The 103,053-nt window shown below is 71.3% G+C and carries 91 protein-coding genes and 3 pseudogenes; 53 read left to right on the forward strand and 41 right to left on the reverse strand.

What is annotated here, in order from left to right:
- Positions 1-118: 118 nt before the first annotated feature.
- Positions 119-1,465, reverse strand: coding sequence for an aminomethyl transferase family protein (locus ACZ4UV_RS39395; protein ID WP_451016588.1), 1,347 nt, complete (start codon positions 1,463-1,465; stop codon positions 119-121).
- A 588-nt stretch (positions 1,466-2,053) separates the two neighbouring features.
- On the opposite strand from ACZ4UV_RS39395, the gene folP reads away from it, so the two are divergent.
- The 6 genes from folP to ACZ4UV_RS39425 all read left to right on the forward strand — a co-directional run bounded on the left by folP (position 2,054) and on the right by ACZ4UV_RS39425 (position 8,617).
- Complete coding sequence (folP, locus tag ACZ4UV_RS39400) at positions 2,054-3,019, forward strand: dihydropteroate synthase (RefSeq protein ID WP_467844822.1); 966 nt, start codon at positions 2,054-2,056, stop codon at positions 3,017-3,019.
- A gap of 100 nt (positions 3,020-3,119) precedes the next feature.
- Positions 3,120-4,466, forward strand: coding sequence for an aminomethyl transferase family protein (locus ACZ4UV_RS39405; RefSeq protein WP_451016586.1), 1,347 nt, complete (start codon positions 3,120-3,122; stop codon positions 4,464-4,466).
- A gap of 134 nt (positions 4,467-4,600) precedes the next feature.
- A complete protein-coding gene (locus ACZ4UV_RS39410; protein WP_451016585.1) occupies positions 4,601-5,473 on the forward strand; it encodes a methylenetetrahydrofolate reductase in 873 nt (290 codons plus the stop codon).
- Positions 5,470-6,378 (forward strand): formyltetrahydrofolate deformylase, encoded by a 909-nt coding sequence (gene purU, locus ACZ4UV_RS39415; RefSeq protein ID WP_451016584.1) that lies wholly within the window; start codon positions 5,470-5,472, stop codon positions 6,376-6,378. The genes ACZ4UV_RS39410 and purU overlap by 4 nt, the downstream gene beginning before the upstream one ends.
- Before the next feature lie 239 nt (positions 6,379-6,617).
- Positions 6,618-7,481 carry a bifunctional 5,10-methylenetetrahydrofolate dehydrogenase/5,10-methenyltetrahydrofolate cyclohydrolase gene (locus tag ACZ4UV_RS39420; protein WP_451016583.1) on the forward strand — a complete coding sequence of 288 codons (864 nt, stop codon included), beginning with the start codon at positions 6,618-6,620 and terminating at the stop codon, positions 7,479-7,481.
- Between the two features lie 77 nt (positions 7,482-7,558).
- Positions 7,559-8,617 carry a chorismate-binding protein gene (locus tag ACZ4UV_RS39425; RefSeq protein ID WP_451016582.1) on the forward strand — a complete coding sequence of 353 codons (1,059 nt, stop codon included), beginning with the start codon at positions 7,559-7,561 and terminating at the stop codon, positions 8,615-8,617.
- Between the two features lie 32 nt (positions 8,618-8,649).
- Here ACZ4UV_RS39425 and ACZ4UV_RS39430 read toward each other — a convergent pair whose 3' ends face one another.
- Together ACZ4UV_RS39430 and ACZ4UV_RS39435 are read right to left on the reverse strand one after the other, a co-directional pair.
- The gene (locus ACZ4UV_RS39430; RefSeq protein ID WP_467844649.1) at positions 8,650-9,765 is read right to left on the reverse strand and encodes a hypothetical protein; all 1,116 of its coding nucleotides are present in this window, start codon (positions 9,763-9,765) and stop codon (positions 8,650-8,652) included.
- Positions 9,766-9,877: 112 nt separating this feature from the next.
- Positions 9,878-10,513: a TetR/AcrR family transcriptional regulator C-terminal domain-containing protein gene (locus ACZ4UV_RS39435; RefSeq protein WP_451016580.1), complete on the reverse strand. Its 636-nt coding sequence runs from the start codon at positions 10,511-10,513 to the stop codon at positions 9,878-9,880.
- A 12-nt stretch (positions 10,514-10,525) separates the two neighbouring features.
- Here ACZ4UV_RS39435 and ACZ4UV_RS39440 point away from each other — a divergent pair, with 12 nt between their 5' ends.
- The 7 genes from ACZ4UV_RS39440 (at position 10,526) to ACZ4UV_RS39470 (ending at position 17,029) form a co-directional block, all read left to right on the forward strand.
- Positions 10,526-11,248, forward strand: a complete 723-nt coding sequence (locus ACZ4UV_RS39440) for an NAD-binding protein (protein WP_467844651.1) — start codon at positions 10,526-10,528, stop codon at positions 11,246-11,248.
- Positions 11,249-11,394: 146 nt separating this feature from the next.
- Positions 11,395-12,321, forward strand: coding sequence for a LacI family DNA-binding transcriptional regulator (locus ACZ4UV_RS39445; protein WP_451016578.1), 927 nt, complete (start codon positions 11,395-11,397; stop codon positions 12,319-12,321).
- A gap of 375 nt (positions 12,322-12,696) precedes the next feature.
- Positions 12,697-13,233: a hypothetical protein gene (locus tag ACZ4UV_RS39450; RefSeq protein ID WP_467844655.1), complete on the forward strand. Its 537-nt coding sequence runs from the start codon at positions 12,697-12,699 to the stop codon at positions 13,231-13,233.
- Positions 13,234-13,303: 70 nt separating this feature from the next.
- The gene (locus tag ACZ4UV_RS39455) at positions 13,304-14,416 is read left to right on the forward strand and encodes a tyrosine-type recombinase/integrase (protein WP_467844657.1); all 1,113 of its coding nucleotides are present in this window, start codon (positions 13,304-13,306) and stop codon (positions 14,414-14,416) included.
- Positions 14,413-14,739, forward strand: a complete 327-nt coding sequence (locus tag ACZ4UV_RS39460; RefSeq protein WP_326763422.1) for a helix-turn-helix domain-containing protein — start codon at positions 14,413-14,415, stop codon at positions 14,737-14,739. The genes ACZ4UV_RS39455 and ACZ4UV_RS39460 overlap by 4 nt, the downstream gene beginning before the upstream one ends.
- Complete coding sequence (locus tag ACZ4UV_RS39465; RefSeq protein WP_467844660.1) at positions 14,736-16,355, forward strand: hypothetical protein; 1,620 nt, start codon at positions 14,736-14,738, stop codon at positions 16,353-16,355. Before ACZ4UV_RS39460 ends, ACZ4UV_RS39465 begins: the two co-directional genes overlap by 4 nt.
- A complete protein-coding gene (locus tag ACZ4UV_RS39470) occupies positions 16,328-17,029 on the forward strand; it encodes a hypothetical protein (protein ID WP_467844663.1) in 702 nt (233 codons plus the stop codon). Before ACZ4UV_RS39465 ends, ACZ4UV_RS39470 begins: the two co-directional genes overlap by 28 nt.
- A gap of 20 nt (positions 17,030-17,049) precedes the next feature.
- Here ACZ4UV_RS39470 and ACZ4UV_RS39475 read toward each other — a convergent pair.
- The 3 genes and pseudogenes from ACZ4UV_RS39475 to ACZ4UV_RS39485 all read right to left on the reverse strand — a co-directional run bounded on the left by ACZ4UV_RS39475 (position 17,050) and on the right by ACZ4UV_RS39485 (position 19,834).
- Positions 17,050-17,820: pseudogene (locus ACZ4UV_RS39475) on the reverse strand (SDR family oxidoreductase).
- The gene (locus ACZ4UV_RS39480; protein ID WP_467844665.1) at positions 17,808-18,848 is read right to left on the reverse strand and encodes a recombinase family protein; all 1,041 of its coding nucleotides are present in this window, start codon (positions 18,846-18,848) and stop codon (positions 17,808-17,810) included. The pseudogene ACZ4UV_RS39475 and the gene ACZ4UV_RS39480 overlap by 13 nt, the downstream one beginning before the upstream one ends.
- Positions 18,849-19,243: 395 nt before the next feature.
- Positions 19,244-19,834, reverse strand: a complete 591-nt coding sequence (locus tag ACZ4UV_RS39485) for a TetR/AcrR family transcriptional regulator (RefSeq protein ID WP_451018036.1) — start codon at positions 19,832-19,834, stop codon at positions 19,244-19,246.
- A gap of 282 nt (positions 19,835-20,116) precedes the next feature.
- Here ACZ4UV_RS39485 and ACZ4UV_RS39490 point away from each other — a divergent pair, with 282 nt between their 5' ends.
- Together ACZ4UV_RS39490 and ACZ4UV_RS39495 are read left to right on the forward strand one after the other, a co-directional pair.
- Positions 20,117-21,049 (forward strand): alpha/beta hydrolase family protein, encoded by a 933-nt coding sequence (locus tag ACZ4UV_RS39490; protein WP_451018037.1) that lies wholly within the window; start codon positions 20,117-20,119, stop codon positions 21,047-21,049.
- Between the two features lie 76 nt (positions 21,050-21,125).
- Complete coding sequence (locus tag ACZ4UV_RS39495) at positions 21,126-22,073, forward strand: alpha/beta hydrolase family protein (RefSeq protein WP_451018038.1); 948 nt, start codon at positions 21,126-21,128, stop codon at positions 22,071-22,073.
- Between the two features lie 1,084 nt (positions 22,074-23,157).
- On the opposite strand, the gene ACZ4UV_RS39500 is transcribed toward ACZ4UV_RS39495, so the two are convergent.
- Positions 23,158-24,021, reverse strand: a complete 864-nt coding sequence (locus ACZ4UV_RS39500; protein WP_467844669.1) for a helix-turn-helix transcriptional regulator — start codon at positions 24,019-24,021, stop codon at positions 23,158-23,160.
- A gap of 133 nt (positions 24,022-24,154) precedes the next feature.
- Here ACZ4UV_RS39500 and ACZ4UV_RS39505 point away from each other — a divergent pair, with 133 nt between their 5' ends.
- From ACZ4UV_RS39505 to ACZ4UV_RS39530, 6 genes and pseudogenes are all read left to right on the forward strand, one after another.
- Positions 24,155-24,850, forward strand: coding sequence for an SDR family oxidoreductase (locus ACZ4UV_RS39505; protein ID WP_451018040.1), 696 nt, complete (start codon positions 24,155-24,157; stop codon positions 24,848-24,850).
- Between the two features lie 107 nt (positions 24,851-24,957).
- Complete coding sequence (locus ACZ4UV_RS39510; RefSeq protein WP_467844672.1) at positions 24,958-25,503, forward strand: TetR/AcrR family transcriptional regulator; 546 nt, start codon at positions 24,958-24,960, stop codon at positions 25,501-25,503.
- 94 nt (positions 25,504-25,597) lie between these two features.
- On the forward strand, positions 25,598-27,040 hold the full coding sequence (locus tag ACZ4UV_RS39515) for an MFS transporter (RefSeq protein WP_451018042.1): 1,443 nt from the start codon (positions 25,598-25,600) through the stop codon (positions 27,038-27,040).
- A gap of 245 nt (positions 27,041-27,285) precedes the next feature.
- On the forward strand, positions 27,286-28,221 hold the full coding sequence (locus ACZ4UV_RS39520; RefSeq protein WP_451018057.1) for a hypothetical protein: 936 nt from the start codon (positions 27,286-27,288) through the stop codon (positions 28,219-28,221).
- Positions 28,222-28,293: 72 nt separating this feature from the next.
- A pseudogene (locus ACZ4UV_RS39525) lies at positions 28,294-29,183 on the forward strand (LysR family transcriptional regulator); the annotation flags it as partial.
- A gap of 206 nt (positions 29,184-29,389) precedes the next feature.
- Positions 29,390-31,345 (forward strand): PAS domain S-box protein, encoded by a 1,956-nt coding sequence (locus ACZ4UV_RS39530; protein WP_467844676.1) that lies wholly within the window; start codon positions 29,390-29,392, stop codon positions 31,343-31,345.
- Between the two features lie 202 nt (positions 31,346-31,547).
- Here the strand turns inward: ACZ4UV_RS39530 and ACZ4UV_RS39535 are convergent, their stop codons facing one another.
- Positions 31,548-31,997, reverse strand: coding sequence for a pyridoxamine 5'-phosphate oxidase family protein (locus tag ACZ4UV_RS39535; protein ID WP_451018045.1), 450 nt, complete (start codon positions 31,995-31,997; stop codon positions 31,548-31,550).
- Between the two features lie 139 nt (positions 31,998-32,136).
- Positions 32,137-34,686, reverse strand: coding sequence for an ATP-binding SpoIIE family protein phosphatase (locus ACZ4UV_RS39540; protein ID WP_467844679.1), 2,550 nt, complete (start codon positions 34,684-34,686; stop codon positions 32,137-32,139).
- Positions 34,687-35,710: 1,024 nt separating this feature from the next.
- Here ACZ4UV_RS39540 and ACZ4UV_RS39545 point away from each other — a divergent pair.
- Positions 35,711-36,541: a universal stress protein gene (locus ACZ4UV_RS39545; RefSeq protein ID WP_467844682.1), complete on the forward strand. Its 831-nt coding sequence runs from the start codon at positions 35,711-35,713 to the stop codon at positions 36,539-36,541.
- 123 nt (positions 36,542-36,664) lie between these two features.
- Here the strand turns inward: ACZ4UV_RS39545 and ACZ4UV_RS39550 are convergent, their stop codons facing one another.
- The 7 genes from ACZ4UV_RS39550 to ACZ4UV_RS39580 all read right to left on the reverse strand — a co-directional run bounded on the left by ACZ4UV_RS39550 (position 36,665) and on the right by ACZ4UV_RS39580 (position 47,107).
- Entirely contained in the window at positions 36,665-37,105 is a 441-nt protein-coding gene (locus tag ACZ4UV_RS39550; RefSeq protein WP_467844685.1) for a hypothetical protein, read from the reverse strand.
- A gap of 78 nt (positions 37,106-37,183) precedes the next feature.
- Positions 37,184-38,374, reverse strand: coding sequence for a globin domain-containing protein (locus tag ACZ4UV_RS39555; protein WP_467844688.1), 1,191 nt, complete (start codon positions 38,372-38,374; stop codon positions 37,184-37,186).
- 64 nt (positions 38,375-38,438) lie between these two features.
- Positions 38,439-41,102 carry a bifunctional acetaldehyde-CoA/alcohol dehydrogenase gene (gene adhE / locus ACZ4UV_RS39560; RefSeq protein WP_451018051.1) on the reverse strand — a complete coding sequence of 888 codons (2,664 nt, stop codon included), beginning with the start codon at positions 41,100-41,102 and terminating at the stop codon, positions 38,439-38,441.
- 314 nt (positions 41,103-41,416) lie between these two features.
- Positions 41,417-42,127, reverse strand: coding sequence for a CBS domain-containing protein (locus ACZ4UV_RS39565; protein WP_451018052.1), 711 nt, complete (start codon positions 42,125-42,127; stop codon positions 41,417-41,419).
- Positions 42,128-42,185: 58 nt separating this feature from the next.
- Positions 42,186-44,870 (reverse strand): pyruvate, phosphate dikinase, encoded by a 2,685-nt coding sequence (ppdK, locus tag ACZ4UV_RS39570; RefSeq protein WP_467844692.1) that lies wholly within the window; start codon positions 44,868-44,870, stop codon positions 42,186-42,188.
- A gap of 195 nt (positions 44,871-45,065) precedes the next feature.
- A complete protein-coding gene (locus tag ACZ4UV_RS39575) occupies positions 45,066-46,613 on the reverse strand; it encodes an oxidoreductase (protein ID WP_467844695.1) in 1,548 nt (515 codons plus the stop codon).
- 365 nt (positions 46,614-46,978) lie between these two features.
- A complete protein-coding gene (locus ACZ4UV_RS39580; RefSeq protein WP_451018055.1) occupies positions 46,979-47,107 on the reverse strand; it encodes a hypothetical protein in 129 nt (42 codons plus the stop codon).
- Positions 47,108-47,418: 311 nt separating this feature from the next.
- On the opposite strand from ACZ4UV_RS39580, the gene ACZ4UV_RS39585 reads away from it, so the two are divergent.
- The 3 genes from ACZ4UV_RS39585 (at position 47,419) to ACZ4UV_RS39595 (ending at position 49,675) form a co-directional block, all read left to right on the forward strand.
- On the forward strand, positions 47,419-48,321 hold the full coding sequence (locus tag ACZ4UV_RS39585; protein WP_451018056.1) for a universal stress protein: 903 nt from the start codon (positions 47,419-47,421) through the stop codon (positions 48,319-48,321).
- Positions 48,322-48,504: 183 nt separating this feature from the next.
- Positions 48,505-49,401 (forward strand): universal stress protein, encoded by an 897-nt coding sequence (locus ACZ4UV_RS39590; protein ID WP_467844700.1) that lies wholly within the window; start codon positions 48,505-48,507, stop codon positions 49,399-49,401.
- A gap of 4 nt (positions 49,402-49,405) precedes the next feature.
- Positions 49,406-49,675 carry an NAD(P)(+) transhydrogenase (Re/Si-specific) subunit beta gene (locus ACZ4UV_RS39595; protein ID WP_467844703.1) on the forward strand — a complete coding sequence of 90 codons (270 nt, stop codon included), beginning with the start codon at positions 49,406-49,408 and terminating at the stop codon, positions 49,673-49,675.
- A 50-nt stretch (positions 49,676-49,725) separates the two neighbouring features.
- On the opposite strand, the gene ACZ4UV_RS39600 is transcribed toward ACZ4UV_RS39595, so the two are convergent.
- The 6 genes and pseudogenes from ACZ4UV_RS39600 to ACZ4UV_RS39625 form a co-directional block, all read right to left on the reverse strand.
- Entirely contained in the window at positions 49,726-50,025 is a 300-nt protein-coding gene (locus tag ACZ4UV_RS39600) for an SHOCT domain-containing protein (protein ID WP_451023028.1), read from the reverse strand.
- Between the two features lie 168 nt (positions 50,026-50,193).
- Positions 50,194-51,780, reverse strand: a pseudogene (locus ACZ4UV_RS39605) (oleate hydratase); the annotation flags it as partial.
- Positions 51,781-51,900: 120 nt separating this feature from the next.
- Positions 51,901-52,875 carry an Acg family FMN-binding oxidoreductase gene (locus ACZ4UV_RS39610; protein ID WP_467844705.1) on the reverse strand — a complete coding sequence of 325 codons (975 nt, stop codon included), beginning with the start codon at positions 52,873-52,875 and terminating at the stop codon, positions 51,901-51,903.
- 127 nt (positions 52,876-53,002) lie between these two features.
- On the reverse strand, positions 53,003-53,704 hold the full coding sequence (locus tag ACZ4UV_RS39615; protein WP_351498414.1) for a response regulator transcription factor: 702 nt from the start codon (positions 53,702-53,704) through the stop codon (positions 53,003-53,005).
- A 78-nt stretch (positions 53,705-53,782) separates the two neighbouring features.
- The gene (locus ACZ4UV_RS39620; RefSeq protein WP_451019516.1) at positions 53,783-54,460 is read right to left on the reverse strand and encodes a CBS domain-containing protein; all 678 of its coding nucleotides are present in this window, start codon (positions 54,458-54,460) and stop codon (positions 53,783-53,785) included.
- A 38-nt stretch (positions 54,461-54,498) separates the two neighbouring features.
- Positions 54,499-54,960, reverse strand: a complete 462-nt coding sequence (locus ACZ4UV_RS39625; protein ID WP_467844709.1) for a cyclic nucleotide-binding domain-containing protein — start codon at positions 54,958-54,960, stop codon at positions 54,499-54,501.
- Positions 54,961-55,241: 281 nt separating this feature from the next.
- Between ACZ4UV_RS39625 and ACZ4UV_RS39630 the strand changes: the two genes are divergently transcribed.
- The 16 genes from ACZ4UV_RS39630 (at position 55,242) to ACZ4UV_RS39705 (ending at position 73,806) form a co-directional block, all read left to right on the forward strand.
- Positions 55,242-56,633, forward strand: a complete 1,392-nt coding sequence (locus ACZ4UV_RS39630; protein ID WP_451019518.1) for an APC family permease — start codon at positions 55,242-55,244, stop codon at positions 56,631-56,633.
- 23 nt (positions 56,634-56,656) lie between these two features.
- Positions 56,657-57,862 (forward strand): arginine deiminase, encoded by a 1,206-nt coding sequence (locus ACZ4UV_RS39635; RefSeq protein ID WP_451019515.1) that lies wholly within the window; start codon positions 56,657-56,659, stop codon positions 57,860-57,862.
- Between the two features lie 23 nt (positions 57,863-57,885).
- A complete protein-coding gene (argF, locus tag ACZ4UV_RS39640; RefSeq protein WP_467844713.1) occupies positions 57,886-58,887 on the forward strand; it encodes an ornithine carbamoyltransferase in 1,002 nt (333 codons plus the stop codon).
- Positions 58,888-58,890: 3 nt separating this feature from the next.
- The gene (locus ACZ4UV_RS39645) at positions 58,891-59,814 is read left to right on the forward strand and encodes a carbamate kinase (protein ID WP_451019513.1); all 924 of its coding nucleotides are present in this window, start codon (positions 58,891-58,893) and stop codon (positions 59,812-59,814) included.
- Positions 59,815-59,921: 107 nt separating this feature from the next.
- A complete protein-coding gene (gene pflB, locus ACZ4UV_RS39650; RefSeq protein WP_451019512.1) occupies positions 59,922-62,180 on the forward strand; it encodes a formate C-acetyltransferase in 2,259 nt (752 codons plus the stop codon).
- On the forward strand, positions 62,177-62,914 hold the full coding sequence (pflA, locus tag ACZ4UV_RS39655; protein WP_467844717.1) for a pyruvate formate-lyase-activating protein: 738 nt from the start codon (positions 62,177-62,179) through the stop codon (positions 62,912-62,914). Before pflB ends, pflA begins: the two co-directional genes overlap by 4 nt.
- 211 nt (positions 62,915-63,125) lie before the next feature.
- The gene (locus ACZ4UV_RS39660) at positions 63,126-63,755 is read left to right on the forward strand and encodes a hypothetical protein (protein WP_451017028.1); all 630 of its coding nucleotides are present in this window, start codon (positions 63,126-63,128) and stop codon (positions 63,753-63,755) included.
- 175 nt (positions 63,756-63,930) lie between these two features.
- Entirely contained in the window at positions 63,931-64,869 is a 939-nt protein-coding gene (locus ACZ4UV_RS39665) for a universal stress protein (RefSeq protein ID WP_451017029.1), read from the forward strand.
- A 24-nt stretch (positions 64,870-64,893) separates the two neighbouring features.
- On the forward strand, positions 64,894-65,916 hold the full coding sequence (adhP, locus tag ACZ4UV_RS39670; protein WP_451017030.1) for an alcohol dehydrogenase AdhP: 1,023 nt from the start codon (positions 64,894-64,896) through the stop codon (positions 65,914-65,916).
- Between the two features lie 5 nt (positions 65,917-65,921).
- Positions 65,922-66,812, forward strand: a complete 891-nt coding sequence (locus ACZ4UV_RS39675) for a universal stress protein (protein WP_451017031.1) — start codon at positions 65,922-65,924, stop codon at positions 66,810-66,812.
- Positions 66,813-67,005: 193 nt separating this feature from the next.
- Positions 67,006-68,019 (forward strand): type I glyceraldehyde-3-phosphate dehydrogenase, encoded by a 1,014-nt coding sequence (gap, locus tag ACZ4UV_RS39680; RefSeq protein WP_390041649.1) that lies wholly within the window; start codon positions 67,006-67,008, stop codon positions 68,017-68,019.
- A 182-nt stretch (positions 68,020-68,201) separates the two neighbouring features.
- Complete coding sequence (locus ACZ4UV_RS39685) at positions 68,202-70,898, forward strand: bifunctional acetate--CoA ligase family protein/GNAT family N-acetyltransferase (protein ID WP_467844723.1); 2,697 nt, start codon at positions 68,202-68,204, stop codon at positions 70,896-70,898.
- A gap of 20 nt (positions 70,899-70,918) precedes the next feature.
- Entirely contained in the window at positions 70,919-71,647 is a 729-nt protein-coding gene (locus tag ACZ4UV_RS39690) for a CBS domain-containing protein (protein ID WP_467844725.1), read from the forward strand.
- A gap of 15 nt (positions 71,648-71,662) precedes the next feature.
- The gene (locus tag ACZ4UV_RS39695) at positions 71,663-72,157 is read left to right on the forward strand and encodes a flavodoxin domain-containing protein (protein ID WP_390041655.1); all 495 of its coding nucleotides are present in this window, start codon (positions 71,663-71,665) and stop codon (positions 72,155-72,157) included.
- Positions 72,158-72,582: 425 nt separating this feature from the next.
- On the forward strand, positions 72,583-72,867 hold the full coding sequence (locus tag ACZ4UV_RS39700; protein WP_390041789.1) for a DUF1876 domain-containing protein: 285 nt from the start codon (positions 72,583-72,585) through the stop codon (positions 72,865-72,867).
- Between the two features lie 42 nt (positions 72,868-72,909).
- Positions 72,910-73,806, forward strand: coding sequence for a DUF1918 domain-containing protein (locus tag ACZ4UV_RS39705; protein ID WP_451017035.1), 897 nt, complete (start codon positions 72,910-72,912; stop codon positions 73,804-73,806).
- Positions 73,807-74,004: 198 nt separating this feature from the next.
- On the opposite strand, the gene ACZ4UV_RS39710 is transcribed toward ACZ4UV_RS39705, so the two are convergent.
- The 4 genes from ACZ4UV_RS39710 to ACZ4UV_RS39725 form a co-directional block, all read right to left on the reverse strand.
- Entirely contained in the window at positions 74,005-74,463 is a 459-nt protein-coding gene (locus ACZ4UV_RS39710; protein ID WP_451017036.1) for a CBS domain-containing protein, read from the reverse strand.
- Between the two features lie 71 nt (positions 74,464-74,534).
- Positions 74,535-75,524: an Acg family FMN-binding oxidoreductase gene (locus ACZ4UV_RS39715; protein WP_451017037.1), complete on the reverse strand. Its 990-nt coding sequence runs from the start codon at positions 75,522-75,524 to the stop codon at positions 74,535-74,537.
- A 35-nt stretch (positions 75,525-75,559) separates the two neighbouring features.
- Entirely contained in the window at positions 75,560-76,441 is an 882-nt protein-coding gene (locus ACZ4UV_RS39720; protein WP_467844826.1) for a universal stress protein, read from the reverse strand.
- Entirely contained in the window at positions 76,438-76,959 is a 522-nt protein-coding gene (locus tag ACZ4UV_RS39725; RefSeq protein ID WP_467844828.1) for a DUF1918 domain-containing protein, read from the reverse strand. Before ACZ4UV_RS39725 ends, ACZ4UV_RS39720 begins: the two co-directional genes overlap by 4 nt.
- Positions 76,960-77,196: 237 nt before the next feature.
- Here ACZ4UV_RS39725 and ACZ4UV_RS39730 point away from each other — a divergent pair, with 237 nt between their 5' ends.
- The gene (locus tag ACZ4UV_RS39730) at positions 77,197-78,102 is read left to right on the forward strand and encodes a universal stress protein (protein WP_451017038.1); all 906 of its coding nucleotides are present in this window, start codon (positions 77,197-77,199) and stop codon (positions 78,100-78,102) included.
- Between the two features lie 74 nt (positions 78,103-78,176).
- Here ACZ4UV_RS39730 and ACZ4UV_RS39735 read toward each other — a convergent pair whose 3' ends face one another.
- Together ACZ4UV_RS39735 and ACZ4UV_RS39740 are read right to left on the reverse strand one after the other, a co-directional pair.
- Positions 78,177-78,827: a CBS domain-containing protein gene (locus ACZ4UV_RS39735; protein ID WP_467844732.1), complete on the reverse strand. Its 651-nt coding sequence runs from the start codon at positions 78,825-78,827 to the stop codon at positions 78,177-78,179.
- Between the two features lie 200 nt (positions 78,828-79,027).
- Positions 79,028-79,609, reverse strand: coding sequence for an Rv1733c family protein (locus ACZ4UV_RS39740; protein ID WP_451017039.1), 582 nt, complete (start codon positions 79,607-79,609; stop codon positions 79,028-79,030).
- Between the two features lie 560 nt (positions 79,610-80,169).
- Between ACZ4UV_RS39740 and ACZ4UV_RS39745 the strand changes: the two genes are divergently transcribed.
- From ACZ4UV_RS39745 to ACZ4UV_RS39770, 6 genes are all read left to right on the forward strand, one after another.
- A complete protein-coding gene (locus ACZ4UV_RS39745; RefSeq protein WP_467844736.1) occupies positions 80,170-81,237 on the forward strand; it encodes a zinc-dependent alcohol dehydrogenase family protein in 1,068 nt (355 codons plus the stop codon).
- 23 nt (positions 81,238-81,260) lie between these two features.
- Positions 81,261-81,962: a helix-turn-helix domain-containing protein gene (locus ACZ4UV_RS39750; protein ID WP_451017041.1), complete on the forward strand. Its 702-nt coding sequence runs from the start codon at positions 81,261-81,263 to the stop codon at positions 81,960-81,962.
- Between the two features lie 339 nt (positions 81,963-82,301).
- The gene (locus ACZ4UV_RS39755; protein WP_451017042.1) at positions 82,302-84,029 is read left to right on the forward strand and encodes a GAF domain-containing sensor histidine kinase; all 1,728 of its coding nucleotides are present in this window, start codon (positions 82,302-82,304) and stop codon (positions 84,027-84,029) included.
- Positions 84,030-84,164: 135 nt separating this feature from the next.
- Complete coding sequence (locus ACZ4UV_RS39760) at positions 84,165-84,914, forward strand: CBS domain-containing protein (RefSeq protein WP_451017043.1); 750 nt, start codon at positions 84,165-84,167, stop codon at positions 84,912-84,914.
- A complete protein-coding gene (locus ACZ4UV_RS39765; protein WP_451017044.1) occupies positions 84,911-85,513 on the forward strand; it encodes an Rv1733c family protein in 603 nt (200 codons plus the stop codon). Before ACZ4UV_RS39760 ends, ACZ4UV_RS39765 begins: the two co-directional genes overlap by 4 nt.
- A 104-nt stretch (positions 85,514-85,617) precedes the next feature.
- Complete coding sequence (locus tag ACZ4UV_RS39770) at positions 85,618-86,040, forward strand: Hsp20/alpha crystallin family protein (protein WP_467844742.1); 423 nt, start codon at positions 85,618-85,620, stop codon at positions 86,038-86,040.
- A gap of 124 nt (positions 86,041-86,164) precedes the next feature.
- Here the strand turns inward: ACZ4UV_RS39770 and ACZ4UV_RS39775 are convergent, their stop codons facing one another.
- Positions 86,165-86,830, reverse strand: a complete 666-nt coding sequence (locus ACZ4UV_RS39775) for a CBS domain-containing protein (RefSeq protein ID WP_467844745.1) — start codon at positions 86,828-86,830, stop codon at positions 86,165-86,167.
- 267 nt (positions 86,831-87,097) lie between these two features.
- On the opposite strand from ACZ4UV_RS39775, the gene ACZ4UV_RS39780 reads away from it, so the two are divergent.
- Positions 87,098-87,313 carry a hypothetical protein gene (locus tag ACZ4UV_RS39780; protein ID WP_390041677.1) on the forward strand — a complete coding sequence of 72 codons (216 nt, stop codon included), beginning with the start codon at positions 87,098-87,100 and terminating at the stop codon, positions 87,311-87,313.
- 56 nt (positions 87,314-87,369) lie between these two features.
- On the opposite strand, the gene ACZ4UV_RS39785 is transcribed toward ACZ4UV_RS39780, so the two are convergent.
- Positions 87,370-88,083 (reverse strand): CBS domain-containing protein, encoded by a 714-nt coding sequence (locus ACZ4UV_RS39785; RefSeq protein ID WP_467844748.1) that lies wholly within the window; start codon positions 88,081-88,083, stop codon positions 87,370-87,372.
- Between the two features lie 230 nt (positions 88,084-88,313).
- On the opposite strand from ACZ4UV_RS39785, the gene ACZ4UV_RS39790 reads away from it, so the two are divergent.
- Together ACZ4UV_RS39790 and ACZ4UV_RS39795 are read left to right on the forward strand one after the other, a co-directional pair.
- Positions 88,314-89,186, forward strand: coding sequence for a universal stress protein (locus ACZ4UV_RS39790; RefSeq protein ID WP_451021558.1), 873 nt, complete (start codon positions 88,314-88,316; stop codon positions 89,184-89,186).
- Between the two features lie 69 nt (positions 89,187-89,255).
- Positions 89,256-91,703 carry a glycoside hydrolase family 65 protein gene (locus ACZ4UV_RS39795; RefSeq protein WP_451021557.1) on the forward strand — a complete coding sequence of 816 codons (2,448 nt, stop codon included), beginning with the start codon at positions 89,256-89,258 and terminating at the stop codon, positions 91,701-91,703.
- Positions 91,704-91,743: 40 nt separating this feature from the next.
- Here ACZ4UV_RS39795 and ACZ4UV_RS39800 read toward each other — a convergent pair whose 3' ends face one another.
- The 6 genes from ACZ4UV_RS39800 to ACZ4UV_RS39825 form a co-directional block, all read right to left on the reverse strand.
- The gene (locus ACZ4UV_RS39800; RefSeq protein ID WP_467844753.1) at positions 91,744-92,607 is read right to left on the reverse strand and encodes an HAD-IA family hydrolase; all 864 of its coding nucleotides are present in this window, start codon (positions 92,605-92,607) and stop codon (positions 91,744-91,746) included.
- 176 nt (positions 92,608-92,783) lie between these two features.
- Positions 92,784-93,341 carry a DUF3291 domain-containing protein gene (locus ACZ4UV_RS39805; RefSeq protein WP_467844756.1) on the reverse strand — a complete coding sequence of 186 codons (558 nt, stop codon included), beginning with the start codon at positions 93,339-93,341 and terminating at the stop codon, positions 92,784-92,786.
- Between the two features lie 297 nt (positions 93,342-93,638).
- Entirely contained in the window at positions 93,639-93,782 is a 144-nt protein-coding gene (locus ACZ4UV_RS39810) for a hypothetical protein (RefSeq protein WP_467844757.1), read from the reverse strand.
- Between the two features lie 281 nt (positions 93,783-94,063).
- The gene (locus ACZ4UV_RS39815) at positions 94,064-94,846 is read right to left on the reverse strand and encodes an ALF repeat-containing protein (RefSeq protein ID WP_451021554.1); all 783 of its coding nucleotides are present in this window, start codon (positions 94,844-94,846) and stop codon (positions 94,064-94,066) included.
- A gap of 646 nt (positions 94,847-95,492) precedes the next feature.
- Complete coding sequence (locus tag ACZ4UV_RS39820) at positions 95,493-95,978, reverse strand: hypothetical protein (protein ID WP_467844760.1); 486 nt, start codon at positions 95,976-95,978, stop codon at positions 95,493-95,495.
- Between the two features lie 169 nt (positions 95,979-96,147).
- A complete protein-coding gene (locus tag ACZ4UV_RS39825; RefSeq protein WP_467844763.1) occupies positions 96,148-96,819 on the reverse strand; it encodes a carboxylesterase family protein in 672 nt (223 codons plus the stop codon).
- Positions 96,820-96,919: 100 nt separating this feature from the next.
- Between ACZ4UV_RS39825 and ACZ4UV_RS39830 the strand changes: the two genes are divergently transcribed.
- Complete coding sequence (locus tag ACZ4UV_RS39830) at positions 96,920-97,279, forward strand: hypothetical protein (RefSeq protein WP_467844766.1); 360 nt, start codon at positions 96,920-96,922, stop codon at positions 97,277-97,279.
- Positions 97,280-97,433: 154 nt separating this feature from the next.
- Here the strand turns inward: ACZ4UV_RS39830 and ACZ4UV_RS39835 are convergent, their stop codons facing one another.
- Positions 97,434-97,814: a VOC family protein gene (locus ACZ4UV_RS39835; protein ID WP_467844769.1), complete on the reverse strand. Its 381-nt coding sequence runs from the start codon at positions 97,812-97,814 to the stop codon at positions 97,434-97,436.
- Positions 97,815-97,840: 26 nt separating this feature from the next.
- Positions 97,841-98,971: an ABC transporter substrate-binding protein gene (locus ACZ4UV_RS39840; RefSeq protein ID WP_467844772.1), complete on the reverse strand. Its 1,131-nt coding sequence runs from the start codon at positions 98,969-98,971 to the stop codon at positions 97,841-97,843.
- 78 nt (positions 98,972-99,049) lie between these two features.
- Between ACZ4UV_RS39840 and ACZ4UV_RS39845 the strand changes: the two genes are divergently transcribed.
- Complete coding sequence (locus tag ACZ4UV_RS39845) at positions 99,050-100,681, forward strand: RICIN domain-containing protein (RefSeq protein ID WP_467844775.1); 1,632 nt, start codon at positions 99,050-99,052, stop codon at positions 100,679-100,681.
- Between the two features lie 97 nt (positions 100,682-100,778).
- Here ACZ4UV_RS39845 and ACZ4UV_RS39850 read toward each other — a convergent pair whose 3' ends face one another.
- The 3 genes from ACZ4UV_RS39850 to ACZ4UV_RS39860 form a co-directional block, all read right to left on the reverse strand.
- Positions 100,779-101,174 (reverse strand): SRPBCC family protein, encoded by a 396-nt coding sequence (locus ACZ4UV_RS39850; RefSeq protein WP_467844777.1) that lies wholly within the window; start codon positions 101,172-101,174, stop codon positions 100,779-100,781.
- A 30-nt stretch (positions 101,175-101,204) separates the two neighbouring features.
- The gene (locus ACZ4UV_RS39855; RefSeq protein ID WP_451023250.1) at positions 101,205-101,726 is read right to left on the reverse strand and encodes a nuclear transport factor 2 family protein; all 522 of its coding nucleotides are present in this window, start codon (positions 101,724-101,726) and stop codon (positions 101,205-101,207) included.
- A 133-nt stretch (positions 101,727-101,859) separates the two neighbouring features.
- Positions 101,860-103,053: MFS transporter (locus tag ACZ4UV_RS39860; protein ID WP_467844778.1), on the reverse strand; the 1,194-nt coding region annotated here is incomplete at its 5' end.

The raw sequence follows: 103,053 nt of genomic DNA on the forward strand, positions 1-103,053 counted from the left end.
CGGAAAGCCTGTCTCAGGATGTCGCGGACCCGTGTGCGGGGACGGATCACCGTGCCGGCCGAGCAGCGTCCGCCTGGTGATCCGCCCCGTTGTTGACGGCCTGGGGGTGAAAGGTGGGTCAGTGCTTGTCGCCGGCGAAGGGCCGGCGGGAGACGGTGGCGCGGATCGTCGTCTGGGAGTGACGCTCGACTGTGGGGTTGGCGGAGCCGCCGTTCGGTTCGCCCCACACCAGCTCGACTTCCTGGCCGTAGGTGAGTGCGTCCTCGTCGATCATGCAGACGGAGATCCAGCCGCGGACGTTGGCGGTGTAGCTGCACAGGGTCGACACACCGATGAGACGGCCGTCGCGTTCGATGCGGTCGAAGTGCGAGGCCGCGTAGAAGGCCGCAGGCATCTCGATGTGCTTGAAACGACGCTCGCCCTGCTCGTACTGGCTGGCGAAGACCCGGGCGACGTCGTCGCGGTGCCAGGACAACCACGCCTTCTTGCGGTGCTTCTGGCCACGCTTCGACTCCAGGGCCTCCCGGCCGATGAAGTCGTGGTCGAACTTGAGGATATGGCCGTAGCCGAGATCCCAGGGAGTCACGTAGTAGTCCTCGACCCGGTCCGAGACGAAGCTGCCGCCGAGGGAGAGGTTGGCCTCGAAGCTCCTCGCGTTCACCCACTCGCGATAGGGCTTCATCGTCTCGCCGGAGTAGACCGCGGGGACGGTGTTGGCGATCCAGCCCGACTCCGTCGCCACCGACGCGTAGGCGCGGCCGCCGACCTGGCGGACCCCGAAGGACTCGCCGGCCTCCAGGATGGTGTCGCGGACGTCGTCGATGTGCTCGTAGGGGCCGAAGAACTCCAGGCCGGGGAAGCCGGACATACGGTGGTTGAGGGCGGTGACCTCGTGCTTACCGATATTGAACTTCCCCATCGAGAAGAACGGGATGTCGGGCATGGGGCCGCCGTTGACCTTCTCGAAGATGGCCGCCGCATACGGGCCCTGGAGCTGGAGGCGGAAGAACTCGCGGCCGTTCGGGTTCTGCGCGGTGCGCTCGTCGCGGCGCTGGGTGACGTCGTAGCCGCCGGTCTCGGCATGGAACTGGACCCAGTTCAGCGCCGGCGGCCGTCCGACGAGCCGGACCAGGTTGTCGGTCAGGCAGAAGAGGATGCAGTCGCCGATCATGTAGCCGTCGTAGTTGACGGCGACGAACTGCTTCGCCTTCATCGGTCCGAAACCGGCGAAGGTGTTGGCGCCGACGTCCGACAGCAGCCGGTAACAGTCCGGGCCCTGGACCGTCAGGTCGGTCATGTGGTGGGACAGGTCCATCAGCGCCGCCGAGGTGCGCCACGACTCCTGCTCGTCACGCCAGTTGGTGAACTCGGCCCTGATCGGGAAGGGATAGGCGCCGGAGCGGCCGCTGCGCATGAGGGCCAGCGGGCCTCCGGCGGCCTGGATCTGGTCTTCGAGGTGTGCCATCGGGTTCTCCATGTCGTCGCGCGATGTGCGGGAAGGGCGGCAGGGGCGGCGGCCGTCGCCGTGCGAAGCGACCGGCGGGTGAGGGCGCCTGGTGTCCTGAACGAACTGGCGCGGGGGGCGTCCGACCGTGATCACGGCGGCCCACGCGGGGCCAGTCGGCGAGGTGCCTACGTCAACGTGGAACCGTACGGTACGGTACGCCTTCCGGGCGTCACAAGGTGCACACCGAGATCCGAGCGCCGCCTCCGGCGGGGCTTTCTGCCCCCTGAGCTGCCCAGATGCCAGAGACTGCTCCCGGCGCAGGCTTACCTTGCGCTCCGTGGAGGGGTCCGCCCTTCGCGGCCGTGTTCCCTGTCCGGGTGCCGTGCGACATCGCGGCACCGCGGACGTGAGGCGGGCATCCTCGCCGGCCCTTCTGGGGACCCGCCCGTCACGCGGGCGGTCACCGCAGGGCCCGGGACCTTCCGCAGCGGAACAACTAGATCGATTTAGCAAACTCATGTAACCTGGCCGTCATATCGATTCAGCAGCACCCCGTCCGCAGGTCCCTGATCCTCGGACCGAGGAGGTTCCCGAGCTGTGATGGAGATGGAATCCCCTGTCGCGCCGCGACCGGCGTGCGAAGTCCCCGATGGTCTTCCGCGGCCCGGCAGGTGCCTCGTGATGGGGATACTGAACGTGACGCCTGACTCGTTCTCCGACGGCGGTCTCCACGCCGGCACACGGCGCGCGGTTCGGCACGGCATGCGGATGGCCCGCGAAGGTGCCGACCTCGTGGACGTGGGCGGGGAGTCGACGCGTCCGGGAGCCGGGCCGGTCCCGGTGGCCGAAGAGCTGTCCCGGGTCGTGCCGGTGGTGGGGGGACTGGCGCGCGCCGGGGTGTCCGTCAGCGTGGACACCATGCATGCCGAGGTCGCGTACGCCGCCGTGGCGGCGGGGGCATGCCTGGTCAACGACGTCAGCGGCGGCCTTGCGGACCCGGCCATGGCGGCCGCCGTCGCCGAGCTGGGTGTCCCCTACGTGGTGACGCACTGGCGGGCGCCGAGCCGCGAGATGGACCGCCACGCGATCTATCGTGACGTGGTGTCCGAGGTCGTCTCGGAGCTTCTCGGGCGCATCGACGCGCTTGCCGCGGCGGGGGTGGATCCGGGGCGCGTCATCCTCGATCCCGGCCTCGGCTTCGCCAAGCATGCCGACCATGACTGGCGGCTCCTCGCGGAGCTGCGCACCTTGCGGGCCACGGGCTTCCCGGTGCTCGTGGGTGCGTCCAGGAAGCGCTTCATCGGCGCCGCGCTGCGCGGATGCGCGGACGGCGGGTCCTTGCCCCGTGCCAGGGACGCTGCGACCGCCGCCGTTTCCGCGCTCGCGGCGGCCGCCGGAGCGGCATGCGTGCGGGTTCACGATGTGCGCTCCAGTCTCCACGCGGTCTGCATGGCCGCTGCCTGGGCCGACGGAGGCCGCACGCTGCCGCCCGGAGTCGCCCGTCGGACGCCCGGTGACAAACCCGCCTCCTGGGCCTCGCCGGAGACGGTGGTCTCTGCTAACTTGCGCTAGATCGATTTAGTTACCCAGTCGACCCTGCCTGGATGAGCCGCGGTCTGTCCGTCGCTAGATCGATCTAGTCCCTCTCGGAAACCATGAAAGAAGGAGCCGCATGGCAATCCCCAGCCTCCAGGACGGCATCGACAAGGCCGGTTCGCCCGTCGAACTGCTGTGGAAGCCCGGTGCCGAGCCGTGGACCCCGGAAGTCGTCGCCCGCGAGTACCGCGGCTGGCGGCAGGAGCAGACGGCCTGGCACGAGGGCGTCGCGCTGCTGAACCTGTCGCACCACATGTACGACCTGTGGATCGAGGGCCCGGACGCCACCCGGCTCCTCGCCGACCACGGCGCCAACAACTTCGAGAAGTTCGCCGTCGGCCAGGCCAAGCAGTACGTGCCGGTGACCCGCCACGGTCACATCGTCACCGACGGCATCCTCGCCCGGGAGGCCGAGAACGCCTACCTGCTCAGCGGCATCCCGGCGGCCCAGCACTGGGTGCAGTACCACGCGGAGAAGGGCGGCTACGACGTCGCCTTCGAGACCGATGCCTCCAGTGCCTTCCGGCCGGGCGGCGGCGACCCGAAACTGTTCCGCTACCAGATCCAGGGCCCACAGGCGCTCGACCTCATCGAGAAGGTCTTCGGCGCTCCGATCCCGGAGACCAAGTTCTTCCATTCCACGGCGGTCACCTTGGACGGCCGGGCCTTCAAGGCGCTGCGCCACGGCATGGCCGGCCAGGCCGGCTACGAGTTCATCGGCCCCTGGGACCACGCCGCCCACGTGCACGAAGCGTTCCTCAGGGCCGGGGAGCCGCTCGGCCTGATCCAGGTCGGTGCTCTGGCGTACGCGACGCCGAGCGTGGAGAGCGGATGGATCCCCTCGCCGGTTCCCGGGATCTATTCCGACCCCGACCTTGCGGAGTACCGCAAGTGGCTTCCGCTGTTCGGCATCGAGGGCAAGCGTCCGCTGAACGGCAGCTACTTCTCCGAGAACATCGAGGACTACTACGTGTCCCCGTACGAGCTGGGCTACGGAAAGATGATCCACTTCGGTCACGACTTCCTGGGCCGCGACGCCCTGCTGAAGGCCAGGGAGGACACGGGCCTGCGCCAGAAGGTGACGCTGGTCTTCGATCCGGACGACGTGCGCCGGGTGCTGGGCGGGGGAGCGGACCCGGGATTCGTGCTCAGCTACGCCCGCCACCGGGTGGAGACCTCCGCGGGTCTGGTCGGCGTCACCATGCAGACGGCGTCCATCGACCCGGTCGGCACCCTCCTGTCGCAGACGCTGATCGACGCCGCGCACGCCGAGCCCGGCACCGAGGTCGAGGTGGTCTGGGGCGAGCACCCCGGTACCGGTACCGACCCCGAGGCCGACCTCGGGTTCGCGCGCATCCGCGCCACGGTCCAGCCCAGCCCGTACGACCGCCACGCCCGCAACGAATACCGCCGCAACGCCTGACGCGGAGCGGTGCCCCACGCGGTCCGGTCCGGCGCCCGACCGCGCGGCTGCCACCAGGACCCCCGGCCGACCCGGCCGCCGTCCCGCTGCCCCGCCGGGCCGGCCGGACCGCGTCCATGACGACTAGGAGCACGATGAGCCAGCTCAGCACGGCTTCCGCAGCGGTCAGCACATCGCTGCTGGAAGACTTCTCCCTGGAAATGACCGGCAAGGACGTGCCCAAACTGGAGGAGGCCAGCAGCCTCATCCCGCAGGGCACCCGGATCAACGTCACCTTCCTCGGCAACGAGAACCTGCAGATGCGGCTCGACGCCGCTCGCGCGGTCAAGAGGCTCGGCTTCGTGCCGGTCCCGCACTTCTCCGCCCGGCGGCTCGGCTCGCGTGCCGATTTCGAGCAGTTCCTCGGCGGACTCCAGGCCGACGGGACCGAAGCCGACGTCTTCGCCATCGGCGGTGACCCCACCCGTCCCGAGGGGCCCTACGAGGACTCTCTCGCCCTGATCGAGTCCGGCCTGCTCCGGGACTACGGCGTACGGCACGTCGGCATCGGCGGCTACCCGGAGGGCCACCCCGCCATCAGCGGGGAGAAGTTGTGGGCGGCGCTCCGCGACAAGAGCGCGGCCATGGCCGCTCAGGGCCTGGACGGCAGCATCATCACCCAGTTCGGTTTCGACGTCGATCCGGTCCTCGCCTGGGTCGAGCGGGTCCGCGACGAGGGCATCGCCCTGCCGATCCGTATCGGCGTCCCCGGCCCGGCCGGGGTACGCCGGCTCATGGGCTACGCGGCCCGGTTCGGCGTCGGGACCAGCGCCTCCATCGCCAGGAAGTACGGGCTGTCGATCACCAACCTGATGGGCACCGCAGGACCTGACAAGTTCCTGCACGCCCTCGCCGAAGGCCATGACCCGGAGCGGCACGGCACCGTGAAGATCCACTTCTATACGTTCGGCGGGCTCAAGGCCACCTCCGAATGGATCAACCAGTTCAGGAAGGAACCTCTCGCATGACGATCACGCAGACCGCGCCCACCGGCACCGCCAAGACGGGCAAGGAGACGGACCACCGAGCCTCGCTGATCGTCCAGGGCGCCGACGCCACCGGGATCGTCGCGGCGGTGACCTCGGTGCTCAGCAGGCACGGTGCGAACATCGTCTCCCTCGACCAGTACTCCGACAACCCGCAGGGCGGCGCCTTCTTCCAGCGCACCGTCTTCACCCTCCCCGGTCTCCAGGCCGTTCTGCCCGCGCTGCGCACCGACCTGGACGAGCGGCTCGCGCAGGAGTTCGGGCTGACCTACACCCTGCGCGACATGTCGGCGCCCAAGCGCGTCGCGATCTTCGCCTCCAAGTCCGACCACTGCCTGCTCGACCTGCTCTGGCGACACCGGCAGGGCCAACTCCCGGTCGGCATCCCCATGGTGATCTCCAACCATCCCGATCTGGCCGAGGAGGTGCGCTCGTTCGGGATTCCCTTCTTCCACGTCCCGTGCCAGGGGGCGGACAAGTCGGCGGCCGAGGCCGAACACCTGCGCCTGCTCAAGGACAACGTCGACTTCGTCGTCCTGGCCCGCTACATGCAGATCCTGTCCGGCGACTTCATCGAGAAGGCAGGAGTGCCGATCATCAACATCCACCACTCCTTCCTGCCGGCCTTCATCGGCGCCGGACCGTACGCCAAGGCCAAGCAACGGGGCGTGAAGCTGGTGGGGGCCACCGCGCACTACGTCACCGAGGACCTCGACGAGGGCCCGATCATCGAACAGGACGTGGTCCGCGTCACCCACGCCCACACCGCCACCGACCTCACCCGCCGCGGCGCCGACGTGGAACGCGCGGTGCTCTCCCGTGCCGTGCTGTGGCACGCCGAGGACCGGGTGATCCGCGACGGCAACCACACCATCGTCTTCGCCTGAATCACCGTTCACTCGTACCCCCGACAGGGAAACCCGCCCGGAACAGGGACAGGTGGTCTTGTCGTGCGCCGGAACAGGTCGTCGGGCGGCGGACGCGGCGGACTACCGCACGGTCCGCCGCGGTGCTCGCCGCTGCCCCGACCCCGGGCGCCGTACACCGTGGCGGCACCCGCCGCGGTCCCCGCACGCAGTCCTCTCCACCGGGCGAATCGTTCGCTGACAGAAAGCGGTTCGCCACCATGACACACACGATCAAGGGCGCGGAGATCGCCCGCAGCATACGGACCCGGGTCGCCGAGCGGGTGGCCGCGGCCGCGGCCACCGGACGGGTCCCGGGACTCGCCACCATCCTGGTCGGTGACGACGCCGCCAGCGCCGTGTACGTCGCCGCCAAACGCCGCGCCATCCGCGAAGCCGGCATGCGCGACGTCCACCGCCATCTACCGCGCCATGCCACGCAGGCCGAGGTGGCGGCGGTCATCGACGAACTGTCCGCCGACCCGGACGTCTCGGGCATCCTCCTCCAACTGCCGCTGCCCGCGCAGCTCGATGCCGCGCCTCTGACCGACCGTATCCCCGTCACCAAGGACGTCGACGGCCTGACCACGGCCAGCGCCGGCCGACTGGCCCGGGGCGAACGCGGGCTGCGCCCGTGCACGCCCAGTGGCGTCATCGAGCTCCTCGACGCCGAGGGCGTCGAACTCAAGGGTGCCTGCGTCGCCGTGGTCGGCTGGGGTGAACTCGTGGGCCGTCCCCTGAGCCAGTTGCTGCTGCGCCGTGGGGCGACGGTGACCGTCGCCCACGAATTCACCGCCGACCTCGCCGCCGTCACCCGTCCGGCCGATGTGGTCGTGGTCGCCACCGGCGTTCGCGGCCTGATCGGTCAGGAACACGTCAAGCCCGGCGCGACGGTCATCGACGTGGGCATCCACCGCACACCGGACGGTCTGACCGGCGACGTGCGTGCCGCGGAGCTGGACGGCATCGCCGGCCGCATCACCCCGGTTCCCGGGGGTGTGGGCCCGATGACCATAGCCATGCTCCTGGTCAACACACTCCAGGCCGCCGAATGGGGCGCCGAACGCGAGGCCGTCCCCGCGTAGTCGGTACCCGCCCGCGTGCCGCCGAGCGGCACGCGGGACCACCGAGCCGTTTTCTTGCGCACAGGAAGGCGCTGGACATGAAGGACCTTCCCTCGCTGGCCCGGTTCGGCGGCCGCGTCATGAGCGGACTCCTCGACGTCACCTCCGACCCGGGGGCACTCGACTCCGAGGGTCTGTGGGCCGTCGTGGCCGGTTTCGAGGGCAGGCTGACCTGCGCCCGCTTCCGCGACGTCCGGCCCCTGCCGCGGCCCGCGATTCCCGGAGCCCGCTGGCACGGGCCTGGACGGGCCCAGTGGACGACGTCGCTGGACCGGGCCGCGTACACCACAGGTGTACGGCGCATTCGCGAGCACATCGCCGCCGGCGAGGTGTACCAGGCCAATCTGTGCCGTGTCCTGTCCGCCCCCGTCACCTCGAGCGCGGACATCGAAGCCCTGGCCGACCTGCTGGCCGCGCGCCACCGGGCGCCGTACGCAGGGATGGTCAGACTGCCGGGGCACGGCATCGAGGTGGCCTCGGCCTCCCCCGAGCTGTTCCTCCGGCGGACCGGGACGGTGATCGAGTCCGGTCCCATCAAGGGCACCGGACGCACCGAGGCCGACCTCCTGGACAAGGACCACGCCGAGAACGTCATGATCGTCGACCTGGTCCGCAACGACCTCGGCCGAGTCTGCACCACGGGAAGTGTCACCGTCCCGGAACTGTGCGCCGTCGAGAAACATCCGGGACTGGTGCACCTGGTCTCCGCCGTCCGAGGAGAGCTGAAGGACGGCGCCGGCTGGGGGGACCTGCTGGCCGCCGCGTTTCCGCCGGGCTCGGTCACCGGCGCGCCGAAGACGAGCGCCCTGCGGATCATCGAGGCCCTGGAGACCGGGCCGCGCGGCCCGTACTGCGGTGGTGTCGGATGGGTCGACGCCGACCGCCGCACCGGCGAACTCGCCGTGGGCATACGGACGTTCTGGATCGACCGGGCACAGAGCCGGCTTCTCTTCGGGACCGGAGCGGGCATCACCTGGGGGTCGGATCCCGAACGGGAGTGGGAGGAGACCGAACTGAAGGCGGCCAAGCTCCTGGCCATCGCGTCCTCGGGGGCCCGACCCGTCGGCGGACCCGCCCGCCGACCGTCGGTAAACTGATCGCCGGTTCGAACGACGGCCTCGAAGACCTGTCAGCCCCACACCAGTCGGGCTGTCTCGGCCACCAGCTCCAGCTTGCGGCGCTGGTCGTCGGCGGTCAGCAGATTCCCCTGACTCGTCGAGGCGAATCCGCACTGCGGGCTGAGGGCGAGCTGCTCGAGGGGAATGTACCGGGAGGCTTTCGTCGATACGGCGGCGCAGTGCGTCGACCGACTCCAGCTCCGGCACCTTGGACGACACCAGCCCCGGCACCACGGTCTTGGTGGGGGGAACGAACCGCAGCGGCTCGAAACCACCGGAGCGCTCGGTGTCGTACTCGAGCAGAAAGCGGTCGACCTCCACCTCGCCGAAGACGCGTTCGGCGATGGGCTCGTAACCCCCCTGGGCGGACCAGGCGCTGCGCATGTTCCCGCGGCAGAAGTGCTGGCCACGGTCACCCGGGTCTGGTGGGAACGCGCGGTGCGGATCAGGGAGTTGTCGGTGTCGATGACATGGCTGAGATGACCGTCCAGGTCCTTCACCCGGCGCATCCGGGCGGCCTCGGGGTCGATGTTGGCCCAGTAGGCCAGGGAGTCGAGCTGGAGCCAGGTGACCCCGGAGCCGATCAGGTCGGCGATGTCCTGCCGGTAGATCCCGGCCAGCGCGGCGACCGCGTCCTCGCGGGTCGGATGGACGGCACGGGACACTTCCGGCCGCCAGCAGCCCACCACCATGGTGGGGCTCACCATGGTGATCTTGTACGGTCCCGGGGAGTGCCCGGCCAGCCACTTCGCCTCGGTGAGCGACAGGGGCGTCCGCCGGTACAGCGGGCCGCCGATCGTGACCGGAGCGACCTCGCCCTCCAGTTCGGCGTCGTCGGTGTCGCGGTGCCAGCGAGGGCGGGCCGAGGACTCCTCCGCGGGCACCGGGCCACCGACGGTCTCCACCACGGAGGCCATGAAGTCGTCGCGCCGCATCTCGCCGTCGGTGAACACCTGCATCCCGGCGTCCTGTTGCAACCTGAGCGCGGCGGCCGCGGCAGCGTCCTCCAGCTCACCGAGACGCTCCGGGGGCATCGTGCCGCGCCTGACCTCGGCACGCGCCGTCAGCAGTTCGGCGGGGCGCAGCATGCATCCCACATGCTCGGCCCGGATGGTCGTCGTAGCCATGCGTCTGCCCTCCGTGCGGTGCCCGATGTGCGCGCGCAGGCGGCTGCCGACGGTGGCAGCGACCGTACGGTACGGTTCGATCCAGGGGCAAGGGGCCGGCCGCGGGGGGGCATCAGCCCCGGTCGTCGGCCCGAGGCCCCGACACCCCGCGGAGGAAGACCCGCACGGCCTCCACGACGGACGCGTGGACCTCGGCCTCCGTCAGCTTGTCCGGGGCGTCGGTGAGCAGCCTCATCTGGGCGTCGCCCAGCATGGCCTGGTAGAGCTGCGCCCCCGCGCGAACCGGATCCCCCACCTCGATCAGGCCGTCCTCGCACGCCTGCCGCAGGCTGCGCCCGAGCACCGCGTACCCCGCGGCCGGCCCGTGCTCGAAGAACACGTCCCCGATCCCCGGGATCCGTCCGGCCTCGGCGGTCACCAGCCGGTGCAGCGCAATGGCCTCCGGGGTGAGGACGATCGACGCGAAGTGCTCGCCCAGGGCCACCAGGGTGTCGGGGAGACTCCTGCCACTCGGTGAGAAGGCGTGCAACGGACCCGACCACTCGTCGCAGAGCGATTCCACGGCGGCACGGAAAAGCGCGCTCTTGTCGGAGAAATGCCGGTAGATCGTCCCTTTCGACCCACCCACCACGGCCAGGACGTCGTCCATGGAGACGCCGCTGTAGCCGTGTACGACGAACAGCTCGCCCGCTGCCCGCGCAATGAGTTGCCGTCGGTCCGTCGCGGTCATTCTCCGCTCGCTTGCCATGTCCTGGATGTTATGGGACGGCCGAGCCTGCTCCCTGCGGGTCGGGGCGGCCCGGCCCGCCGCCGGAAGGAACGCCGGCCCGGCGCCGCCGGCCGGCGGATCGCGGCGCAGGCCGACGTGGGAATGCTGGTCGCCACCCATCTCGGCCCGGCGACCCTGCCGCGCACCGGCCACGTCGTCGTGGTCGGTATGGGCCAGGTGGGCATGCGCCTCTGTGTCGAGCTGCGACGCCTGGGCGTTCCCGTCGTCGGCGTCGAGCGCGACCCACAGGCATCCGCCGCGAGGCTTGCGCGCACTCTGGGGGTGCCGGTCATGACCGGGAACGGCGGTGACCGGCACGTACTGGAGCGGGTGCGCCTGAGGCACGCCCGCGCACTCGCCGCGGTCGGTTCCGACGACCTCGACAACATCGCCGTCGCCATCGCCGCGCACGGTGTCGCCCCTCAAGTCCGTGTTCTCATCAGGGCCGGCGAACACGAGGCCATCGCGGAGACCCGTTCGCTGCTCCCGATGGGAACGGTCCGAGACGTCACCGGGATGGCCGCCGCGTACGTCGTCGCTCGCCTCCTCGGCGAGCCGGTCGCCGGAGTGGTCGCCCACAGGGAACACATCTACCTGCACGACTCCGAGGGCTCCTTCAGGCGCAGCGAGTTGCCCGCCCGGGCCCGTTGCGGCCATCCGTCCGTGCCGCGCCAGGAAAGGGCATCGCCGCTCTTCCTCCCCTCCCAGGGGTGAGACGAGGAAGAGGGAGAACGCGACGCCCCCGTCCGCAACGATCCCGTCCCGTAAGGTTGGCGGACAGCCGCTTCATCGTTCTGGCGGGCCGGCCCACCGGTGATCGCTCGGGCCGATGTGCTCCGAGGAGAGGGAGTCTGTCCGACATGGCCCGTTCCGGCCGGGTGACGTTGACCGACGTGGCCAAGGCGTCCGGCGTGTCGCGGGCGACGGTGAGTTTCGTACTGAACGACGACCCACGGCAGACCATCTCCACCGCCACCCGCGAACGCGTCCTGGCGGCCGCCCGCGAGCTCGGGTATGTCCCGCACGGCATCGCCCGGGCATTGCGCGAGGGGGCGTCGCGCATCGTCGTGCTCAACGTCGACCAGGGGCTTGAGGGCAACTTCTCCCGGAGCTACGTCCTGGGCCTCGACGAGGAACTGGCCGCACACGACCACGTGCTTCTCGTACGGCACGGGCGTGCGGCGCCGGAGAACCTGCAGAGGATCCTCGACGCCATCGCCCCGCGAGCGGTCCTCCGGCTCGGTGAGGCCTACATGCAGGGCCACGAGCCCGACGACGAGGACTGGGAGCGCGGATTCGCCTTCAACGCCGGCCTGCAGATCGGCTACCTCGCGGAACGCGGGCACAGCCACATCGCCATGGCCATGCCCGATCGTGACTTCCCGCTGACCGAGGCACGTCTCGGATTCGCCCGGGAGGCAGCCCGGCGTCTCGGGCTGCCGTCCCTGAGGCGTTTCGTCGTACCGCGGCCGCGGAGGGCCGGCGAGGCCGCGGTGGCGGCGGCACTGGCGGCGCACCCGGAAGTGACCGCGCTCGCCGCGTTCGACGACGACATCGCGCTGCGCAGCCTCACGGCCCTGCGTGATCTCGGACGTCAGGTGCCCGACGACATGGCCGTGATCGGCTTCGACGAGACGGAGTACGGCTCCTTGTCCACTCCCGCCCTCACCACCGTCCGTATCGACGCCGAAGTCCTCGGGCGGATCGCGGCGCGAGAGGCCCTCGGGCTGGACACCGGGGACCTGGCCCCGGTACCCGGCCGGATCGTGGTGCGCGCGTCGGCATGAGGCCGTGCGGTCGCCGGGCCGCATGCCGGCAAAACCGTGCGCGAGGCCGGATGCCGTCGACCGGGCGCGCCGTGGTCCCGAGCCGGGCGCCTTCGGAGGCGCAGGCCCGCCGCATGCGCTGCGCCGATCGGAAAAACTGATCTCCGTCAGGACCTTCGCCGATGCCGGACGCGTCTGCTACCGTCCCACTTAACCGATCTAGTTGCTTCTTCGTTATGGACGAACGAAGAGGCCACGCACGATTCGAGCGGCTTCGAGAGCTCGTCGTACGCCCCCGCCCGCCCGCGCCGGACCGTTCCGTGCGACCTGGGCTGCGGCCGGTGCGACCGGGCTGGGTCGGTGAACGTCAGAAGCGCCCGCGAGCAGGAGAACGTCATGGGTACAGCCGGCATCCAGCGCACCACGTACGACGCGGTCCAGCGGTCGAAGGGCGCCCCCTTCATCACTCGACGGCCGGCGTATTTCAGCCCCGCCGCGGCGGCCCAGGACGAGAGCAACGCCCGTGGGGGCTTCGGTGAGTTCGCGCAGACGCTCCTGCCCCTCGAGTACACGGACTGGACCGAGGAGAGCGCCGCGCATGTGAACGCGTGCTACATCGGAGACTGGTCCAGCCTGCACAAGGTCGTCGTCAGGGGGCCGCAGGCGCTGGACTTCCTCGCCTGGCTGGGGATGCGGGACCTGTCCCGCTTCGAGCACGGTCGGATCAAGCATCATGTCCAGCTCGACGGCAACGGGTGGGTGGCCTCCGAGGGGATCCTGTGCCGCCTGTCCGAGGAGGAATTCCTGTACACGGCCGGCAGCGGGGACTGGCTGATGTGGCAAAACAGGCTGAGTTGCATTTGCTGCAACAGTTCGCAGCGTCCGCCTCGAAGGTTCTGGCTGATCAGAGGCGCTGCCTCGAGGTTGTCCTGAGCCTCCTTCGTCAGCTGACTAGCATCGTTGACCCAGACGCAACAATGATGCATTTGATACAACGGCGGGCATGGTCGCTGAGGCACCCGGTTCGGTGCGTCTTGCCCTGGCCCCGAACGTTGTCCTTCTGGACCCGGAGCCAGCGGTTTCCTCCGCAATGAAGGAGGGTTGGGCTCGGCAGCAGTCCGCGCGGTTTCTCCAGTCTTCGACGATCCAGCCTCGGCTGCGTCTGATCCAACGGTTCGAGGAGTTCACAGGGTTGTACCCGTGGCAGTGGACTCCCGCCGATGGCGAGGCTTTCATCGTTCACCTTCGCAGCGGCTCCAAGCCGATCCAGTTGTCTACGGCTCGGGCGTACGAGGTGGTGATCGAGCTGTTCGTGGAGTTCCTGCTGGACCGCCGGTACGGATGGGTCGAGACCTGCCAGGAACGGTTCGGTCTGTCACCGCAGGTGATCTTCCACGAGGGCAACTCCGTTCTGCACTCGGTGGAGTATGAGGGTGATCCCCGGCGCCGGCCTCTGACCTACGACGAGGTCCAGGCGCTGTTTGACGCCGCAGATGCCCGACCTCGCCGCATTCACGGGCAGGGCCGCAAGGGCACGCTCACCGCGCTACGGGATGCTGCCGCGCTCAAGACGATCTACGCGTACGGCACCCGGCGGACCGAGTCCTCGAAGGTCGACCTGGTGGATTTGCGGCGGCACAGGAAGGCGCCGCAGTTCGGAACCGCCGGCAGCATGACCGTCCGGTACGGCAAGTCCTCCAAGGGGACGCCGCCGAAGCGGCGGACCGTGCTTCTGGTCCCGGAGATGGACTGGGTAGTCGACGTGCTTGACGAGTGGGTGCGCGAGGTTCGTCCGAGGCTTTCGCCGGGCCGGCACCCGGCCTTGTGGGTGACCGAGCGGGCCGGCCGGATGTCTCCCCGATCGATTAACGAGGCGTTCGTGGCGGCACGCCAGGACGCCGGCCTTGACGAGGATCTCGACCTGCACTGTCTGCGCCACAGCTACATCACGCATCTGACCGAGTTCGGCTACCCTGCCCGCTTCGTTCAAGAGCAGGTGGGCCACAGCCACGCTTCTACGACGGCCATCTACATGGGTGTCTCTGACGAGTACCGGAACCAGCTCTTGGAGGCTTCGCTGAAGCGTCGGCTGGGTGACGACTGGGACCTTAAATGATCAAGAAGATGGGTTACGAGTGGTGTCTGCGGGCCACGATGGCCGAGCACCAGATGTTCCAGACCTCGGACCTGGTGCCGCTCCTGGCGGAACGCGGTGTGACCCTGTCGCGTGAGCAGGTCTACCGCTTGGTGACGCAGCCGCCCCAGCGGATGAGCATGGACACCTTGGTCGCGCTGTGCGACATCTTCGGGTGCACGCCGAACGATCTCATCAAGCCGAAGGTGGTCAACGCACAGGTCAAGAAGACCGCGGACGGACAGGCCGAGCCACTGCCGCTCAAGGAGCGGCGTACCACGATCCGGCGCCCGGGTCAGCCGTGAGGCCGCTGACACCGGACCAGATCCGCTTACGCGCCGAACTCGCCGCCGCCCGGGAGCAGATCGTCGCACTGCTGCGGTCAGCGGTGGGCGATTCCCTTGCCCCCGAACAGGCGCAGGCCGTGACGGAGGAGGCGCGGGCATGGCGTGGGGCGAACGCCTTCCGCCTGGTGCGCTATCTGTCCGAGCGGCCCGACGCGCTGAGCACGCCCCGTGCCGACTGCCCGACCTGTGTGGTGCGATTGCTGGCGGCGCTGGCCGCGGCCGGGCACGGGGACAAGGTCGCCCTGGTGGCCTGTGGTGACTGCGGACGGACCGACCCTCTTCCCACCAACAACGGACCGGAGGGGCGGCTGTGTTCACGCTGCGCCGGCAGACATGCCAAGAAGCCGTGCGCCCGGTGCGGCAAAGTGGCCAGCATCTACGCCCGCCGACCGGAGGGCGGCATCTGCAGTCCGTGCAGGAACAAGGAGGCGGACGCCAAGGAGGAATGCGTCGACTGCCGCCGGATGATGATCTCGTACCGGCGCCTTCCCGACGGCACCAGCCTCTGCCAGACCTGCACTCCCAAGAATCTTCAGCCGTGCTGCCGTTGCGGTCGGGTACGCCGGGTCAACGCGCTGACCTCCGACGGGCCGGTCTGTGGCGGCTGCTACTCCAGCCCTGCCCGCCTGTGCGGTGTCTGCGGACAGATCGTTCCCATCGTCGCCCGGGCCGACGGCACCAGGCCGGACACCTGCGACCGGTGCTACAAGCGGCACGAGAAGACCTGCGTCATCTGTGAAAGGGTCCGTCCCGGCCACCACATCAACGGTGGCCGGGGCCCGTTCCACTGCGACACGTGCCGTCCTCGCGAAGAGTGCGCATGTGGCCTGTGCGGCCGAGTCGGGAAGGTCAAGGTCTTCTGGCCGCGAGGCCCAGTGTGCGATTCCTGCTACAGAACAGCCCTGTCGACCCCTGCACCGTGCGCCTCGTGCGGTCGGCATCGCATTCTGATCGGCCAGACAGCCGAGGGAAGCCTCCTGTGCAAGGCGTGCTCGTTCCCCGACGAACCGACCGAGCGCTGTTCGGCCTGCAACGAGCCGGCGGACCTCTACTCCGGCCACCGCTGTCCCCGTTGCACCCTGGCCGCCCGCGTGACCGATCTACTCTCCGTAGACGGCGCAAGCGTGGCCCAGCCGCTTAAGCCCCTCGCCGTCGTACTGGCCGACGCGGAGAACCCCTACCGCGTCCTGCAGTGGCTGCGCCGAAGTCCCGCCGCCTACCTCCTGCGACGCCTGGTCCTCGATCCCGAAGCACTGAGCCATGACTCCCTCGACACGCTGCCGCAACGGGCTGCCACTGCCTACGTGCGCGGGCTGCTCGTGACCGCCGGCATCCTGCCGCCACGCGATGAGAATCTCGCCCTCCTCACCAACTGGGTGGCACGGACCGTGGCCGAACTCCCAGCACGGCACGGCAGGCCAATCTCATCCGTCCGTTCGCCGAGTGGCACATCATCCGCGACGCCCGCCGACGCTCAGCCCGCGGCCGCTACACCTACGCCGCGCACAAAGGCGACTGCGGCAACGTACTCGCCGCAATCGACTTCTTGGACTGGCTCGACTCCCAGCACATGAGCCTCAGCGGGCTTCAACAGCGACATCTGGACATCTGGGCGATCGACCGGCCAACCCTGCGCTCCCGCTCGATCCCCTTCCTCCGCTGGAGCACAGCGCGACACCTCTGCCCGCCCGGTCTGGTCATCGAGCGCCCAGCCTCGCAACTCCCAGGCCACTTCCAAGCCGAGGACGAGGCCCGAAACGAGCTGCTGCGCTGCTTCAACGACACCGCGTTGCCCCTGGACCTCCGCGTTGCAGGTGCCCTCGTCCGTCTCTATGCCCTGCCCCTGACCCGCATCGTCGAGCTCACCGACGCCCACATCCGACGCGACCAGGAGAACACCTACCTGGCGGTCAACCAGCACCCCTTCGTGCTCCCCCCGAAGCTCGCCCGTCTCATCGACGATCAGCTCCGACACAGCACACCCCGGCACACCACCACGACCGTCCACAGGTACCTCCTACCAGGCCAAAGCCCTGGACGCCCGCGTAACCCCCTCGGTCTCGCTGACACCTTGAGACACCACGGTCTGCCCGCCCGCGCAGCTCGGAACACCGCCATGATGGACGCCCTGGTAGACCTACCGCCCATGGTCATCGCCGACCTGCTCGGCATCCACCCCAAGACAGCCGAACGCTGGGCCACGCTCGCTGGCGAGAACTGGTCCGAATACTTGTCCTCGCTGACGTGACCGGGGCCATAAAGAAGAGCTCAGGCCGGCTGGCCGGTGGGCATGATCGTGACCTGTTGCAGATTGGCGCGCGGCGGCAGCGAGGCGACGAATACGATGGTCTCGGCGATGTCCTCGGAGTGCAGCATGATGTCGTGGATACCGGCCGTCCACTCCCGCACGCCCTTGTCGGTGACGTGGTCGTGCAGCTCGCTGTGCGTCATGCCGGGCTCGATCGCCGACACCCGTACGTGCTTCTCGCCGAGCTCGGCCCGCAGGTGGCGGGAGAGCTGCGTGACGTATGCCTTGGTGGCCGAGTACACGGCGAAATTCGGGAAGATGTTCTTCGCGGCGATCGAGGACAGGTTGACCAGGTCCGCGCCGCCGCGCTCGGCGCCCGCCGTGACCAGCTGCGGGACGAACGCGCCGATAACGTTCATCAGGCCGGTGATGTTCAGATCGATCTGACGCTACCACTGGTCGGTGCGCAGTTCCTCGATGGGCGCCGGGAGCATGACGCCGGCGTTGTTCACGAGCAGGTCGACGGTGCCGAGCTCCCGCTCGGTCCGCTCGGCCGCCGCACGTACGGCATCGGGGTCGGTGACGTCGACGGCCAGCGCGAGGGCGGTGCCGCCGCTCTTCTCGATCTCGGCGGCCAGCACCTGGAGCCGGTCGGCGCGGCGGGCCAGCAGCGCGACCTTGGCGCCACGTGCGGCCAGGCGCTTGGCGGTGGCTTCGCCGATACCGCTGGAGGCGCCCGTGACCACGGCGATCCGGCCGGCGAGCGTGCTGTCGTTGATCAGTTCAGACATGGGGCGAAATTTCCTTCACGACTGTCGGGTGCGGCGGTCGGGTATTTACCGCTGCAGAGATCATTCGGGCCGACCGCGGCATGCTGCCCAGCCCGGAGCGTCGCCAATTCGCAACGCGAGGCAGTTTTTCCGTTTATAATGCGTCGATCGCCGGGACTGCCTGGGGGGGGCCGGCGGCAGACGGTGAAAGGGTCAGTACGCCTGGACGGCGGCTTCGGCAAGGCGGACGTCCTGGTCGACGGTGCCGCCGCGGCCTCGACCCCGGTACGTGGCTCGGGAAGCGCGCCGCCGGCCTGGAGGGCGGCGAAGTCGGCGTGGGCCTGCTCGACGGCTTCGGGGTACGCTTCGCGCTTGGCGTGCTCGGCGAGCGCCCGGTAGATGCTCGCGACGGACGGGTTCTGGCCCTTGCGCTTTCCGGTGGGGATGATCAGGTCGGGTTGGATCTGCTCGACGGACTCGCCGCCCGCCCGGCGCCGCAGCACGGTGTGGAGCATGTCGTCGGTGATGACCGGGGGCCGGCCGCCGTGCTTGCCCTTGCGGGCCGCGGTGTCGAGCCCTTCGAGGGTGGACTCGCGGATGTTCTCCCGCTCGGTCTCCGCCGTCGCGGCGAAGAACGCGAACAGCAGCTTGCCCGGGCCGGTGGGGTCGTAGATGCCGGTCAGGGGTCCGGCGAGCATCTCCAGGACCAGGCCGTGGGCGGTGAGGTGGTCGGCGAGCGCGGTGAGTTCGGCGGCGTCGCGGCCGAGCCGCTTCATCTCGTACACGGTGAAGATGACCCGGCAGTGCGGGGCGTGCGCCTTGACCTCCCGCGCCGTCCGCAGCGCTTCCTCGAACTTGGGCCGTACGCGGACGCGGGTGCTGATCTTCTCGCCGAAGATCTTGTCCCGGGGGATGCCGTGTTTGCTGAGCGCGTCGAGCTGGGAGTCGAGTTCCTGCCCGAGGGTCGAGCACCTCGCGTATCCGATGCGGATGTCCGCGCCGGCAGGTCCGGGTCGATCGGCGCCGGCGGCGGGGTACCGGGCCGCCACGGGCGGCCCGGGCCCCGGTCGGCCGGGGTCGGCACCCGCAGCGCCTTCTTCAGCCGGGGCACCATGGTGAAGCGGCGGGTGTGGTAGGCGGAGGCGACCGCGCCGCCGCGCGAGCGGCACGGTGAGCCCGGCTGTGCGTCACACTTCGGACAGGCGTGCTGTTCGACGTCGTCCGCGTCCGACCGGTCGGTCGGTCGGGGAAGGCTGCTGAGGGTCCGTCATGGGCCCGGATTTTCGCACAATGCAAGTCTCAGAAGGGGGTCCGTCCCGCTTTTGAGTGAGAACGGGTTCTGAGAGTCGATCGGGGATCGGTGAGGGTCTCGCGGCCGATTGTTGATCTTGCTCGCGCAAAGGACCGTTTGTGCGAGAACATCCGTGATTCGCGAGCGCCGCGGTCAGTTCGGTTGGCGTAGTCCGGCGACGAGGAGCGCGACCAGTCGGCGTGCGTCGTAGCGGGGGTCGCTCTCGGCGCCGATGCAGAGGTTCCCGATGCCGCGCATGAGGTGGTAGGCGTCGAGGCCGGAGCAGATCTCGCCGGAGGCGGCGGCAGCTTCGAGGAGCTGGGTGCACACCGGCAGGAGGCGTTCGAGGAAGTAGGCGTGGAGCGCCTCGAAGCTGGTGCTGTCGCCCTGCATCGCGGCTGCAAGGCCGTGTTTGGTGACGAGGAAGTCGACGAAGAGGTCGACCCACCGCCCCAGGGCGGCGTAGGGAGTGGGGCCGGCCGCCAGCAGGGTGGGGCCGGCTTCGGCGCAGGCGTCGATCTGGTGGCGGTAGACGGCGACGACGAGGTCCGCCCGGGTGGGGAAGTGGCGGTAGATCGTGGCCACCCCGACGCCGGCCTTGGCCGAGATGTCGCGTACCGGCGCCTCCACACCCGAGGTCACGAAGACCGCGGCGGCCGCGTCCAGCAGCGCCTGCCGGTTGCGCCGGGCGTCCTTGCGATTGGACCTGGCTGAGCTTCCCGGACTCTGGCCGCCGTCGTTCACCGCAACACTCCTTCCATGGCCCATCTTGCAAAACGGATCGATGTTCCGTATTGTAGGCGGAACAAGGTTCCGTTTCATTCATGATGGCAGACCGGCAGTCCTGCGGCCAACCCCTGTCCTCAGCACGCTCCACCCGGGACCGGAACAGCCACGTCCTCGTCGCCACCCGGCGCCGATGTGGCCCCGCATGAGAAACGCTCCCCATCCGGCCCATGCCCGCGGCGCCGCCTGCCGGGCCCACCGAACCCAAGAGTGCGCACGCACCGAACGGAAGGCACCTCCATGTCCGAATCCAAGACCGCGAACGCCCAGGGCGCACCCACCACGGTGGTATCCGCGCGGCCGGTCGTCCTGTCCGCCCCTGGCCGCGGTGACGACCTCCAGGTCCGCGTGTCCGCCCCCGCGACCGGGACCGGCCTGCCCGTCATCGTCTTCTCGCACGGCTTCGGCTGGTCGATGGACGGCTACGCCCCGCTGGCCGACTTCTGGGCCGCCCACGGCTTCATGGTCATTCAGCCCACCCACCTCGACTCCAGGACCCTGGGCATCCCCGCCGAGGACCCCCGTACCCCGCGGATCTGGCGCCTGCGCATCGAGGACCTCACCCGCGTCCTGGACGGACTCGACGTCCTGGAAGCCTCCGTGCCGGGCCTGGCCGGGCGCCTGGACCGTGACCGCGTCGCCGTGGCCGGCCACTCCTGGGGAGCCCAGTCGGCGAGCACGCTGCTGGGCGCACGTGTCCTCGACTCCGACGGCAAGCCGGGTGAGGACATGTCCGACCCCCGGGTCAAGGCGGGCGTGCTGCTGGCCCTGACCGGCTTGGGCGACGACCTGGTCCCGTTCGCCGCCGAGCACTTCCCCTTCATGAAGCCGTCCTTCGACACCATGACCACCCCAGCCCTCATCGTCGCCGGGGATAAGGACCAGTCCCACCTGTCCACCCGCGGACCGGACTGGTTCACCGACCCCTACACCTACAGCCCCGGCAGCAAGAGCCTGCTCACTCTGTTCGAGGCCGAGCACTCCCTCGGTGGCATCCCAGGACACGAGGTCGCCGAGACGACCGACGCCAGCCCCGCACGCGTTGCCCTGATCCAGCAGCTCACCACGGCCTACCTGCGCAGCGCCCTGTACGGCGAGGACACCGCCTGGAAGGCGGCGGCCACCGCACTGGAGGAGGACCCCAACCCGCTCGGCACGCTGCAGAGCAAGTAACGCGCCCGACCACTCGCCTCTCGCCGCCCGGCCTCGGCCGGGCGGCGGCACACGCAGCAGAAAGGAACCAGCCCTCATGAACGCGTCCACCGTCGGCCCGCCCGCTCCGGTGCTGTCGTACAGCCCGGTGGTCCTGTCCGTGCCCGGACGGCCCGTCGTCCTCCAGGTGCGCGTCACGGCACCCGCGACGGGGACCGGCCTGCCCGTGATCCTCCTCTCCCACGGCCACGGCCCCTCGAACAACCTCTCCTCCCTGAACGGCTACGGACCGATCGTCAACCTCTGGGCGGCCCTCGGCTTCGTCGTCATCCAGCCCACCCACCTCAACTCCAGGACCCTGGGCCACGTGCTGGCCGATGTCCCGGGCGCCCCCTTCTTCTGGCGCTCGCGGACCGAGGACATGACGTACATCCTCGACCGGCTCGACGTGATTGAGAAGGCCGTGCCGCTGCTCGCCAGCCGGATCGACCACAACAAGGTCGCCGTCGCCGGACACTCCCTCGGCGGCTTCACCGCGAGCCAGCTGCTCGGCGCCCGGATCACCGACCCTGACACCGGGCAGGAGGCGAACCTCATCGAGCCTCGCATCAAGGCGGGCGTGCTGCTCGCCGCGCCCGGCAGAGGCGGCAAGGTCCTGACCGGGTTCATGGCCGACAAGACGCCGTTCTTCCGGACCACGGACTTCTCCGCGATGACCACACCCGCGCTGGTCGTCGCGGGCGACAAGGACGACTCCCGGCACTTCACCGACATGGGCCCGGCCTGGCACACCGACCCCTACACCCTCGCCCCCGGCCCCAAGACCCTGCTCACCCTGTTCGGCGCGGAACACGGACTCGGTGGAGTCGCTGGGTACGACGCCGCCGAGACCACCGACGAGAACCCCGGCCTGGTCGCGGCGCTTGCGCAGCTCACCGCCGCGTACCTCCACAGCCGGCTCCACCCCGGCGACACCGCGTGGCAGACGGCGTGCGAGGCGCTGGCAACCGGACCCGAACCGGTCGGACGCGTCGAAACCAAGTAGTGCGTCCGTCGTCTGGCTGACCCCGCTCCGCGGTCAGGCCGCCTGGCCGTAGCCGTCCGCACTCTCCGGGTGGTCGCCGCGGAGTGGGCTGAAGTCGACGTCGAGGTGCGGGTCGTACGCCTCGGGCTGGATGCCGAGTTCGTGGGTGGAGTACTCGCCGAACCGTTTGATGTGCTCGGTCAGGTACGGCGAGATGTGCGCCAGGTCCTCGGGGTCGATCTCCCATCCCTCCTCCGGGCGTGAGTAGTCGCGGTGCAGAAAGTGCCGCCGAGATTGATCTTGCTGGGGTTCGGCTACTTCGCGGGGGCTTCGAGCTGCCGGGGTAGGGTGCCGGCGCGTAGTTCCCGGAGGTCCGGGATGTGGTTGTAGAGGGTGCCGGGGGAGACGCCCAGCAGCTTGGCGATTGAGGTGATCGAGCGGCCGGGGTCGGGTAGGAGGTCGCGGGCGGCGCGGATGACTTCCTCGGTGGCGACGCTGGGGCGTCCTTTGAAGGCTCTGCGGGGTTCGGGCGGCCTCGCGGGTCGATCTTCAGAAAACGAACGTTTTCTGAAGATCGGCCGGCGATCAGAACACCCGGACACCCTTTGATGAGGGATTCCGGGCCCCGGCGGCCGCATCTGGATCATGTCCGGCGTCCGTGCGCCACCGGTTCGGGCACGGTCCACCCGTACGTGTGGATGCGGGCGCATGTTCGGGCCCGACGGTTCTGCCAACACTGACACTTCGGCCCATGGGAAGGGTGTCGGCGGAGAAGCGCCGGGCGGCGGCCGAACGGCTGTCCCGGCTGCGTGAGGACGAGGCGTTGACCGCGGCGCACGTGCGTACGGTCGCCGACGGCCTCGGGGTGTCGGAGCGGACGGTGTGGCGCTGGCTCGCGCCGCCGAAGCCGGCCGCCCCGGCTGTCCGTCCGCGCTACGAGCTGAGCGAGGCCGACCGGGAGGCGCTCGCCTTCTACCGGGGAAACTTCACTACGGGACAGACCCCTTGGCCTGGACAGACCCGCCGAGAACAGCTGGGCGCCGTACCTCGCCGCCCGGCAGCGACAACGGCGGTAGCGACCGACCAGAACGGCCGGCCGGTACCGTCACTGCTGTCCCGGGGTGCTGTGTTCGGTCAGGGCCTGGGTGCCGATGACGTTGAGGAGCCTGAGCCGGTCGGCGGCGTCGCTGTCAGGAGCGGCGGTATAGGCGACGATGCGCAGATCGCTGCCGGGAGCTACGAGCACGTCGCAGTCGAAGGTGAACGTGCCGACATCGGGGTGATGGACGGTCTTGGTGTCCGACTCATGGATGCCCACGATGCCCGTGTCCCACAGGCGTGCGAAGTCGGTGCTGACACCCCGCAGGTCCTTGATCAGAGAGCGTAGGCCGGCATCGGCGGGGAAGCGGGCAGTGGCCGCCCTGAGATCGGCGACCAAGGCCGCCTCGAACCGGGCCTCCTGCTCGGGGGTGTGGCTGACCCGGCTGGGCAGGCCGGCGAAGTGCCGCCAGGCGAGGTTGCGCTCGCGTCCGCGCAGCGCGGATGCGTCTCCGAACAGGGCAGCCCACAACGGGTTCCACAGGATCAGGTTCCATGCGGCGTCATACACGCTCAGCGGTGAGCCGTCCAGTTGGTCGAGCAGCCGTCGGACCCCTGGTGGGATGTGCGCCGATATCTGCCCGGGGCCAGGCGCCGGCTGGCCCGCGAGGAGATAGAGGTATTCGCGCTCGGCTGCCGACAGCCGCAGGGCGCGGGCCAGCGCGGACAGGACCTGCGCCGACGGGGAGGTGGCCCGGCCCTGTTCAAGGCGGGTGAGGTAGTCCACCGACAGGCCGGCGAGCTGTGCCAGTTCCTCGCGGCGCAGCCCGGCGGCTCGACGCACCCCGCCCGTGGGCAGTCCGACAGTCGCGGGAGCGGTCCGGTCCCGCCAGCTGTGCAGGGCTCTGCTCAGTTCCCTGGATTCGCTCATCGTCCCAGTATCGCGTTGCCGTGCCCGAACAGCCTGGTACTGCCAGTCCACTGGCTGAGGCGGGCACTGTCTGTCCGTGTGTGGTGCGGGGAGGGTGGAGTCGTCACCACCCCACCGAGCACGGAGTGAACACATGCCCACCACATTGATCACTGGAGCCAACAAGGGCCTGGGTTTCGAGACCGCCCGCCGCCTGACCGAGGCCGGGCACACCGTCTACGTCGGGGCACGCGATGCGCACCGCGGCCGGGAGGCGGCCGACAAACTCGGAGCCCGCTTCGTTCAGCTCGACGTCACCGACGAGGAGTCCGTCAAGGCCGCCGCCGAATTCGTCCGCGCGGACGTCGGCCGTCTCGACGTCCTGGTCAACAACGCCGGGATCGTGGGCGCCCGCAAGCCGGTCGGCGAGGTCACCGGGGCCGACATGGCGACCACGTACGACACGAATGTCTTCGGCGTCGTGCGCGTCACGCACGCCTTCCTGCCCCTGCTGGAAGCAAGTGACGCCCCGGTCGTCGTCAACGTCAGCAGCGGTCTGGGCTCACTGGCGGCGACCGCCGACCCCAGCCGGGTGGAGTTCAAGGTGATGGCGCTGGACTACAACTCCTCCAAGACCGCCCTCGTCATGATCACCTCACAGTATGCCAAGGCCTTCCCCGCCATCCGGTTCAACGCCGTCGACCCGGGCTACACCGCCACCGACCTCAACGGCCACACGGGCACCAACACCGTCGAGGACGGTGCGGAGATCATCGTCCGCATGGCCTCGATCGGCACCGACGGCCCGACCGGCGGCTTCTTCGACAAGACCGGCCCGGTCGTCTGGTAACGATCGGGGCGCTGATGCGTGGGCGGTGGTCCGGTTTGCCACTCCCGGGCTGGTGCGAGTGAGCGGCGGGGTTGACAGCCGCCACATGTGAGTGGTTAATTGCTTACATGGAAACGAGGATGCGGCAGCGCTCCACTGCCGAGGAGCGCCGGGCCACGGTCATGCGTACGGCAATCAAGGCATTCGCCGAGCGCGGGTACTACGGGACCTCGACGATGGACGTGGCCAAGGCCGCCGGCATCTCGCAGGGCTACCTGTACCGGCTCTTCAAGGACAAGGAGACGCTGTTCGCCGCCCTGGTCGACTACTGCTCGGACCGCCTCCGGAAGGGCGCCGCGGCAGCGGCCGCATCGGTGCAGAGTACCGATCCGGACGCGGTTCTCCGGGCACTGACGGCCTCGTACGGCGAGGTCATCGCCGACCGGGACGTACTCATGATCCTCAAGCACGCAGAGTGCAGCGCGAGTGAGCCGGTCATCGGTGAGGCGGTCCGCACCTGCTACGCCAAGCAGGTCGAGTACGTCCGCGCCGTCTCCGGCGCCTCGGACGAGCAGATCCGCCGCTACTTCGCCGACGGCCTGCTCGGCAACGTCATGGTGGCGATCGACGCCACCTCCGTCGACGCCCCCTGGGCGCGCACGCTGCGCGCCTAGCGGACGACGCCCACGGGCCGCCCCCTAGCGGCCCCTTTCTTTGGCCCATCATGTAAGCGGTCAACCGCTTACTTCAGAGAGGTTGCGTATCGCCATGTCGTCCCCCTCATTGCGGCGCGGTACCGGGCTGTTGCTGGCCCTGCTGGCGTTCGCCCAGTTCATCAGCGCCATCGACTACAACATCGTCTACGTCGCCCTGCCGGAGATCGGCCGCGAGGTCGGCTTCGACGCACAGAACCTGCAGTGGGTCGTCAGCGGCTACGCGGTCGCCTTCGGAGGCTTCCTGCTCCTTGGCGGCCGGGCCGCCGACCTCCTCGGCCACCGCCGCATGTTCGTCACCGCCCTCTCCCTGTACGGCCTGGCCTCCCTGGCCGGCGGGCTCGCCGGCGACCCAGGACTGCTGGTGGCCGCCCGTGCGGTCCAGGGCCTGGGCGGTGCGCTCCTGCTGCCCGCCACGCTCTCCCTGATCGCCACCACCTTCACCGAGGGCGCCCAGCGCAACCGGGCCCTCGCCATCTGGGGCGGCGCCGGAGCCGTCGGTCTCGCGCTCGGCTCCCTGCTGGGCGGCATCCTGACCAACTACCTCGGCTGGGAAGCCGTCTTCTACGTCAACGTCCCCCTCGCCCTGGGCGCCGCCGCGGCCGCCTTCGCCATCATCCCCGCCGACGCTGTCCGCGAACACGGCCGCGGCTTCGACCTGGCCGGCGCGCTGACCGCCACCATCGGCTTCACCGCCCTCGTCTTCGGCGTCGTACAGGGCCCCGAAGCCGGCTGGGGCTCCGCCGAGACCCTCATCGCCCTGCTCGGCGGCGCGCTGTTCATCGGACTGTTCCTGCTCATCGAGGCCCGCACCACCCACCCGTTGATGCCGCTGCGCCTGTTCCGCAACCGCAGCCTGGTCGCCGCGATGGGCATCACCTTCGTCTTCATGGGCACCTTCGGCGCCCAGTACTACTTCTTCACCGTCTACCTGCAAAACGTCCGCGGCTACGGCGCCCTGGCGACCGGTCTGGCCTTCATCCCTGCCGCGCTGGTCGGCATGGCCGGCACCAAGCTGAGCGAGAAGCTGCTCGGCAAGGTCGGCCCCCGCACCACGATCATCACCGGACTGCTCGTCGGCGGCGCCGGCATGGCCGTCCTCGCCGCCGCCATGTCCCCCACCGGCGGCTACCCGATCCTGCTGCCCGGAGTGATCCTGCTCAGCCTGGGCCAGGGCATCGCCTGGACCGCGATGTTCGTCGCGGCCACCAACGGCGTCGACGCCCACCACCAGGGCATCGCCTCAGCCATGGCCTCCACCACCCAGCAGATCGGCTCCGCCGTCGGCCTGGCGATCCTGGTCGCCATCGCCAACGCGGGCGTCCACACCACCACGGGCCCGGACCTCGTCCCCGGCCTGCGCACCGCAGGATTCACCGCCGCCGCCCTCACCCTCCTCGGCGTCGCAATCGCCCTCACCCTGCGCCGCCCCGCCCCCAACCCGCCAACAACCTCCACCAGCACGAAGCAGCGAACGGAATCCAACATCCCCGCCTGAGCCAAAGACGTCGCCGATCACCCCGCCCACCGCGAGGACGATCGGCGACGTCCGACAACCGGCCACGATCAGCCCCGGCATCAGGGCCGGGCGCGCCGCACCCGACTCCCCGGCCACTCACCAGAATTCGCTGCAATACTCTGCGAGTTGCAGGAAAACGCCCTCATGGCGCCAGTTTTCATTGCTCGACCCCCGGGCCGGGCTATGGGGCTGCTCACCCCACGGGCGAATACTGCAACCCCCGAATACCTACACTTCACCAGTGGCTCGGCCAGGGCGGCTGGGACGCCGAGTTCGAGGATGTCAGCCCCGAGCGGTTCATCTTCGGTGTCCAGGGTCCGGCGTCCCTGGCGACGCTGGAGAAGCTGACCGGCGAAAGCCTGCGGGACATCGGTTTCAGCCGGAGCCGCATGTCGCGGCTCGCCGGAGTCCCGGTGCGGCTCCTGCGTACGGGGATCTCGGGTGAACTCGGTTACGAGATCCACGGTCCCGCCGAACAGGCCAACGAGATCTGGTCGGCAACCGTGGAGACCGGACGTCAGTTCGGGATCAGTCAACTCGGCCTGAGGTCCCAGCCGGTGCAGCACATCGAGGCCGGTATCGCGACGAACGGTCTCGACTACCTCCCCGCCTCCATCCTCACCCCCGGGGCGCCCACCCAGTTCCGGACCGGCAGGCCCGGCGGCAGCTACGTGCCGGAGAACGGCATCACGGACTACTTCCGCAAGCCCGCCGAGCTCGGCTGGGGCTTCCGCAAGGGAGCACCCGGCCGGGACTTCCTCGGGCGGGACGCGCTGGTCGCGGACGCGGCCGGCGGGGAACCCCGGCGGACCCTGGTGGGACTGCACTGGAACACGGCGGACGTCGTCGGCATCCTCGCCGCCTCTCTGGGCGAGGGCGACCTGCCCGACCCCATGGAGCTTCCGCGCGGCCGAGGCCCCGTCTTCGACCAGGTTCTCGTGGACGGACTTCCGGTGGGCGTCTCCACGGGGCGGACCGTCAGCGTGAATCTCCGGTCGACCATCTCGCTGTGCGTGATCGACGAGAGCCGTGCGGCACCCGGAACCGACGTCGTCGTGGTGTGGGGCAGGCCCGGTACGGCGCAGCGCGAGGTCAGGGCGACCGTGACGGCGCTTCCCTTCAAGCCCGACCGGCGGCGAACCGACACATCCGCGTTGTGAGGTGAAGGCAGGCAGGCGGGCGGATCCGGATCGGCGGTTCGGGCCGACGCCCAGGCCGAGGGGAGGAACGCCATGGACCGCATTCTCCTGATGAACAGTTTCGTGACCGTCGCGCAGGCGGGCAGCTTCAGCCAGGCCGCCCGAACCCTCAGGTCCTCGGGATCGCTCGTCTCGCGCCATGTCGCGGAGCTGGAGCGGCAGGTCGGTGTCCGGCTCGTCAACAGGACGGCCCGTTCGGTCAGCCTCACCGAGGCCGGAGTGCGCTACGCCGAGTTCGCGACCCGCATCCTCAAGGAGATCGAGGCCGAGGACGCCGGCATCGCGTGCGTCCGCGACCGTGCCGAGGGGAGCCTCGCCGTCGTCTCACCCGAGTGGATCGGCAGCTGGACCTCGGTGACGCGATCGCCGCCTTCGCCACCGCCCATCCCAGGATCTCGGTACGGTTCGAACTGGGCGCCCTGTCCGACCGCACCTACGAATTCCTGGACACCGGCTTCGACGTCGCCCTGCACACCCGAGATCTGCGGGACTCCGGCGTTCGCCTCAAGAAGATCACCTCGTTGCCCTTCGTGCTCTGCGCGTCGAAGGAGTACATCGACAGGCACGGGGCGCTCGCCCACCCGAACGACCTGTCGGCACATGACTGCCTCGTGCACGTCAACGAGCTCGTGTGGCGGCTCGGGCACGGGGCCACCTCGACACTGCACAAGATCCGTAACGTCGCGTACTCGTCCAACTCCTACCTCGCGCTGCAGAAGGCCGCCGTGCACGGCCGGGGCATCGCCCTCCTTCCGGAGGGGCCGGCCCACGACGACCTGATGTCCGGCAAGCTGTTGGCAGTGCTTCCCGGACGTACGGTGCCCGACCGGCCGCTCTACGCCGTCTACGGGCCCGGGCAGCCCGTCCCCCGCAAGATCACCGTGTTCCTCGACTTCCTCGCCCGCTGGTACAAGGACCGGCCACGGGACGGCCGGCCTGCACCGCGTTCGACACGGCCGGGCGCGCTCGGCGGCCTCGTTGCTTCCGTGTCCTCTCACGGAACCGCGCCGCAGTGAGCCCCGACGGACAGGTTCGGCCGGACGGCGGACAGTAAGCGACATGCCACCCCGGTCGAAGTCCTGATGCGCTGAGATGGCCTGATTCATCGCAACCGGCGGGAGGGGGCGGCATGGGCACGTTTGCCGAGTCGGGTCTGGCTTGTTCGGCGACCGGAGCGGACCGGGGGGCCTGCCGGTGTGGCGAGGCCGTCGGAACGGACGGGCCGAAGGCCGCCGAAGAAAGGTTCCGCGGCCTGCTGGAGGCGGCACCCGACGCCATGGTGATCGTGGACGACACCGGAACCATCCGACTCGTCAACGCCCAGACCGAGGCCCTCTTCGGTTACGGCCGCGAGGAACTCCTCGACCGTCCGGTCGAGTTGCTGATGCCCTACCGGTTCCGCGGCCACCACACGGTGCACCGCGACGGGTACGCCGCCAACCGCCAGGTCCGCCCGATGGGCGCGGGGCTCGACCTGCACGGGCTGCGCAAGGACGGCACCGAGTTCCCCGTCGAGATCAGCCTCAGCCCGCTGGAGACCGCGGACGGACTGCTGGTCTCCGCCGCCGTCCGCGACGTCAGCGACCGCAAGGCGGCCGAGGCCCGCATCAACGAACTCGCCGCGCTCGTGGAGTCGTCCCAGGACGCGATCCTCGCGAAGACCCTCGACGGCTACATCACCTACTGGAACGCGGCCGCCCAGCGGCTGTACGGCTACACGGCAGAGGAGGTCATAGGCCGGCACGTGTCGCTGCTCTCCCCGCCCGAACTGCGCGGCGAGATCAGCGCGCTCCTGGAGCGGCTGCTGCACGGCGAGAAGGTCGAGCACTTCGAGACGCTCCGGATGACCAAGGGCGGCGGTCTCCTCGACGTGGACGTCACCCTCTGGCCGACCCGCGACACCGACGGCACGGTCGTCGGGGCATGCGCCATCGTGCGGGACATCAGCGACCGCAAGCGTGCGGAGGCCGAACTGACCGCGCTGTACGAGCAGCAGCGGCACATCGCGCTCACCCTGCAGCGCAGCCTCATGGGCACGCCGCCCGCGATCCCGGGGCTGGCCACCACGAGCCGCTACCGGCCGGCCACGCAGGGCGCGGGCGTGGGCGGCGACTGGTTCGACCTGATACCGCTGGGCGCCGGCCGGGTCGGCGTCCTCATCGGGGACGTGATGGGCCGCGGCCTCGAAGCCGCCGCGGTGATGGGCCAGTTGCGGTCGGCCGCGCACGCGCTGGCCAAGACCGGTATGCAGCCCCGGCAGCTGATGCAGGCCCTCGACACCTGCGTCCAGGACCTCGACGTACCGGACCAGCTGGTGACCTGCTGCTACCTCACCATCGCCCCGGACACGGGCACGGTGACCGTCTGCTCCGCCGGTCATCTCCCGACCCTGGTGGCCACCCCCGGCGGCTCCGTCAGCAGACTTCCGGCGCAGGTCAACGCCCCGCTCGGGGTGGGTGACATCCTCTACGAGCAGTCCTCGACGTCCGTACCGCCCGGCGCCACCCTCATCCTCTACACCGACGGCCTGGTCGAGACGCCCGGCAGCGACATCGAGGTCAGGATCGCCGAACTCACCTCGGTACTGGGCGGGTTCTTCACCGCCCCACCGAGTCTGGAGACCGCCGCCGACCACGTCCTGGCCCGGCTGCTGCCGGAGGCCGACAGCCATGACGACGACGTGACGCTCCTGTTCGCCCAACTGCCGGCCGCACCCCCGGCGGCCGCCACGACCGACCTTCCGGCCGTCGCCTCCTCCGTGCCCGAGGGCCGCGCGTTCCTCAGCAAGGCGCTGCTCTCCTGGGACTGCACGGGCCCGGCGGACGAGGCCCTCCTGCTGCTGTCCGAGACCCTCACCAATGCCGTGCAGCACGCCGAGGGTCCCATCGGACTGCATCTGTGCCGCACCGCCACGGACCTCACCGTCGAGGTCAGCGACCGCAGCCCACACCTGCCCCAGCCCCGCAACGCGGCCGGGGACGAGGAGTCGGGCCGCGGCCTGTTCCTGGTCCGCACCCTCGCGGACACCTGGGGCGTGCGTCCCACCGACGAGGGCAAGACGACCTGGTTCACGCTGCGGCTGTGACGCGGCGCACGCCGCTCACGGGCGCGCGGGCCGACGGCATCCTCGGCGGCGCACGCGGGCGGTGCCACTTCCCCCACGGCCGGCCGGCGCCCCGACCTGAAACGGCCTGCGATGACGGCTGCGACGGAACGGCCGTCCGCTGCCGGACGCGACGGCGGCGACGGCCGTCCTACGATCGCGGGCACCAGGCGGGTCGCCGGAGTCAGCTTTCCGGTTGCCGGTCCCGCGGGGCCCCGGGACCGCCGGGTCGACCCAGTTCGCGCCCTGTGATCATCTCGGACTCGATCCGGACGAACACCGGGTCCGTCATCGGCATCCATGAGCGGGGGCCACCCTGCGCCAGCCGGGCGTGCTCCGCGGGATCGCGCACCACGGGGGCCCGTCCGGTGACGACCACGCTCCAACCGGACCGGTTCTCCGCGTCGAACTCATCCGCCTCGACGGCCACCGCCACGCCCACGATCGCACGGACCAGAGCGGAACCCGCAGCGGTGCACAGCAACACCGAGGCATCCGCGTCCACCGAGAAGTTGACGGGGAGGACCGCGGGCAGCGCTTGCTGGGTGTAGACGACGCGACCGACCGGTACCTTGGCGAGCAGGCGCAGGCACTCCTGGCGGTCGAGTACGTGAAAGCCGTCGTTCGGGAGCATTGGCCCATGGTCCTCCTGGTGTATTCGTGGCTGTAGGGCCGACAGGCCCTATGTCGGGCCGGCCCGTAGGCACACCTGGACCCTGCCGGCCGGGCGTGCGCACACGGCGAGTGGATGCGGGCGTCGTGACCGCGTGCCGTCATCCGTCTCCCACGCCCAGTCCGATCTCGGCCCAGATGATCTTGCCGCCGGTCTGGTGGCGGGTGCCCCAGCGCTGGGCGAGCTGGGCGACGAGCAGGAGGCCGCGCCCGCCCTCGTCGTAGGTGCGGGCCCGGCGCAAGTGCGGGGCGGTGCCGCTGCCGTCGGCGACCTCGCAGATCAGCGCGGCGCCGCGGATCAGCCGCAGCTGGACGGGCGGCTGCCCGTAGCGGATCGCGTTGGTGACGAGTTCGCTGACCACCAGCTCGGTCGTGAACGCCACGTCCGGCAGGTGCCAGGCCTCCAGCTGCGCGAGTACCCGGGCGCGGGCATCGGCCACCCGGGCCGGGTCGGCGGGCAGGTCCCAGGCGGCGACCTGGTCGGCGTCGAGCGCCCGGGTGCGCGCGAGGAGCAGGGCGACGTCGTCCTCGGGCTGCGGGGGAAGCAGTGCCCGGAGCAGCTCGTCGCACAGCGTTTCCAAAGGCCGGGGCACGGACTGGTCGAGGCATCGGAGCAGCCGCGCCTGCCCGTTCTCCAGATCGTGCCGGGCACCCTGCAGCAGGCCGTCGGTGTACAGCGCGAGGAGGCTGCCCGTCGGCAGTTCCCACTCGACGGTCTCGAACGGCAGACCCCCCACTCCCAGCGGCGGGCCGGGCGGCACGTCGACGAGCTCCGCAGCTCCGTCCGGCCGGACGACGGCGGGTGGCGGATGGCCGGCGCTGGCGGCCGTGCACCGGCGGGAGACCGGGTCGTAGACCACGTACAGGCAGGTGGCGATGACATCGGTCGGGACGGCGAGCTCGCGCTCGTGGTCCGCGCTGCTGTCCTCCTCGGCCGCGAGGAGGGTGACCAGGTCGTCGAGGTGGGTCAGCAGTTCGTCGGCGGGGAGCTCGACGTCGGCCAGGGTGCGCACGGCGGTCCGCAGCCGTCCCATGGTGGCCGAGGCCCGCAGCCCGTGGCCCACCACGTCGCCCGCCACCAGGGCGACCCGGGCGCCGGAGAGCGGGATCACGTCGAACCAGTCGCCGCCCGGCCCCGCCCGGGTGCGGGCCGGGAGGTAGCGGTGGGCCACCTCGACCGCGTCCTGGGCCGAGAGCCGGCTCGGCAGGAGGCTGCGCTGCAGGGCCAGGGCGGTGCCGCGTTCGAGGGTGTACCGGCGGGCGTTGTCGACGGCCACGGCGGTACGGGCGGCGATCTCCTCGGCCAGCAGCAGGTCGTCGTGGGTGAAGGGGTCCTCGCGCCGGTGCCGGACGAGGACCGCCACGCCGATCGTGATGTCACGGGCGCGCAACGGAACGACCATGATCGAGTGGATCCCGAACCTGCGGACCACACCCGACCGCTCGGGATCGGCCTGCACCCAGGCCCGGATCGCCTGGTCCTCGGTGGTGTGCAGCGAGGACCTGCCGGTGGCCAGGCAGCGGACGGGGGGCGCGGAGGCCGGGTAGCTGTCGGTCTCCCCGGGCCGGATCAGTGCCTCGGGCGCGCCGGGCAGCACGGACTGCTGCGCCGCGCGGCGCAGCAGGACGGTGCCTGCCGTGGAAGGCTTCGGCTCGATGCCGCGGCACAGGGAGTCGAGCAGGTCGACGGTGATGAAGTCGGCGAGCCGGTCCACCGTGACGTCGGCCATCTCCTGCGCGGTGCGCATCATGTCCAGGGTGCTGCCCACCCGGGCGCTGATGTCGTTGAGCAGCGTGAGCCGCTCCCTGGCCAGGTACTGCTCGCTGACGTCGAGCGCGGAGACCTCGGCGTGCCGTACCTGGCCCGCCGGTGTGACGAGCGGGGAGACGGTGACGGACCAGACCTTCTCCGGGGCGTCCGGCTGGGCCCGCCCCCGGACGTGGAAGTCCTCGGGTTCACCTGTTTCGAGGACCCGGCCCATGCCGTCCTCGACCCGGTGGCACAGGTGCGGCGGCAGGATCTCCGTGACACGCCGGCCGCGCATCCGCTCCTCGCTCAGTCCGAGTTCCCGCGTGGCACCGGCGCTCGCCCGCACGGCCCGCAGCGCGGAGTCGTACACCATCACGGGCAGCCGGCACTGGGCGAACGCCTCGTCCCCCGTCACCAGGTCGGGCCGTGGCCGTTCCGATGGCGTCACCATGAGGAGCCGCTGGGCGCGGCCCTCGCGGTCGACCAACGGATACGCACGCACCCACACGGTCACGGGCCGGCCGTCCCGGTGCCGGAGCAGGGCCGTCGTCGCGGTCCCGCCAAGGGGCGGAAGGCCGTTCACGCTCACCGCTTCCGAGGCGACCAGACGGCTGACGTGGTTGCCGACGGCCTCCTGGCAGGGGTAGCCCAGCAGACGCTCGGCGCCGGGGCTCCACCGCGTCACGATTCCCCGGTCGTCGACGACCGCCGTGGCCGGGTCGACCGGATCGGGCGGTGTGCCGGGACTCCCGCCGAGTGGGATGGCATCGCGCATGTCGGTCACCGCCTGTTCTGCCCGCTCGGACACCGTGGCCTCCGGACGAACGCCGGAAGGGCCGGGGATGCCCGAGACGGCCGCTCTCACCGCGTCGACCACGTCCCTCGCTTCTGTCGTTCCCATCGTTGTCCACTCGCTCCCGCGCGGCACTTCCATCGCCCTTCCTGCCGTCGCCCCTCGCGCGGAACCGTCCGGCCTCCAGGGCGGACAGCGGCCGTACCGGTGTCGCCACCGGTGGGCCGAAGGGCTTCGGCGCGGAGGCGACGGCCGCGATGACGTGCGTTGCGAGCCACCTGCCACAGGCCGTAGCGGGCCGGCCGCGCGGGGTGCTGCAGGAGGCGCGGCTCGCGGTCGAGGTTGCCCCGGGCCGGCGGCCCGGACCCCGGCGTGCGCTCAGCTGGTCTTGTGGCCCCACCGGGGTCCCACGAGCGCCCATTCCCTGCCCCACTCCTCGATGCGACGCCGGTCGAGCAGCCGTCGGGCGACCGCGCCCCCACCGAAGACAAGGCCTCCGAGCGGCCGCCGCCGCGGTGCCCCGGGCGCCCGACTCGATCGCGGCTTCCGTGGGGTCCGGAGGCGCCGAGGTCAACCGGCCGGCGCGGTCCTGCCAGACCGAGACCTCGGACCCTGCCTTGAGACCGGCGTCCACCAGGGTCCGGCCCGTGTGCGTCGCGCCGTCGGCTGTGGTCCAGCGCACCGTCGTCGCCCGGCGACCGGTCGTGGTGCCGATTGCGGGGATCGCGCGCGGCACGTCGTCGAGAAGCACGATGTCGTCGTGGCGCCGCAGCGGGTTGCTCCGCCACCGCCACAGCCATTTCCTCGCGTACTTGCCACTGGGCATCGGTCCGCACCTCCTTCCAGTCGTCCTGGTGACATCCCCGAAGGTGACAGCCGGCGCGGTGCCGGTGCATGAGCCGACCTGGTGCCGTCACAGGGCCGATCGGCACCAACTCCGTGGCCTGGGGCGCCCAGTGACGCCTTCCGGGCTGAACGGCCCCTGCCCCGTGGGCCGTTCGGCCGTTGCCCGGGTTCCATCGGCATCTGCTGAGGGCCGGGGCGCACGACGAGCATCGTCCGGAGAATCCGCCGCGCGGTGTCGATCGGCGCTGCCGTCGCACCGCCGGCCGAGGGAAGGAGAGGTACGACCATGACCCTGCGTCACATAGTCGTCGGAGTCGACGGCTCTCTGACCTCCGTGCGAGCTCTGGACCGGGCCGCGGCCGAGGCCGTACGGCACGGTGGCACGCTGCGCGTGCTGTACGCGGTTCCCGACCTCGACGAGGCCGCACCGGTCCTGGCCTACGCCGTCTCCCGCACCGGTGAGCGGTGTCCGGGGCTGTCCGTCGAGACCGTCGCGGTCGAGGGGGGCGTGGTGCACGCCCTGGCGCGCGCGAGCGAGGACGCGGTTCTCACCGTGGTGGGCAACCGCGGCCTGGGCACGGTGGCGGGTTCGGCGCTCGGCTCGGTGAGCCTGAGGCTGGCCGCCCTCGCCCGCGGACCGCTCCTGGTCGTCCGCGGGGACCACCCCTGCGACGAGGGCAGGCCCGTGGTGCTGGGTCTTGCCGACGACTCGGACATGCGGGCGGCGGAGTACGCCTTCCAGGAGGCCGAACGGCGCGGCGTGAACCTCCGTGTCCTGCATTCCCGGACGCGTCGGCACACCACCCCCGAACTGCCCTCGCTCACGGGGGTCCGCAGTTCCGGGCCGGAGCGGACGGCCATGGAGAGCCGGGCCGAGGAGGCCGTGGCGCGCTACGCCCTCGGTCACCTCCACGACCAGCACCCCGACATCGTCGTGGACTCCGATACGGTCCGTACCGCCCCCGCCCCCGCACTGCTGACCTCGTCCCGGGAAGCCGCCGTGGTGGTCGTCGGTGCCCACCGCCGTACCGGTGTGTTCGGACCGCGCCTGGGTCCGGTCGTCCACACGCTGCTGCACCGGTCGCACTGCCCCCTGATCGTCGTACCTGAGGGATGAAAGCCCGCTGCCACGGCCGACGTCCTGCCACCCGGGATCCGGAGCGGCACCGCGGGGAAGCGGTGCCGCTCCGGTCGTCCTGCGTCTCCCGCGCTGCTCCTCCGAGCGCCCGGGACCGTGGTGTCATGCCGGGCGAGAGCCCTCGTCGGTGCCGTCGGTGCCGTCGGTGCCGTCGGTGTCCGTGCCGGGGGACTGCGTGCGGCCGCCGCGCCACGGCGGGGTGGCCGTTCGGCGTCCGTCGCTCCAGGACCGGGCGGCCCTGTCCGTCTGGCGGCGCAGTCGGTCCTGGAGCCGGTCGACGGCCTCCGTGGCCGTAGCCTCATCGGCCACGGTGACGACCAGCTGCCGGCCCCCGATGCGCAGGTCCGCCGTGGCCGACCAGGGGTGGCCTGCGTGGTGGGCGGCCGCGCGCAGGATGCGCACCTCGCCGCTGACGGAGGGCAGCCCCGGCCTGCTCACCACGGCGTCGATCTTCGTCCGGGCGTACGCCAGGGCGTCCTCGTCGACGGCGCCGTCGGAGCGCAACTCGACTGCGGGCGTCGACTGGGCGTTGTCGGTGGTCATGCGGATCCTCCTCGGAACCAAGGACAGGTGGAACAGGCGGAACTGGGGGACTCAGGAAGGACGGGACGGTGGGCCGGTTCAGGCCGCCGTGTCCGGCAGCCACAGGTCGGGGCCGAACACCTCGTAGCGGATGCAGCGCGCGGGAACGCCGGCGCGCAGCAACTGCCCGCGTACGTCCCGCATGAAGGGGAGCGGACCGCACAGGAACACGGTCGCGTTGTCGGGGAGCCGGATGCCGCTCAGGTCCATCCGGCCTGAGCGGGCGTCGGGTTCCTCCGGCGTGGGATTCTCGTACCAGAAGTCGGCCCGGGCGTTGCGCAGTCGACCGACGAGGTCATGGGTCTCGGCGCGCAGGGCGTGTTCGGCGGGGGAGCGGTCGGCGTGCAGGACCAGGACCCGGCGGATCGAGCGGAGGCCGGCCAGGTGGGCGAGGATGCCGGTCATGGGGGTGCAGCCGATGCCCGCCGAGACCAGGACGACGGGGGTGGTGCTGTCCACCGGGTCGTCGAGGAAGACGTCGCCGAACGGCGCGGACAGCAGCAGCTCGTCCCCCTCGTGGACGGTGTCGTGCAGCAGACCGGAGACCTCGCCGTCCCGCTTGACCGTGATCCGCCGCAGCCCGTCGCCCGGGTCCGAGGAGAGGCTGTACTGGCGCAGTTGGTGCACCCCGTCCGCCAGGCACACGCGGACGCTGACGTACTGGCCCGCGCGGGCCCGCGGGACGCGTTCGCCGTCCGCCGGCCGGAGCAGGAGGGAGACGACGTCGGGGGTCTCGGTACGGCGTCCGACGACCGTCCAGGGCCGCCAGATCCCGCCGGGCTGGACACCCGCGTCCTGGTAGAGAAGCGCCTCCCTGCTGATCAGGGCTCCTGCCATGAGCCAGTACACCTCGTCCCAGGCAGCCGCCACCTCCGGGGTGACCGCGTCTCCGAGGACCTCGGCGATCGCGCCGAACAGGTACTTGTGCACGATCGTGTACTGGTCGTCGGTGACGCCGACGGCGGCGTGCTTGTGCGCGATCCTCGACAGCAGCCGGTCCGGCCGGGTCCCGGGACCCTCCAGCAGTGCGCGGGCGAATCCGGCGATCGAACCGGCCAGCGCGCGGCGCTGGCCGCCGCTCGCCTGGTTGCCGCGGTTGAACATGCCGTCGAGAAGTTCTGGCCGGTCGTGGAACATGGTGGCGTAGAAGCGGGTGGTGATCTCGTCGAGCGCACCGGACACGGCGGGCAGGGTGGCGCGTACGAGGGCGGCGGACTCTGCGGACAGCATGGAAACTCCCTGTCAGGACAGATGAGGGGAAAGGACCGGCGATGGCCGGATGCGGCCGGGCGGGCTACGCGTCGCGCCCGTAGTAGGCGGCCCGCATGAGCCGTCGCATGTCGTCGAGCAGGGGCATCCGAGGGTTGGCGGGGGCGCACTGGTCCTCGAAGGCGTTCAGGGCCTGCTGGGGGAGTGCGTCGAGGAAGGACGTCTCGTCGACGCCCAGAGCCTGGAACGACGATTGGATGCCCACGGCGTCCCGGAGCCGCTCCACCGCCGCGGCCAGTGACTCGACGCCCTCCGCCGCGGTGGCGGCCGGCAGGCCCAGGGCGCGGGCGATGTCCTGGAAGCGTTCGGGAGCGCGGTAGTGCTCGTACTTCGGCCAGCCGGTGAGCTTGGTGGGGACGGTGCCGTTGTAGCGGATGACGTGCGGCAGCAGGACGGCGTTGGTGCGGCCGTGCGCGATGTGGAAGGTGGCGCCGAGCGTGTGCGACATGGCGTGGACGATGCCGAGGAAGGCGTTGCCGAACGCCATGCCGGCGATGGTGCCGGCGTTGTGCATCTTCTCCTGGGCCTCGGGTCGGGCCGCACGGTCGTTCACCGCCGCCTCGATGTTCTCGAAGACCAGCCGGATCGCGTGCAGGGCGAGTCCGTCGGTGAAGTCGCTGGCGTAGACCGACACGTACGCCTCGATGGCGTGGGTGAGCGCGTCGAAGCCGCTGTCGGCCGCGAGCGCGGGCGGGAGTCCGGCGGTGAGGAGCGGGTCCACGATGGCCACGCTGGGGGTGAGCGCGTAGTCGGCCAGCGGGTACTTCTTGCCGGTGGCCGGGTCGGAGATCACCGCGAAGGGGGTGACCTCGGCGCCCGTGCCCGACGTCGTGGGGATGCACACCAGGCGGGCGAGCTTCCCCAGCACCGGGAAGCGGAAGGCGCGCTTGCGGATGTCGGAGAACTTGTGCCGCATGTCGGCGAAGTCGACGTCCCTGCCCTCGGCCTGCTGTTCGTACAGCAGCCACATCACCTTGGCCGCGTCCATCGGGGAGCCGCCGCCCAGGGCGATGATGGTGTCCGGGCGGAAGTCCCCCATGAGGCGGGCGCCGCGCCGGACGGAGTCGATGCTGGGCTCGGGTTCGACGTTGTCGATGACCTGGACGGTGACCGGTTCCCGGCGCCGCCGCAGTACTTGCTCGACCCGGTCGACGAGCCCGAGCCGGGTCATCGTCGCGTCGGTGACGACGGTGACGCGGTGGACGTCCGGCATGGAGGTCAGGTACCGGACGGACTGCGGCTCGAAGTAGATCTTCGGCGGGACCTTGAACCACTGGAGGTTGTTACGGCGCACGGACACCCGCTTGACGTTGAGCAGTTGGGCTGCGGAGACGTTGTTGGACACCGAGGTGCTGCCCCAGGAACCGCAGCCGAGCGTCAGTGACGGCAGCAGGCTGTTGTAGATGCCGCCGATCGCGCCCTGGGAGGAAGGGGCGTTGACGATGACCCGTACCGTCTTCATACGACGGCCGTACGCCTCGGCGAGTTCGAGGTCACCGGTGTGGATGACGGCGCTGTGGCCCTGCCCGTGGAAGGCGACCATGTCCGCGGCCAGGTCGAAGCCCTGCTCCGTGGAGCCGGCCCGCAGGACGGCGAGGACCGGGCAGAGCTTCTCGCGGGTGAGCGGCTCCTGCGGACCGACCTGGCCGGCCTCGACGAGGATGAGCGAGGTGCCGGCCGGCACCGTGAACCCGGCCCGCTCGGCGATCCACACCGGACTCTGCCCGACGGCCGCGGAGTTCACCTTGGGCTCGCAGCCCGCGCCCGCGGTCCCGTCGGCGGGGAACAGAAAGGCCTCCAGCTTCGCCTTCTCCTCGTCGGTCGCCAAGTGGGCATGCAGCGCCCCGAATTCGGCGAGAACCGCGTCGTAGACCCGGTCGTCCAGGATGACGGCCTGTTCGGAGGCGCAGATCATGCCGTTGTCGAACGACTTGGACAGCACCAGGTCGTTCACGGCCCGTCGTATGTCGGCGCTGTGGTGGACGTAGGCGGGGACGTTGCCGGCCCCGACACCGAGTGCGGGCTTGCCGGCCGAGTAGGCGGCCTTCACCATGGCGTTGCCGCCGGTGGCGAGGATCAGCGAGACGCCCGGGTGGCGCATCAGAGCGCCGGTCGCTTCGACCGACGGAGTCTCGATCCACTGGACGCAGTGCTCCGGAGCGCCCGCCGCGACCGCCGCGTCGCGCACGATCCTGGCAGCCTCCGCGCTGCAGTTCTGGGCGGAGGGGTGGAAGGCGAACACCACCGGGTTGCGGGTCTTCAGCGCCATGAGGGCTTTGAAGACGGTGGTGGAGGTCGGGTTGGTGACGGGGGTGACGGCGCACACCACCCCGACCGGCTCGGCGACCTCGATCATGTCGTCGATGTCGTCGCGGGCGATGACACCGACCGTCTTCATCGGGCCCATGCTGTGCGTGACGTACTCGCAGGCGAACATGTTCTTGGCGGCCTTGTCCTCGAACACGCCGCGTCCGGTCTCCTGCACGGCAAGTCGCGCGAGGCCGGTGTGCTGGTCGAGGGCGGCGACCGAGGCCTTCTTCACGATGTGGTCGACCTGTTCCTGGTCGAGCCCCTCGTAGTCGGCGAGCGCCTTGAGCCCGTTGGTCACCAGGCGGTCCACCGCGACGGCGATGTCGGACGGCGCGTCGGCGGGTTCGGCGGTCGCGCTGCGGTCGGCGTGGCGGGTCATGTCGGCAGGCCTCCGTGGTGGAAGGGCGGCGACCGCACGGGTGGCGGCGCGGGAGGGAGCGGCACCCCGGGGGATGGGCACCGCTCCCATCAGCAGCGTCTCTCGTCAGCGGTGGTGTCCCCAGGGCCCGATGGTCCCCTTGAGGGACTGATCGGCCCGGGCCGTCGGGGCCGGACGTCCCGTCCGCCGCCGCTGGGCGCTGCGCTGGAATCGCCGCGATGCGCCGTCGTTCGTCCGCGGCGCCGTCGCGGCGGTCGTGCTCACGCGGCGGCAGCCGTACCCTGCCGAGCGGCAGCGGACGTCACTCGACCTGCTCAGTCGTGGTGCGCACCGGAGGAGTGGGCGCCGTCGGCCGCGTGGGGGTCGTCGTCGCGGCAGGAGAGGCCGTTGACGACGCCGACAACTCCGTCCACCCGGTACGTCATCCGGATCGCGGTCGGAATGTCGCCGTGGTGCGGTACGGCTCCGGAAAGGGTGACCATGCCGTCCCGGACCGAGACGGTCACGCTGTCGACCGGGAGCCCGAGCGCGAGGTCCACCACCTCGTCGCGGACCTCCCGGCCGATCTCGTCGTCCGTGCGCAGGAAGACCCGCAGCAGGTCACGGCGGGTGGCGATGCCGATCAGGCGGTCCTCCTCGTCCACCACGGGCAGGCGCTCGACGCCGTGCCGCTCCATCACACGTGCGGCGTCCGCTATCCGCTGTTCCGGATGCACGGTGATCGCGGGCGTCGACATCAGGTCCCGGGCCGTGACGGTGTCGGCGACGGCACCGGGACGAGGGCGCCCGAGGCGGCCCGACGGGTGGCGCCGTGACCGCCGCGCCCGGTCGGCCGGGGACCCGGTCGCCTGGCGACGGACCAGGTCCGTCTGCGAGACGACGCCCACGACCTTGTCGTCGTGGTCCACGACGGGCAGACCGCTGATCCGGTGCCGGTCCAGCAGCCGTACGACGTCCTTGAACGATGTCTCCGGGCGTGCCCCGACGACATCGGAGGTCATCACCTCACCGACGATGCGGGCCATGGCGGCCACCTCCTTTCCGGCCGGGCCGGGGCTCGGGGACGCGAGCCCGGCCCGGCGCTCACCTGCTGTCGCTCGACCCGGCCCCGGACAGTGCGGCCCGCCCGGCCTCCAGGCGGGCGACCGGGACGCGGAACGGCGAGCAGGAGACGTAGTCCAGTCCGGCCTCGTGGAAGAAGTGGACGGAGTCGGGGTCGCCGCCGTGCTCGCCGCACACGCCGATCTTCAGGCCGGGGCGGGCGGCGCGCCCCTCGTCGACCGCGATCCGGACCAGCCGGCCCACGCCGTCGCGGTCTAGGCTCTCGAAGGGCGAGGTGGCGAAGATGCCCTTGTCGAGATAGGCGGAGAAGAACGCCGCCTCGACGTCGTCGCGGGAGAAACCCCAGGTGGTCTGGGTCAGGTCGTTCGTGCCGAAGGAGAAGAACTCCGCCTCCTCGGCGATCCTGCCCGCGGTGAGCGCGGCCCTCGGCAGCTCGATCATGGTGCCGACGGGGCAGTGCACGGGCACGCCGGTCTCCTCGGACACCTCGGCCAGGACCCGCTCCACCTCCGTCCGCTCGATGCGCAGTTCCTCGACGGCGCCGACCAGCGGCACCATGATCTCCGCCTCGGGGGAGCCCCCGGCCCTCGTACGCGCCACGACCGCCTCGGCGATCGCCCGCACCTGCATGGCGACCAGGCCGGGCACCACCAGGCCCAGGCGTACGCCGCGCAGCCCGAGCATCGGGTTCTCCTCGTGCATGCGGTTGACCGCGTCGAGCAGCTCGGTGTCGTGCGGGTCCGGGTGTTCGCCCCGGGCCTCGGCGGCGGCGATCCGCACGGCGAGGCCGGTGCGGTCGGGCAGGAACTCGTGCAGGGGCGGGTCGATGAGCCGGATGGTGACCGGCAGGCCGTCCATCGCCTCCAGGATGCCGATGAAGTCCTGGCGCTGGAGCGGCAGCAGCGCGCTCAGTGCCTGCCTCCGCTCGGCCTCGTCGCGGGCCAGGATCATCGCCTCGACCAGCTTGCGCCGCTCGCCGAGGAACATGTGCTCGGTACGGCACAGTCCGATCCCCCGCGCGCCGAACCGCCGGGCGCGGGCGGCGTCCTCCGGGGTGTCGGCGTTCGCGCGCACCTCCAGCCGGGCCGTGCGGTCGGCCTGCTCCATGGTCCGGGCCACGGACTCGACCAGTCCGGCCGACCGCTCGCCCGTCTCGAAGTACCGCATCACCGCGGAGTCGACCAGCGGGGCGGCGCCCAGGTACACGGCCCCTGCGGAACCGTCGACGGAGATGACCGTGCCCTCTTCGACGACGGTCTCACCCACGGTGAAGCGACGGCCCTGGGCGTCCACCGCGATCTCCTCCGCACCGCAGACGCACACCGTGCCCATGCCGCGGGCGACCACGGCGGCGTGACTGGTCTTGCCGCCCCGGCTGGTCAGCACCGCCTGTGCGGCGATCATGCCCGGCAGGTCGTCGGGGGCGGTCTCCTGGCGGACGAGCACGACCTGCTCGCCCGCGGCGGCCCGGCGGACGGCCTCGGCGGAGTCGAACACCGCGGCGCCCACGGCCGCGCCCGGTGAGGCGGGAAGGCCGTGCGTGAGCGCCTCGCCGACGGCGGAGGTGTCGAACCGTGGGAACATCAGCCGGGCGAGCCCGTCCCCGGCGACCCGGCCCAGCGCCTCGGCGGGGCCGATCAGGCTCTCGTCCACCAGCTCGGAGGCGATGGCGAACGCGGCCTCGGCGGTGCGCTTGCCGACCCGGGTCTGGAGCATCCAGAGCCGGCCGCGCTCGATGGTGAACTCGATGTCGCACAGATCCCGGTAGTGCGCCTCGAGGGTCTCCATGTGACCGCGCAGCCGAGCGTGGGAGACGGGGTCGAGCTCTTCCAGATCGGCCAGTGACACGGTGTTGCGGATGCCGGCCACGACGTCCTCGCCCTGGGCGTTCGGCAGGTAGTCGCCGTACAGGCCCGGGCGCCCGGTGGCGGGGTCGCGGGTGAAGGCGACACCGCTGCCCGAGTCGGAGCCGAGGTTGCCGAAGACCATGGTCTGCACGTTCACCGCGGTGCCGAGGTCGTCGGGGATGTGCTCGCGGCGCCGGTAGATCCGGGCGCGCTCGCCGTTCCAGGACCCGAAGACGGCGAGGACGGCCCGCCGTAGCTGCTCGTCCGGGGACTGCGGGAAGTCCTCACCGGTCTCCCGGCGGATCAGGGTCTTGTACGTCTCGACGAGCCCGGCCAGATCCGCCGCGTCCAGGCCCAGGTCGTCCGTTGCGCCCCGGTCGCGCTTGAGGTCGGCGAGAGCTGTCTCGAACAGTCCGCTGTCGACACCCATGACCGTACTGCCGAACATCTGTATGAGGCGGCGGTAGGAGTCCCAGGCGAAGCGCTCGTTCCCGGCCACCTTCGCCAGGCCGAGCACGGAGTCGTCGCCGAGACCGATGTCCAGGACCGTCTCCATCATGCCGGGCATGGAGAAGCGTGCTCCGGAGCGGACGGACAGCAGCAGCGGATCGTCGGGCTGCCCCAGCCTCCGGCCGGCCGCCTTCTCCAGAGCCGCCAGATGCTCCGAGATCTCCTCGGCCAGCCCGTGCGGCTCACTGCCGGCGGTGAGAAAGGTCCGGCAGGCCTCGGTCGTCACGGTGAAGCCCGGTGGCACCGGCAGCCCCAGCCGGGTCATCTCGGCCAGGTTCGCCCCCTTGCCGCCGAGCAGGCCGGCCAGGTCACGGCCGCCCTCAGCGAAGTCGTACACGTAACGGACCATGATGTCGGTCTCCTCCGTCGGGCCTCGGCTGGATGCTCTCCAGCGTCTGCCCGCCGGGGTCGGAGGGGGCAGGTGCTTGTCGGTCCCCTCCGGTGGGCCGGTCGGCCCAGGCGGATCCGTCGCTGCCGCGGGGGGCGTGCCGCACACGGTCCACGCACGCGTCCGCCGGCGACGCCTGGGTCCGGCTGTTCCTGACTAGCTCTTCTGCAGTGCGCGGGTGACCCCGGCGATGACGGCGGTCGTCAGCACCCACCCGAAGGCGATCAGCAGATAGGCCAGCCACTGGAGGCTCCCGCTCGTCCAGTACCAGGCCGAGCGCTGCCCCAGGCCGCCGATGGGGATCAGAAGGTCGAGCGTGTAGACGAGGGGCTGGAACGGCGGGCCCTCGCCTCGCTGGACCGGACGAGGGGAGTGGCCGCCGAAGGACAGTGTGCCCAGCAGGGTCAGCGCGAGGAGCCAGACGCCGGCCAGCCAGGGACGGTAGCCGTAGCCGACGGTCACGTCGAGCAGGTGCCCCCACGCCCGCGCGGCCGGGGGCAGTGTGCGGCGCCTGTGGCGCTGTCTGGCCAGGAGCACGCGGCGGGCCTCGTCGTCGTGGCCGGACTTCCGGTACCAGCTCGCCAACTGCTCGTACGGCTGGGGGTTGTAGCCGGGACTGCGCCGTATCCACGCCACGCGCTCGGCCACGGAGTTCCGCCGCCCCACTGCTTCCCGTCTCCCGTCCGTCTTGATGGAACCGTAGACGAAGCCGTCCAACTCCACGACCTCGGGCCAGCTGTGCTCGCCGTCGTGCAGGTACGACACCTGCGCGCCTTGCAGGTCCACGGCGCCGGACGGCGCTGCGGCGAGGCCGAGGTCGAAGTCGACCGCCTGCATCAACGGGGCCGACAGGGAGGGGCCGCTGCCGTCCGGCGGCCCGTTCAGCACGGCCCCCGAGAAGCTCAGACCGGCCGAGATCCGGGCACCCCGCAGCCCTACGGTCCCGTTCGCCACGAACCCGTCGGAGAGGATGACCGTCGAGGCCACGGAGTTCTCCAGATTGAGCGCCAGGCCGCGCGGGCTGGGCTCCTCCAGCCGCGCGCCGTTCATGTACAGGCCGCCAGGCAACTGGGCACCCGGGAACCGTACTTCGCCCCGTGCGACGAACCCGGGGCGACAGAAGAATCCTCCTTCCATGACGAGGCCGCCGGCGGCCAGGGCCCACCCGCCGGGCGCGTTGAGCTCGGCCTTGTTGAGGATCACGCCGCCGGCCACCCGGGCGTCGGTGAGGGACAGGGCGGTGATGCGGTGGTGGAAGTGGGAGGGGGCGCCGCTCTCGACGACCGAGTGCGCCAGGTCCAGGTTCCCCTCGATACGCGTGGCCCCGGCCTCGACGCCAGGCACCCGGCAGCTCCTGAGAACCAGCGTCTGGGTCGTCGCCCCGAGCAGGTTCACCGCCTGCTCGAACCAGCACCCTTCCAACCAGAGGGTGTATGCCAGCTGCGCGCCGGCCAGGTTGAGCGGTCCGACGATCCGCGCCCCGGCGAGCCGCAGACAAGGTACGGCGCCGGGCTGCCCGCTGTGCGCGCCCAGCATCAACGCCGCGATCACGGAGGCCCGAACCGTCCGCTCCGGCCCCCATCGCCCGCCCTCGGCGACACGGTCGTCCCCGGGCGCGTCCGCGCGCAGGTCCACGGCTCGCCCTTCGGGAAACGCGTTCCACAACTCACGCTCCGGCGAAGTCAACTCGTCGTATGAGAACACTCGTGCAGCGTAGTGATCCTGCTACGCGCCTCTCCCGTGCTTGTTTCTCACGCTGCGCCCGAACACGCCCGCCGGAGGGAGGCGAAGGCCGCTCCGAAGGAGCCGGCGGGGCCTGCCCGGGACCAGACCGGCGTCGCACCCGTGGGCCGGAAACATGATCCCCGGCCCACGTCGTCGCCGGAGCGCGGAGTTCATGTCCGCGTCAGCGGCCGCCGGCCGTCACGTGCGGAACTCCTGGTGGCCGTCGCTCTTCCCGAAGTAGTGCCGTTCCTCGACGAACTCCCGCTCACCGGGGCGCAGGACGGTCCCCGGCGTCGACAGGACCGCGATCAGTGCGGATGTGAACGCCGCAGCCGGGCGGCGGTTCAGAGCTTGCGCAGCCAGTCGTCGGCGATGCCGTGCACGGCGCAGCCCGACGGCCGCACGTGCCTGTCGTCCAGCCGGTAGGACAGGTGGTCGACGACGTCCACGACGCCGTCCGGCCGACGGGTCACACCGACCGCGACGGTATGTCGCTGAACGGTATGCCGTACCGCGCCGTGACGACTTCGTCGACCAGGAGAGCGCCGATCCTCGTGGGCCTCATGGCTGTGCCTCCCTTTCCCGATGGCGACTGATGCGAACACCACCTGGGCCGAGCGGGCACGGGCGGGGCCGAGCAGCCCTCGATTCCCCTGCCCGGCCGGTGGCGGGCCGACGCCGAGGGGCCGTACGGCCCTGGGAGGGGACCGGGCAGCCTCTGCCCTCGCGCAGGCCGCGGCGCGACGCTGGTACGGACAGCAGACCGAGTGCTGGAGGTGCCGAGATGCTTCGCCCCGTTGTCGCCGGAGTCGACGGATCCGCCGAAAGCCTCGCCGCCGCCGCCTGGGCGGCGCGCGAGGCCCTGCGGCAGGACCGGCAGCTGCACCTGGTCCATGCCTGGAACTGGCACCCCCGTCAGGAGGAGGGGGAGATCGCCAACGCTGCGCAACGGCATTTGGCCCGGCGCGCACTGCGCCAGGCGGAGGACCGGGTCCGCAGGTATCACCCTCAAGTCCGCCTCAGCGACGAGCAGATGGAGGGGCCGGCCACCGCCGCCCTGCTGAAGGCCGCGGACCGGGCCGAGCTGATCGTCCTGGGCTCGCGAGGCCTCAGCGGCTTCACCGGGTTCCTCGTCGGCTCGGTGGCCCTCGGCGTGGTGGCCGAGTCCACCCGCCCCGTCGTGCTCGTCCGGGCGGACGAGCAGGCCGCGGACGAACATCTCCTCGCCGACGACGGGAGCGAATCGACGCTCACCGGCTACCGGGACGTCGTGCTCGCGATCAGCCTGGACGAACCCTGCGACGACGTCATCGAGTTCGCCTTCGAGGCGGCCCGGCTCCGGCACGCCCGGCTGCGGGTCGTGCACGCCTGGCACACCGCCGGGCCCGTCGGCCTCGGGCCGGGCGAGGTCGGTCTGATGAAGGAGCCCTGGCAGGGCGAGGAGTGGCTGGGCTTCCTCAAGGCCGTGCTCCAGGTGTGGCAGGACAAGTACCCCGACGTCGAAGTCCTCGCCACGGTGGTGGAGGACAGGCCCACGACCGCGCTCGTACGGGCCTCGACCGGCGCGAGCCTCCTCGTCGTCGGCCACCGTCTCGCCGAACGCCCGGTCGGCCCCCGGACCGGACCGGTCACCCATGCGGCGATCCATCACGTCGGCTGCCCCGTGGCCGTCGTACCCCATGCCTAAGGGCTGTCCCGTAATCCCCGGCGGGCGCACGACGACAGCTACGGCACCTCGCAGCGTTGTCGGGCTCGCCCGAATACGCCCAGTATGAGGACGACCCTCCGCCTTGCGATGCACCGCATCTGACGCCGCGCGCTGATCCACCAGGGATTACGGGACAGCCCTTAGACGAAGGAGGTGACGGTCATGGCGAGGCATGTCGTGGCCGGTCTGGACGGATCGAGGGAGAGTCTCGCGGCGGCCGACTGGGCGGCCAGGGAAGCACTCCGCCGAGGGCTGCCCCTCCGCCTGGTGCATGCCCGGGAAGGCCTCCCGGACCATGACACCGACGCGAACCTGCCCGAGATCAGGGTGCCGCAGTACCACGCGCGCCGGGTGCTGCGCGAAGCCCTCGACGTGCTGAGCGAGCGGTATCCGCAGCTGTACATCGCCGCCGAACAGGTACACAGGCAGCCCGCACCGGCACTGCTTGCCGAGGCGGCGGACGCCGAGTTGCTGGTCATCGGGAGCAGGCGGACCGGCGGGGGGTCGGGGTTCATGTCGGGGTCGGTCGCCCTGGCCACCGTCGCTCACGTCGACCGGCCGGTCGTCCTCGTCCGGGGCGGCGAGACGGCGGCGGACGAACACCTCCCCGACGGCTCGGGAAAGGCGTCGACCGCGACACCCCTGCGTGACGTCGCGGTAGCCCTCGACGTCGGCGGCCCCAGCGACGACGTCCTCGACTTCGCGTTCCGCGCGGCGGAGCTCCGCAGGGCGCCGCTGCGCGCCGTGCACGCCTGGCACGTGCCGCTCACCGGCGTCGTCCCGGGCGTCGAGGAGCGCACGCGGATCAGGGAGCGGGCCGAGCGTGAACTCACCGAGCTGCTCCGGCCCTGGCGCGCGAAGTACCCCGACGTGATCGTCCTGGAGAACCTGCACGAGGGGAGGGCAGCACACGTCCTCGTGCGCGCCGCGGGCGGGGCCGGTCTGCTGGTGGTGGGCCGCCGCAGGCGGCGTACCGCGATCGGTTCGCACACCGGCCCGGTGGCGCACGCGCTGATCCATCACGTGAGCCGGCCGGTCGTGCTGATCCCGCACGACTGAAGGTGTGGTCGGAGCGGCAGGCCGGCACGAACGCCCCGGGGACCGCACCGGAGTCGGGCCGCCCCGTGCAGATCGTGACGGGGGAGCACTACAGCGCCGCCTTGCGCGCCTGGTCCTGGCGAAGAGCGTCGTCGTCATCAAGCGCTCGATGGGCCACGGCTACGCGGGTATCGACAACGAGCTGTACACGGACCCGAAGACCGGGATGTTCTTCACCGACGCGAAGAAGGGACTGAGCGAGCTCGGGGCGGCCGTCGGCGAGTTCGTCGGCTGAGCGAGCCGGCAGTGGTGAGCCCCCGCCACGAAGGCGGGGGCTCGGCGCGTTCACTTCCCCGCCGGTCCTGGCGACGTGCCGCGCAGGATGTCCAGGCGGCGTCGGTACTCCTCCTCGTCGATCTCGCCGCGCGCGTACCGTTCGGCGAGGATCTGCTCGGCGCCCGGGCTGCCGGACGCGGGCGGCACGCTCCAGCCAGGGTGGCCGCCCACGTGCGTACCAGGGCGCAGCACAGCACGGAAGAGCAGCACCACGGCGGTGATGAGCGCGGCCCAGAACAGCAGATTGCCGGCGGTCATCCAGAACCAGGCCCAGCCGCTCATGCCGTGTCCGTACCAGTACAACATCATGGTTCACTTCCCGGTTCGGCGACGTCCGGGCCGACGTCGCGGGATGGACTCGTTTCCACGGTCCCGGTGGGAGGCCGCCGGACAACAGGTCCCGGTCGGCCCTTCCGAGGGCCGGTGGACCCCGGTCCGAGGTGGCCTGGGCCGAGCGGCCCTCACGGGGTGCGTGCTTCAACGACGGTGCATGGTCTCCAGAGCGGCCGCCAGGACATGGGGATCGTGGTGGCCCTTGTAGACGGAAGGCGGCTGCTTGTCGAGGTGGAGCAGCCGGGACACCGCCGTCCACGCCGTGCGTACGGAGTACTCGACCGTGAAGACGACGTCGTCCGGCACCTCCGCGAACTGCCCGATGAAGGCGAGGTTGACCGAGCCCTCGGGGACGACCTCGGGGCGGTCGTCACGACGGCGGTTCAGGAACTGGCTGGTGATGTAGGGCATCACGCACGGGATGACCGTCGACGTTTCGAGGACCCGGGCACTGGTCCGGTCGTCGAAGTGCAGGTGGTGCAGGACCTCTTCGAGGATCTCCCGGCCCGAGCACATGGTCATGGGCTTGGGCGTGTGGTTGCCGGCGCGGCCGGGGAAGAGGCCGTAGCCCCACCAGACCGAGACGCCCTCGGGCTGGTCCCGGTAGACGGGCTGGCGGTTGGCGACGATGGTGAGCAGCCAGTTGGAGTCGGTGAACGTCATCAGCCCGCCCCTGCCGGTCTCACGGCCGCTGAACCCGGCCAGGGCGTCGAGGAAGGCGGGGTCCTTGGCGGTGACGGTGAACGACTCCCAGCGGGACTCCTTCACGTGCTTGTCGAAGGCGTCGGGGTTCCCGAAGTTCTCGTGTCCGCGGGCCAGCCGGTGCCACAGCAGCCAGGCGTCCGAGCGCTGGGGAGGCGGAGGCGGGGGAGAGGTGTGCGTGCCGCGGCTGGAGGCGTCGGTCATGGAGCCGTTGGTGACCAGGACCAGGTCCTCGGGGGCGACGGCGATCCGCTCCTCGCGGCCGGCCCGGGACACGCGGACGGCTTCCACCGTCCTGCCGTTCTTCCCGGCGGCGAAGTCGAGGTCGGTCACCGTGCATCCGGGATGGATGGTCACCCCGTGCTTGCGCAGCCAGGCGGCCAGCGGGCGCACGATCGAGTCGTACTGGTTGTACCGGGTCCGGTGGATACCGGACATGGAGCCGAACTCCGGGAACAGGTGGATGAAGCGGCGGAGGTAGCGGCGGAACTCGATGGCGCTGTGCCAGGGCTGGAAGGCGAACGTGGTGCACCACATGAACCAGAAGTTCGTGGTGAAGAAGTGCTCGCCGAAGCAGTCGGTGATCCGTTTGCTGTCCAGGTGGCCCTCGGGAGCGGCCAGACACCGGACCAGGTCCAGACGATCACGCTCGGAGAACCCCATGGAGCCGGTGGCGGCGATCTTGCCGTCACCGTCGACCAGCCGCGCGACGTCGTCCCAGGCGAACTCCTCGTGCCCGGCCAGGATCTCCTGTGTCACGGACACCGAGGGATCGTCGAGCGTGGGAATTCCGGACAGCAGGTCGTAGGTGCAGCGGAACTCCGCCTCGAACATCCGGCCGCCGCGCATGGTGTAGCCGGCCTCCGCCGTGCCACCCGCGTCCAGACTGCCGCCGATGCCCATCTGCTCCTCGAAGAGGTGGATGTCCGCCCCGTCGAAGCCACCGTCGCGGATCAGGAACGCCGCCGCGGCGAGCGCCGCGACCCCGCTGCCCACCAGATATGCCTTCGCCATCAAAACACTCCTCGTCGCTCGCGTCCGTGGATCGGGAACCGCGCCTCCTACGTTTTCCTGCGCGAGCGGTGTCGTCAGTGGGCCATTGGTCACCGGCCGGGGCCGGACGGCCCCGGCGGACCGGCGCGCATCACCTCAGGAAGCGCGCCATGGTGTCGGCACGGGCAGACGCGGAGACGGAGGTCCCTCCGGGCCGTATCCGGCACGTATCACCATCTGCGCGTGGCGAGGGCGTCCGTTCGCCGACGGGAGGATCAGCCGGTCACGCAGATCGGGCCATTCCAGTGCCTGGTGGAGCAGTGAGGCTCGCACGCCGTGCGCCGTGGCCACCAGCAGGACGTGTTCGAGAGCCTGACCCGCGCGCAGCCAGTCGGCCCGGCGGTCGTGGTCGGTCGACAGGACGAAGAGGTGCGGACGGTGTTCGAAGGGGACTGCGGTCAGCGCGCCCGGACGCCGGTGAGTGCCGAAGTCCCGCATCGGTACGCGATCCAGGAAGTCCTGGGGGCCGAGGACCTCGGGCGTCAGCCCGTCGGCCGCACGGCCGCTCGCGCGGACCCACCGGCGGCTCTCCGCCGCTCGGTCGGTGTCGGCGTTGTTGCGGTGTTCCGCCTGGCCGATCAGCCGGAGCAGGGGATCCACGTCCGCGGGCGAGGTCGAGGTGGGCGCCGTCGGCACCGGCGGCGTCGCGGAGTTCCCTGACCACGGCGGTCGGCAGCGCCCGGTCCGAGAAGGGGAAACGGCAGCTGTGGCGCCGCCACACCGCTTCGTACAGGGCTGGGGCACCGATGTCCTGGAGGCGCCGGCGAGACGCACCGTGGCCAGCAGGTCCGGTTGTTCCGGACGGGGCAGCAGCCGGGGCACCGGCTTCCAGCCGAAGTGCACGGCCGCGACCCTGAGGTTGAAGAGGGCGCAGCCGACCGAGACGTGCAGGGCCCTGCCGGTCGGGTCGGTGTGGCGCAGGGCGCGCTCGGTGGCCGCGCGCATCTGGAGGGTGAGCGCCCCGAGGTCCAGGCGGAAGCGCCAGGGCTGCGTGTTGTGGACCGACGGCGCGGCAACGGCGGCGGCGACCAGTTTCTCCAGGGTGTACGCGTCGAGAGCCGTGGCGGACATGGTGACTCCTTCCCCGACCGGGCCGCACCGGTGCGCCGCGGGAGAGGCGCGGCGGCTGCTTCGGGCATCTCCGGCGGCGATGCACGGCGGCAGGGGCCGTTCGGCCTCACCAGGCTCTGCGCACGGCTCACCGCACCGGTCGGTCCCCGGTCTCCGGCTGTTCCAGGTGGGAGGCGAGGACGGCGGCCTGGACGCGGCGCTGGACGCCCAGCTTGGCCAGGAGCCGGGAGATGTGGTTCTTGACGGTCTTCTCGGAGAGGTAGAGCTTCTTGCCGATCTCGCGGTTGGTGAGGCCGTCTCCGATCAGGGCGAGGATGTCGCGTTCGCGGGGGGACAGCCCCGCCAGCTCGGGTGGTGTGGCGGGGGTCTCGGCGGGGTCGGCGCGCAGGGAGCGCATGAGGCGGGCGGTGGTCGCGGGGTCCAGCATCGACTGGCCGGAGGCGACCGTGCGGACCGCGGAGACCAGGTCGGAGCCCTTGATCTGCTTGAGGACGTAGCCGGACGCCCCGGCCATGATCGCGTCGAGGAGGGCTTCCTCGTCGTCGAAGGAGGTGAGCATGAGGCAGGCGAGGCCGGGCATCTGGTCGCGCAGCTCGCGGCAGACGGTGATGCCGTCGCCGTCGGGCAGGCGGACGTCGAGGACGGCGACGTGGGGGCGCAGGGCGGGGCCGCGGGCGAGGGCGTGCTGGACGGTGCCGGCGTCGCCGACGACCGTGATGTCGGGTTCCGCGTCGAGGAGGTCGGTGATGCCGCGCCGGACGACCTCGTGGTCGTCCAGCAGGAACACGCGGATCGGGTCCTGTTCCGAGAAGGTGCGCGGCTCTGTCATCGACGTCCCCTTGTTCCCCGACTGAAGGACGGACTGCGTACCGCCCGGGACGATCATCGCCCGCCGGGGCCGGTCGCACTAGGGCCGACCGGCCCCACTTGCCTCCTCCGGACGGTCGGCCGACAGCTCGAACTCCACGTCCACCACTCCTTCGACGGCCCGCACCAGCCGCGCCGCGACGGGGACGAGGGCGGTGTCCCGGATCCTGCCGACGAGCTTCACCACTCCCTCCCGGACGTCGACGTGCAGCACGGAGGAGGGCGGCGGGAAGAGGTAGGAGACCACCTCGCGCCGCACCTCCTCGGCGATCTCCTCGTCGCCGCGCAGGAAGACCTTGAGCAGGTCGGCCCGGCTCACCACGCCCTGGAGCAGACCGAGCTCGTCCACCACGGGCAGCCGCTTGACCTTGGCGCGTGCCATGGTGCGGGCGGCCTCGGCGAGGGTGGCGTCCGGACGGGTGGTGAGGGCGGGGGAGGTCATCAGCGCTTCGGCCGTCACCGCGCCGGCCTTCGTCAGGTCGGCGATCCGGCGCAGCCGGGTCCGGGGGTCCGTGGCACCGTCCCGGAGCTCCTCCTTGTGCAGGAGGTCCGCCTCGGAGACGACTCCGACGACGCGGCCCTCGCCCTCGACGACGGGCAGGGCGCTCACCTGCCAGTCCCGCATCAGCCGCACCAGTTCCTTGAAGGGGGCCCGGGGCCCGACGCTGACGACGGTCTGTGTCATGACGTCGCTCACGATGTGCGGTGTGCCGTGCATGGTCACTCCCAGGAGAGCCGAAGGTGCCGGGCGGGCCGTCAGACGCCGTCGGCGCCGTACGGGGCGTACAGGTCCAGCAGGCGGGTACGGGCGGCACGCAGGCGGTGGGCGAGCACCTGTCCCACCCACTGGCTCACGGCGTTGCCCAGTGCCGGGTCGTCCTGGCACATGGACCGGACGGCGACGGCGTCGAACTCGTAGGCCCGGACCGGCGTGGTGGCCTCGGCGCCCAGGTGCCACACATGGGGTGCGAACAGCCAGGACCAGCCGATCAGCTCGTCGTGGCCGAGGTTCTCGATGACGGCCGCCCGGCGGCCGGGAACGTGCATGTCGAGTTCGACCCGGCCGGAGCGGATGATCCAGAACCGGTCGGCGCGAGCGCCTTCCTCGAAGAGCCGGGTCCCCTGGGGGAAGGAGACCTCCCGGGCGAAGCGCATCAGCCGTTCCCGGTGTTCGCCGGGAAGCGCGCGCAGCATGGTGGGCGTCGGTGTGGTGATCATGACGTACCTCCCGGGCGGGGCGTGCCGACTACTACTGCCAGCGTGCGGCGGATGCCCCGGCCCGGGCATGGGCCGAACGGTCCCGGCCGCCGGGGACCTTCAGTACGTCCCTGAGCCCGTACGGCCGCTCCCCGCACCCCCGCGTGGCGCAGAACGATCGGTCCCGCACCGACCCGTCCGCAGCGCCACGCACAAGGAGCACAGCCATGTCCACGACCCCGACGAGCGGGAAGCGAGCCACCCCCACGGCGGCCCTCGGCCTTCCCGCCGCCTCCGCCCTCGTGATCGGCAGCGTCATCGGCACCGGCGTCTTCGCCCTGCCGTCCGCGCTGGCGCCGTACGGGCCGATCGCGCTGGTCGCCTTCGGCGTCGTCACCGTGGGCGCGCTCGCCCTGGCGCTGACCTTCGGCTCGCTCGCGGGGCGGACCACCGCAAGCGGCGGGCCGTACGTCTACGCCCGCGAGGCGTTCGGCGAGTTCGCGGGGTTCCTGAACGCGTGGTCGTACTGGATCACCGCGTGGGCCGGCAACGCGGCGATCGTGGTGGCCTGGGTCGGCTACGCCGAGGTGTTCGTGAACACCGGGCACAGAACGTGGCTCTCGGTGCTCCTCGCCCTGACCGGTCTCTGGATCCCGGCCGCGATCAACCTCACCGGCGTCCGGAACACGGGCGCCTTCCAGGTGATCACCACCGTGCTGAAGTTCGTCCCGCTGGTCTTCATGGCCACCGTCGGGCTGTTCTTCATGGACCCGCACAATTTCGGTTCCTTCAACGCCAGCGGCCGGTCCGCGCTGGGTGCGATCTCCGCCGCCGGTGCCATCGCCCTGTTCAGCTACCTCGGTCTGGAGGCGGCCTCGGTCGTCGCCGGCCGGGTGCGGGAGCCGGGCCGCAACGTGCCGCGGGCCACCGTGTACGGCACGCTCGTCTGCGCCGTCATCTACATCCTGGGCACCCTCGCGGTCTTCGGGACCGTCTCGCACGCCGGTCTCGGCTCCTCCACCGCGCCCTTCACGGACGCCGCGAACAACATCTTCGGCGGCAGCTGGGCCGGTGACGTGGTCGCCGTCGCCGCGATCGTCTCCGGTGTCGGCGCCCTCAACGGCTGGACGATGCTGTGCGCCGAGATGCCGTACGCCGCCGCCCGCGACGGCCTCTTCCCCACCGCCTTCGCCCGGCTCCGCGGTGCGAACGGCGTGCCGGCCTTCGGGATCGTCGCCTCGACCGTGCTGGCCTCGCTGATCACCGTGTTCAGCTACACCCGCTTCGAGGACGTCTTCACGAAGATCGTTCTGCTGAGCGTGCTGACCGCCGTCATCCCCTACCTGTTCTCCGCCGCCGCCCAGCTGTACTGGCTGCTGGTGAAGGGCCGGGAGTCGCTCAGCCCGAAGCGGCTCGCCCGTGACACGACCGTCGCCGCGCTGGCGCTCGCCTTCTCCTACTGGTCGATCCAGGGCAGCGGCTACCAGACCGTCTACTACGGCCTGTTCGTCGTCCTGCTCGGTGTGCCCGTCTACGTCTGGCTCAAGCGCGGCCAGAGCCTGGCCGCCGCGGGCCCCGAGACCCCGCGGCGCGCCCCGGAGACAGCGGTCCCGAGCCCCCGGCGCTCCCGCAGCCTGCGCACCAACCGCGTCGGCGGCACCCACAAGCCGCGTCCCCTCGACCACCAGGACTGACCCAGCGCCCCGGAAAGGCCGCCATGAACACCTTCCACGTCGATTCCGAGGTCGGTCCCCTGCGCCAGGTGATCCTGCACCGCCCCGGCCTCGAACTCTCCCGCCTCACCCCGCGCAACGTCGACGCCCTCCTCTTCGACGACATCCTGTGGGCCAAGCGCGCCCGCGAGGAGCACGACGCCTTCGCCCAGGTCCTGCGCGACCACGGCGCCCGCGTCCACTACTTCGGCGACCTGCTCGCCCAGGCGCTCGACGCCGAGGGCGCCCGGGACTGGCTGCTGGACCGGGTCGTCACTCCGGCCACCGTCGGCCCTGCCCTCGTCGACCCCGTCCGCGCCCTGTGCGCCGAACTCGACGGGGAGACCCTGGCCGGCTACCTCATCGGCGGCATCCTCAAGAGCGACCTGTCGCTGACCACCCCGCACAGCCTGGTCTGGAGCGCCCTGGACGCCGACGACTTCGCGCTCCCGCCGCTGCCCAACCACCTCTTCCCGCGCGACAACTCCTGCTGGATCTACGACCGGTTGTCGGTCAACCCGATGGCGAAGCCGGCCCGCCGCCGCGAGAGCCTGCACGCCGAGGCCGTCTACCGCTTCCACCCGCTGTTCGCCGGCGCCCCGCTGCTCGACGGCGTGGCGGGCACCCTGGAGGGCGGCGACGTCCACGTCCTCGGCAACGGGGCCGTCATGGTCGGCATGGGGGAGCGCACCACCGCACAGGCCGTGGAGAACCTCGCGGCCCGGCTCTTCGCCGACGGCACGGCCACCCGGCTGATCGCCGTCCAACTGCCGTCCGCTCGCGCCTACATGCACCTGGACACGGTCCTGACCATGGTCGACCGCGACGCCTTCGCGATCTACCCCGGGCTCGCCGACTCCCTGCGCTCCTGGACGCTCACGCCGAACGCCGAACGCGACACCGGCTTCGAGGTGACCCCCGACTCAGACCTGGCGACCGCGCTCGCCGAGGCCCTCGGCGTCGACAAGGTCCGCATGCTCTCCGCCCCGCAGGACATCCGCGGCGCCGAGCGCGAGCAGTGGGACGACGGCAGCAACTTCCTCGCCGTCGCGCCCGGCGTGATCGTCGGCTACGAGCGCAACGTCACCACCAACACCTACCTGCGCAAGCAGGGCATCGAGATCGTCACCATCGCCGGTGCCGAACTCGGCCGCGGGCGCGGCGGACCGCGCTGCATGAGCTGCCCGGTCCAACGCGACCCGGCCAACTGACCGAGCGAGGAGAACCAGACACCGTGACCGTCGACCTGCGAGGCCGCTCCTACCTGAGCGAACTCGACTTCACCGCCGCCGAGATCCACCACCTCCTCACCCTCGCCGCCCACCTCAAGGCCGAGAAGCGGACCCGCACCGAGCGGCCGCGGCTCACCGGCCGGCACCTCGCGCTGATCTTCGAGAAGACCTCCACCCGCACCCGGTGCGCCTTCGAGGTCGCCGCCGCCGACCAGGGCGCCCGCACCACCTACCTCGGCCCGGGCGACACCCACATCGGCGGCAAGGAGTCCATCGCCGACACCGCCCGCGTGCTGGGCCGGATGTTCGACGCCATCGAGTACCGGGGCAGCGCCCAGTCGATCGTCACCGAACTCGCCGACCGCTCCGGCGTCCCCGTCTACAACGGCCTCACCGACACCGCCCACCCCACCCAGAGCCTGTGCGACGTCCTGACCATGCACGAGCACAGCGCCAAGCCGCTTCAGGACATCGCCTACTGCTATCTCGGCGACGCCCGCAACAACATGGGCAACTCGCTGCTGTCCATGGGCGCCCTGCTCGGCATGGACGTCCGCGTCGCCGCCCCGCGCCGGCTGTGGCCGGACGGCGAACTGGTAGCCCGGTGCCGGGCGCTCGCCGACCGCAGCGGCGCCCGCGTCACCCTCACCGAGGACGCCGAGACCGCCGTACGCGGTGCCGACTTCCTGCACACCGACGTCTGGGTGTCGATGGGCGAGCCCGCCGACACCTGGCGGGAGCGCATCGAACTGCTCATGCCCTACCGGGTCGACGACAAGACGCTGGCCGCCACCGGCAACCCGGACGTGAAGTTCATGCACTGCCTGCCCGCCCTGCACGACCGCAGCACCCACCTGGGTCGGGACCTCTACGCCGCCCACGGCCTGGACGGCCTGGAGGTCACCGACGAGGTCTTCTCGTCCCCGGCGTCGATCGTCTTCGACCAGGCGGAGAACCGGCTGCACACCATCAAGGCCGTGCTCGTCGCCACCCTGGAGGACTGAGCCATGCGTATCGTCGTCGCCCTCGGCGGCAACGCCCTGCTGCGCCGGGGCGACCGCCCCGACGCGGCCGTCCAGGAGGAGAACGTCGACCGGGTCGTCACCGCCCTCGCCGCCCTCGCCCACGACCACGAACTGGTCGTCACCCACGGCAACGGCCCGCAGATCGGCCTGCTCGCCATGGAGAGCGCGGCCGACCCGGCCCTGACCGTCCCCTACCCGCTCGACACGCTGGGCGCCGAGACCCAGGGCATGATCGGCGCCCTGCTGGCCCGTGCCCTGCACAACGCCCTGCCCGGCCGCCGCGTCGCCACCCTGGTCACCCACACCCTGGTCCGGGCCGACGACCCGGCCTTCGAGCACCCCACCAAGTTCGTCGGCCAGGTCTACGGCCAGGACGTCGCCAAGGCCCTCGCGCGGCACCGCGGCTGGCGCATGGGGCTGGACGGCACGGGCTGGCGCCGCGTCGTGCCCTCCCCGTCCCCACAGGGCATCGTCGAGATCGAGACGCTCCACGAACTCCTCGGCGGCGGCACGCTGGTGATCTGCGCCGGCGGCGGAGGCATCCCCGTCACCGCCGACCCGGACACCGGGGCCCTCGCCGGCGTCGAGGCGGTCGTCGACAAGGACCTCACGGCCGCCCTGCTCGCCGAGGAGCTGAAGGCCGACTTCCTGCTCGTCCTCACCGACGTGCCCTGCGTGTACGAGGGTTACGGCACCCCGGACCAGCACCCCGTGCTGGACGCCACCCCGGCGCAGCTGCGCGGCGCCGGGTTCGCCGAGGGCTCCATGGGGCCCAAGGCGGAGGCGGCCGCCCGCTTCGTGGAGCGGACCGGGGGACTGGCCGCCATCGGGGCCCTGGACGCCGCGTACGAGATCGTCCACGGCCGCTCGGGCACGTTGGTCCGCCCGGACCTCGACGGCGGGTGACGGCCCGGGCAGGGCCGTCCGGCCCCGCCGTCGGGGACCGGACGGCACTCCCGCCGCGCGCGGCGAACGACAAGCATCCCAGGTGAGAGAAGGGGAGAGAACCGACGATGACGCTCACCACGACAGTCGGCAACCGCACCACGGACGCCTGGCGGGGCTTCGCCGGCACCCGCTGGCGCGAGCAGACCGATGTACGCGACTTCATCCAGGCCAACTACACACCGTACGAGGGCGGCCCGGAGTTCCTGAGCGGACCCACCGACCGCACCCGCGCCGTCTGGACGAAGGTCAGCTCGCTGTTCCCGGAGGAGCGGCGCCGGGGCATCCTCGACGTCGACACCGCCACCCCGTCCACGATCACCTCGCACGCGCCGGGCTACATCGACCGCGACCGCGAACTGATCGTCGGCCTCCAGACCGATGCCCCGCTCAAGCGCGCGATCATGCCCAACGGCGGCCTGCGGATGGTGGAGAACGGGCTGCGCGCGTACGGCTACGAGCCCGACCCGTTCGTGACCCGGGTCTTCGGCACCTACCGCAAGACCCACAACGACGGCGTCTTCGACGCCTACACCCCCGAGATGCGCGCCGCCCGCAAGGCCGGCGTCGTCACCGGACTGCCCGACGCCTACGGCCGCGGCCGGATCATCGGCGACTACCGGCGCGTGGCGCTCTACGGCACGGACCGGCTGATCGAGGCCAAGAAGGCCGAGCGGGCCAAGCTCGACGCCTGCGCCTCCGGCACCGAGGTCATCCGTGACCGGGAGGAACTCGCCGAGCAGATACGGGCGTTGGGCGAGCTGGCGCAGATGGCGGCGACCTACGGCTGTGACGTATCCCGCCCGGCCACGAACGCCCACGAGGCCGTGCAGTGGCTCTACCTCGGCTACCTGGCCGCCGTGAAGGAGCAGAACGGCGCCGCGATGTCGCTCGGCCGCACCTCCACCTTCCTCGACGTCTACCTCCAGCGCGACCTCGCGGACGGCGTCCTCGACGAGACCCGCGCCCAGGAGCTCATCGACGACTTCGTGATCAAGCTGCGGATCGTTCGGTTCCTGCGCACCCCCGAGTACGACGCCCTGTTCTCCGGCGACCCGACCTGGGTGACCGAGTCCATCGGCGGCATGGGCACCGACGGCCGCACCCTGGTCACCCGCACCTCCTTCCGGTTCCTCCAGACCCTCTACAACCTCGGCCCCGCGCCCGAACCCAACCTGACCGTCCTCTGGTCGCCCCGACTGCCGGGCGGCTTCAAGGAGTTCTGCGCCCGGGTGTCGATCGACACCAGCGCCGTCCAGTACGAGTCCGACGAGCTGATGCGCCCGCGCACCGGCGACGACACCGCGATCGCCTGCTGCGTGTCGGCGATGCAGGTCGGCCGGCAGATGCAGTTCTTCGGCGCCCGGGTCAACCTCGCCAAGGCACTGCTGTACGCGATCAACGGCGGCCGAGACGAGATGACCGGCGAACAGGTCGCCCCCGCCGCACCCCCGCTGACCGGCGAGTACCTCGACTACGAGGAACTCTCCGCGGCCTACGACCACGTCCTGGACTGGCTGGCCCGGACGTACGTCAACGCCCTCAACGTCATCCACTACATGCACGACAAGTACGCCTACGAACGCATCGAGATGGCCCTGCACGACTACCCCGTGCATCGCTTCATGGCCTGCGGAATCGCCGGCCTCTCGGTCGCCGCCGACAGCCTGTCCGCCGTCAGGTACGCCCGGGTGAAGGTGTTCCGGGACGCCACCGGACTCGCCGTCGACTTCCGTACCGAGGGCGACTTCCCGGCGTACGGCAACAACGACGACCGCGCCGACGACATCGCGGTCGGCCTGGTGGAGTCCTTCATGGCGAAGGTGCGCCAGTACCCCACCTACCGCAACGCCGAACACACCCAGTCGGTCCTCACCATCACCTCGAACGTCGTCTACGGCAAGCACACCGGCAACACGCCCGACGGCCGTCAGGCAGGCCGGCCCTTCGCCCCCGGCGCCAACCCGATGAACGGCCGCGACCGCCACGGCGTCGCCGCCTCCGCCCTCTCGGTGGCCAAACTGCCCTACGAACAGGCCCGCGACGGCATATCCCTGACCACGACCATCACGCCCGAGGGTCTGGGCCACAACCCGGCCGAACGCGCGGGCAATCTGGTGGGCATCCTCGACGCCTACACGGCGGCCGGTGGCTTCCACATGAACGTCAACGTCCTGGACCGGGCCACTCTGGAAGACGCGATGGAACACCCGGAGAACTACCCGGACCTGACGATCCGGGTCTCCGGATACGCGGTCAACTTCGTCCGGCTGACCCGCGAGCAGCAGCTCGACGTGATCAGCCGCACCTTCCACGGATCCCTGTGAGCGCCGTGGTGCGCGGCTGGATCCACTCCTGGGACCTGTCCACCGGCGTGGACGGTCCCGGGACCCGGTTCGTCCTCTTCTTCAGCGGCTGCCCGCTGCGCTGCCTGTACTGCGCCAACCCGGACACCTGGCACATGCGCGACGGGCAGGGGACGACGGTGGACCAGGTGATGGCCGGGATCGAGAAGTACCGTGCCTTCGTCACCACGGCCGGCGGCGGGGTCACCCTCACCGGCGGCGAACCGCTCCTCCAGTCGGCCTTCGCGGGCGCGGTGCTGCGCCGCTGCAAGGAGGCCGGCCTGCACACCGCCCTGGACACCTCCGGTTTCCTCGGCGCCCGCGCCACCGACGAACTCCTCGCCGACACCGACCTGGTCCTGCTCGACATCAAGTCCTTCGACGTCCCCACCTACCGCGCCCTGACCGGTGGCGAACTCACCCCCACCCTGAACTTCGCGACCCGCCTCGACCGCCTCGGCGTCCCGATGTGGATCCGCTACGTCCTGGTCCCCGGCTGGACGGACGCCCCGGAGCACGTCGACGCCCTGGCCCGCTTCGTCTCCGAGCTCCCCGCGGTCCAGCGGGTCGAGATCCTTCCCTTCCACAAACTGGGTGCGTCGAAGTACACGGCACTCGGCATTCCCTTCGCATTGCGGGACACGCCCGGTCCGTCAGCGGAACTGGTCGAGCGGGTGCGCGGGCAGTTTCGGCGTCGGGGAGTCAAGGCGTACTGACGGGCCGTCACCTGGTGAGCCTGGGATCCGCCGGACCGGGCCGGACTCAGGGACAACGGCCGTGGACATGTCCAACAGGCCTTGAGGACAGGGCCGTTCAGCCCAACGGGTGCGGACCTTCGGCATCCGGCGCAGGCGTTCGCGGACCACGAGAGTGAAGGACGTCAGGCAAGGAACGAACCGCCCCCGACGTACCGAAGGGATCACCACCATGGCCGTGCACGAGCACCCCCACCGCAGCTCCGGCTTCCACCTGCCGTCCTTCCGCCGGCCCCGGACCGCTTCCGGCTCCGAGTCCGCGGTGGCGGCGACGACCGGCACGCGTACCGCACGGGCGTACGCCCTCGCCTCCCTGCGGCTGCTCACCGGGTTCGTCTTCCTGTGGGCGTTCCTCGACAAGACCTTCGGCTTCGGCTACGCCACCCCCTCCGGCAAGGGCTGGATCGACGGCGGTTCGCCGACCAAGGGCTTCCTCAGCGGTGTCGCCGCAGGCCCGCTGGAGTCCACCTTCCACTCCTGGGCCGGGGACACCTGGGCCGACTGGCTGTTCATGCTCGGTCTGCTCGGCATCGGCCTGGCCCTCACCGCGGGCGTCGCGCTGCGGTTCGCGGCCGTCGCCGGCACCGCGATGATGGCGCTGATGTGGATGGCCGAGTGGCCGCCCGCCAAGCACCTCTCGGACGGCTCCGTGAGCATGTCCACCAACCCGTTCGCCGACTACCACCTCATCTACGCCGTGGTCCTGATCGTCCTGGCCCTGACGGCCGCCGGCGACGCCCTCGGCCTGGGGCGGCTGTGGGCCCGGTTGCCGTTCGTCCGCACCAACGGGTGGCTGCGCTGAACGTGCGACGGGCGGCGGAACCGCCATCGGTCCCGCCGCCCGGAACCGTGCAGGGGGCCCAACGGCCCCTGTACGGGACTTGTGGCCCCTGCCCCGGTAAGCCACCGAACACGACTCTGGAACCGGATCCGCCGAGGGAACCCGGCGGGATCCCTCGCGCCAGGAGGTGCACATCATGACCCGCACGGTCACCGCAGGTCTCGACGGCTCGGCCGAGAGCCGGGCGGCGGCGATGGGGGCACCTCCCACGCCCATTGGGCAGTGGGGGAGGGCGGCCCGCGAAGCGGAGCTGCGCGGCCTGCCGTTGAAGATCGTCCACGTCTGGGAGCCGGTCCCCGACCCCATGGCACAGGCCCCGTTGCTCGGCCCTGAGACCCACCAGCACCGGACCGGCCGTGTTCTGCGGGAGGCCGCGGAGGAGCTGCGGCTGCGGCACCCGGGTGTGGAGGTGGTCGGCGAGCAGGTGTCCGGCAGTGCCGGTGAGGTCCTCGTCGAGGCCTCGAAGGGCGCCGCGCTGCTCGTCCTCGGCTCCAGGGCCCTCGGCGGTGTCGGCGGCTTCCTGGTCGGGTCCGTCGGCCTGAGCGTCGTAGCCCACGCCGAGAGCCCCGTAGTGCTGGTGCGGGCGGGGGAGCAGGCCGCCGACGAGCACCGGACGGACCAGGCGGGCATACCGTCGACCGCCACGCCCTTCCGGCCGGTCGTCCTCGGCCTCGACACCGACCACCCGGACGAGACGCTGATCGAGTTCGCCTTCGACGCCGCCCTGCGTCGTGCCACCTCGCTACGGGTCGTGCACGCCTGGTTCCCGCCCCCGTACTACGCGTACGGGATGCCCGTGGACCCGCCGCTGCACGAGGCGCTGGCCCTGGAACAGTCCCAGGCGCTCACCGAGGTGCTGAGCCCCTGGCGGCAGAAGTACCCGGACGTGGAGACCGTCGAGGTGTCCCGCTTCGGCAGCGCCGCCGAGCAGCTCGTCGAGGCGTCGGGGGAGGCCTCGCTGGTCGTCGTCGGCCGGCGGATCCGCCGCGGTGCCCTCGGCACCCACATCGGCCATGTCACCCACGCCGTCCTGCACCACGCCACCGCCCCCGTCGCCGTCGTAGCCCACGGCTGACCCACCTCGGAGGAGAGAACCACCATGAAGGCAGCGGTCGTACGAGCCTTCGGCGAGCCCCTGGTCGTCGAGGAGCGCCCCGACCCCGAACCCGGCCCCGGACAGGTCCGCGTCCGCGTGGAGGCCTCCGGGCTGTGCCACACCGACATCCATGCCGCGCACGGCGACTGGCCCGTCAAGCCGAACCCCCCGTTCGTCCCCGGACACGAGGGCGTCGGCATCGTCGAGGAACTCGGCGCAGGCGTCACCCACCTGAGCGTCGGTCAGCGGGTCGCGGTGCCCTGGCTCGGCAAGGCGTGCGGGCGGTGCGAGCACTGCCTGTCCGGCTGGGAGACCCTGTGCGAGCAGCAGGTCAACACCGGCTACGGCTGCGACGGCGGGTACGCCGAGAAGATGCTGGCCTGGGCCGACTTCGCCCAGCCGGTTCCGCAGGGCGTCACCCCCTTCGACGCCGCCCCCCTGACCTGCGCCGGCGTCACCACGTACAAGGCGCTCAAGGTCGCCGGCGTGCGGCCCACCCAGCTCGTCGCGATCTCCGGGGTCGGCGGACTCGGCCATCTCGCCCTGCAGTACGCGAAGATCGCCGGCGCTCGGGTGGCCGCCGTCGACGTCACCGACGACAAGCTCGAACTCGCCGCCGAACTCGGCGCCGACCTCGTCATCGACGCCCGCAAGGACGACGTCGGCGAGGTGCTCAAGCGGCACGGCGGCGCGCACGCCGCCATCGCCCTCGCCGTGAACGACGCCGCCTTCGAGGCCGTCAACTCCGGGCTGCGGCGCGGCGGCAAGCTGGTGATGGTCGCCCTGCCCGCGCACGGCACCGTCCGGGTCCCGATCTTCGACACCGTCCTCAACGGCACCAGCGTCATCGGCTCCATCGTCGGCACCCGGCAGGACCTCGCCGAGGTGTTCCAGCTGCACGCGGCCGGCCGGACCAGGGTCGTCTACGAGACCCGTCCGCTGGCCACCGTCAACGAGTCGATCGAGGACGTGCTGCGCGGCCAGGTCAAGGCCCGGATCGTGTTCGACATGGGCGCGGGGCGGTGAGCACGGTGGACCTCCCCGTCGTGGTCGGTGTCGACGGCTCCGACTCCAGCCTGCGGGCCGTCGACTGGGCGGCCGACGAGGCCGTCCTGCGCGGCGCGCCGCTCCGGCTGGTGTACGCCTCGCTGTGGGAGCGGTACGAGGGCGAGTCGCTCGCCGAGGACCTCGTCACCAAGCCGTCCGACCAGCTGATGGCCGAGGACGTCGTCGCCGTCGCCGCCGAGCGCGCCCACCGCCGGCAGCCCGGTCTCAAGGTCACCACCGACGTCGTGCCGGAGGAGCCGGAGTACGCGCTGGTCCACGAGAGCCGCGAGGCCGCCGTACTGGTGCTGGGCTCCCGGGGACGCAGCGGCTTCGTCGAGATGCTGCTCGGCTCGGTCGGGCTGGCCGTCGCCGCGCACGCCCACTGCCCGGTGATCGTGCTGCGTGGCAGCCACGACAACCTGGTCCGCACCGGAGCCGGCGGCAGGATCGTGCTCGGCGTCGGGGGCAGGGAGGCCGTGCGCTTCGCTGTCCGGGAGGCCGGGTTGCGGGGCGCCGAGGTGGACGCCCTGCGGGCCTGGCGGGCCCCGGCGCGTGAGACCACCGACCACCCTCCCCCAGACTTCGTCCGGGGGTACCCCCAGCCGTCGGGAGAACCTGCCCGGCTGCACGAGCAGGAGGCCTCGGACACTCTTGAGGAGGCGCTGCGCGACGTACCGCAGCAGGTGCGCGTGCACCGGCAGACCGTCGAGGGCCCCGCCCGCCAGGTGCTGCTGGCCGCCTCCCACACCGCCGACCTGCTGGTCGTCGGCGCCCGGCGCAACACCGGGCACCTCGGTCTCCAACTCGGCCGGGTGGCCCACGGAGTCCTGCACCACGCGGCGTGCCCGGTCGCCGTCGTACCAGAACCGACGTGACTGCGGTGACCTGCCGGCCGGAGGCCCGCCTGCGGTCACCCGCCTGATCGTGCCGCCTCCACCGCCCGACGACCGCCGCCGGGCCTGAACCTCGTGCGCACCCAGCACGGCACCGATCTGCCCGAGGCCGCCGACCGCACCTGGAACGCCTGAATCGCCTCAATCCACCTGCTACCGAAAGGAGTTCGTCACCATGACCGTACGCGTCGGCATCAACGGATTCGGCCGGATCGGCCGCACCTATCTGCGCGCGGCACTCGACCGCGCCGAGGCGGGCACCCAGGACGTCGAGGTCGTCGCGATCAACGACATCACCTCACCCGCCACGCTCGCCCATCTCCTGGAGTACGACTCGACGTTCGGGCACATCGGGCGGGACGTCACCCACGACGACAGCTCGATCACCGTCGACGGGCGGCGCATCGCCGTCACCGCCGAGCGCGACCCGGCGGCCCTGCACTGGCTGGACCACGGTGCCGGGATCGTCGTCGAGTCCACCGGCCGCTTCCGTGACCGGGACTCCGCCGCCCTGCACCTGAAGGCCGGCGCCCACACGGTGCTGCTGTCCGCACCCGGCAAGGGCGCCGACGCCACCATCGTCATGGGCGTCAACGACCGGACCTACGACCGCCACCAGCACCGCATCGTCTCCGCCGCCTCCTGCACCACCAACTGCGTCGCCCCGATGGTGAAGGTCCTCGACGAGGCCTTCGGCATCGAACGCGGGGTCATGACCACCATCCACGGCTACACCAACGACCAGTCCCTGCTCGACGGCCCGCACAAGGACCTGCGCCGGGCCCGCTCGGCCGCCCTGAGCATCATCCCCACCAGCACCGGCGCCGCCCGCGCGGTGGGCCTGGTGGTGCCGGAACTGGCCGGGGCGCTGGACGGGATCGCGGTCCGCGTCCCCGTGGAGGACGGCTCGCTCACCGACCTCGCCGTGGTGCTCGGCCGCGAGGCGGGCCCGGACGACATCAACGCCGCTTTCGAGGCGGCGGCCGAGGGAGCGCTCAACGGCATCCTGCGGGTGTCGAAGGCCCCCATCGTCTCCCGTGACGTCATCGGCGACCCCTCGTCCTGCGTCTTCGACCCGGCCCTGACCCAGGCCAACGGCACGCTGGCCAAGGTCTTCGGCTGGTACGACAACGAGTGGGGCTACACCAACCGGCTCCTGGACCTCACGGCCCTGGTGGCCGACGACTGACCACGTACTGCGGAAGGGGCCGGTGCCGCCGATCACCGGCCCCTTCCGTGTGCCCGGGACCCCGGGACGACCAGCGCCGAACCTTGGGCCGACCGGCCCCCGGTAGACCCCGGACAGCCCATGGGGCCCGAGCCCGCCGCGCCGGATGCTCGTAGTGCCAACCGGTTTGGAGGAGAACCGCGATGACCGACTCCCTGCTCGAACGACCCCCCGCCCACGCGCTGCTCGCGGACGGGACCACTGTGTGCATCCGGCCCGTGATCCCCGGTGACCACGAGCGGCTGAAGGGGTTCTACGACGAGATGTCCGCGGAGAACCTCCGCCTGAGGTTCTTCTCGGTGAGCCGGCGCTCGGCCGCGATGGCCGCCGACCGGGCGTGCGCCCCGGCCCATCCCGGCTACCGGGCACTGCTGGCCGAGGCTCAGGGCCGGGTGCTCGGCCTCGCCGAGTACGAGACGGGAGACGAGAAGAACTCCGCGGAGATCTCCATCGCCGTGGCCGACGGACTCCATCACCGGGGGGTCGGGACCCTCCTCGTCGAGCACCTGGTCTCGGCGGCCCGCGCCGACGGCATCACCGTCTTCACGGCCGACGCGCTGAGCGAGAACCGCGAGGTGCTCCGGCTCTTCACCGACCTCGGCCTGCCGACCTCCCGCCGCTTCGAGGGCCCGGAGACGCGCTGCACCATCCACCTCGACGAGGACGACGCCTACCTCTCGGCCGTCGAGTCCCGGGGCCGCGCCGCGGACGTGGCGAGCCTGCGGCCGCTGCTGTGCCCGAAGGCGGTAGCCGTCGTAGGCGCCGGACGCACACCGGGCTCGGTCGGCCGGGCGATCCTCCACCACATCCGGACCGGTGGCTACACCCGTCGCCTCTTCGCCGTGAACCCCAGCGTGACCTCGGTCCTCGGGGTGCCCTGCTACCCGTCCGTCAGCGCCCTGCCCAGGACCCCGGACCTGGTGGTCGTGGCGGTCCCCGCGGCGGCGGTCCCGGCCACCGCGGAGGAGTGCGGCAAGGCCGGCGTCCGCGCCCTGCTCGTCGTCACCGCGGGCCTCGGCCCCGACCACGCACAAGCACTGCGTACGGCATGCCGCACCCACGGCATGCGCCTGGTCGGCCCCAACTGCCTCGGCATCTCCCAGACCGACCCCGGCCTGCGCCTCGACGCCACCTTCGCCGACGGCCACCCGCGCCCCGGCAGCGCCGGCGTCGCCGTCCAGTCCGGAGGCATCGGCATCGCCCTGCTCGACGGACTCTCCCGGCTCGGCATCGGCGTGTCCTCCTTCGTCTCGCTCGGCGACAAGTACGACGTCAGCGGCAACGACATGCTCCAGTGGTGGGAGACCGACGGCCGCACCGACCTCGCCCTGCTGCACCTGGAGTCCTTCGGCAACCCCCGCGCGTTCTCCCGTACCGCCCGCCGGGTGGCCCGCCGGATGCCGGTGCTGACCGTGGACGCCGGCCGGTCCACGGCCGGCCGCCGGGCCGCCGCCTCGCACACCGCGGCCGCCGCCACCCCCACCATGACCCGCAGGGCCCTGTTCACCCAGGCGGGCGTCACCGCCACCAGCTCGGTCGGTGAACTCCTCGAAACGGCCGCGCTGCTCTACTCCCAGACACTGCCGGAAGGCAACCGCGTCGCCATCGTCACCAACGCGGGCGGCGCCGGAGTCCTTGCCGCCGACGCCTGCGCCGAGGCGGGGCTCGCCCTGTCGCCGTTCCCCCCGGCGATGGCCGACGAGCTGCTCGCCGTGCTGCCCGACGGGGCCGCCGTCGGCAACCCGGTCGATGCCACCGCCGCCGTGACCGAGGAACAGCTCACGGACTGCGTCGACGCGCTCGTGGAGTACCCGGGCGTCGACGCCGTCCTGGTGGCCCTGGTCCCGACAGCCCTCGCCACCGCCACCGGCGACCACCTGATCCGCGCCCTCACCGGGGCGCCCGGCCGCAGGCCCAAGCCGGTCCTCGCCGTGTGTCTGGAGCAGGACCTCCCGGTGAAGCTGCTGCCCGCCGCCGACGAGGGCGGCACCGTCCCGTCCTACGCCGAACCACAGGCCGCCGCACGGGCGTTGGCCCACGCCGCCGACCGCGCGGCCTGGCTGGCCCGCCCGGCCGGCACGGTACCGGCCCTCGACGACGTCGACTCCGAGCGCGCCCACACCATCGCGGACGCCTACCTCGCCGCGCACCCGGACGGCGGCTGGCTCGACCCGCGCACCTGCGCCGACCTGCTCGCCTGCTACCGCATCCCGCAGATCCCCTGGGCCTGGGCCGAGACCGAGGACGATGCCGTGCGCGCCGCCGAACGGCTCAGCGGCGCCGACGGCCGGGTGGTCATGAAGGCCCACTGGCCGGGCCTGGTCCACAAGAGCGAGGAGCGGGCGGTCCACCTCGACCTGCGCGGCGAGCCGCAGGTCCGCGCCGCCTTCCGGGACCTGGAGACCCGCTTCGGCCATCTGATGACCGGCGTGGTCGTCCAGTCCCTCGCCCGGCGCGGCACCGAGCTGTTCGCCGGTGTCGTCCAGGACGAGGTGTTCGGCCCGCTCGTGCTGTTCGGGCTCGGCGGCACGGCCACCGAGGTGCTGGCCGACCACGCGGCCCGGCTGGCCCCCCTCACCGACCACGACGTGCACGACCTGATCACGTCCCCGCGCTGCGCACCCCTGCTCTTCGGCACCCGCGGCAACCGGCCCGTCGACCTCGAAGCCCTGGAGCAGCTGCTCCGGCGGCTGTCCCGGATGGCGGCGGACCTGCCGCAGCTCGCCGAGGCCGACTTCAACCCCGTCCTGGCCACACCGGACGGCGTCACCGTGCTCGACGCACGGGTACGACTGCTGCCGCGCCGGCCGCAGGACCCCTATCTGCGCCGACTCCGCTGAGGAGCGAGGAGGGAACAGAGATGAGGCACAACAAGGTGGGCTCCGTGATGACCACGGATGTCGTCCACGCCGCCTACAGCACGCCGTTCAAAGAGGTCGCGCGGCTCCTGGCCGACCACCGGATCAGCGGGCTCCCGGTGGTCGACGACGACGACAAGGTCATCGGGGTCATCTCCGAGACGGACCTCATGGCCCGCCAGGCCACCGCGCCGGGTCCCTACGGGGAGAAGTACCGCGCACCGCTGGGCCAGCTGACGCGCGGCGGCAGGAAACAGGCGGCCAAGGCGCGGGCCCGCACGGCCGGAGACCTGATGTCGGACCCGCCGGTGACGGTGCACGCCGAGAACACCATCGTCGAGGCGGCCCGCACCATGGCCGAACGCCGAGTGGAGCGGCTCCCCGTCCTGGACGAGGAGGACCGGCTGGTCGGCATCGTCACCCGGCGCGACCTGCTCCAGGTGTTCCTGCGCCCCGACGACAAGATCCGGGGCGAGGTCATCGACGAAGTCCTCATCCACGCCCTGTGGCTGCCGCCGCACAGTGTGCAGGTGGCCGTGGCCGAGGGCGTCGTCACGCTCACCGGCCACATGGAGCGCAGGGCCGAGACCGAGATCGCCGTCTCCATGACCCGCCAGATCGACGGCGTGGTCGACGTGATCGACAGACTGACCTACCGCCTGGACGACTCCCGTGTCCGCGAGGAGCAGGCACTGCACGGCGCGGCCGACGACTGGCTGCGCGGACTCTGAGAGGGGGACCATCCCATGACCGGCACGGTGTTAGTCACCTACGGCAGCAGGAACGGATCCACGGCGCACATCGCCGAAGCGATCGCCGACACCCTGCGCGAGAACGGGCTGACCGTCGAGACGATGCGAGCCGCGTCCGTGCCCTTCGTGACGCGGTACGACGCGGTCGTGGTCGGCGGCGGCCTGTACGCGGGGCGCTGGCACAAGGATGCCCGGACCTTCGTCCGCCGCCACGGCAAGGACCTTGCCGAGCGGCCCGTGTGGTTCTTCAGCAGCGGCCCGCTCGACGACTCCGCCGCCGAGCGGGACATCCCGCCCGTACGCGCGGTGCGGCGCGCCGTGCAGGACCTGCACGCCCGGGGGCACGTCACCTTCGGGGGCTGCCTCGACGAGGACGCGGAGGGGTGGCTGGCCCGGAGGATCGTGCGCTCCGGGAAGGGCGGGGACTTCCGGGACTTCGACGCCGTGCAGGCGTGGGCGTCCGGGATCGCCGCGGAGCTGAAGAAGTGACCGTGTGCGCCGGGCGGGTCTCACCGGTTCGCTGTGGCGAGGCCCGCCCCGGCACGACCGGCATGGGCCGTCGGGAGCCTCCCCGTGGCCCCGCCGGGTCGGCCCGTGCGGAGCCCGGCCCCCTCCGTCGCCGCGGGCGCACAGCTGGACGCGCTCGACGGCGGCGGCCTGGACACGCTGTCGGCGGGCTCCACCGAGCTGCTGCTCGTCTCGCACGAGGCGACCGGGCAGGAGATCCACGCGGCCTTCCAGCGATCACCGGCGTGGCCGTCGCAGGCGAGGAGCGCCGGGTCGCCTTCTCCGGGGGCCGGACGGCGGTACGGCAGGGACGTTCGGCCCAGTGCGGGGAGTCCGAAGCCGATGGATGGTGGACGAACACGATGGACAAAGCGGACTCCGTCCTCGCGGATCTGAGGAGGAAAGCGATGCACACGGCACAGTGGAAGGTGAACCTCCACCTCTTCGAGGAAGACGACGGAACGACCAAGGCGCGCGTGGTGCTGGAGACCGGAACCACGTCACTCACCGCCCACGGGACCGCGCACTGCCGCCCGACGGACAGCAACGTGCCGGAGATCGGCGACGAACTGGCGGCGGGCAGGGCCATGAACGACCTGTCCCAGCAGCTGCTGCGCATCGCGGAACGGGACATCGAGGGTGTGGGGGTGGACCAGCCGGGCAGCCGTGCGACGACCGGACGGCCCGCCTGAAGCAACGCCTGTCGGACGACTCTGAGGAGAGGGGCGGCGATCATGCGCGCTCATCTCGGTGACCAACTCGTCGTCGAAAGCCCGGCGACCGGTGCCACCCGACGCGACGGGGAGATCGTCGGTCTCCACCACGAGGACGGCACACCTCCCTACGACGTGCGCTGGTCGGATTCGGGCGAGATCACCCTCGTCTTTCCCGGGCCCGACGCACACGTCCACCACCTTGACCACGGCCGGCCCGCGTCGGGTGAGGTGAAGACCGGGCCCGGGTCTCTGCCGCCGACCGGCGCGGCCAATCCCGGAGACGTCGGCCGGCGGGTGGCCGCGGCACGGCGGCGGCTGGGGCTCAGCCGGGAGGAGACCGCCGCTCGCGCCCGGATGGTACCGGCATACCTCGCCTACCTGGAGGAGCAGCCCGCGGCCCCGACCCCGGCGGCCATCGTCAGACTGGCCGACGCCCTGGGTACCAGTGTCGACGCGCTGTACGGCGGCGGCGTCGGCCTCCCGCCCGGGCAGGGGCACGCCCTGCTCCACCCCCGGCTGCTCGACCTCGGCCCGGAGGAGTGCCGGGCCCTGCTCTCCACGCACGGGGTCGGACGCGTCACGTTGTCCACGCCGGACGGCCTGCCCGCGGTCGTCCCCGTCAACTACGACGTCATCGAGGGCGCCATCGTCTTCAGGACCGCGCCCGGCTCCGTCACCGCCCTGACCGTGGACGAGGACGTCGCCTTCGAGGTCGACCACGTGGACGAGGCGCTGAGCCAGGGCTGGAGCGTGCTCGCCGTCGGGCACGCGAGCGTCGTGACCCGGCCCGAGGTGGTCCGCGGACTCGTGGAACGCGCCCACACCACTCCGTGGGCGGGCGACGAGCGTGCGATGTGGGTGTCGATCCGGCCCAGGAGCCTCACGGGCCGGCGCATCACACCCGCGGATCAGTGACCGACCGTGAGCCGTTCAGGGCGGTGCCGACCTCGGGGACGGCCTGCGGGGGCGGGGGGAGAGAGACGCCTGCGGGGGGAGAGGAGAGAGACGGCGGGCGGGCCCGGCTCCACGGCCGAGGACGGTCCGCTTCCCGGACGCACGGCTGCGTGGGGCGGGTCGTCCTCGCGCAGCGCGGTCGTTGCCGATCGACCCGGTTCAGGCTTCATGCGGACCGCCGCCGGCCGAGGGCGGTCCGGGCGGTTCCTGGAGCACGCTCCACGCGACGGGTCCGAGCAGGTCGGCCAGCCGCCGGAAGACGTCCAGGAAGAGGTCGTCGATCGTCAGCACCCCGACCAGTCGGCCCCGGTCGAGGACCGGCAGCCGGCGCACGCCCGCGCGGCCGAACGTGCGGTACGCGGCCCGCAGATCGTCGTCGGCGTCGACGGTGACGACCTCGGCCGACATCACCGCGTCCACGGTCGAGTCCGGCGCCAGGCCGCCGCCAAGGCCGCGCAGCGCGAGGTCGCGGTCGGTCACGATGCCGCACAGCTCCCCGCCCTTCACGACGAGCACGGAGCCCACGCCGCGCTCGGTCATCCACCGGGTCACCTCCTTCAGGGAGACACCGGGGTCCACGTGCACGGGAGGCGCGGTCATCGCCTCGGACACCTTCATGGGGATGCTCCTCGTCGGTCGTCCGGTCGTGGTGCGGGGTCTTCGAGCGGGGGAGTCGGGCGCTGCCGGATTCACACGATGTCGAGCACGTCGTCCAGTGGCCGTCGAGGGCTCTGCCGCCCTTCCGGGCCGTAGCCGAGCCGGAGCACCATCTGCACGTGGCCCATGGCGGAGAGAGGGTCGCGGGCCGCCCACCGGAGGTCCGGCCATTCGAGCGGCTGGGAGGTCACGGACGCGACCAGTCCGTCCGCGGTCGCCCGCAGCAGGACCCGCTCCAGCGCCTGCCCGGCGCGCAGCCAGTCCGTGGGGCGGTCATCGGCCGTGCCGAGCAGGGCGATGTTCGGCGTCTTCTCGAACGACGCCCGGGGACGGTCCGGCATGGGGCGTCCGGCGGCGAAGTCGCGCACGGGGGCGTCGCCGCCACGGCGTACCGGGCCGAACGCCTCGGCGGGGATGCCGTCGGACGGCGCTTCGGTCCCCGAAGGTTCCGCATGCGCCCACCGCGCGGTCTCACCGCGCACTCCCGCGTCCTGCGCCTCCCACTCCTCGGCGTCCCACACCAGCTCCAGCACCGACCGCACATGCCAGCCGCCCGGGAACAGCAACTGCGCGCCTTCGGCGTCGGCCGCCTCGCACAGGCCCTCGCGTATCGCCGCCGGGATCTCCTCGTCACGGAAGGGGAAGCGGCTGGAGTGGCGGCGGCCGACCACAGGACGCAACAGCGCCAGCGCGGCGTCCGGCGGACTGCTGCCGCACAGGTGCACCTCGGCGAGCAGGTCCGGGTAGTCCGGATCCGGGAGCAGCCGGACGACCGGTGCCAGCGCCGCCGCCGCGGCGGCCACCCGTAGGTTGAGCAGTGCGGCCCCGCAGCTCAGGTGCAGACCGCGCAGCTGCGGATCGGTGTGCGGCAGGGTGCGCCCCAGGTCGGCGTACAGACGCAGGACACCGATGTCGCGGAGGTAACGGAACCTCCACGGCTGTGCGTTGTGCTGCGAGGGCGCGGCGGCGGCGTCTGCCACGAGCGTTTCGACGGTGTGCGCGTCGACGGGTTCTGCGGTCATGGTGGCTTCCCTTCCCTTCCCATCGGCCGCGGGGATCACCCGGGCCCGGACGGCACGGCGATGACCGGGCACCGTGCGTGGTGCAGCACCCCCTGGCTGACCGAGCCGAGCAGCATGCCGGTGAAACCGCCCCGGCCCCGGGTGCCCACCACCAGACCCAGCGCGTGGGCCGAGGCCTCGGTGAGCACCTGTACGGGGTGTCCGGCGACCAGTTCGTGGCGCAGGTCCACCTGCGGGTAGCGGGCGCCGCGACCGGCCACGATCTCGGAGAGCAACCGCCGGGCCTCCTGCTGCGGTTCGTACTCGTCGAAGATCCTCAGCGGGCCCGGCTCCCAGACGGAGAGAGCCCGCACTCCGGCGCCGCGCAGCGCGGCCTCCTCGAAGGCCAGGTCCACCGCGGCCTCCGAGTGCGGGCTGCCGTCGACGCCGACGACGTAGTGCGCCGGGTCCTGGGTGACGTGTTCCGGTTCGGGTACGACGACCACCGGGCAGCGGGCGTGAGCCATGAGGGGCACGGCGACCGAGGCTGAGCCGAACACCTCCTGGGCGCGGCTCAGATGCCGCGAGCCCAGCACCACGGCCGTGGCGTCACGGCTCTGCTCCCGCAGCACCCACGCCGGATCGCCCTCCGCGAGCAGCGGGTCCACCGGGAGCCCCGGATGGTGCTCCGCGACGAACCCCGCGGCGTCCTCCAGCGCCTGCCGGCCCGCCTTGTGCAGCGCCTCGTTCCACTCCTCCCAGGAGGGCGGTGTCCGGCCCCTCCCGTAGCCGCGGGTCGGCACGCCCTCGGCGAGGACCGGGCGCAGCGGCAACCGGCGCCGGGCGGCCTCGTCCGCCGCCCAGGCCAGAGCCATCCGGTGAGCCGGGTCCGGATCGACGCCCACCACGATCGGTCGGAGATCACCGGGCCGGGTCATGACGGCCTCCGCTCTCCGGCCCGCCGGGTGCGGGGGCCGCGGACGCCAGATGCCTGACGCAGGAGTCGGGCCCCCGGGAAGTACACGGTCACCCGTCCGCTGTCGGCCCATCGCACGTCGTAGGGCGGGCCGCCGTCGAGATGGTGGAGCCCGACGACCTCGCCGTCCCGTGCGACGACTCCGGCCCTGCTGCCGCGGACGACGATCTCGTCGCCGACGTGGGCGTGCATCGAGGCGCCGGTCGCCTCGGGCCGGGTGTCCGTCCTGGCCCGGTCGGTCTTCTTCGCTGACGCGGGAGCGGACATCGCCCTCGCCTCCTCCCTGCGGCGGCGCCGGGGAGTGCCGCCGCCGATTTCCTTTCCATTGCAGGTGGCGGTGCGGCCGACGTACCAGGGGCCATTGGTCCCTGTGCCGGGGCCGATGATCCCCCGGGCGGTCCGTGAGGTGCCCGCGCCGACGTCCGAGCCCCGCGGCGGGAAGAGGAGCGGGACGATGTCCCGCCGTATCTCCGACCACACCTGATAGCAGACCGTGCTCGTCCACCACGGGCAGTCGCTCGACCTTCTTCCGGGCCATGATGCGCGCGGCCTCGGCCAGGGTGGCGTGCACCGGCTCTTCTCGGCGGCAGGCGCGGCTGCCCTCCGGGCCGCCTGCGCACGCGTGGGCCGGTCGGTCCCGCAGGGGGACGGATGGCCCTTACCGCCCCGGGAACGTGCCGTCACGCTGGAAGGGAGCGCTCCCCGGAGGTGGAGATCATGTTCCGAACCGTCACCGTAGGTCTCGACGGGTCGCCCGAGAGCCGGGCCGCCGCCGAGTGGGCGGCGCGCGAAGCCCGGCTGCGCGGCCTGCCACTGAAGATCGTGCACGTGGCAGAACGTCCCCCCGTACCCGTGGCGCAGGCCCCGCTGGTGGGTCCCGAGACCAGCCAGCACTGGACCCGGCCGGTGCCGCGAGAGGCCGCGGAGGGCCTTCGGCTGCGGCACCCCGGTCTCGAGGTGCTCACCGAACGGCTGACGGGAGCTGTGCCCGAAGCCCTCTGCGAGGCGGCGGCCTCCGCCGAGCTGCTCGTGCTGGGCTCGCGGGGTTTCGGCGGCATCGGCGGGTTCGTGGTCGGCTCGGTGAGCCTGGCCGTCGTGGCCCGCGTGGAACGGCCCGTGGTGCTGGTGCGTGAGGGCGAGCAGGCCGCGGACGAGCACAGGATGGATCCGGCGGGCGTGCCGTCCGCCGCCACCCCGTTCCGGCCGGTGGTGCTCGGCCTCGATGTCGATCACCCGGACGACGCGCTGCTGGAGTTCGCCTTCGACGCCGCGGTCCGCCGGGAAACATCACTTCGGGTGGTGTCCGCCTGGCCGGAGACGGTCACGCCCCACTACCGCTTCCCCGACGACGCGGCGCTCCAGGACGACCTCGAACGCAGCCACCGCACCGCTCTGGCCGAGGCGCTGCGCCCGTGGCGGCAGAAGTTCCCGGGCCTCGACGTCATGGACGCGAGCCGCTGCGGCAGCGCCGCGCAGGTCGTCGTCGACGCGGCCCGTGACGCGTCCCTGGCCGTCGTCGGCCGGCGCATCCGTACCGGTGCACTCGGCGCGCACATCGGTCACGTCACCCATGCCGCCTTGCATCACATAGGTGCACCCGTCGCCGTGGTGGCCCACGGTTGATCCGGCAGCCCGGACCCGAGTGACCGGAAAAGCGTCGCCTCTGGAACACGTGAACGGTGCGTCACGGCTCCCCGTCAGGCGTCCGCCGCGGTGAGCCGGCAGTCCACGCCCACCACGCCCTCGACCCCTCGGACCAGGCGCACCGCGAGCGGGATCCGGGTGCCGTCGGTGACCCGTCCGGTCAGGGTGACGACGCCCTCGGTGACCACGATGTGCACCGGCTCGACCGGTGCCGGGAAGAGCGGGTCGACGACCTCACGCCGTATCTCGTCGGCGAGGTCGTTGTCGGAGCGGAGAAACACCTTGAGCAGGTCCCCGCGGCTGACCACCCCTTCCAGCACGCCCTCGGCGTTCACGACGGGCAGCCGTTTCACGTGCCGTATCGCCATGATCCGGGCGGCTTCCGGCAACGTGGCGTCGGCATGGACGGTGACGGCCGGGGTGCTCATCAGCTCCTCCGCGCGCACCGCCCCGGCCTTGGCCAGGTCGGAGAGCCGGCGCAGCTGCGTGAACCGGTCCGGATCGCTGTCCCGGAATTCCTCCTTGGGCAGCAGATCGGCCTCGGAGACGACCCCGACCACCCGCCCGTCGCCCTCCAGTACGGGCAGGGCGCTGATCCTCCCTTCGTCCATCCGCCCCACGATGTCCTTGAACAGGGCCTCGCGGCCCACCGCGACGACGGCACGCGTCATCACGTCGCCTACCTGGTGCGGGCTGCCGGTCATGGCGTTCTCCTCACAGCTGCGGGGGCCAGGGCTCGAAGGAGCCCTCACGGGTCCTGCTACCAGCGTGAACGTGTTCACGCTCCCGGACTACCGGTGGGTCGGCTCCGGGAGTGCTCACGACGGCACGACGGCCACGGCGCACGTGGCGCGCCGCAGCAGGGCCCGGGCGGCCTCTTCCGGACAGCAGCCGGACATCCTCGTCAGCCGGTCTTGTGACCCCAGCGAGGTCCGACGGTGGTCCACTCGCGGTCCCACAGGCCGAGCCGCCGCTGCTCCAGCCGCCACCGGGCCACCGCTCCGGCCCCGATGACCACTCCGGCCAGTGCGCAGCCGGCCGCGGTCCCCAGGACCCCCGCCTCCACGGCGGCCGCGCGGGCGCTCGGTGGCCTGGTGGTCAGACGGCCCTGGCGGTCCTGCCAGACCACGACGCGGGAACCGGCCTCGGTACCGGTGTCCACGAGAGTCCGGCCCCTGCGCGCGGAGCCGTCGGGCGCGGTCCAGGTCACGGTGCCCGGCGTGCGTTCGCTCTCGGTGCCGAGCCCGGACGTGGTCTTCGGGACATCGACGAGAAGCACGGCCCGCACGGGTTCCCGTTCCTCGCGCTGCCGCGCGAAGACGTCGTCCGCGGCCCGGGCGGCGAGCAGTCCGGCGACGGTTCCTCCCACCACGACGAGCGCCCATACGGCCAGGACCACCCAGGCCTCGACGACATCGTCACGGCGTCGCAGCGGGTTGCTCCGCCACCGCCACAGCAGCTTCTTCACGCGCCGGGTCCTGCGCATCGGTCCGCACCTCCTCCTCGTGGTGGCTCCTTGCCGTGCTGACACTCATCAAGGTGTCAGCCGGCCCGGCGCCGCGACATGGGCCGAGAGGGGACCGCCGTAGGGCTGCTCGGGGCCGACTCGACCGGACGCATGGGCCGTTCAGCCCGCGCCGGGAGAGCCTCGGGCGACCGCGGCGTGGCCGGTCCAGGGGAGTCCTTGCCGGCGAGAGCCTCGGGGAGGCCGGGATACCGCTCGAAGGCGTCGCCCAGGTCCAGCGGCGCAGCAGCCGCTGGAAGCCGCCGCCCGGCGTGACCGTTCGGTGCCCGAGGGGCGCGGAAGGGCCGTTCGGCCCCTCGGGCCCGTGCCCGCAGGGCACGGACGGCCCGTGTCCGGTCCTTCGGGAGGGGCGGCCCGTCCGGCAGGTGATGAGGGCCGGACGGCCCAAGCGGACCCGTCCGGGACAGGACAGGCTGGATCCGTGGGGCAGCACCGGCGATGTCCCGACGTCCGGCCGGCACCCGCCGCCGGCGTCCGCCGATTCCCTGCCCCGCAGCGGACCAAGGACGGTGAGCGACCCCATGAAGGCTTTCGTCTTCCACGGTCCCGGGCAGTCTGCCTGGGAAGAGGTCCCCGATCCCGCCATCAAGGAGCCCACCGACGCCGTCGTGCGCGTGGACGCCGTCACCATCTGCGGGACGGACCTGCACATCCTGAAGGGCGACGTCCCGGAGGTGCAGCCCGGCACGATCCTCGGTCACGAGGCCGTCGGCGAGATCGTCGAGGTCGGCAGTGACGTCCGGACCGTACGGCCGGGAGACCGCGTGCTGGTCTCCTGCATCAGCTCCTGCGGGCGCTGCTCCTACTGCCGGGAAGGGATGTACGGCCAGTGCCGCGGCGGCGGAGGCTGGATCCTCGGCCACCTGGTCGACGGCACCCAGGCCGAGTACGTCCGCGTCCCGTTCGCGGACCTGTCCGTCCACGCGCTGCCCGGCACGGTCGACAGCAAGGACGCCGTGCTCCTCGCGGACATCTTCCCGACCTCCTACGAGGTCGGCGTGCTGAACGGCCGGGTGCGCCCCGGCGACACCGTGGCCGTGGTCGGTGCGGGCCCCATCGGCCTCGCGGCGATCACCACGGCACGGCTGTTCGCCCCCGAGCGGATCGTCGCCGTGGACCTGGCCCCCGCCCGGCTGGAGGCGGCCAAGCGCCTCGGCGCGGACGCCGTCGCCGATGCCCGGGAAGCGCCGGAGCAGTTGATCGCCGACCTCACCGACGGTCTCGGCGCCGACGTCGTCATGGAAGCCGTCGGTGTACCGGAGACCTTCGAGTTGTGCACCCGCATGGTCCGGCCGGGCGGTCGCGTCGCCAACATCGGCGTGCACGGCAAGCCGGCCACGCTGCACCTCGAAGACCTGTGGATCAAGAACGTGACCATCACGACAGGCCTGGTGGACACCCACTCCACCCCCACCCTGCTGCGGATGGCCGCCGCCGGCCGGCTGCCCACCGCGCAACTGGTCACCCATATCTTCCCGCTGGACCACATGGCCGAGGCGTACGACGTCTTCGCGGGCGCCGCCGACACCGGCGCGCTCAAGGTCGTGCTCGGCGGGGAGCAGCACGAGGTCGCCGTCCGCGGGACCTGACCGACGAGAGGACGTGACCCGTCATGGCCGAACAGGTACGGCCGCACACGGCAGAAGGACCAGCGCTGGGAGACCTGGGGCGCCGCGTGGCGGCCCGCCGCAAGGAACTCGGCCTCACCCGCGAGCAGACGGCCGAACGGTCCGGCATCGCGGCCGGCTACCTGCGCTACCTGGAGGAACACCCCGAGGCCGCGCCGGGCACGGGCGCCCTGCTCAGGCTCGCCGGCGTCCTGCACACCACCATCTCGCACCTCACGGGAGGAGACCTGGACACCCCGCCCGGACCCGGCCGGGCGGGATACCGTCCCGAGTTCACCGAGCTGAGCCCGACCGAATGCAGGGCCTTGCTCGGCTCGCACGGCGTCGGGCGCCTCGGCGTCGACGCCGCCTCGGGTCCGGTCATCCTGCCGGTCAACTACAGCGTCGTCGACGGCGCGATCGTCTTCAGGACCGCGGACGAAACCACACCGTCCCTGGCCCCGGGCCGTCAGGTGGCCTTCGAGGTCGACCGCATCGACGACGCCTTCGGCGAGGGCTGGAGCGTGCTGGTGCGCGGACCGGCGAGCCGGGTGACCGAGGCGGAGGAGGTGCGCCGGCTCACCGTGTCGGCCCACAGCACTCCGTGGGCGGGCGGCGACCGCGACCTGTGGGTGCGGATCGAGCCCCGCTCCGTGACCGGGCGCCGTATCACGGTCGGATCCGGGCCGGGCCGGGCGCCGGAATAGCCACCCCCGATCGGGGTGGAACGGTGGACGAGACCACGGATGCACACGGGACGCGCTGCCTCGCCCCGCCTGCGTCCTGGAGACCGTCTCCCGAACCCTCGTCACCGGCCGCACCGGCCGCACCGGCGGCACCGTGGGACACCGGTGCCGCTCCTGCACTCCGGGTGGTGCGCTGCTCCCGGAGGTCAGTCCGGCCCGTCCGCTCAGCACGGCCGGGCGGCTCCGCCGTCGGTACCTACGACTTGACGTGATCCGGGTGTCAACGCGGGTCGCCGCGCATTACGGTGGCACTTGACCGGACCTGCCGGTGTACGAGTCGACGGGGTCGGGAGGAGTGCGGTGGAGAGCCATGAGGCGGCCCGGGGGCGGTTGCCGCAGCTCAGGCTGGACGAGCTGCTGGAGGAGCTGCAGGCCCGGCTGGACGCCGCGCGGGGGACCCGGGACCGGGTGCACAGTCTGCTGGAGGCGGTGCTCTCGGTCGGCCGGGAACTGGACCTGGAGCAGGCCCTGCACAGCATCGTGGAGGCCGCGGCCGTGCTGGTCGACGCCGAGTACGCGGCGCTGGGCGTGATCGGGCCGGACGGCAGGCGGCTGTCGGCGTTCCACACGGTCGGTGTCACCGAGGAGGAGATCGCCCGGATCGGCCCCTTGCCCGAGGGGCACGGGATCCTCGGTGAGCTGATCCGTGATCCCGAGCCGCTGCGCCTGGCCAAGCTCTCCGAGCATCCGGCGTCGTACGGTTTCCCGCCCAACCACCCGCCGATGAACACCTTCCTGGGTGTCCCGATCCGGGTGCGTGACCAGGTCTTCGGGAACCTCTACCTGACCGAGAAGCGGGGCGGCGGCCAGTTCGACGAAGAGGATGTGTCGGTGACGTCGACGCTGGCCGTGGCGGCCGGGGTGGCGATCGACAACGCCCGGCTGTACGAGGAGTCGCGGCTGCGTGAGCGGTGGCTGCGGGCGAGCGCGGAGATCACGAACAGTCTGATGTCCGGCAGTGCGAGCGCGGAGGCTCTCGGGCTGATCGCCGAGCAGGCCAGGGAGATCACCGGCTCGGCGCTGGCGGCGGTTGCGACGCCGATGGAGAACACGGATTCCCTCACCGTGGAGATCGCCGTCGGTATGGACGCGGACGCGCACCAGGGGCTGGTGCTTCCGCTCGACAAGACGCTCATGGGGCTGGCGTTCTCCCAGGGCGCCCTGGTGACCAGCGAGGACGTGGTCCACGACGAGCGGGTCTCGCCCGAGCCACCGCGCTTCATAGGGCTGGGGCCCGCGGTGGCCAGCCCCATCGGCACGAGCGAAGCCGGAGTGCGGGGGGTGGTGCTGCTGGCGCGTGAGGCGGGCGGGCCGTTGTTCACCGCGAAGGAGACGGAACCCCTTCAGGCCTTCGCCGCGCAGGCGGCTCTCGCGATGGAGCTGGCGGAGCGGCGGCGGGACGCGGAGGAGATCGCGGTGCTCAAGGACCGTGACCGGATCGCCCGGGATCTGCACGACCTGGCGATCCAGCGGCTGTTCGCCACCGGGATGACCCTGCAGAGCGCGGGGCGTTTCATCGAGCACTCGGAGGCCTCGGAGCGGGTGCTGCGGGCGGTGGACGACCTGGACGAGACCATCAAGATCATCAGGTCGACGATCTTCGGGCTGCGCACCCGGGAGGGCGGCGCCGGTACCGGGCTGCGGGCCCGTGCGGTGCGGGTGGCCGGGGAGGCGGCTGCGGCGCTCGGGTTCGCGCCGAGCGTGCGGATGGAGGGGCTGATCGACACGGACGTGCCCAAGGAGATCGCCGACCACGCGGTCGCCGTCCTGTCCGAGGCCCTGACCAACATCGCCCGCCACGCCCGGGCCGACCGTGCGGAGGTGGTCCTGGCGACCGACGGGCAGGAGCTGTCGCTGACGATCAGGGACAACGGGGTGGGGATCCCGCCCGAGGGCCGCCGCAGCGGGCTGCGGAACATGGCTGAGCGGGCGGCGGAACTCGGCGGCCGGCTGGAGTGGAAGTGCCCCCCGGGTTCCGAGGGCGGGGGTACGACGCTGGTGTGGCGGGTGCCGGTGGGGGAGTCGTAGCAGACGGAACCTGTCCTCGTGTCCCGGCTCGGGAGTGCCGGGACCGGGGAGGGGGCCGTTCGGCTCATGCCTTCCGAGGGCGGATGGCCCATCCTGGGGGTGTCGGACCACGGCTGCCGAACCCTGGAGGTCGCCATGACCGGCACTCCGCACGTCGTGCGCGATGTGATGACCCACACCGTCCTCGCGCTGCGCCACGGCGCGGCCTTCAAGGACATCGTGAAGGCCCTGCAGCAGTGGCAGGTGAGCGCGGCGCCCGTCCTGGACGACGGCGGACGTGTCGTCGGCGTCGTCTCGGAGGCCGATCTCCTGCGCCGGGAGGAGGCCCGCACCGGCGTCCCGGCCGGCTACGGCCAGGTCCGGTCCGGTCCCGACCTCGCCGAGGCCGCATCGACCACCGCTGCCGCGCTGATGACCACGCCGGCCGTCACCGTCCGCCCCGAGGCCCCGCTGCCCGAGGCCGCGCGCAGGATGGCCCGGCACGGCGTCAAGCGGCTTCCGGTGGTCGACGCGGACGGACTGCTGCAGGGCGTCGTCAGCCGTGCCGACCTGCTGAAGGTGTTCATGCGGGACGACGAGGACATCGCCGAGGAGATCCGGCGCGAGATCCTCCCGCACCTCTTCCCCGACTCGGCCGAAGGGGTGCGCGCAAAGGTACGCGACGGCGTCGTCACCCTCACCGGCCGTGTCCCGGACACCGCCCTGGTCCCGGTGGCCGCCGGGTGGGTACGGGGCGTCGACGGTGTGGTCGCCGTGGAGTGCGCGCTGGCAGGTCCGCCCCGACGCCCGGATCTCGACCCCGATCTTCCCGACGCCGGGTACACCCCGCCCGGCCGAGGCCGTACGTCCCGGGCCCCGGAAGGAGAAGGAGGCGGCGGACCATGACCGGCACGACTCCCGGACGCGTGGTCGGCGGACCGTTCTGGCGCTGGCGGCGCAATCCGCTGCGGCGCCACAGCGACGTGGTCGAGGCCTGGCTGGTGCTCGCTGTCTGGACCGTGACCCTCGTCGGCGGGCTGCTCGCCGGCTGGTGGGCCGGCGCGACCGTGGACCACACGTTCGCCGAGCGGCGTGCCGCACTCCACGTGGTGTCCGCCGAACTGACCGAGAACGCGGAGAGCGGCACGCCCGTCGTGGCCGGTTACGACGCGGGGAAGGTATGGGTCACGGTGCGCTGGACGGCCTCGGACGGCTCCGCACACTCCGGCTTGGCGAAGGCCGTCCCCACGGCCACCGTCGGCAGCCGGCTCCAGGTCTGGGTGGATCGCGGTGAGCGGGTGGCCGCTGCGCCGACGAGCCGGAGCGAGGCGACCCTCGACGCCGTCGCGGCCGCCGCCCTCGTGGCACCGCTCGCCGCCACCGCGGTGTGGGGCGCCGGATGGGCCCTCCGCGGCCGGCTGATGCGGCGCCGCCTTGCCGAATGGGACGCGGAATGGCGGCAGATCGGACCCCAGTGGCGGAACTTCAGCGGGGGCAAGGGATGACCTCAGGAGAGGGCCGACCGGAGCCAGGACAGGGCCGGTCGGCCCACGGCTGTTCCAACGCCCTTGCGCCAGGCTGGAGATGACAATCCGAGAGGAGGAAGCACATGAGCGGCATGATCGAGCGGCTGCGCGGCTGGCCGGTGCTGCCCGAGGACCTGTTCGGCTGGGCCGAGTCCGGCTTCCCCGGTCCGCACGGGGTCGCGGGTCTGCACGGCATCCGCGTGGAGGAGGAGCTGAAGGACGGGACCTATGTGCTGCGGGCCGAGCTTCCGGGCGTCGTACCCGCCGACGTGGAGATCACCGTCACGGAGGGTGTGCTCACCCTGCGGGCCGAGCGCACCGAGGAGACCAAGGAGAAGCACCGTACCGAGTTCCGCTACGGCACCTTCGCCCGGTCCGTCCGGCTGCCCGCCGGAGCGAAGGGCGACGAGGCGGCCGCGGAGTACAAGGACGGCGTGCTGACCGTCACGGTCCCGGTCCCGGAGGAGAAGACGGGAACCAGGACCATTCCGGTGCGGACCGGCTGACCCCCAGGGGGGAGGGAGCCGATCCCACATCAGGTGTGCGCGGCCGGTGCTCACCGGCCGCGCACACCGCTGTGTCCGCCGTCGACGGGTGCGACGCGGCGATGATCCCGTGTGTCCTGCCCCGTCATCCGGGGTCGCTCCGCGTGGACGCCGGGACCAGGCAGCAGTGGACGTCGACCACGCCCTCGACAGCCCGGGCCAGCCGCTCGGCCACGGCGGCCAGACCGTTGTCCTCGACCCATCCGGTGAGGGTGACGGCGCCTTCGGCTACCTCGACCTGAATGTGGTCGGCCGACAGCGGGAAGAGGCGGTCGACGACCTCGTGCCGTACCTCCTCGGCGAGTTCCTCGTCGCCGCGCAGGAAGACCTTCAGCAGGTCCGAGCGGCTGACAACGCCTTCGAGCAGGCTTTCGTCGTTGACGACGGGCAGCCGCTTGACCCTGCGCTGGGCCATGATGCGCGCCGCCTGGGCGAGCGTGGCGTTCGGGTGCACGGTCACGGCGGGCGTGCTCATCAGCTCCCCGGCGGTCACCGCGCCGGCCTTCGCCAGATCGTCGAGGCGCTGCCGCTGGGTGAACCGGTCCGGGTCGCTGTCCCGGAACTCCTCCTTCGGGAGGAGATCGGCCTCGGAGACGACACCGATGACCCGGCCGTCGCCCTCCAGCACGGGCAGGGCGCTGACCTTCCACTCCGTCATCAGGGTGACGACGTCCTTGAACGGCGCGTCGCGGCCGATCGCGGCGACGGTACGGGTCATCACGTCGCTCACGGTGTGCGGTTTGCCGGGCATGGTCTCCTCCTCCGAAGGACGGGCGGGGCCGAGGGGCCCTGCTCCCAGGGTGGGTCCGGGCGGACCCGGCCGCCACGGGCCGCCCGGGCCCGGCAAGGGGTCGTTCGGCCTCGGGCGCGGGTGCATCGCGGGCCCGGCGGCCCCGGGCTCCACGGCCCCCCACGGCAAGGACGCCCAGGGCCGTGCTCCGGGCCGTCCGGCTCATGCCTCACGAGAGGCGTCGGAGTTGGCTGGGAGTGAGGGGAACGACCCCGATCAGGGAGGGCGATGACAGTGGGCACAAGCCTCACACCGGAGTTCTGGGAGCGCTTCTCCGTCCTGCTGGTGCTGGCGCTGGCCATGACGGCGATCCTCACCGCGGTGTTCACCACGGCGTTCGACGCCCTGACCGCCCGGCTGCGCAACCGCAGGCGGCACGGACCGGCTCCGCGAGAACCGTACCGGCCGAAGCCGTCCGACCACCGGACATCGGTGCACTGCTGAACACGGGTCCGGCGCTCTCCCCGGGGAGAGCGCCGGACCCGTGTGCGGTGCCACCGTCAGAGCCTGCGGAGCCAGTCGTCGGCCACCCCGTGGAGCTTCTGCTCGGTCGGCCGCAGGTGCTTGTCGTCGAACCGGTAGGAGAGGCGGTCGACGACATCGACGACACCGTCCAGCCGGCGCGTCATGCCGACCGCGACGGGGATCTCACTGCGCCGTTCCAGCCGGCCGGTGAGGGTGACCACGCCGTCCTGGGCCGCGACCTCGACGGTGTGAGGGGCCAGCCAGAGGGTGTTGCCGAGGACCTCCTGCCGGACCTCCCGCACGATCTCGTCGTCGGAACGCAGGAAGACCCGGAGCAGGTCGCCGCGGGTGACGATGCCGACCAGCCGGCCCTCCGCGTCGACCACAGGCAGGCGTTCGACACGGTGGCCGGCCATCAGCCGCGCCGCCTCGGTGACCGTGGCATCGGAGCGGACGGTGACGGCGGGCGCCGACATGACACCGCCCGCCGTGGTCGCGTTGCTCTTGTCGGCCGCACGCCGGGCGCCGCGGCCCACGGCGTGCGTGTGGTCGTGCCCGGGGTCCCGGGTCTGGTGCATCATGAGGTCGGTCCCGGAGACCACGCCGATCACCTTGCCGTCCTCGTCGACCACCGGAAGGCCGCTGATGCGGCGCTCCTCCAGGAGCCGCACCAGTTCCTTGAACGGCGTACCGTACCCAGCCGTGACGACGTCGGTGACCATGACGGCGCCGACCTTCGTGGGCTTCATGTCCGAGCCTCCTTCAAGGCCGTGACCCGTGCACAGACGGGTCGTACCGAGAGCCCTCCCCTCCGGTGGGCCCGCGCCCAGCGTCCGGCGCGCTGCTCCACGCCGACAGGGGCTGACCGGGCACCCGAACGGGCCGAGTGGCCCCTCCAACCCGTCGCCGGAAGGTGGCACGGTGACATCGGAGCCCCCTGCTGCACGACGTGGCAGTCCGACGAAAGGCGGTGGGGACGATGACACCTCCCCTGGTCGTAGGCGTCGACGGATCGGACGGGAGCCTGCTCGCGGTCGACTGGGCGGTGGACGAGGCCGCCCGCCACGACCTTCCGCTGCGGCTGGTGTACGCCTCCCGCTGGGAGCGCTACGAGGCCGGGGTGCCGTCGGACGGCACGGAACGCCCCTCGGAACGCGTCCTGGCCGAACACATCGTCGCCTCCGCGGCCGAGCGCGCCGCACAGCGCTGCCCGGACGTGAAGGTCACCACCGACATCCTCCCCGACGACGCGGTGTACGCCCTCCTGCGCGAAGGCGACAACGCGCATGCCCTGGTCACCGGGTCCCGCGGCCGGAGCGAACTGACCGGACTGCTCCTCGGGTCGGTCGGCCTGGCCGTGGCGGCCAAGGCACACTGCCCGGTGATCGTCGTCCGGGGCGACAGGACCGCCCTGGCCGGCGGCCACGAACGGATCCTGCTGGGCGCGGATGAGCCCGTCACCGCGAACGAGGCCGTACGGTTCGCCTTCCGTGAGGCCGAGGCCCGCGCATCCGTCCTGTACGCCGTCCGGGCCTGGCGTTGCCCCGCCCACGAGGTCGGCAACCGTCTGGCGCTCGCGGAGGTCGCCCGCCGGCACGAGGGAAAGGCGTCGGCGCTGCTCGACGCGGTGCTCGGCGAAGCCATGGCCGCCCATCCGAAGGTCAGGGTTCGCAGTGTGACGGCCGAGGGGCCGGCCCACCGGATCCTGGTGGACCGCTCGGCCGCCGCCGACCTCGTCGTCGTGGGCGCAAGGCGTCGGCACGGACACGCCGGTCTCCAACTCGGCCGGGTGGCCCACACACTGCTGCACCGAGCGGAGTGCCCGGTGGCGGTCGTACCGCAGACGGAGTGATCGTTGCACCTGTCGGCACACGCCTAGGCGGGCGACCCGCCCAGCCCATTCCCCCGGGAGGGAGCCGAAGTGAGCGGCTGGACATGGGAGTACGAGGGCTACCTGCCCGCCGACGAACGGCTGCGTGAGTCGCTGTGCACGCTGGGCAACGGCTGCTTCGCCACCCGGGGCGCCCTGCCCGAGTGCACCGCCGACGACGTGCACTACCCCGGCACCTACGCGGCCGGCTGCTACAACCGGCTCCCCTCGGACGTGGCGGGACACCGGGTCGAGAACGAGGACATGGTCAACCTCCCGAACTGGCTGCCGCTCCGGTTCCGGCTGCCGGGCGGGGACTGGCTCACCCCGGACACCGCCACGGTGCTCGACCACCGGCAGGTCCTGCGCCTCGCCACCGGCCTCCTGGAGCGCCGAACCCGCTTCGCCCTCGGCGACGGCGGAGTGCTCTACGTCCGTCAGCAGCGCGTCGTCCACATGGCCGACCCGCATCTGGCCGCCCTGCGCACCGAGTTCACCGCCGAGAGCTACGCCGGGGAGCTGGAGGTCGAGGCCGCCCTCGACGGGAGTGTCACCAACGCCGGGGTGGCGCGCTACCGCGGCCTCGACGGCTGTCATCTGACCCACGTGCAAGGCGGAGTGGCGGCCCCGGACACGGTGTGGCTGCGCTGCCGCACCAGCACCTCCGGCATCCGCATCGGCATGGCGGCCCGGCTGGTGACCGACGCGCGGATCACCGAGGCGACCCCCGAGCCGCTCCGAGCCGTACAGCGCCTCCGGCTCGGGCTCACGCCCGGACGTGGCGTCGTCGTCGACAAGATCGCGGCCGTCCACACCTCGCGCGACCCCGCGATCGGCGACCCCCTGCGGGCCGCCGTCGACCGTGCCGGCGCCGCTCCCGGCTTCGGCACTCTCCTCGCATCCCACCGGACGGCATGGGAAAACCTCTGGCGGCGAGCCGAGTTGGACGTCCCCGGCCGGGCCGGACGTATTCTGCGGCTGCATCTCTTCCATGTACTGCAGACCCTCTCCCCGCACACGGCGGACCTGGACGTGGGCGTGCCGGCCCGGGGCCTGCACGGGGAGGCGTACCGGGGGCACGTCTTCTGGGACGAGCTGTTCGTGCTGCCCTTCCTGAACCTGCACTTCCCGGAGGTCTCCCGGGCCCTGCTCCGCTACCGTTACCGGCGTCTCGACCAGGCCCGCGCGGCCGCCCGCGCGCTGGGCCGGCGCGGTGCGCTGTACCCGTGGCAGAGCGGCAGCGACGGCCGCGAGGAGTCCCAGGAACTGCACCTCAACCCCCGCTCGGGGCGCTGGCTCCCGGACCACTCGCGGCTGCAGTGGCACGTCGGCTCGGCGGTCGCGTACAACGTGTGGCAGTACTGCGAGGCGAGCGGCGACACCGGCTTCCGGGACACCGAGGGCGCCGAGACACTCCTGCAGATCGCCCGCTTCTGGGCCGACTCGGCCACCTGGGACGACCGGCTCGGCCGGTATCGCATCCGGAGAGTGGTCGGCCCCGACGAGTACCACGACGCCTACCCGGACGCACCGGAGCCCGGCCTCGACGACAACACCTACACCAACGTCACCGCCGCCTGGGTCCTCACCCGGGCCCTGGAACTGCTGCGGAGGCTGCCCGAGCCACGACGCCGTGAACTCGCCGGCCGGATCGGCCTCGACGACGGTGAGCCGGGACACTGGGAGGAGGTGTCGCACACCCTCCACGTCCCCTTCCACGAGGGCGTCATCGGCCAGTTCGAGGGCTACGGCGACCTCGCCGAACTCGACTGGGACGGCTACCGTGCGCGGTACGGCGACATCCGCCGCCTCGACCGGATCCTGGAGGCGGAGGGCGACACCGTCAACCGCTACAAGGCGTCCAAACAGGCCGACGTCCTGATGCTCGGGTACCTCTTCTCCCCGGCCGAACTCCGGTCGCTCTTCCGGCGGTTGGGCTACACACTGGACGACGGGATCTGGGCCCGCACGGTCGACTACTACCTCCGCCGCACCAGCCACGGCTCCACCCTCAGCGGCCTGGTCCACGGCTGGGTGCTGGCCCGGGCCCGGCGCGCGGACGCGTGGAGGTTCGTCCAGGAGGCACTGCGGGGCGACATTGCCGACGTCCAGGGCGGCACCACCGGAGAGGGGATCCACCTCGGCGCGATGGCGGGCACCCTCGACCTCGTCCAGCGCGGGCTCACCGGCCTGGAGACCCGCGACGGGGCGCTCTGGCTCGACCCGGTGCCGCTGCCGGAGCTGTCGTCGTACGCGGTGTCCCTCCGCTACCGGGGGCACTGGGGCGTACGGCTGCGCCTGAAGCGCGGAGGGCTGGAGATGCTGGTGCCCGCCTCGGACTGTTCGCCGATCGCCATCCGGCTGCCGGACCGCGCGGTCCGCGTGGCGCCGGGGGACACCTGCCGGCTGGTGCTTCCGGACGGTGCCTGTACGGCGGAGCAGCAGCGGTCGGGTGCCCCGAGACGGAACCTGCCCGGCACCACTTGTCCTGGGGAGTGACGCGGCGCCGCAGCCGGCGGTGCCGGTTCGCCTCGGACCGTCACAGGACCGGCGACCGGTTTCCGGCGGGTGCAGGACGAGGTGTGAGGAACCGGCTCAGCAGGGGCAGGGCGTCGGTCGCGGTTCGTGCGTGCGCGGCGGGCAGCGAGGCGACGTCGGCCGGCAGGCGCATGCCGTGGCGGGGGATGGCCAGGACGCGCATGCCGGCGGCGGCAGCCGAGCGGATGCCGTGGGGGGAGTCCTCGACGGCCAGGCAGTCGGACGGCGCGAAGCGGAGGCCGGCGGCCGCGCGCAGGTAGGCGTCCGGTGCGGGCTTGGCCCGTACCACGTCCTCCCCGCACACCACGACGTCCAAGTGCTCCAGCAGGCCCAGGCTGTCCAGGACGGCGGTCACGAAGCGGCGGGGGCTGGCCGTGGCCACCCCGACGGGCAGGTCGACGGTGGCCTCGGTGTGGCCGCGCCGCTCGGCGACGCCTGCGGGGCGGGCCCGCAGCGGGAACACGTGCCCGGGGCGGACCAGTTGGTCGGGCCGGGTGGTGGGGTCGGCCAGGGTGCGTGCAGTCAGAGCCCGGTCGGCGGCCGAGATGCCGGAGCCGGTGCCGAGCGCGTCCACGGACACGGTGTAGGCGGTCGTGTCGATGCCGGTGCCCGGGGCGGGGGTGACCATCAGCGGTAGTTCCAGCCGGTCGGCGATCTCCGCGGCCATGGGCGTGCAGATCAGCCCGCTGGTCCAGCGGACGAAGAACCCCATGGCCTGGGTGGTGGCGAACTCGGCGGCCATGACCAGGTCGCCCTCGTTCTCCCGGTCCTCGTCGTCGACCACGACGACCGGCCGCCCGGCCCGCAGTTCGTCGACGGCGACCGCGAGCACGTCCAGCGACCGCCCGACCGATGCTGACGTCACAGTGTCCAGCCCTTCTCGACAACGACCATTCCACGGAGATCATCGGCGCCCGGACTGCCCGACTTGAGCAGCCCGCGCGGTGCGCCGTCGGTCGGGGAAGGTGACGCCGGTCAGTTCCTCGGACAGGACCCACAGGCGGCGGGCGGACCCCGGATCCAGTCGTTCGGGCTTCCTTGTCAGCGAACCTGGTCGCCCTTCGGCCCGATGCCTTTGAACCTGGTCGAAGTTCCGTCCGGGGCGAACGGGTCGTGGAAGGTGAAGGCGTGCCGCGCGGAGCCGTGGTCGTGGAGGTGCTCCAGCCTGGAGACCCCGTCCCGCCAGGTGGGTATCACGCCGTCGAAGACCCACCAGAACACGTAGTTCGGGTGCCCTGTCCTCTCGAACCAGTCGTAACGCCTGTTCAGCGCCTCGCGGTGCAGACCGGTGTAGACGGCGTCGAAGGCGGGACGCAGGTCGGTCCAGAGCGAGAGGGTCGCGGCCAGGGCGGTGGTTTCCACCGTATGGCCCTTGCCGTACCAGGTCGGTACGGCGAACTCTCCCCATGCACCCCAGTCCGCCTCGAAGAGCATGCCCCGGTCAGCGTCCGCCGCTTCAGCATGCGCGAGGTACCCGGGGTGCTGGCTGATCTTCCGGTAGACGGCCTCACCGGTCTCGTAGAACTCGCGCGTGAGAGGCGCGGGATCGGCGAGAGGTGACTTCAGGACGCCGAATGTGTACAGCGCAAGATGGGGCATGCGTCTCTCCCTGGTTGGGGCTGCCTGGCGTGAACCCGGTTCGGTGGCTCACGCATGGGGGCGAGGGCGAGGGCGCGTGGGACGTGACCGACTCATCCCGTCGCGGCCGGCCCAGCCGGAAGGAACCCCTGTGCGACCGTGGGCGACCACCGAAGACCAGATGAAGGTAGCTGCCTCTGCGAGCCATGTCGAAGTTGCAATTTCCCTGTTCAGGTGGCCTCTTGCACAGGTCCTGGCGGGAGCCGGGGCGGTGGCGCTGTCCGGCGGGAGGGACCAGTGGCGCCCTCGGTCCACCACTCAGCTTGCAAGTCGCTTGTCCGGACGCGGATGCACGACTGCTGCGAGGACGTCGATCGCGTCCCAGCGCTTCCGCAACGGTTGGAGCGCGAGGACGACCCCGAAGCGTGGGAGCAGCCGGGATATCGCCTGGTCCTCGAACACGACCTCGTCTTCCCCGCCGGCTTCGCCGCTTTGCCGACCCTGGCCTCTCTCGCAGTGAGGAACACACGGGCGGCCTGCGTCGGCACATCACGCCACGCCGGGTCCACTCCGCATCTGCCGGATCACCCCGCCCCGCACCGGACCGAACGGCCTACCAGTCAACCTCTCACGCGACGACCCCTCGGACACGCCCCAGGACCCGCGTCTGCCACGTTGCCGGGCCAGGCCGCGGGCGACGCGGGGCCGGCCCGTTTGGTCGGGTCCCCGCGGCTGTGCCGTGCTCAGCTGTCGATCTCGTACTGGCCGACGGTGCGGAAGTACCGGAGGGCTTCTGGGCTGCCGTCGTCGAGGACCGCCTGGATCGCGTCGTACATGGCGTCGCTGATGTTCGGGTCCGTGAGCATGTGGATGATGTACACGCGGTCGTCCTCAGCCTGCGCGAGCCGGTATCCGGTCCACCGGAAGTAGCTCAGGGCTTCGGCGGTACCGGCATCGAGTGCGGCGTTGGCCTCCGCTGTCACCCTCTTGTCACCGTTCTGCGTGGCCAGATACAGGATGTGTGCCACGGCCACGGAGTCGTCCTCGACCTGGGCCTGGGCGTACCCCGTCTCCAGGAAGGCACGCAGCGCTTCCGGGGTGTTGGCGTCGAGGGCGGCGTTGGCCGCCTTGATCACCCGCTTGTCACCGTTCTGGGTGGCCACGGCGAGGACATGGGCGACCGCGACGGAGTCGTCCTCGGCCTGGGCGATGCGGCATCCCGTCTCCAGGAAGGCACGCATGTCCTCTGCCGTGCCGCTCAGCGCTTTGTCGGCCTCGCGCAGCACGCCCGTCCCGGCGTTGTCGTCCGTGAGGATGTCCTGGATCGCGGCCCTGACTTGGTCGTCCGTCAGCTCGTCGACGGGGGTCCCGGTGCCGGTCGAGACGTCTGGGCAGGCTGTGGCAGGCGTGGTGGTGACGGGCGTGGTCGGCGTGGACGCGTCGGCGGCGAAGGCCGGTGCTGTGAAGAGAAGGGCGGGCGTCAGAATGGCCGCGGCGACCAGCATCGCGGCGCGCGTCGGTCTCATGGATGTGCCTCCGTATTCGGTGGGTTGATCGGTATGAAGCATCTACATGCCAGGTGCACGGATCAAGAGGTTTCTCGGCGGCGGTGGCGTCGGGCGGTCCTCAACTGTGCCCACATGACCATGAGTTCGGACTTCACCGACACCGGTGTGCGCGATCCGTCCCGAGCCCTCGGCCGGGTTGCCGGGCGGGCGGAGAGCCGCCGGAGGCGGCGGCCGGCGGTTGGCGTTCGTGCGGCCCGACCGGCGTCCGCGATCGAGCGGGAACGGGTGCACCCACTCCTACCGGCTCGCCGGCACCCGCGCCCGAGCCGAGGAACCCTCCAAGGCCCGCTGGCACCTGCCGGCTCCGACTCGACCTCCACTCGTGAGGCCGGACCCAGGACTCGCACCCGGGACCCGGGACCCGGGCTCCCGATCCGCCGCGAACAGTCGTCCCGACGAGGCGGCGAGCAGCTCAAGATGGCTTGTTCCTCGCCGTGTTCGCGGCCGTGGGTAATCCCTCCCTGGCCCACTACGGGAAGAAGAGCACCCCGGGTCAACACCGAGCTCAGCCTCTGATCTGCCTCGACAGGCACCGGGGCGACGTCCTGGTCGCGATGCTCCGTGATGGAGCCTTCGACCTACGAGCCGCAGTCGCCGGCCGTGGTCACCCGTCCAGCGGGTCCGCGAGGAGGACGACTCGGTCGGCTTCGACGTCGAAGCCGAGCACCGGATGGCGTTCGGCGCCTTCCGGGGCCAGCAGCACGGGCTTGCGCAACCGCCGCCCGATCTCCCGGAGGAAGCCGCAGAGCACGTCGAGTCGATCCTGGCCCTGCAACTCCCACAGATCGACATCGAAGTCGATTTCGTCGTCGGCACAGAAGCGGAAGATCGCCAGCACACCAGCCGTCGGCCAGACCCTCAGCTCCGGGTACTCGGTATGCGCCGGACGGGACAGCATGTACTCCGCCCGGGGCACCGGAAGCACCGTCTCTCCCTCGGAGTACTGGCACTTCCAGCCCTTCTCCGCGACAAGATCGAGGACCTCCTGCCATTCCTCCACCGAGGCATTCGGGACATGCACGTCAGGCAACGACCCCATGAGGTCAAGGTCGAAGAGGCGCTTCACGTCGTCCCACAGCAGGTCGGCCATCCGGCCATGCTGCCCGGGTTGCCTGGCCCGACGCACCCTCGTTTCCCGTTGCCGAAGACATCGGGGTACCCCCGGACGGGGAAGGCTCCACCGGGAGCGAGGAGATCTCCCGCCGGGCCGTCCCCGACGTGGGACGGCCCCTTCTGGTGCGGCGGAGGGCTTGGTGGGCTCACAGAGACTGCTTCATGATCCAGTCCCGGACTCCGGGTATCGCGTAGGCGATCTGCCAGGTGCCCATGTGCGCGTTCGTCGCACCGGTCGTGCCGGTGACCGTCCCCGTCTGGAAGACGGCGTAGTTCACGGGCGCCTTCTGCTTCTCCAGGTTGCGTACGTCTGCCGCGAACTGGGCGGCGGTGGATCCCGCGTCCCACACGGCGGTTCCGACCTTGGTCCCCTCGGCCCTGATAACGTCGGTGATGGCGTTCTCGCCGGGATACGCCTTCGTGCCGTCCTGCGAGACGAGGATCCAGAGCTTCTTGTCCGCCAGCGGCGCGGCCTCGGTGTCGGGCCACTGCCCGGCGACGATGTAGCCGGCCGCGAAGAGGTCGGGGTACCTGATGTTGAGGTCGAGGGAGAGCATCGCGCCCATCGACTGTCCCGTGGTGTAGCGCCGCCTGGGGTCGATGCTGTACTTCTCCGTCACTGCCTCGACGACGTGGGCAGTGGTCTCGAAGAGAGCGGTCGGCTGGTAGTTGTCGTCGATCACGACCTCGCCGTACTCAGGTGCGAGTACGAACGCCTCGTGCCGCGCCTGGTCCTCCGGGCTCGCCCAGCAGACGGCGCCCACTCCCTGGACCAGGGGGCCGACGGTGTAGACGTTGACGACGCTCGCGTCGTGCATGAACAACCCGCCACTCGGAAAGCCACCGACACGGTCACGAAGTCGAAGCCTGCCGGAGAACCCGGTTGAGCACGCCGAGGCAGATCGACATACTCCCCGGGTGAACAACGCAGGAAACGAGGTCATTGAGCAGGGTTGGGATGAACCCTGGTACCGCGTCCGCACAGATCGGTTTGAGGCGTCGTTCTTGCCCAGTGCAGGTGAGGATCTGGATGCCGTCTGCAACGTCGACGCAGAGGTACGGCTGGCAACAGACGGCTCCCGCTTGAGCGCGACCGTGTTCACTCTCGCTGAGGTCGAGCGTCTGATGAAGAGGTGGTCCCAGACAGGCGAGGAACTGGGCGGCCGCTACTTCTGGTGTTCTGACGGATTGGTAGTTCGTGACCCTGGCATCGACAGCATGACCCAGGCGCTCGCCGGTCTGCTCGACGCCGGTGACTTCGCGCAGGTACTTCAGTGACTCGACGACGAGTCCGGCTCATCCTCCATCTGAAACGATCAGTAAGTACGCCGTCGGCCCGCCCCCCTTCCCGAGGGGTGAGCGGACCGGCCCTTTCGAGGTCCCGTGACTTCCCGGCGACCCGGTTCGAGCCCGTGGCGTGATCCTGCCGGACTCAGTTCCCGGTGGTGCTGTCCTGAGGGTCCCCGTTGAGGCCGTAGACCGTGCCCTCCGGACCACGGAAGTGACGGTAGGCGTAGCCCGTGTCCAGGCGGTTGATCTCACCGAGCAGCTCAACGCCAGAGGCGACGAGTTCGGCAGAGGCCGCCTCGATGTCCCCGACCCGGAAGCCGAAGACGACACCGTTGTTGAAGCCGTACTCCGGGGTGTTGCCCTCGGCGTAGACCTCCAGGATGCCGCCGTCCGTCTGCGGGAACATGGCGAAGCCGGGGAACTCCACGCCGGCGCTGAGGCCGAGGGTCTCCTTGAAGAAGGCCACGGTCGTGTCGAATTCGTCGGTGACGACCGCGTTCCAGGTGACGCCCTGTGTCTTCATGTCCTCGTTCTCCTTGTGAGTGGCTGTCAGAAGCCGCCGGGGGTGCGGCCCAGGGCATTGTCCGGGTCGCCGGGATCGGCGCCCTTGACCTGGCCGAAGTACAGCTCGACCTGGGACCGGAAGCGTTCGACCGACGCGCGGTCGGACATGAACTTCACGAACGCCTTCGGGTCGGTGTTGTGGTACGAAGCCAGGGGCTTGAGGCCGGCCGGCGGGGCGACGTCCTTGCGCACGGACCAGGTCCATGTCGCGATGGCGTTCTGCTGTGTGGCCTGGGAGTTGAGCCAGCTCATGAAGAGCTTCGCGCCGGCCTTGTGCGGGGCCTGCTTGAAGATGGCGCCGCGCTGCGTCCAGGAGTTGAAGCGCTCGGTGCTGGAGAAGACCTGCATGCCGTTGGGCCGGGCGTCGCCGCCCACGGCGACGGAGGCCAGATAGTCGCCGCTCGCCACGCCGGCCGCCGAACCCGGGACGCCGCGGATCAGCTCGGGGTTCTGCTGGACGAGCTTGGCCAGGTAGTTCCAGCCGTACTTGTCGACGATCTGCCTGTATCCGAACAGGACGGCGTCGTCGTCGTTGGGATAGGTCAGGATCACCTTGTCCTTGTAGGCGGGCTTGAGCAGGTCGGTGCCCTTGAACTCGCTCTGCTTCACGGGGAGCTGCTTGGTGTTGACGATGTACGAGAAGGCGCCATAGAAGACGCCGGTGTAGTAACCGTCCTTGTCCTTGGCGTTGGCGAAGACCTCGTCCCAGCCGACCGGCTTGTACCTGAGCAGGGCGCCGTGCTTCTTCCAGCGGTCGAAGTCCTGTGAGGTCTGCAGGATCGCGGCGTCGGCGACGAGATGGTGCGTGGCGAGCTGATTGTCGATCCGCGCGTCGTGGTACTTGCTCAGGTCGGTGACCAGGTGAAGCTTCACGTCGGGAAACTGCTGGGTGAAGGCGGAGGAGAGCGAGTCCCACTGGCCGGGCGCGTCGCCGCCGATGTAGACGGTGACCTTGCCACCCTCCGCCTTGGCTGCCTGGTAGAGCGCCTGCAGCTGATCCTGCTCACTGGCGGCGGCCGACTGGGCGGTCTGCGCGATCGCCGTGGTGGCGACCGCGGCGAACGCCACGCCCGTGGCGATGGCCGCACCCAGCCGCTTCTTCTTGCTGAACTTCATTGCGATGTTGCCTTTCGGTGAGCAACGATACGTTTGATGTTTCAAACGTATCGACGGCTGCACGCTACAGGCATTGAATTGAAAGTTCAAACATTCTCGTGGCGCGGTGCGCTCACCGGCTACCTGAACCGGCAACTTCGGCGCGACGGGGGAGTGATCCAGGGCGACTATGGTCTGCCGGCGCGCCTTGCATCGGCACCCGGCCACGCTCCCGGCATCCAGTGGATCACCCGGCTGGAGAACACCAAGGTCAGCGGCGGCCTCGCCTACTGGGTCAGCGAGGGCACGCTCAACGGCCTGACCACCCACAACAACCAGGCGACCGGCGCCTGGTGGCTCTACAACTGGTACGGCGAGATGACCGGCACCACCGTCACCGTCACACCGCCGACCCAGAACGGCTCGCTCCAGGGCGTCGCGACACTCGACTCCGCCAAGAAGCAGGCGCGGGTCGTCTTCGGCGGCACCTCGGGCGGCACCGATGTCGTCGTCAGCGGGTTCGGCTCCGCGTCGTACCTCGGCAGCACCGTCCATGCCATCGTCGAGGGCGTCGACAGCACCGGGACCGACACCGCCTCCGGCCGGCCGTACATCGTGCAGGAAGGGGACCACCCCGTCAGCAACGGGCAGATCACCGTCACCGTCCCGAACATGACGGCGACCTCCGCCTACCAGATGATCATCACGCCGGCCACCAGCGCCTCCTCGGCGGACGTCCCCACCCGGTACGAGGCCGAGTACGCCGACCTCAGCGGCAGCGTCCGGGTGACCTACGGCTCCAACACCGGCTACTCCGGCACCTACTACGTCGACGGCTACGCCGGTTCGAGCAACGCGAGCACCAACTTCGTGGTCAGCGCGCCCAGCAACGGCTACTACGACGTGGCGCTGCGCTATTCGGCCGGACCGAGCAGCGGCGCCCCCACCGACCGCAGCACCCGGGTGACGGTGAACGGGTCCAAGCTGACCGACCTGTCGCTGCCCGGCACGGCGGACTGGAACACGTGGAAGACCAAGACGGTCACGATGTACCTCTCCCAGGGCGTCAACCGGATCAACTACGGCGCCTACACCAGCGACGACAGCGACAACATCGCCGTCGACTCGATCGACGTGACCACCTCGACGTCCGGTTCGACCGCGAGCTACGAGGCGGAGGCCTCGGGCAACACCCTCGGCGGCACCGCGGCGATCGAGACCGACTCCGCGGCGTCGGGCGGCAAGTACGTCGACTGGCTCGGCAACGGCTCGGCCAACACGCCCACGTTCAACAACGTCACGGCCGCCACCGCCGGCGTCTACCGCATGGTCGTCACCCACGCCAACGGCGACAACCGCGGCGACGGCGGCAACACCTACAACATCATCAACCGGTACGCGGACATCTCGGTCAACGGCGGCACCGCGCAGCGCGTGTACTTCCGTAACTCCGGTGGGTGGTCCAACTACTGGACCGTGATGGTCGACGTGACCCTGAGCGCCGGATCCGACACCATCAAGTTCGGCAACAGCTCCGCCTACGCCCCCAACCTCGACCGGATCCAGGTCTCCCCGGCCATCGCCTCGTCCGACACGTCGTACCTCAAGCTGCAGAACAGGACCAGCGGGCTGTACGTCGACGGGGGCGGGCGCACGACCAGCGGTTCCAACGTCGGCCAGTGGAGCTCCAGCTCCAGCATCAACCAGCAGTTCCGTATCGTCCCGCAGTAGCGGATCGCAGCCACCGACCGGCCGGTCCGGCACCGGGATGTCCTCCGGTGCCGGACCGGCACGATCTGTGTGTGCCGCCGCACGAGTCGTTCGGTCCTCAGGGGTGGGTGGCGAAGTACCGGGCGATGCCCACGACTCCCGCGCCGACCGCCCGTTCGACGAGCGGGGCCAGGCTCTCCGGAAGGATCTCCTGGCTGTAGATCACACGTGAGCCGTCGCCGTCGGGGAGGGCGTCGATGGTGCCGAGGTGGAAGTCGATCGGCTCGGGCAGTCCCTCGACGAACCGGTACTGGAACCGTCGCAGTTCGTCGTCCTTGGTGACGACGAGAGACTTCGGCATCCCCTCGGGTGTGCGCAGGTGACGATGGACGCCGTCGAAATGCGCCTCCCGTACGGCCGGGAACCACTGCGGGATCGTGTGCACGTCGGTGAGCACGGCCCAAACGCGGTCGGGGTCCTGCTCGACGTGGACGTCGAAGCGAAGAGTTGTCACGTTGCTCTTTCTCCGGGGTTCGGGACGCTCTTACGGCCGCGGCGCGTGCGGCAGGGGCTCGCCCGCGTTCCACACCTCGTGGATGCGGACCGTGACGAACCGCCAGCCGTCGGGCGTGCGGCGCAGCGTGCAGTCGTACCAGCCGGCGCCGTCCGCATGGCGGAAGGTGTCGTCACCGAGCATGTGCACGCCCAGGAGGTAGGAACGGGTGCGGGCGGTGTCGCCGTCGATGTGGATGGCGTGGTTCGAGCTGAGGTGCCAGGTGCCCCGATAGCGGCCCAGCTGCCGGCTGCTGCCCACGCCCCGCAGCTGCCCGTGACCCACCAGCCGGATCGACTCGGACGGGGACATGCTGCCCTCGGGCACGTAGAGGGAGACGTACGTGTCCCAGTCCTGCGTGTCCAGCGCGCGGGCGAACTCGATGAGGAGGTCGCCGATGGCCGCGCGGTCGACAAGCCACTGGAGTTGGGCGGCGGGGTCGGACGGCGGTTTCGGCATGCCCACGGCGGGCGCGCCCTCCGGCGTCGGACGGGCGGAAGCGGGTGTGGACATGATGAGTACTCCTGTGAAGAAGGGTTTGCTGGTTGCCGGAGACGCCGGGGTACAGGATTGCGCCGCCGCAATGACGCCACCCTTCCGTCGCCTGTCCGGGACGGAAGGGTGAGTGGATGTTCACCGGAACGGTCTACGACTCACCGGCGTGCGAGGCCTCGGCCACTGCCGGCGTGGGCACGGTCCGTCCCGCCGGTGCCGGGGCAACTGCCGGCGATCGCCGACGGACGGCGGCTCCGAGCCCCGCGGCGCCGAGTGCTCCGGCGAGGGCGAGTACGCCCACCGCGTTCGGCAGGCTGCCGACGGCGGCGGTGAGGGCGAGCACCACCAGCGGGCAGATGAACTGGCCCAGGAAGAAGCATCCGATCCACAGCCCGGTGCCGCGGCCCCGGTCGGTGTACTCCAGCTTCGAGAGGGCGAGGGTGAGCAGGCTCGGCAGCATGATGCCGCCGCCCAGGCAGTTGATCACGGCACCGGCGGTGAGCACGACGGGGTTCGGGGCGATCCAGAGCACCGCGAAACCGAGGGCGCACAGCCCGAAGGCGAACGGCAGCCAGGACAGCGGGTTGCGGCCGGACTTGGTGAAGACGATCGCGCCGACCACGGTGGCGACGCTGGAGGCCGCGATGGCCAGCCCGATGACGCCGGTGTCGGTCACGCCCATGTCGTCCAGCAGGAAGGACATCTCCACCTGGACGGTGTAGAACATGACGGCGCCGAAGACGGTCAGTGCGCAGATGCCGGCCAGGGGCCGCCAGGGGAAGGCCCGCCGACCGGCCGGCTCGGCGGTTGCGGAGGGCTCGGCGGCGGGCGCGGCCGGCTGGGCCCGCGGAGGCCTGGGCAGGAAGGCGGCCATGGCGGGGGCGAGGAGCAGGCTCGCGGCGTAGGCCCAGAAGGGAGCCCGCCAGCCGGCCGATCCGGCCGCGCCGCCCAGGACGAAGAAGGCGGTGGCGGCGATGGAGGCACACATGGTCTGCATCGCGAGGTAGCGGTCGCGTTGTCTGCCGGAGTAGTAGTCGCCGATCAGTGTGGTGCAGCAGGTCATGATGGCGGCTTCGACGACGCCGACGAGGGCACGGCTGGCGACGATGGCGCCGAGCGAGTCCAGCCAGAGCGGTGCGGTGCCGACGAGTGCGTACAGCACGGTGGCGACGACGAGCAGGCGTTTACGGCCGAGCCGGTCGACGACGACGCCCGCGAAGGGGGCCAGCAGCGCCAGGGACAGCGCCGGAATCGTCAGGGAGACCGGGACGAGCGCGTCGACGCCCGGCACGCCCGCGAAATGGTCCTTCATCTTCGGTAGGACGGGCGCGATGAGCACGGCGCC

Source organism: Streptomyces sp. NPDC028289 (assembly GCF_055565975.1).

Coding starts and splice junctions, on each gene's coding strand:
- ACZ4UV_RS39395 (WP_451016588.1), bottom strand. CDS start 1,465: ATGGCACACCTCGAAGACCAGATCCAGGCCGCCGGAGGCCCGCTGGCC.
- folP (WP_467844822.1), top strand. CDS start 2,054: ATGGAATCCCCTGTCGCGCCGCGACCGGCGTGCGAAGTCCCCGATGGT.
- ACZ4UV_RS39405 (WP_451016586.1), top strand. CDS start 3,120: ATGGCAATCCCCAGCCTCCAGGACGGCATCGACAAGGCCGGTTCGCCC.
- ACZ4UV_RS39410 (WP_451016585.1), top strand. CDS start 4,601: ATGAGCCAGCTCAGCACGGCTTCCGCAGCGGTCAGCACATCGCTGCTG.
- purU (WP_451016584.1), top strand. CDS start 5,470: ATGACGATCACGCAGACCGCGCCCACCGGCACCGCCAAGACGGGCAAG.
- ACZ4UV_RS39420 (WP_451016583.1), top strand. CDS start 6,618: ATGACACACACGATCAAGGGCGCGGAGATCGCCCGCAGCATACGGACC.
- ACZ4UV_RS39425 (WP_451016582.1), top strand. CDS start 7,559: ATGAAGGACCTTCCCTCGCTGGCCCGGTTCGGCGGCCGCGTCATGAGC.
- ACZ4UV_RS39430 (WP_467844649.1), bottom strand. CDS start 9,765: ATGGCTACGACGACCATCCGGGCCGAGCATGTGGGATGCATGCTGCGC.
- ACZ4UV_RS39435 (WP_451016580.1), bottom strand. CDS start 10,513: ATGGCAAGCGAGCGGAGAATGACCGCGACGGACCGACGGCAACTCATT.
- ACZ4UV_RS39440 (WP_467844651.1), top strand. CDS start 10,526: ATGGGACGGCCGAGCCTGCTCCCTGCGGGTCGGGGCGGCCCGGCCCGC.
- ACZ4UV_RS39445 (WP_451016578.1), top strand. CDS start 11,395: ATGGCCCGTTCCGGCCGGGTGACGTTGACCGACGTGGCCAAGGCGTCC.
- ACZ4UV_RS39450 (WP_467844655.1), top strand. CDS start 12,697: ATGGGTACAGCCGGCATCCAGCGCACCACGTACGACGCGGTCCAGCGG.
- ACZ4UV_RS39455 (WP_467844657.1), top strand. CDS start 13,304: ATGGTCGCTGAGGCACCCGGTTCGGTGCGTCTTGCCCTGGCCCCGAAC.
- ACZ4UV_RS39460 (WP_326763422.1), top strand. CDS start 14,413: ATGATCAAGAAGATGGGTTACGAGTGGTGTCTGCGGGCCACGATGGCC.
- ACZ4UV_RS39490 (WP_451018037.1), top strand. CDS start 20,117: ATGTCCGAATCCAAGACCGCGAACGCCCAGGGCGCACCCACCACGGTG.
- ACZ4UV_RS39495 (WP_451018038.1), top strand. CDS start 21,126: ATGAACGCGTCCACCGTCGGCCCGCCCGCTCCGGTGCTGTCGTACAGC.
- ACZ4UV_RS39500 (WP_467844669.1), bottom strand. CDS start 24,021: ATGAGCGAATCCAGGGAACTGAGCAGAGCCCTGCACAGCTGGCGGGAC.
- ACZ4UV_RS39505 (WP_451018040.1), top strand. CDS start 24,155: ATGCCCACCACATTGATCACTGGAGCCAACAAGGGCCTGGGTTTCGAG.
- ACZ4UV_RS39510 (WP_467844672.1), top strand. CDS start 24,958: ATGGAAACGAGGATGCGGCAGCGCTCCACTGCCGAGGAGCGCCGGGCC.
- ACZ4UV_RS39515 (WP_451018042.1), top strand. CDS start 25,598: ATGTCGTCCCCCTCATTGCGGCGCGGTACCGGGCTGTTGCTGGCCCTG.
- ACZ4UV_RS39530 (WP_467844676.1), top strand. CDS start 29,390: ATGGGCACGTTTGCCGAGTCGGGTCTGGCTTGTTCGGCGACCGGAGCG.
- ACZ4UV_RS39535 (WP_451018045.1), bottom strand. CDS start 31,997: ATGCTCCCGAACGACGGCTTTCACGTACTCGACCGCCAGGAGTGCCTG.
- ACZ4UV_RS39540 (WP_467844679.1), bottom strand. CDS start 34,686: ATGGGAACGACAGAAGCGAGGGACGTGGTCGACGCGGTGAGAGCGGCC.
- ACZ4UV_RS39545 (WP_467844682.1), top strand. CDS start 35,711: ATGACCCTGCGTCACATAGTCGTCGGAGTCGACGGCTCTCTGACCTCC.
- ACZ4UV_RS39550 (WP_467844685.1), bottom strand. CDS start 37,105: ATGACCACCGACAACGCCCAGTCGACGCCCGCAGTCGAGTTGCGCTCC.
- ACZ4UV_RS39555 (WP_467844688.1), bottom strand. CDS start 38,374: ATGCTGTCCGCAGAGTCCGCCGCCCTCGTACGCGCCACCCTGCCCGCC.
- adhE (WP_451018051.1), bottom strand. CDS start 41,102: ATGACCCGCCACGCCGACCGCAGCGCGACCGCCGAACCCGCCGACGCG.
- ACZ4UV_RS39565 (WP_451018052.1), bottom strand. CDS start 42,127: ATGGCCCGCATCGTCGGTGAGGTGATGACCTCCGATGTCGTCGGGGCA.
- ppdK (WP_467844692.1), bottom strand. CDS start 44,870: ATGGTCCGTTACGTGTACGACTTCGCTGAGGGCGGCCGTGACCTGGCC.
- ACZ4UV_RS39585 (WP_451018056.1), top strand. CDS start 47,419: ATGCTTCGCCCCGTTGTCGCCGGAGTCGACGGATCCGCCGAAAGCCTC.
- ACZ4UV_RS39590 (WP_467844700.1), top strand. CDS start 48,505: ATGGCGAGGCATGTCGTGGCCGGTCTGGACGGATCGAGGGAGAGTCTC.
- ACZ4UV_RS39600 (WP_451023028.1), bottom strand. CDS start 50,025: ATGATGTTGTACTGGTACGGACACGGCATGAGCGGCTGGGCCTGGTTC.
- ACZ4UV_RS39610 (WP_467844705.1), bottom strand. CDS start 52,875: ATGTCCGCCACGGCTCTCGACGCGTACACCCTGGAGAAACTGGTCGCC.
- ACZ4UV_RS39615 (WP_351498414.1), bottom strand. CDS start 53,704: ATGACAGAGCCGCGCACCTTCTCGGAACAGGACCCGATCCGCGTGTTC.
- ACZ4UV_RS39620 (WP_451019516.1), bottom strand. CDS start 54,460: ATGCACGGCACACCGCACATCGTGAGCGACGTCATGACACAGACCGTC.
- ACZ4UV_RS39625 (WP_467844709.1), bottom strand. CDS start 54,960: ATGATCACCACACCGACGCCCACCATGCTGCGCGCGCTTCCCGGCGAA.
- ACZ4UV_RS39635 (WP_451019515.1), top strand. CDS start 56,657: ATGAACACCTTCCACGTCGATTCCGAGGTCGGTCCCCTGCGCCAGGTG.
- ACZ4UV_RS39645 (WP_451019513.1), top strand. CDS start 58,891: ATGCGTATCGTCGTCGCCCTCGGCGGCAACGCCCTGCTGCGCCGGGGC.
- pflB (WP_451019512.1), top strand. CDS start 59,922: ATGACGCTCACCACGACAGTCGGCAACCGCACCACGGACGCCTGGCGG.
- ACZ4UV_RS39660 (WP_451017028.1), top strand. CDS start 63,126: ATGGCCGTGCACGAGCACCCCCACCGCAGCTCCGGCTTCCACCTGCCG.
- ACZ4UV_RS39665 (WP_451017029.1), top strand. CDS start 63,931: ATGACCCGCACGGTCACCGCAGGTCTCGACGGCTCGGCCGAGAGCCGG.
- adhP (WP_451017030.1), top strand. CDS start 64,894: ATGAAGGCAGCGGTCGTACGAGCCTTCGGCGAGCCCCTGGTCGTCGAG.
- gap (WP_390041649.1), top strand. CDS start 67,006: ATGACCGTACGCGTCGGCATCAACGGATTCGGCCGGATCGGCCGCACC.
- ACZ4UV_RS39685 (WP_467844723.1), top strand. CDS start 68,202: ATGACCGACTCCCTGCTCGAACGACCCCCCGCCCACGCGCTGCTCGCG.
- ACZ4UV_RS39690 (WP_467844725.1), top strand. CDS start 70,919: ATGAGGCACAACAAGGTGGGCTCCGTGATGACCACGGATGTCGTCCAC.
- ACZ4UV_RS39695 (WP_390041655.1), top strand. CDS start 71,663: ATGACCGGCACGGTGTTAGTCACCTACGGCAGCAGGAACGGATCCACG.
- ACZ4UV_RS39700 (WP_390041789.1), top strand. CDS start 72,583: ATGCACACGGCACAGTGGAAGGTGAACCTCCACCTCTTCGAGGAAGAC.
- ACZ4UV_RS39705 (WP_451017035.1), top strand. CDS start 72,910: ATGCGCGCTCATCTCGGTGACCAACTCGTCGTCGAAAGCCCGGCGACC.
- ACZ4UV_RS39710 (WP_451017036.1), bottom strand. CDS start 74,463: ATGAAGGTGTCCGAGGCGATGACCGCGCCTCCCGTGCACGTGGACCCC.
- ACZ4UV_RS39715 (WP_451017037.1), bottom strand. CDS start 75,524: ATGACCGCAGAACCCGTCGACGCGCACACCGTCGAAACGCTCGTGGCA.
- ACZ4UV_RS39720 (WP_467844826.1), bottom strand. CDS start 76,441: ATGACCCGGCCCGGTGATCTCCGACCGATCGTGGTGGGCGTCGATCCG.
- ACZ4UV_RS39730 (WP_451017038.1), top strand. CDS start 77,197: ATGTTCCGAACCGTCACCGTAGGTCTCGACGGGTCGCCCGAGAGCCGG.
- ACZ4UV_RS39735 (WP_467844732.1), bottom strand. CDS start 78,827: ATGACCGGCAGCCCGCACCAGGTAGGCGACGTGATGACGCGTGCCGTC.
- ACZ4UV_RS39740 (WP_451017039.1), bottom strand. CDS start 79,609: ATGCGCAGGACCCGGCGCGTGAAGAAGCTGCTGTGGCGGTGGCGGAGC.
- ACZ4UV_RS39745 (WP_467844736.1), top strand. CDS start 80,170: ATGAAGGCTTTCGTCTTCCACGGTCCCGGGCAGTCTGCCTGGGAAGAG.
- ACZ4UV_RS39750 (WP_451017041.1), top strand. CDS start 81,261: ATGGCCGAACAGGTACGGCCGCACACGGCAGAAGGACCAGCGCTGGGA.
- ACZ4UV_RS39760 (WP_451017043.1), top strand. CDS start 84,165: ATGACCGGCACTCCGCACGTCGTGCGCGATGTGATGACCCACACCGTC.
- ACZ4UV_RS39765 (WP_451017044.1), top strand. CDS start 84,911: ATGACCGGCACGACTCCCGGACGCGTGGTCGGCGGACCGTTCTGGCGC.
- ACZ4UV_RS39770 (WP_467844742.1), top strand. CDS start 85,618: ATGAGCGGCATGATCGAGCGGCTGCGCGGCTGGCCGGTGCTGCCCGAG.
- ACZ4UV_RS39775 (WP_467844745.1), bottom strand. CDS start 86,830: ATGCCCGGCAAACCGCACACCGTGAGCGACGTGATGACCCGTACCGTC.
- ACZ4UV_RS39780 (WP_390041677.1), top strand. CDS start 87,098: ATGACAGTGGGCACAAGCCTCACACCGGAGTTCTGGGAGCGCTTCTCC.
- ACZ4UV_RS39785 (WP_467844748.1), bottom strand. CDS start 88,083: ATGAAGCCCACGAAGGTCGGCGCCGTCATGGTCACCGACGTCGTCACG.
- ACZ4UV_RS39790 (WP_451021558.1), top strand. CDS start 88,314: ATGACACCTCCCCTGGTCGTAGGCGTCGACGGATCGGACGGGAGCCTG.
- ACZ4UV_RS39805 (WP_467844756.1), bottom strand. CDS start 93,341: ATGCCCCATCTTGCGCTGTACACATTCGGCGTCCTGAAGTCACCTCTC.
- ACZ4UV_RS39815 (WP_451021554.1), bottom strand. CDS start 94,846: ATGAGACCGACGCGCGCCGCGATGCTGGTCGCCGCGGCCATTCTGACG.
- ACZ4UV_RS39820 (WP_467844760.1), bottom strand. CDS start 95,978: ATGGCCGACCTGCTGTGGGACGACGTGAAGCGCCTCTTCGACCTTGAC.
- ACZ4UV_RS39825 (WP_467844763.1), bottom strand. CDS start 96,819: ATGCACGACGCGAGCGTCGTCAACGTCTACACCGTCGGCCCCCTGGTC.
- ACZ4UV_RS39835 (WP_467844769.1), bottom strand. CDS start 97,814: ATGAAGACACAGGGCGTCACCTGGAACGCGGTCGTCACCGACGAATTC.
- ACZ4UV_RS39840 (WP_467844772.1), bottom strand. CDS start 98,971: ATGAAGTTCAGCAAGAAGAAGCGGCTGGGTGCGGCCATCGCCACGGGC.
- ACZ4UV_RS39855 (WP_451023250.1), bottom strand. CDS start 101,726: ATGTCCACACCCGCTTCCGCCCGTCCGACGCCGGAGGGCGCGCCCGCC.